The following is a 115,343-nucleotide window of genomic DNA, read 5'->3' on the forward strand; positions in this document are numbered from 1 at the left end:
CACTATGAGGACATCAACTGGCTCTATCCAATTATCAAAGAAGTAATGGCAGAAAATCCGGATCTGAGCTTTGAGATTATTGGGGATAAACATGTAAATCGTTTATTTAGTGGTGTACCAAGAGTACGGGTACTGTACCCCATGAAATGGCCTACTTATTTATCCTTGCTACGGAGGCCGGGACGTTCTATAGGCTTAGCTCCTCTTTTGGACAGCCCCTTCAATAGGGCAAGATCCCATACCAAATTTTATGATATTACGCAGGCAGGTGCGGTGGGCATTTATGCGGAGGGGGCTATCTACGGTAAGGTGGTTCGACATCAGGAGAATGGAATTCTATTGCCTATGGAGCCATCACTCTGGATAGAAGGCATTTTACAATTGGCAGCTGATGATGCTTTAAGAGGAAAACTGCTGAGTGAGGCAAAAAAATGCCTGTAGTTGGGCACTGCTCTTTAGGGCTTAGCAGAATGCGTACCCTAGAGCGTTTTCTTGGTGCTAAGTGTCAATATGTATTTTCCAGGCCTAATAGAAACGTAAGCCAAATGGTGGGCTGGGGGCTCAAGGCTACGTCGATAAAGGCAAAGCGAATAGCCACACGGAATGGACTTCCTTACTTCTGTATTGAGGATGGTTTTTTACGCTCTCTGGGGTTGGGAGTGGAGGGAGCACAAGCGCATAGTTTGGTCATGGACTATAGCGGTATTTATTACGACGCCTCTCGCCCCAGTGATCTTGAGGGCTTGATCAGTGCAAGTGATTTTAGCGTTGAAGAACTCAATAGGGCTGAAAATGGACTTTATCTTCTTCGTACCCACCGTTTGTGCAAATATAACAAATCGGTTGACATCCCTCTGGATTTAGCAGATGAGCGTCCGGCGATCCTGGTGGTAGACCAGACTTATGGTGATATATCAATAACCGCTGGGTTGGCTTCCGAGAGCCACTTCAGGGAAATGCTGCGAAGTGCGATTACTGAAAATCCAGGTGCTGAGATCTGTGTCAAAGTACATCCTGACGTTATTTCAGGCAGAAAACGTGGTTATTTGCAAGAGCTTGCAAAGCAAGAAGGCTGTAGGATTATTGGACAGGATTTATCTCCATGGTCAATATTTGACCGCGTTGAAAAAGTCTATGTAGTTACCAGTCAGCTGGGTTTTGATGCATTGATCGCAGGTAAGGAAGTGCACTGTTTTGGTGTTCCTTTCTATGCAGGCTGGGGGCTCACAAAGGATCGCCAGTTTGTTGACAGACGCAATGTAAAACGAACACTGACTGAAATTTTCTGTGCGGCCTATCTTCGCTATTGCCGTTATATCAATCCTTATACGGGTGTTACATGCGAATTTGAAGATACGTTGTCATTGATTTTGGAACAAAAAAGACAGTGGCAACGTTTTCAGGGGACATGGTTAGGAATTGGATTTTCCCCATGGAAACGCAGTTTTATTCCCAATTTTTTGGGGGATAAATCTAGGATTACTTTCTTCAGATCTCTTGATAGGGCTGCAATAACCAGACCTAATACCAATATTTTGGTGTGGGCCAGTAAGGTTACAGATTCTTTGGTTGAGCAGTGTCAACAAAATCAATTAAATTTATGGAGAATTGAAGATGGTTTTCTACGCTCAACGGGTTTGGGTGCTGACCTGGTAAAACCAAGCTCATTGGTATTGGATGCGTGTGGTATTTATTTTGATGCCCGCTATTCCAGTGATCTGGAAGTGTATCTCAATAGTGCTAGATTTTCATCGGAAAGTTTAATTCAAGCAAAAATATTGCGAGATAATTTAATAAATAAAAGAGTAACTAAATATAACATTGGTCGAGAATTGTCACCTTATGAGCTGGAGATTCCGAGGGATAAAAAAATTATTCTAATTCCCGGTCAAGTTGAGAGTGATGCTTCCATTGCCACTGGATCGCCGCTAATAAAAAGTAACTATGCTTTGTTGAAAGAGGTGAGGGCGAGAAATCCTAGTGCCCATATTATCTATAAGCCCCACCCAGATGTTGTTGAAGGTGCAAGAGAAGGGGGGATGCCTGTAGGTGCAAAATCCCTTTACGACAGTTTAATTGAAAAAGGTGATATTTCTCTGCTTTTGGATAAAGTGGATGAAGTGCATACCATGAGTTCACTGTGTGGTTTTGAGGCTTTGTTGCGAGAAATCAAAGTGGTAACTTATGGGCTTCCTTTTTATGCTGGTTGGGGGCTTACAGAAGATATACTTCTCAGTGCGCCAGTATATGACGCTTTCGATTTGCAGTCTTTTAAACTTCGGCGGCAAAGAGCGTTAAGTTTGGAGCAGTTAATCGCTGGTACTCTACTTTTCTATCCTGTATATGTGGATTCGGTGAGCGGTGAATTTATTGATGCAAAAACCAACATTGAGATCTTGCAAAAAAGTCGCAAATCCGATCAATCGGCAAGCTTTTTCTTGCAGATATTTCGTTGGTATCGGAGTCGATTTTTAAAGTATTGAATTTCAGCTCAATACTTTTTATCTATGTTTTGTCAATTAATTTGGCAACAAATATAAGTCGGTTTTGAGTGTTTGATTTTGTTGGGCCTCCCTCTTTTTTGTGGGAGGGGTAAAACCTGCTTAGAACATATTTTAATTTGGGGAGTGTTATGTGGCGTTCTATGGTTGGGCTAAGCTGGAAAGTACCAAAGTGGATTTTTGAGTCGCTCAGCTGGGGTAAAAGTTTTAAGAATAATCCCCTGCTGGGCAATAGCTTCTTAAATCGCTGTGGGTTACATGTGATCAGAGTTATTCTGGCCCACCTGCTTTTTCGATTTCGTCTTTTACTATTATCTCCTTTGGTCTCCTCAGAAGATCGGCGTGAATTCATACGTAATGGTTATTTACTTAAGAAAAATTTTCTTTCTCAGGCTGAGTTTCAACGCTTGACTAAAGAGTTGATTGAGCTGAAGGCCCCTGTCAGAGAGGTTATTGAGGGAACTACCATTACCCAACGAGTCTTTATGGACTCTACGGAGAGAGCTAAAACACCAAACTTTCAAAGGCTTTATTCCCATAAAGGTTTGGATAGATTGATGCGTTATTGTTCCTCAAAGAATCGACCTCCACTCTTTTATATTGAAAATTTATGTAACCATGCGAACGTTACTCCACGTCCAGATCCTCAGCGGGATTTGCATGCAGACACGTTTCATCCATGTGTAAAAGCCTGGTTATACATAGATGATTCTTCAGATACTAATGGCTCATTTGTTTATGTTCCCGGTTCCCACCGGTTGACATGGAGGCGGCTCAAATGGGAATACAGGCAGAGTTTAGAAGCATGTAAGAAAGGGGCCGATCGTGCTCCAGGGCGCTATTGGGATGGCTCATTTCGCGTAAGTACTCAGGAACTGGCAGAAATGGGTTTTAAAGCGGAGAAGCTATCCGTGCCGAAAAATACGCTTATCATTGGCAATGTTTATGGTTTCCATTGCCGTGGTAGAGCGCTACAAAAGTCACACCGAATGACGGTTTGGATGCAGGCGCGTGATAACCCATTTAACCCCTTGTTCACCCCTTTCCCGAGATCAACCGCGTTGCTATTTGAGTGGATATGGAAGAAGGCGTTGATGAAGATTGATAGCCGGAAAACAGAAGGAGGAGAACAGAGTAACTATTTTGGTACCTTTAATCGTGCTAAAAGTGTGATGGCTTCCAAAATACTTGAGTCTGAATAATTCTGAATGCAATCGATTGAAATACATTTTATTTTAAGTTGGGCACTGTAGTGCAGAGAAAAAGTTGGCTCTTGAAAAAGTGAGCGCGCATCAAGTTATTTGAAATATATTAGAGGATTTTAAACCTGCTAGAGACGAACATTGCTGGCGAGCTCCTCGTGTAATAGGTTGTCTTGGCATTATTTTCTTTACTCTCTAGAATAGCCGTCCGTGAAGTACGCCACACTCTTCAAATGAGCAATCTCAGAGAGTCATCTGTTCTGCTATATATAAAGTGAAGGCTACTGGTGTCTATTCCGGTTCCTATAGAGCCTGCTTCCAACCCCATTACTGAAATGAATTTTGAATCTGCATCAATTTACCAGAGAAGTATCCACAGGCCCGCATCGTTATTTATCGGGCAAACTTGTCTCTAAAGGTGGCTTTTCAGGCTATCGCCTGATGGATAAATTTGCGGTAATGTATCCTGAAGACTTGTTTATACCGCTAAATTAGTGCCTGTACAATCGATGTTCGTTTTTTATTCGGAAATTTTTGGGCTATTGAATGACCAGCTTTGTGTTTCTTGTTGCGATGTTTATTGGTCTGCTATAGCAGTCGTTTGTATGTGATGAGTTATCGATCGTCCCCTTGATGTTTCATTGTTCAGTTTCAATGCCCCTAGTAGGGTGACTCCGGAGTAGGCCTATTCATGTCTGTGGCAGTATTTTTACAGGGACCGCATGGCCCGTTTTTTGCCCAGCTGGCAAAGCGGTTTTCGCAACTCGGTGTTGTTACCCACAAGATCAACTTCAATGGAGGTGATCGCTACTTTGGCTGGGGGAACTACCAAGTAGATTTCACCGGTAGAGAAGCTGACTGGCCATCTTTTTTTCGTCGTTATCTTTCTGAGCATGGCGCTGATACGGTTTTTGCATATGGCGACTGCAGAAGGCTGCATGAAAGCGCCAAAAAAGTATGCCAATCGATGGGAGTTGCTTTTATCGTTTTCGAGGAAGGCTATCTGCGCCCCGATTTTGTCACTATGGAGTGGGGTGGGGTTAATGCTTTTTCCTCAACTGATTGGTCCAGGCAGGCAATAGACCAATATCTACCTAGAGGCTGTACCCCGGCGGCGCCAGTTGGTCATACTTTTTGGCGGCGTGCCTACTTCGCATCTGCTTATTACTTGGCTATGCGTTTTGCCCAATCAGAGTTTGCCAGTTATCGCCATCACCGGAATCGCAGTTGGTTACAGGAGGGCGTCTGTTGGCTGAGAAGCTTTTATCGTAAGGGACTCTATAAGTTCAACGAGCGCGGCCTTATCCGCCAGATGACTGGAAAGTACAGTGGCCGTTTTTACCTGTTTCCTCTGCAGACCTGCGATGATTTTCAGTTGCGCAAGCATTCTGACCTGCTCTCGATTGAGAATGCGATAGATGTCGTGTGTAAATCTTTTGCACGAAATGCGCCTGAAGATACGGTCATTGTTTTTAAGCACCATCCGATGGACCGCGGCTTTTGCCACTATCAAAGGCTGATCAGTGTACTGGAAGCGCGTTATCGGATAAGTGGGCGGGTGATTTATTGTCATGATCTGCATTTACCGACCTTGTTGGACCATACAAGGGGTGTGGTAACTATCAACAGTACTGTGGGCATTTCCGCACTGCTTCACAAGGTGCCTACCAAGGTAATGGGGCGGTCCTTATATGATTTGCCGGGTTTGACGCACCAGGGCAGCCTTTCTAGTTTCTGGAAAAAGCCAGAGCCGGTAGACATCAATTTTTTCCGGCGTTTTCATACTTATCTGTATGAGCGCACACAGGTGGATGGCAGCTTTTCCCGAGGGCTTAAGTCGACAGTGGACAGGATTTGTGCCCGTTTGAAGGAAGTTGGTAGAAAAGACTCCATTTTGCCGCTATCAAAGCCTGTCGGCACTAATATCAGGACCGATGCAAAATGAGTGTTCAGTGGTTTTTTAACTAGATTGCGGCCCCTGCCTGGTCTTTTCTCTTCTATCATTCTCCCACTGTGGGGCCGAGATTTCGCAGCTGTTGTGGCTTTCTTCTGGTATCTGCTTAAAAAACAGGCTGATCTGGGACGCCTAACCTGTTAGACTGCGCGACCTTTTGACCCACCGCTCCGGTCCCACGATAGGGACTTAGGCTTCAAGTGAATTCCGAAATGACCGATACCCCAAAACCGGCCGGCTTCGACCAGCTGGGCCTGCCGCCTGAAATCCTAACTGCCATCGAAAAACTGGGCTATGAGACCCCCTCTCCGATTCAGGCACAGACAATCCCCTCCCTGTTGGAGAATCGCGATGTGCTGGGCCAGGCCCAGACCGGCACCGGCAAAACAGCTGCTTTTGCACTGCCTTTACTGTCCAAACTGGACCTGAAAAACCGTCGGCCGCAAGCTTTGGTACTAGCGCCGACTCGTGAATTGGCTATCCAGGTAGCTGAGGCTTGCCAGGCTTATGCTTCTAACCTGAAAGGCTTCCATGTGGCTCCAATTTATGGCGGTGCCGACTATCGTGGACAGATCCAACAATTAAAACGCGGTGTGCAGCTAGTGGTGGGTACCCCTGGCCGAGTGATGGATCATATGCGTCGCGGTTCCCTGGATCTCTCCAATCTGAGTACCTTGGTGCTGGATGAGGCCGATGAAATGTTGCGCATGGGTTTTATCGACGATGTGCAGTGGGTATTGGAACAGATTCCGGAAGAGCGCCAGATCGCGCTGTTCTCCGCCACCATGCCCAAAGAGATCGCTCGGATAGCTCGCGAGCATTTACACGAGCCAGTTGAAGTCAAAATCCGTGTCAAGCAAGAGACTGCGGAGACCATCCGCCAGCGCTACTGGCCCGTGGGCGGTTTGCATAAACTGGATGCCCTGACTCGTATCCTCGAAGCCGAGCCGGTAGATGCCACGATTATTTTCGTACGCACCAAAAACAGCACTGTTGAGCTTGCAGACAAGCTGGCCGCGCGCGGTTTTGCCAGTGCCGCCCTGAATGGCGATATGGCGCAGAACCTGCGCGAGCAGGTAATCGATAAGCTTAAGAACGGCAAGCTCGATATTGTTGTGGCCACTGATGTGGCAGCGCGCGGACTGGATGTGAAACGTATCAGCCACGTGATCAACTACGACATCCCTTACGATACCGAAGCCTATATTCATCGTATCGGTCGTACCGGCCGCGCCGGTCGTGAAGGGGATGCCATCTTGTTTGTGGCGCCGCGTGAACGCCGTATGCTACGTGTTATTGAGAAGGCCACCAAGAAGCCCATTGAGAAGCTGGAGTTACCCAGTGCCGAGATGGTTAACAGTGCCCGTATGCAGCGCTTCCGCGAGCGTATTACCGCAACCCTGGAAGGCCAGACAGACCTGGCACCCTACCGCTTGCTGGTGGAGGAATTCCTCGCCCAGAATGAAGTGGACCCACTGGATGTCGCTGCTGCCTTGGCCTCCATGGCCCAGGGTGACCAGCCGCTGCTGATCAAAGAGCAGGAGTCCAAGCCGCGCAGGGAAAGGGAACGCCGCGAGCGGGACGATGATTTTGAAGGGCGTCGCCGTAAGAAAGACGGTTATGAAAAAGACCGCAAGATGCCGGCACCCGATGAGGGGCTGGAGCGCTACCGTATCGAAGTTGGTCGCGAGCACGGTGTGCGTCCGGGTGGTATCGTTGGTGCCATTGCCAACGAGGTGGATCTGGATAGTTCCTATATAGGTCGTATTGAGATCTATGGAGACTTCACCACCGTGGACCTTCCGGAAGGTATGCCCAAGGAAATCTTCCAGCATCTGAAGAAGGTACGGGTGGCTGGTAAGCCCATGAAGATTTCCCGTTTTGATGAGTCGGCCGTTAAGGCGAAGGGCAAACCTAAAGGTAAGCCCAAAGGCAAACCCAAGGGCAAGCCCAAGTTCAAACGGGATAATGGCGGGGAGTAATCTTTTCCCAGCAAATATCCAAGGCATAAAAAACGGCGCTTATAGCGCCGTTTTTTATGCCGCAAGTCTAGGGTAGCAGTGCTTAGCGCTGCGGTAACATACGGGTCAGAGTGCTATCGCGCATGACGAAGTGGTGCCAGAGCGCGGCGGCGATATGCAGTCCCACCAATATCAGCAGGGCCGGCCACAGAACATCCTTGTGCAGGAAACCGAGCTGCTTGCCCAGGTCTGAATTCTCTGCCAGTAGGCGCGGTAGGGCAAAAAGGTCAAAAAACTCTGTATCCCTGCCGAACAGCTGACGCATCGCAATACCGGAAACCGGCATTGCTAGTAAAACCAAGTAGAGAGCACCATGGGTCAGGTTGGATAAGGCCTTCTGCCAGGAGCGGCCCTGGATCTGCGGGCGCTTGTGGCGCGCACGCCAGTAGAGACGAACTGCCAGCAGCATTAACACCGCGACACCCAGAGAGAAGTGCAGGCGCATAAACCAGCCGCGCATTGGATCGTCGCGTTCAAAGAATTCGTGCAGCTCTACGGCGCCCCATACCGCCAGTAGTAGAATCACAAACAGCCAATGCAGGCCTTTACTCACTGAGTTCCAGCGATCATTCGTTGTGGACATAGAACGTCTCCTGTAAAGCAGCGCCCAGCGCGGGCGTTAGGTTGCGGCGGGCGTGTGCACCCGCTCCAGTTATCTGTTGCTGATAGTAGTGGCTAGTTCGCTTAACTCGCCGCGCGAATCCCGTTTAGATGGCTAAAACAGGTATCCCGGGCGGTCCGCAGAAAGTCAGCGGCATAGGCTTGCTCCAGCATTTCCTCGCGTACGGCGGCATAAAGAGTACTCCATAGACCCTTTTCCCCCAGACGCAACTGCGCCACAAATCCTTTTTGCAGATATTCGTGCAAGGCCCAGTTGGGCAGGGCGCAGACACCTCGGCCACTGGCCACCAGCTGCACCATCATAACCGTCAACTCTGCCGTGCGTACACCCGCGGGCTCGATGCCAGCGGGCTCGAGGAAATTCTGGAAAATATCCAGTCGCTCCCGCTCCACCGGGTAAGTGATCTGTACCTCTCCGGCCAACTCCCCGGGAGTCACCCAGCGGCGCTTGGCATCATCTTGTAATAGTGGATGTTTGCGGCTGAGTGCCAGGCACATCTCAAAGCTGAATAGTGGCTGATAGTGGATGCCTTTCAAATCCCGGTCTGGATTAGAGGTGACCACCAGATCCAAGTCACCGCGGGTAAGGGCTGGCAGCGGTGCGAAGTGAAAGCCACTGCACAGATCCAGCTCCACCTCGGGCCAGTCGTCGCGATAAGTATTCAAAGCCGGCATCAACCACTGGTAACAGCTGTGGCATTCGATAGCGATATTCAAGCGTCCCGACTGGCCGGAGGCCAGCCGTGCCAAGTCTCGCTGGGCTAGAGCCGCGCGCGGCAATATGTCATCGGCCAGCTGCAGCAGGCGCAAGCCGGCGCTGGTAAAGCGCAGCGGGCGGGATTTACGCACAAATAGTGGCAGGTTGTGGCGCTCCTCCATTTCCCGGAACAGATGAGAGAGGGCCGATTGGGTCAGGTGTAGATGCTCAGCGGCGCGCACCAGGCTGCCAGTCTCGCGCAGAACAGAGAGGGCGCGCAGATGGCGCATTTCTATCATCATTAAAATTATTCATGTTCATTGCAAAAAATATGAAATTGATTGAATAACACTACAGGCACACAATCAAGTCCTAAGCCTCACAAGTGGTGAAGCCGCAATCGGTAGACAAATAGCGCCGACATGTGTGGGCAGGAAAAAAGGGCTTGGCCCTCTCACAGGAACGGACTTGGGAAAGTAGAAAATGGTGCAAACGCATGTCCTCGGTTATCCGCGCATCGGCGCTGATCGCGAACTAAAGAAAGCTCAGGAAGCCTATTGGCGTGGTGAAATATCTCAGCAGCGGCTACTGGAAGTTGGTGAGAGTATTCGTCGGGAGAACTGGCAGGCCCAGGCAAGTGAGGGGCTCAATTTAGTGACGGTTGGCGATTTTGCCTGGTATGACCAGGTACTCAATCATTCGCTGATGTTTGGTGTGGTTGCTGAGCGCTTTGCCGAAGGCGCTGCGAGCAATAAATTGGACCAGTACTTTCGTCTAGCCCGCGGCCGCGCGCCCTCCGGTCAACCGGTTGCGGCGAGTGCCATGACCAAGTGGTTCGATACCAATTATCACTATTTAGTGCCAGAGCTTCACGAGAAGCAAACTTTTACCCTGGATAGTAATTGGTTGCTGGAAGAAATACGTGAAGCACAATCCCTGGGTTATAAGGCCAAGCCGGTGGTTCTCGGGCCGCTCACTTACCTCTGGTTGGGGCGGGGTGTTGATGATGTTCTGGATTTGCTCGCCAATCTATTGCTCTGCTATGCCGAGCTGTTTTCCCAGTTTGAAAGCCTGGGGGTGGAATGGGTGCAAATTGATGAGCCGATTCTCGGTTTGGATTTGCCAGAGCAATGGCGCAGTGCGTTTCACACTGTGTATGCCCAGCTCAACCAGATGGCAGATTTGCAATTATTGCTGTCGACCTATTTTTCCCCGTTGCGGGAAAACCTGCAGTTGGCTTTTTCCCTGCCGGTTGGGGGAGTACACATTGACTGCGTAAGGGCGCCAGAGGAGCTTGCGGAAGCCGCGCAGTTGCTTGGGGAAGATCAGGTACTTTCCGCGGGGGTACTGAATGGCCGCAATGTTTGGCGAGCGGATTTGCAGAAGTGGCAATCACAGCTGAAGCCTCTGGCGGATCGTTTGGGCGAGCGCCTATGGCTTTCGGCCAGCTGTTCACTACTGCACAGCCCGGTGGACTTGGATACAGAAACATTGTTGCCGGCTGAGCAAAAACAAAAGCTTGCCTTCAGTCGCCAGAAGTTAGCGGAGTTGGCCCAGTTGCAAAAACTATTGGCCGAGCCAGTTCCATCAACGGCAACTCCAGAAGAGAACCCTATCGCCGGCAACTCCGTCACTGAGCGCTTACAGGACAGCTGGCGTGCACAGCGCTATCAGGAGCGCGCGGTACTGCAGGAAAAATGCTGGCAGTTACCACTGTTGCCGACCACCACGATCGGCTCTTTCCCACAAACGGACCTATTGCGCAAGGTACGTCGCCAGCATCGCAGCGGTGAGATCAGTGAGTTGGATTACACCCAGCATTTGCGTGCGGAGATTGCCGAGGCGATCCGTCGCCAGGAAATTCTTGGCTTGGACGTGTTGGTACACGGTGAAGCCGAACGCAACGATATGGTGGAGTATTTTGGCGAGCAACTGCAGGGGTTTGTACATACTGGCAATGGTTGGGTACAGAGCTATGGGTCCCGCTGTGTAAAACCGCCAATTATTTTCGGTGACATTTCTCGTCCACAGGCTATGACGGTGGAGTGGAGCAGCTATGCCCAGAGCCTGACCCAAAGGCCGGTAAAAGGCATGCTCACAGGTCCAGTGACGATTCTCAACTGGTCTTTCCCTCGTGAGGATATCCACCGAAGTGAAAGTTGCTTGCAGATTGCCGAGGCATTACGCCAGGAAGTATTGGATCTTGAGAATGCGGGTATAGGAATCATTCAGATTGATGAGCCGGCTCTGCGCGAAGGGGTCCCCCTGCGTGAATCCGAGCATGCTGATTATTTTGCCTGGGCGGTGGGATGTTTTCGTTTTACCTGTAGCGAGGTAAAAGCGGAAACCCAGATTCACACCCACATGTGTTATAGCAATTTCAATGCAATCATGGAGGCGATTGTCTCTTTGGATGCGGATGTCATTACTATCGAATCAGCCCGTTCAGATCTGCGTCTGCTCAGTGCTTTTGCCGATAGGAATGGCGGTTACCCCAATGAAATAGGGCCGGGAATTTACGATATCCACTCCCCTAATGTGCCTGAGCGGGAAGAGCTGGTTGAGCGTCTGAAGAAAATTGCCGAAGTAGTGCCGATACAGCGGCTTTGGGTGAACCCAGATTGTGGCTTAAAAACCCGCAGCTGGGCCGAGGTGGGCTCCTCCCTACTGAATATGGTGGAAGCGGCGCGTACTGTGCGCAGCGAGTTGGCCTAATATTTGGCTAATAAAAAAACCGGCAGTCTTTCTGACTGCCGGTTTTTACTTTTCTTTTTTTTGCTTGCCGCTTTGTCTTTTTATTCAGACTTGGCTGCAATGGTAGTCGTACCATTTAATTCAAATGGCACCGAGGGGTGGAACGATTTGATGCCCAGGGCTTGATACAGTTCATCGGGACGATAGAGATTTTGCCCTTCAATAACCAATGCGGTGCGACGCAGTGCGCTGATATCTTCCAGCGGATTACCTTCCAGTAAAACCAGGTCTGCATTTTTACCCACGGTGATACTGCCAGTATATTGATCGGCTCCCATTACCTGGGCGGGTACCAGTGTGGCAGTACGTAGTACATCCATAGCGGATATACCGGATTTGGCATAGAGCTCCAACTCGCGCAGCAGGGTAAACCCGGGAATACCATCGGAACCCGCTACCATGGTCACCTTGTGCTCATGCAGTTTACGCATCATTTTCAGCAGGGCATCGGCGGAGAGGTCGTAGTCATCCCTATGTTCCGGTTTTACATCCAGCTCGGCACCGACAAATGCGCGCTGAATATTCACCGGTAAATGGCCGGCGATATCTTCAAACTCCGGATCTACTTTGCCAGGCTGGCGCAGCAACATAGAGCTAAATACGGTAGTCGTGGCATCTACCACTGTGCCTTTTTCAGCGAGTTTATCCAGGAAATCGCCAACCTCTGCACTTTCCAAGTCCAGCTCGTGGGCATGTTCACCAATCTCGGTAAAACGCAGTTTTTTGCGGGTGTCGATCTTGCCCATAAAATTGAGGAACAGCATATTGATATGCTGGATTTCATCAAAGCCGGCATCCACTGCTTCCTCTGCGGTCATAAAGGCGGGGATATGCCCGGATAAGCGCATGCCGTTTTCGTGGATATGTTTGGCTAAGGGGGCGATCCATTCAGGTTCCATGGAGCTGTAAGTTTTTATCTGTTGGTAGCCATGTTCCGCATACCACTCGACAATTTCCTTGGCTTCTTCCAGGCTATCTGCCGTTTTACCCATGCGCATGGCATTTTCACTTTCCCTGTCCATAAAGCCCGCACGGAACAGGTCACCGCCGATAATCTGTTCGGACTCATACAGGCCGGAGATGCGCATAATATTTTCGTGGGTATTACCGATATCGCGCACATTAATAATACCGGCGGCCATATTCAGGGCACCATCAGTGGGTGACAGGTGTGCGTGCATATCCCACAGCCCGGGAATCAGGGTGTGGCCTTTGGCATCGATACGGGTGGCGTTTTGGACTTTGATTGGGCGGCGGCTAATCTTGGTGATTTTGCCGTTTTCCACCAGTAAGTGGCGACGCTTGCGGAGCTTGCCCGCTTCTACATCCACCAGATTGACGTTGCTAATCAGGATCGGCTGGGCGGAGGTATGGGTGTGCTTTTCGGCGATATCCAGTAAATACTGGTCGGAAGCGGCAACCTGGTGTTCTTTGAGTTGTTGCAGGTGAGATTTATCCCAGCCTTTGCGCAGTATGGCGAACCAGCCTCCTTCATCGGCGGCAAACAGATCACCGGATTCATCGTACCAGGCCAGGTCCGGAGTAAAACCCAGGCCACTCACACCGTAGAGATACACGGTTTTTTTCTCATCGCCCTGCTCAAGAGTGAGCTGATCTAGCTTGTGTAGCTGGGCTTGTCCTTGGGGGAGTAAACCTATGCTATGATCCTTATCGGCAAGTAGCGCTTTTACCAGCTGGGTTTGTACGGCCAGAGTCGAGTTTTTGGGAATATAAAACTGCGCTTCGGAAGTTTTTGCGCTGCCGTGTTCATCGGTGCCTTGCCAAGTGGCCACACCATCTTTCAGTGTAAATTCTTCATTAACTGGCGCGCCAAAGGGGCTGATACCTTCAATGTGGACCTGCTCGGGCATTTTGGCAGCGCCGATCGTGAAGCTCTCCTTTAGATTGAGTCGGCGGTTATTCCAACCGAGCTTTAATTCCCCGGAAATTTTCGAGCCCTTTTGTTCGATCACCTCGCTGCCGGCGATACCCTCTTTATCGTAAAAGATATATTCGATTGATTTTGCATAGGCGCAATTGGCAGTGGCAAATACCGCTGCGGCGACCAGTGTTGCTAGCCTGGACTTTTTCATAGGGCGAACCTTTCTTGTTGTTTTTGCGCAGGGGAGGTTGGCTGTTTTTTTCTATTCAGGCAAGAGATAGCAGTACAGAGAGTGATGGCTTTAGGAGTAATTTCGGCAGAAGGATGAATCAGGGCGACAGGGCGTTGGGATAAACCTCAGTGGTTTTTTATTTTACCTATTAAGGGTGAGGGAGAGCTTGAGGAGATCCGGCAACCTGGAAGACAGCAAAACCTGCCAGATTGCCTTACTCTTGGCGAGAGCGAGTTAGAGTATCTATTTACCTATGGCATTAATACTCTACCTCGCAGGCGCGGGTGAGGTTCTCGTTCGCTTCGGCACCCACCACAATATTGTCCTCAATACGCACGCCGCCGTAGGGGTGGAACTCTTCAACCTTATTCCAATTAACTTCACTGGCAAGGGGGGAGGCTTTCAATTCTGCCAGCAGACTATCGATAAAGTAGAGCCCCGGCTCAATAGTAAATACTTGGTTTTCTTCAATAGTGCGGCTGGTGCGCAGGAAAGGGTACTCCGCAGGTGGGGGTGTGGTACCGCCATCGGGGCCACTCTGGTGACCACCCACATCGTGTACCTGCAGACCGAGGAAGTGGCCCAGACCATGAGGCATAAATGGCCGGGTTAATCCGGACTCCACCGCACTCTCGGCAGAAGATTTGATGATATCGAACTGGGCCAGCAACTCGCCAACTTTCAAGTGGCACTGGCGGTGTAGATCCGGGTAGGGCAGGCCGGGTTTGAGGCCGTCCACCAGCTGCAGCTGCTTTTCATCCATTGCCGCCACCAGCTGAGCAAACTCGCTGTCGGCATAGCTATAGGTGCGGGTGATATCCGCACAATAGCCGTTGCAATCGGCCCCTGCGTCTATCAGAAAGGTCTTTAATTCTGTGCCGGGCAGGCGCTGGGTGGAGAGGTGGGTGTAGTGCAGTATCGCTGCGTGTTCATTGAGGGCCACGATATTGCCGTACGGCATGGTGTTCTCGCCCTGGCCGGTAGCACTCAAGTAGGCTTGGTTGATCTCGAACTCGCTGGCGCCACCGCGGAAAGCCAGTTCAGCGGCTCGGTGCCCTGCCACCGCAATGCGGTTGGCCTCGCGCAGGCAGGCGACTTCATAAGGGGTCTTGTTGGCGCGCGCCCAATGTAGACGGTTGATTAGGGTTTCGGGGTTGATCTCGCCGAGTGTCCAGTCCTGGAACCTATCAGCGTCACCAATGAAGGCGGCGTTATCCGCGTTTAGGAATTCCCGGGCATCTGCTGGCTTACTCAACAGCTCGATATCGTAGAGCTCACTCCAGAAGGTCTGTGGCGCGGGTGGGACATAGTGCCAGAAGTCCACCGGGCGGTAGAACAAGAGTTTGGGCTTCTGCCCACGCCTGTAGATCACCCAACTGTTGGGGTTGTCGGTGATTGGTACCAGGGCCTTGAACTGGGGATTGACCTTAAAAGGGTAGGGATTGTCATCCAGAAACTGCATCCTGGGTGCACCGCTGAATACATTCAGGGTATCGAAGCCGCAGGACTCCAATATTTCATCGTAGCGGCGGCACAGGGTGGCCATATGATCTGCGTAAAGGTTTTTATCCATGTTCTCCCCGGAATGGATCGCTGAATCGATTAGACGGCATAGTGTATAGTCTGAACTCTGGATATTTGGCCTGAAATTCGACCATGGAAAAGAAGATACTGCTAACCGACTGCCCCGATGATAAGGGCCTGATCGCGAAGATTACCAATATTTGCTACAAGCACCAGCTCAATATCATCAAGAATGATGAATTTGTAGACCGCGCGGAGGGCCGCTTTTTTATGCGCACCGCCCTGGAAGGTATCTTCAACGACACCACTTTCCTGGAAGATTTGGATATGGCCCTGCCGCAGAGAGCCGAGCGGCGCCTGGTGTCCACCAAACGCAAGCGCCTGGTGTTGATGGTGACACGCGAGCCTCACTGCTTGGGTGACATCTTGATGAAGTGCTATTCGGGCGCGCTGGATGTTGAGATAGCCGCTGTGATTGGCAACCATCCAGACCTGGGTGGGTTGGTAGAGAAGTTTGATATTCCCTTCCACTGTGTACCGGCACAAGACCTGAAACGCAGCGAGCACGAGGAAAAAGTGGCTGCCCTGGTAGATGAGTACAATCCGGATTACCTGGTTCTGGCCAAGTATATGCGTGTACTCACCCCGGAGTTTGTCGCTCATTATGCTGGCCGAATTATTAATATTCACCACTCCTTCCTGCCGGCCTTTATCGGGGCCAAGCCCTATCAGCAGGCCTATGAGCGCGGAGTTAAAATTATCGGTGCCACCGCTCACTTTGTGACTGATGATCTGGATGAGGGCCCGATTATTGAACAGGATGTAATACATGTGGATCATGCCTATTCGGCGGAGTCCATGGCGGATGCGGGCCGCGATGTGGAAAAGTTGGTTTTGTCCCGCGCACTGCAGTTACTGTTGCAGGAGCGGGTATTTATCCATGGCAATAAAACCGTGGTATTCAAATAATTGATAAAGTCTCCTGAGGCTAATAGCCTTTTATGGAAGCTATTGATGAGCCAAGAGGGCTTGCTGTGCTGAATAAAAATAAATTTAACTCCCCATTTTCCCCAATACGGCTATTTGGGGGCTTGGCAATTGCCCTGATATTGACAGGCTGTACCAGTAACAGCCCGATACCAGGAATGAAGGAATCCTTTGAGACAGAAGTTGCTCCCAATGGCGCCAAGCGTTTTACTTTTACGTTAAAGGGAAAGCAGCGTGATATCCCTGCGCCAGTTGTGGCAGGTTCCAGTGCTCAGTCCCGTATGCCGAGAGGGCCAGTGGAGAGCGGTGGCCTTTCAAGTCGTCGGGTAGAAGCCTATTTTGATCGGGCTCTGGAGCAGAAGTTGATAGAAACCGGTTTCTGCGAGCGTGGTTATTTTGAAATTGAGCGAATTATCTCCCCACATGGGGGAGAAGTGCGGGGTGAGTGTAGAGAGGGGGCATTTTGATACTTTTAGTGTCTTGATTAGAAAAACTTATTGAGTTTGTTAATTTTTAAGAGGTTAGTCAGTAAGCTCAGCTATATTCCAGTTTTATACAAAATGTAAATAAGAATAATGAAGTATAAATCAGTCTTGGAACAGGTCTCTACGCAGCAGATCATTGCAGTGTTTGACCTTATATCAGATATTATTTTCTGGGTAAAAGATGAATCCGGCTATGTGGTGCATTGTAACCGGGAATTTATTGAGCATGTCGGCTGCAGGTCATTACATCAGGTAGTTGGCCGTTCAGATATGGATTTTTCCCCTTCTTATCTCGCTAAAAACTATATACGTGATGACAAAAGGGTGATGTCAGGAGAGACGATTACAGATCGTCTGGAATTGAATATTGGTAAAACAGGCGAGTTAGTTTGGTTTACGACATCAAAGCGCCCATTAAAGAGTGCCAATGGAGAAATCATAGGAACCTATGGTGTAGCTCGAGACCTTAAAGAAACGGTTAAGACTCTCTCTAGAATGGATAAACTTAAAAGGCCAGTTGAATACATAAAAAATAACTATAGTCAGCCAATTGCCGTTGAAGATTTGGCAGAGATCGCGAGTTTATCGGTTAGTGCACTAGAGCGGCGATTCAAAAAATATCTGGATAAAACACCCATGCAATTCGTTCGTGAAGTCAGATTAGAGAACTCTCGTCGTATGTTGGTGGAAACACAAAGCCCAATATCTGAAATTGCTTATCGGGTTGGCTTTACATCTCATAGTTACTTCAGTAGACACTTCAAAGGCATGTTTGGACAGCTTCCAGCAAATTATCGTAGTGAAGTTCAGTCCAATATATAAACACCGAACAAGCTGAGTGTCCTCAGCAACTTTAGAGAGAGCAGTACGCTAACTTCCCCCGATGAGTTGACAGCCGCCCATTTAATTCATTTCCTGAAATTCTAGACCCGAGTTTGACTTGGGATTTTCCTCCTTAAAACAGGTAGTTAGTCGATTCATTTTTGGCTTTCTGCGACTGCTTGTTTTTTCTTAAAAATCTAAAACGCCGATTTTGTTTCATTAGTATCCCAGTATTGATTACCTCTCCATCAAGGTTTTTTTTTAGGGTTTTAGTGCTCAACAAATGAACTGTCTTTTTGGGGTTTAGGGTCCCCTGACAGTTTTACGCCAGCCCTTTGAAAGGGGCTGGCATTTTTTGAACCGGTGAGAGAAAAAATAGAAAGTTGGGATGCTATGAAAATAATGAAGAATAATAGCCGAAAAAGGGTTAATACCTGGAGCAGAGGTTTCAGGCAGAAGTCTATGGTTACTGCTATCTCGCTGGTCGTAAGTAGCATGGCGATCGCGGAAGATACTTCGGACTCTGATGAGAGAATTGAAGAGGTTCAAGTCATTGGAATTCTTGAGAGTGCTACCAAAAACCTTGAAATCAAACGGGATTCCCTTGCTGTAGTAGATGCTATTACTGCAGAAGATATTGGTAAGTTCCCCGATAAAAATGTAGCTGATTCTCTTCAGCGTGTGCCAGGTGTCACTATCGATCGCAGTGGTGGTGAAGGTAGCACGGTTAGTATTCGGGGAACCAGCTCAGAGTGGACTCTCACCCAGTTAAATGGGAATTACATTGCTACTTCCGGTAGTGGAGCTCCCTCCAGAAATTTTAACTACTTATTGCTTCCCTCCAGTATGATCAGTAAGGCAGAGGTTTATAAAAGCCCCGAGGCAAGAATTGATGAAGGTGGTGTCGGTGGTACCGTTATCCTACATAGCCACAAACCTCTTGATCTTGATGCTGGACAAGGTGTAATCACCACAGAGGCGACTTATTCAGATACTACCGAAGAGTGGGACCCACAATATAATGCTTTCTACTCCTGGAAAAATGAGAGCGAAACTTTTGGTATTTTAGTGGGGTACACCAGCCAGGACCGTGGCGTAACCGGAGTTACCAATTATGCAAGTGGCTGGCGTTTGCACTCGGATACTGATGAAAATGCAGATTTGTCAGCTCTTGTTGATCAGACCACAGAAGAAGTTTTCAACAATGTGTGGGCGCCCACGCAGGTCAGTATTCACAACTCTAAGGAAGACCGAACCCGTGATGGATACCAGCTTGCCGCACAGTGGCGACCCACTGAACGCCTGGAGTTTGGTTTTGCTTATTTCGGTTCCAAGCTTGGCTATGACACTAATACTCAAAGCCTGACATTTGCGGAATGGAATGATCATGACGATGCATACTATGGCATTGAAGTGGATGGAGATACAGTCGTCACCTATGGTTTTAACGACAATGGTGACCTTAATGAAAATAACTGGGGCGATGGAGATGTAAATGGTGGTGTAGACGTATACCGTGGTTTGATGTCTCCCCAGCTGACAGGCTATACCCGCAAGGGTGAATCGGAATCTAACACTTATGATTTTGAAGTTATCTATGAAGGGGATTTTTATACCGCGGCTATAAATGTTGGGCATACAGAAGCAGAGGGGGGAACTTCTGAACTCACATACGCTAATATGGATGCTCGTTATGGTTCCGTGGATAGCTGGCTTTGGTCAATTGCAGATGGTAAGCCGAGCTATGAAGTTTCCACAGATCTCACTAAAGATACAGAAGCTTATCCCTACTATGACTGGTTTGGCTCAGATGCTACGGAAAATAGCGATGAAGAGAGTTACTATCAGCTAGATTTGGCATTTGATACTAACTGGGGAATTGTTAATAAGTTTTATGTGGGCACAAAGTATAGGGATCATGAGGCTAGATCCTATAGAGATATCTATCGCTGGGATGACGAGACTGATGATAATGGCGGTTACCGAGGTTGGTTACCTGGCGATCAATGGTTCCACAATCCTGATTACCACCCAGATACTTCAACTTTAATTAGCGATAAGGTAGTTGATAATAGTGCTGGTAATACAGGTGCCATTGATTATCTGGCATTTGATACCGATGCCTTGATGGACTATGTGCGTGGAAACTTCAACCTCACTGTTATGCCAGTACTATCTGGCACTTATACAATTGATGAAGAAATATTCTCAACCTATGCCCAAGCTGATTTTATATGGCGAGACTTCCGCGGAAACTTGGGGGTTCGCTATGTCAGCACAAAATTATCTACTGAAACGTATGATGATATTACTGGAATGGAATCGGATGAAGTTATTGCTAACTCCCGCAGTAATACCACAAAAGAATTTTTGCCAAGTTTGAATGTTGCTTGGGATCTAACTGATGATCTGGTAATAAGATTTACAGCCTCTAAAGCTATGTCAAGGGTGAGTTACGCTTATTTGGGGCAGGCTGAAACTTATGGTCCACCAGTTCATATTATTTCTCCGGATGAGTGGACGGGGCGAGGAAGTGGCTTCTTTGCGAATACGGATCTGGAGGCCATGATCTCCAAGCAGTTCGATCTGGGCCTAGAGTGGTATTACGCCGATGGTTCTGCATTGGGTGTAACTTTATTTGACAAAGATATTGACAATCTGCCAATCCAAGTAACTGAAATTGTTGAGCGTGAGCACGATTGTTGTAATGGCCCTATTGAAGTGGAAATGAAGGGGCAGATAGGGGGAGGAAACGCAACTTCTAGAGGGGTGGAGTTGTTTGCCCAGCATGCTTTCGAAAGTGGCTTCGGTCTTATGGCCAACTATACATTTACCGATACCGGCACTTCCACGATCATTCTTGCTAATGAGTCAATCGAAGCTGAGATACCTGGTACCGCGAGACACCAATATAATTTATCTGCATTTTATGAGAATGAAAATTTCGGTGTTCGTGCCTCCTATAATTGGGTGGATGACAGGGTTACAAGTTTACATCGTGGGTATGCGGTATACGATAAGGACTACGGACAGTTGGATCTGAATGCAACCTATACCTTCACTGATAACTTTAATATCTCTGCCTCTATTATCAATTTAACTGAAGAAGTGGCGGAGGGATATTGGAAACAGGAAAATCGGATGACATACAACAACTACTCTGGGCGCCGATTTTATATTGGTGCAAACTATAAATTCTAACACCTCGTTGATCGTAGTATTGGGTGTAGAGCAAATGCACTACACCATTTTTTGACTTTAGATGTTAGATTGTAAAATTCACATAACTACATAATAAAAAATGAGCATAGATATGAAACAACCAACACTTAGAGCAATGCAAGCTGCTTGTGCTACCTTTTTATTTCAGGCTGGTGCCTACGCAGATATTGAAGTGGTCAGTTCAGGCGTATGTCCTTCTGATGCTACAACAGTAAGCTATTCTGAAGCGCTTAATTATCCTGATGAATTTTGTGGTCTTCTCAATAGTGGTGATTTGGTCGGCCTGTCTGGAGGGGCTTCAATAGAGCACCTGGGTGACAATTGCCAATTGACGGATAATGAAAGTCGTCAAATGTCCAAGACACTATGTAAGTCTGAACCTTCAGCACCACATGTTGTTAGTGGAAGCAGTTGTTCATCCGATGCAGACCCGGTTACCTATCTTGAGGCACAAATTTATAAAGATGAACTGTGTTCGGCTCTGGGGGACTGGGAAATTGCAAACCTTGCCGATAATGCCTCCATGGATGGCAGTGGCTATGGGTGTGGTTCACGCAAGAATGAAATCCGTGAGCTGGGCTCAACACTGTGTAAATCTGATACTCCTCAGGAAAGTGGATCTGCTCCGAAAGTTGCCTACGTAGAGGTTAACAGTAATAACCTGGGCAATGCGGGCTGTTTTACAGAGAGCGATGGCAGTCAGTTGTTCGATATAGCTGTGATCTTTGCGGCAAATATTAATTACGATGGTCAGAAAGCTGTACTGCATTTTAATGACCAAGTGTCAGACTTGCTCAATAACAATTTGAGTACAGTACAAGATTTGCAAGACAAGGGTACGAAAGTAGTACTCAGCGTTCTCGGAAATCACCAAAATGCAGGTTGGTCTTGTTTTGCCGATGAGCAATCCGCTGATGACTTTGCTCAGCAGTTGAAAGATGCAGTGGATCAATATGGTCTGGATGGTATTGATATTGATGATGAGTACTCACAGTGCAGCCAAACCTATTCTGACTCCCTGGTAAAAGTGACTAGTGCATTGCGAGAGAAAATGCCGAATAAAATCATTTCCAAAGCACTCTGGAGTGATACCGATGCTTTTCAGGCTGAATGGAATGGCAAGAAACTGGGCGATCAACTAACTTATGGCTGGGAGATGAGCTATTGGTTGGGCTCAAGTTGTACTTCAAGAATCCAGAAGTATATCAATCTGGGTGTTGATAAATCTAAGCTGGGTGTTGGAGCTTCCACTGTTATGAATGGTGCATCTACTGCAAGTGCTTTGGCCTCCTGTAACGAAAATAATAACCTTGGTGGCGGCACTATGATATTTAATGTGACTAAAGATTCTAGCAGCTACCTTTCTACAGTTTGGCCAGGTACTTCAGCGGTTCCTAGTTGCCTTAAGTAGTTCAAAAATATTGATAGTTGTGATTTAGTTAATTCTCTTTAGTAAATCTATTTCGGAGTGGGTAGTAAACACTCCGAAATACAACCCTTATACTCAGCTCCTAAGGAGTTGTTTCTGACTCTTGGCGGATACACTTCTACTCTTTTTTAATAAAGCTCTTTTTAAAGAAGGCCTCATTGGGGTGTGGCTTTTTCTTTGCCATTGCTTCCATATGAGCTTTCTGTTCTGCCTTCGCTTGGTTTCACTTTTTCCTACAGGGCCGGCAGCTAACCGTAGAGGTCTCGAAGTCTCCCTTGGCGATTTCATACCACCATTTTTGTTGCTTTGCTGTCCATACTTCTTCTGAGCCACAATCTTTACATTGGAATTCTCGATCCAAGTAGTAGAGAGGAATGTCAATGTAGTAAGAGTGGTGCACAACTGCTGCCCTATCTACCGCAATAGCCCAGCCGGGATTGGGGCCACTGAATTGACCAAGAATCTAGCCCCTATTTAACTTCTCTATTCTCATTTTCTCCGAGCTTGCTTAATTTCGGTTCTTCTTTGGTTACCGCTTTTCATTGGGTGTTCCTTACCACTGATTGAGAGAAAAAAGGGGTGCTTTTTAGGTGGTGCGAAGTTTAATTCGCCCCAATAAAAACGAAAAAAGCGGGCAAAAGCCCGCTTTTAAATCCACCTGTGAGAGTGTCGGATTTTACTCGGCGTAGCTCTCGATCGGAGGGCAGGAGCAGATCAGATTGCGGTCGCCGTATACGTTGTCGATACGGTTGGCAGCTGGCCACACCTTATGCTCTTTTAACCACGCCGCCGGGCGCGCAGCGATATCGCGGGAGTAGCTGTGGGTCCACTCATCGCTCATCACGTCCTCAAGGGTGTGGGGTGCGTTGTGCAGCGGGTTGTCTTCAGGAGTGTACTTACCGCTGGTGACATCTTCCACTTCCTGGCGAATTGTTGCCATCGCTTCGATAAAGCGATCCAGCTCACCTTTAGATTCACTTTCGGTAGGCTCGATCATCAGGGTGCCGGCTACCGGGAAGGACATGGTGGGAGAGTGGAAGCCAAAGTCCATCAGGCGCTTGGCGATATCCTCTTCAGTGATACCGCTGGCCTCCTTGAGGGGCCGCAGGTCAACCAAGCACTCGTGGGCAACAAAGCCATTGGTGCCGGTGTAGAGCAGGGAGTAGTGCTCACCCAGCTTCTTGGCTACGTAGTTGGCGTTCAGGATTGCCATCTCGGTAGCCTGCTTCATACCCTGCTTACCCATCATGCGGATATACATCCAGCTGATCGGCAGGATACTGGCGGAGCCCCAGGGAGCAGCGGAGATGGTGCCGTTATCCAGATTGGTTTCCGGTACTTCAGTCACCGGGTGGGCCGCCAGGTAGGGCTTCAGATGTTCGCCAACAGCGATCGGACCCATACCGGGGCCGCCGCCACCGTGAGGAATACAGAAAGTTTTGTGCAGGTTCAGGTGGGATACGTCACCACCGAACTGGCCCGGAGCGGCGACGCCGATCAAGGCGTTCATGTTGGCACCGTCGATATAAACCTGGCCGCCAGCCTGGTGAACCAGATCGCAAACTTCGCGGATACCTTCCTCGAACACCCCGTGGGTGGACGGGTAGGTAACCATCAGTGCGGCAACGCGGTCGCCGTGCTCTTCGATTTTGGCTTTCAGGTCTTCGATATCCACATTGCCTTTATCATCACAGGCAACCACAACCACTTTCATGCTCACCATCATGGCGGAAGCCGGGTTGGTGCCGTGGGCAGAGGCGGGAATCAGGCAGATGTCGCGCTGGGTTTCGCCCTTCGCTTCGAAGTACTTCTTGATGGCAACCAGGCCAGCGTATTCGCCCTGGGAGCCGGCGTTGGGCTGCAGGCTCACCGCATCGTAACCGGTGCAGGCGGACAGCATTTGCTGTAGCTGGCGGAACATTTCCGCGTAGCCTTCTGCTTGATCTACTGGTGCGAAGGGGTGCAGCTTGCCGAACTCGGGCCAGGTGACTGGGATCATCTCGGCGGTGGCGTTCAGCTTCATGGTGCAGGAGCCCAGGGGAATCATAGAGTGATTCAGGGCGATGTCCTTGGCTTCCAGAGACTTGAGATAGCGCAGCATCTCGGTCTCGGAGTGGTAAGTGTTGAACACCGGGTGAGTTAGGAATTCAGTATCGCGCACCAGGGAGGCGGGTACACCCAGAGAGCCCTTGCTGGCAATTTCGCTGTCCAGAGTATGCAGATCGATGCTGTGTTCGGTGCCGATAAAGGCATTGATCAGGTCGGACACATCTTGCAGGGTGGCGGTCTCACTCAGGCTCACACCCAGGGCGTCTTCACCAATTTTACGCAGGTTGATCTCAGCGGCCAGGGAGCGCTGGTAAATCTCTTCCTGCTTGGCGCCAACAGTGATATTCAGGGTATCGAACCAGCTGTCGTGGGCCAGGTTAAAGCCTTCCTGCTGCAGGGCGGAAGCGAGAATGTCTGCCAGGCGCTGGATGCGGGCAGCGATGGTTTTCAGGCCTTCAGGGCCGTGGTAAATCGCATAGAAAGCGCTCATTACCGCCAACAGCACCTGGGAAGTACAGATATTGGAGTTGGCTTTCTCGCGGCGAATATGCTGTTCGCGGGTCTGCATAGCCATGCGCAGGGCACGCTTGCCTTTGCTGTCGACGGAAACACCGATAATACGACCCGGTGCGGAGCGTTTGTAAGCTTCGCGGAAGGCGAAGAAACCGGCGTGGGGACCACCGTAGCCCATTGGGATGCCGAAGCGTTGGTTACAGCCAACAACTACGTCTGCACCCATATCACCCGGTGCTCTCAGGGCTACCAGGCTCATCAGATCTGCGGCCACGGTTACCAGGGCGTTGGCTTCGTGCACCTTGGTGATGATGTCGGTCAGGTCGCGTACGCGACCGGTGCTGCCGGGGTACTGCAGCAGGGCACCGAACAGCTCGGCGGGAATATCTTTTTCCACATCACCTACAACGACCTCGAAGCCGAAGTGCTCGGCGCGGGTCTTAACGACGGCGATGGTCTGCGGGTGGCAGTCCTGGTCCACAAAGTAGACGTTGGATTTGTTGCGTTTGACCTGGCGCTTACACATGGCCATGGCTTCAGCTGCTGCGGTACCTTCATCCAGCATGGAGGCGTTGGCCAATTCCATTCCGGTGAGGTCCATAATCATCTGCTGGAAGTTCAGCAGGCCTTCCAGGCGGCCCTGGGCAATTTCCGGCTGGTAAGGGGTATAGGCGGTGTACCAACCCGGATTCTCCAGCACGTTGCGCAGGATCACATTGGGGGTAATGGTGTCGTGGTAACCCATACCTATAAAGGTGCGGTAGATCTTGTTGCGCGCCGCGATATCTTTCAGCTCTGCGAGGGCCTCAACTTCATTGATTGCATCGGCCAGATCCAGCTCATCGGTCTTGCGAATGGCTTCGGGCACGGTTTTCTCGATCAGCTCTTCGAGGCTGGCAACTCCGAGGGTTTCCAGCATGGCCTCTACCTGTTTGGCATCGGGGCCAATATGGCGATGGATAAAGGCGTCGTGTTGTTCCAACTGCTGCAGCGATGGTTGGGTCATAAACTTCGTTCCTGTAGTCGCAGGGAGTCGTCGCGGTGCGCTCGCGGTTAAAAATAGCACCTGGCCTCGGTACCGCTTTTCCTGTGGAAAGCCTCGGGCCTCCGCGTAGCGGATAGGCGAGGGTAACGCTTGGGAGAATCGGTTTGATGGCAGCCCCAGTGTTGCAATACGGAACCAGAGGGGAAGCCGGGCCATAGCGGCAGGCGCGCATCTTAGCAATCGGCGCGAGTAGGGGCAATCTGCGGGTTTTGGGCGGGGAAACTGCTAAATTTTGGCGCAAAAAGTGGGTTAAATCCTGTAATGTGGGATATTGAGGTATTTTGTTCTGGGTGAGCCGAAGAAGTTATGGTTTTAAGTGCGAACAAAGGGTATGAGTGAACATATAGTCCCAGACCCTACGGTAGCGAGTAGCCTTCTACTAGGGCATCGAGTATATGTATATTCAGTAACGGCTGGAAACTAGAGATCTCCTTAGATGGGTATAACCTAATTTTGTCTCCAAGCTCATTCATTTAGCTTTCATCTAAGGTGCCTGGCTAAATTTTAAATGAATGATATAAAAGTTAGTAATCTGTAAAAATGTACTATTACAGCTGTTACTTAAATCTAGCAATATTTTTAAATAGAAGAAATATTCTGAGCTGTTCCAATCAAATTTTGTGCTTCAATCAAAATAATCCTTTTCCAAGACCGACGTTACTGGATGGCTAAACTTTTAACTTCAAGAATAATTTCTAAGCACAAAAAGAAATTTTTGAATATATACGCGTTAGATATCTGACGTTCATCAACGCCAAATTCTTTGAGTTTTCATTTGATAGCATAGCTTTACTATTTAATGGCTTTATACGGTAAGAAGAGGTATTTAATTCATCTTTACCTGAAAGATATAGCGTTAAATGAAGGTTGTCTTTTTGTGTAATCTCTATCTCTTTCAAAGTAATCCTTACTGCAATCGCTGTTTCATAATTACTATATATTCTAAGGGGTGGTACATCTAGTTATATCATGGGTTTCCTTTTGTGAAGCAGGTTTATTACTTGATCGACTTTTTTACAACCCCACTTCAGGCTTTAACTCTTCATAAAGTTGGTGGAGATAATCATTTAGACTGTATTTTTAACCTGAAAATGGTGCAAGAGAATGGTTGGGAGGTTAGTAATTATCGATGCTAGTAATTTATGAAGCCGTATTTTTATCATGCTGAATCTGGAAAAATGACATGAGATGAATTTAAGGTTAATCTTAACCGGTTATTTATCTTATCGGTTCATGATTCGGGATCTGATAAGGTTGGTATCTAACTAATAGCAAGCTACCGTAGTTTGATAAGTAGGATGTTTGAGTTTTGATACTATCCGGTAGCGGAGCTTATTAAAATGTGCAAAGGATTAGCGAGTGAAAAATAATAATTTATACATGGTGGTAACAATACTCATCCTAAGTGTTTGCAATACTCAAAGAGTAGAGGCTAACGGTGGTAATACCAACAGAATAACAGAAGTTCTAAAGTCGGGTGAGGTTGGAGTGAACCTTCGATACCGTACAGAGTATGTCGAACAAGATAATATGTATGAAGATGCAGTAGCCTCTACTTTAAGAACACGTATTAACTGGAGAAGTGGTAGCTTTCAGGGGGCGAACTTCTTCCTAGAGTTGGACAATGTGAGTGAGATTGGTGTAGATAAGTATAACTCTACGGTTAATGGTAAGACTGAATATCCGGTTGTGGCTGACCCCAAAGGTACAGAGATTAATCAGGTATACTTGAGATATAATTTAGAACAATTGAAAGTTACGGTAGGTAATCAGCGTATTAACTTAAATAACCCACGCTTTGTTGGAGGCATGGAGGGTAAAGCAAGCTGGCGTCAGAACGAAAGAACATACGATGGTATACGCTATCAATATGGTAATCCGGGTCAATTACAGTTAGATCACAGCTATATCTACAACATCAATCGTGTTTATGGAGAAGATAGCAACTTTTCAGATTTCAAAGGGGATATCCACTTATTTCGAGCTAGCTACCCTGTTTTAACAAAACATCAACTATCTGTATTTTTATATAATCTAGACTTCGATAATGCCATAAATGATTCTAGTCGTACTTACGGTATGGATTATCTGGGAAATTTTGGTGCCATTGAAACCCGTTTGAGTTTCGCACACCAGAAAAATATTAATCAAAACCTTAATGATTACTCAGCAAATTATTATCTAGCTGAGATTACAGGCACCTTAGGAAAAATGAAGGGGAAAATAGGTTACGAGATACTGGGAGCAAACAACGGTATTGGTTTCAGTACACCACTTGCAACTACCCATAAATTTCAAGGATTTACAGATAAATTCAGAAAAACACCAGCAAAAGGTGTTGAAGATTTGTATGTTACTGCCAACTTAAAACTGATCGGTGGGAATTTGGGCATTAGCTATCATAACTTTGACGCTAATCAGGGAAGCGCGTTTTATGGTAGTGAATGGAGTGTCAGATATAATCGCAAATTCAGTAAGAATTTGTCCGGAATGGTGAAATATGCAAACTATAATGCAAAAGATTATTTATCTGATACAAATAAATTTTGGTTGATGATTACTATGAATTTTTAATTTTAGGGGTGATGTATAGATATTGACAATGTATCTTAGATTTTAAAATGTTTTGAGTTGTGGTATGTAGCTTGTCAGGAATATGAATTATATGAAAGGGCAAGCTAACCACCTAGCCTACATTGGCCTGTTGTTAAAAGTTTTGTATAGCATAAAGTAAATTATTTTTTCTCATCCAAAATAGGTAGAACTGCCGGTGTTTACAGTTGCCAAATGGGATTAAATGGCGAACATTATGCAACCATAAAATATCCACTGATCCTGCTGGAAAGTAGAAGTGATGTCTAAGAAATTTCGATTATCCGACAGATTTAAAGGATAAGCTGTGAGTTCTTTCTTAAGTAGGCTTCAGTATTGAGAAGAGCAGGTAGTATGATTAATTACATGAACGAAACACCTCTCAAGAAGTCTGACAAATAATTACCCTGAATAGATGAAAGGGCTTTCTAGCGGTTTGGCATAGGAAAACTGTAATCTAGATATGGGAAAATAAGAATGGAAAGATGCTGACTGCTGACGATATTCAAGTAACAAGTACCATAACAGCACCCTCAGTATAGAAATAGTGTTCCTCTCCTCCTCATGCGACATTGCATACAAAACACTTACTTTTTGTGTGGAAAATCGATAGTTCTTGAGTCTCCTAAAGATGGCTTGGTGGGCCACAGTTTAGATAGTATCTAACAAGAAAGTTCAAGTAGAAGAATAGTTTCTAGTATGGATGGAAGAATGTTTCAAAAGTATCAATGGCATAAAGTAGAGTGAAATTTTGAAACTTTAGATATTTTCTGACCCAGGCTGTTAAGCAGATGATTATTCAACCTCTCTTCAGATCTTATATAACTTTACTCAACAAATAATCAAGATAGATAAGTCACAAAATAACACTTTAGCTAAATAACATCCTATTTAGTTTCTTACCTGTAGAAAATAAAGGTAGTTAGTTTAATTTCCTTGAAATGAAGGCAATCTAATGTATTCTCATGTGAAAAATTTGATGGATAGATGGATTAGATCAAATGGAGTTGTGTGGGAAAAAGTCTGTAATTGATGGTTGCGTACCATTTATTGTCTCTGATAATTACTTACAAGAGACAGGTAGGGCCCAGGGCAAGTGGAGCCAAACTTCTCTGCCACCTGAAATTGGCGATACGGAGTTCACGACGTGTAGAATATGCGACGATATTACTTTGACTGGAAGTAGCTGTACGTTTAATGACCACTATCTTTCGTGTATTCGCTATCAAAAAAATACAACACTACTGATATTTGGATTTGAAGGAGTTAGTTCCATTGGGTTTTCCAAAAATGATATAAATTATTTGATTAGACCTGGTGATGTTTGGTTGGTGAATACCGGAGGCAGTAAGCTTTTTCGATATACACCTTCTAAGCAAAAGAATGAAATGGTTGTAATCAAATATGCAACAAAACGTGTCGGTTTTGCCTTTCCAAATAAATCTAGAATTTTTTCCGATAATGGAACACCTTGGCTTATGAGGCTGGGTTATCAAGAAGCAAATGAATCCTGGATTTCAGACTTAATGGGAAACCCTTTTAATACGGCTTTAGATTGTTTGAGTGCTGAGGCAAAAACGCTCGATGTATTGGCTCGATGGCTGAGACCTCTCGCTGAACTTGCACCTGATGATACTCCCGTCGCAAAAAAATCATCCGAAATGGACAAGATAATAAACTTGATGACGGCTGATTTAGCTAATGTCCCTTCGCTGGAGGAAATGTCAAGAATAGTAGGGATGAGCCATAGTCGATTAAATAGAACCTTCAAAAAGACTTTTGGCAAGACAGTATTTGGTTGGCTAAGAGATTATCGGTTGGCGAGAGCACGATCACTGTTAAAAGATAAGCAAAGAAGCATTACAGATATTGCTTTCTTATGTGGATTTAGCAGTGCAAGCCATTTTGCACAGACCTTTAAACAGAGATATAGCTGCACTCCTATTGAATTTAGGAATAATGAAAAACTACAGGAAGTGTACTGTGAGTATGGAATCAGTTAAGTCTTTTAAGAAAGCACAAAACATTAATTTATTACTTCTTATCCTGGTTGCCAATGGAGTAGCACACAGTCTATTTGTTATAACATTTCCTTTACTTGGTAGAAATTTGGGGCTAACAGATATTCAAACCGGTTTTATATTAACGGTTTCCTCTCTCGCTATGATGATTTCGGCTCCATTTTGGGGGGTAAAAAGTGAAATTTATGGAAGAAAAAAAATTATATTCATTGGTATATTGGTCACGGGTTTATTTTTGATATTGACCGCAAGTACTATATATATAAAGCAAACTTTTCATATAACTGTGGCGTCTGTATTTTTAATTATACTTTGCTTAAGGCTATGCCAGGCAATCGGGGTTGGAGGCATTATGCCGGCAGCTCAGGCATTTATTGCTGATCTCACCTCTCGTGACTACCGCGCAAGAGGAATGGGTAAAATGGGTGCTGCATTCGGAGTTGGTACTATTGTTGGTGGTTTCATAGCAATGCTTATTGGTAAGCATTCCATAGCAATAGGATTCTCGATCGTTGGATTTAGTCTAATAATATTGTGGTGGTTAGGCTGCAATAATCTACAAGAATCAAAGGAAATTGGAAGTTCGTCATTAAATACAAAATTTAGATTATCTTATAAGAATCTGCTACCAATGTTGTTCATAACATTTTGTGGTCTGCTAATTTATGGAACATTACAGCAAGTTATTGGTTTGAGGTTACAAGATGAATTTGGTTATTCCTCGGGAGAGGCACTTAAAAGAACTGGTGCAGTAATGATGACCAGTATGACAGTTATGGTTATAACTCAGGGTGTGTTAATGAAATTACTTTCATGGTCCCCTGAGAAGTTATTAATAGGTGGTTGTATCATTCAAGTTGTAGCCTTAGTTATATCTGCTTCTGCAGATTCTTACCTGTGGTTATTTTTAGGTATGGCAATTCTGGGAGTTGGTATGGGTTTACTTTTTCCCGGAAATCTCGCGTTATTAAGTCTCAGTGGTGATGAGAATACACAGGGGAAAATAGCTGGAATCAATGGCGTCAGTAAAGGCTTAGGATTGGCCCTGGGCCCATTGATGGGAGCATTTCTTCACCAGTTTTCCCCTCTCTCACCTTTTATGTTTACTATATTATTAGGTGGGCTAATGGTCGCTGTTAGTTTTTGGAGAGTTAAAAATCATAAGTTAATCCTTCTAAAAGGAAATCAATCAATCTAATTTCTCTGGTGTAGCCAGAAACTGACTGAAATAGTAGTTCTGGCTTTCAAGGGAATTTAGCTGGCTACGAAACAAGGCCCAACTGATCTTTTTAGACCCTTCGCTATGATATTCATATGGATTTCTGATGTTCCATCTATAATACGATACAGTCTAGCATCGCGATAGAAACTCTCAATCACCTCTTCATCGTGACAGCCCGAGGCGCCAAAGACTTGGACAGCCCTATCTGCAACACGCCCCAAAGTTTCGGTTGCGAGTATCTTTACTTGGGAAATGGCAGCTCGAGAATCTAAGCCAGTATCAATTTCCTTAGCAGTTTGTAGAAGAAGTGCTCTTGCAGCTGAAATTTCAATATTACTATCAACAATCATTTGTTTTATTTGGCCAAAATCAATGAGAGCTTTACTAAATTGTTGACGATCTTGGGCGTGTTTCTTCATCAAATACAGCAGACGGTGGCACTTTCCAATTGCCCTGGCTCCGACTTTACTTAATCTTGCTTTTCCTAATGTATCGCCGAGGATTCTAAAGCCGTCATTCTCCTCTCCTAGCAGCGCATCTTTTCCCAGAATAAGATTGTTGAAAATTAGCTCACGATGCGTTGTACCCTTAAATCCGAGCATATTAAAACTTTTTCCATAGGAAAACCCCTGTTGACTCCTATCAACCAAAAATAAAGAGATTCCACGTGGACCAAGATCTGGTTGAGTTACAGCTGCAACTATAAAGTAGTCACAGAAATCCGCATCACTAATGAAATATTTCCTTCCATTAAGTATCCAGCCGGCATCACAGCGTACGGCCCTAGTAGTAATAGATGCCGCATCAGAACCTGCCTCAGGCTCAGAGACAGCTAATGCTGAGTGCCGATCGCCTCTGATACTAGGAATTAAAAAACGCTCAATTTGTTCGGCTGTACCTTCCTTAATACACTCATAGATATTTCCGGCCGCTCGACGTGCAAGAATTTCCTTGGTGGCTCCGAACTGTTCTTGCAAGAGAACGTTATCTAATGTGGTGAGTCCCCCCCCTCCAAATCGGCGATCAATATTGGCCGCAAAAAGACCTTCTTGTCGAGATTTTCTTATGATTTCATTAGAAGATTCTGAACTTATTCCACCAGATTTTTCAACCTCCTTTTCAAGAGGAAGGAGTTCTGTTTGTACAAAATCACGTGCTCTCTGAACAAGCTTTTCTTGTTGTTTTGTTAATAATGACATGTTTATCCTTTAGCTGCTGGCTTCCATTAAAAATTAATTGCTTAACATGTATGATGGTTAGTCCATAAAAGTAGACATGTCTCGGCATACTGAATCGAAAGCAGAAATAAATCTTAATGCTTCTTGGGAATTCAAAACCAAGGGAGGTTGAATCCGCATCACGCGACTATTGTTGGCAGTAAGAAAAGTTAAAATATTATGTTCTTGAGAAAGCTTTGTAACGAATCTTAGGGAAAACATATCTTCCAAATTGGATTCAATTGCATCAATGGCAGCAAGCATATGATGCTTGGCATTATCTGACAGCATTTTGTAAGTTTCACGAGAATTCCAGGGTAAGCGATGAGCAAGTTCCTGAGCAGTAGCATTAATACTGCCTTTGAAAGACTGAGAAAATTCAATTGCAAGCATAAGTCCCATTCCCCTTACAGACTTAATGAAGGGGTATTGACTGGCAATTTCTTCTAATGAGCTTTTAAGTTTTTCTCCCATAGCTATAGCATTAGCTGCTAAATTTTCTTCTACAATAACATTTAAAGTCGCAAGAGCCGTAGCAGCAGCCAGGTTTCCGCCTCCAAAAGTTGATGTATGCAAAATACAGCGATCCATACTACCGTAAGCGCTATCCCATAAACGAGGATTTGATATCGTAGCACCAATTGGAATAGTGCCACCGGAAAGTGACTTGGATAATATTAAAATGTCAGGTACCACATTTTCCCACTCACAACAAAAGAGTTTACCGGTTCGACCTAGTCCCGTTTGCACTTCATCGAGAATCATTATGACATTATATTTAGTACATAAGCGCCTGACTTCTTTTAAATATCCTTTAGGTGGTAATAGAACACCGCCTTCACCCTGTATAGGCTCAAGGATAAATGCCCTCACGTCACCTTTCTGTAATTCCTCCTCTAATGCGGTCAAGCAACCGAAAGGTATTTCATGGCATTCAGGTAATAGAGGTTCGAATTCTGATCTATGTTTGGTGCGGCCAGTGATAGATAATGCCCCAAGGGTTTTTCCGTGATAGCCATTATCACAATATATCAAACGACCCGTTGAAGTTGCGGCAAGAGCCATTTTAATAGCAGCTTCCACAGCCTCTGTACCTGAGTTACTGAGGAAGACTCTTGATAAATCTCCAGGAGCAAGCTCAGCCAGCCTCTCTGCAAGTAGAGAAGCATGATATGGCATGGAGACATACTGAACAAAAGTAGGATTCTCCGATGATAAATAATCTGTGATAGCTTTTGTTACTTTAGGGTGATTATGGCCAGTATTAAGGCACCCATAACCGGCAACAAAATCTAAGTAAATTGTTCCATCCATATCAGTGAGTTGACATCCACTTCCGTGATGAAAAACACGTTCAATATGATTAAATTGGTAAAAATCTGCCATCACAGGATTAATGTGATGTCGAAATCTACTAATGGTTTGAGTGCGCTGTAGGTGTTTTGAAGTATCAAGAGAGACCTGAATATCACGATGATGGCGAAGAAGCCCATAAAAATGGGAATCGGTAATCCACTCTCCGTCGGTGGCCATTGGTACAGTGGTAAAACCATGTTTTTCCGCTAGTTGGCCAATGTTTAATACACGCTCTGGCGGCAGTATTCTACCTAATGAATAGTCTTCTCTGCATTGCTCTAAAGTTAAAACTATAGTTTCTGCTAAGCAACCATTCATGAACTTCTTTGGAGCAAAATTTTTAGTGGCTTCCCCGAAGCTGACTTCAGGACCTGCAGAAATCAGGCCACCATCTATAATCAGAATATCTTCTCTCGGCTGTAGTGTGGGCATTACATCCTTAGGTAAGGCTGCGTCAACCACTATTGAGCCAGAAAGAAGTCTGGCTGGATCTATTACACTGCCTGTAGAAGTTGCGGCAATATAGAATTTAATTCTACCGTAACAATCTTCAATATTATTAGTGAGCGTTACAGATGAATGCATCTGGCTAGGCAGGTAGTTCAGATATTTATCAGGATCGCTCTTACCTCGATGCACTAATGTTAGGTGACAACCTTTATCGATAAGTAGTTGAGCAATAGCGAGAGAAATAGAGCCTGGATAGCCTATAATGGCAACTTCTATACCTTGAGGTGATAGTTCGAGCCGCTCCATAGCTTGTAGAATGTTTCTTTGAGCAGCATAAGCTGTTAGAGAGTTACCTGTGGTGATTGGAATTGAGCATTTCTCTGCTGTCTGCAGGCCCCGATTTCCAACGATGCCAGTGAATCCACCTAACCCAACTAGTTCTGCTCCTCGGCTTTGTAAGTCATTGATTCCCTCAATAACACGTTTTGTTACATTTCGATGTTCCGAAAGCATTTCCTCTGCGGTTAGAGGCATATAGTGGATAATTCCACTACATTGTGACCCTGCCTTACTGATAACGGAATCAAAAGTAGTAAATGGCACAAGGTTTTGCTTTTTCCAGTAGTCCTCATGATAACCATTACTTTGCTCATCAATATTTCGGTTGACCAAATCAATAAGTTTAACATGACGCTTCAGGGTAACTGATGTTGGGTGAGCGATAAATCCAAATTTCATTCTTTTAAGTCCAAATTCAAGCTGTAATTCGATTCCAGGAGGCTTCAGAGATTAGGCTTAGACCATCTCCATCAGAATTGTGGGATAGAAGTACCTCAGCAATATTTATTCTTCCCTTTTGATTCAAAAGATCTCCTATTTGCTGCTCCTGATAGCTACTAACCCTTGTTCGATTAACAGTGATATTGCGGGAAGTAACAGGCTCTCTCTTATGCTCGGTATGGTTCTCCTGAAGTGGTAAAGGCACCACTACCTGTCGACCACAGCCGGATGGTGTTCTTTTGTCCAAATATGTTTGAATCATTGATAAAACACCATTGCATAGATACAAAAGTGTAATATTAATTTTTGTCCCATTTGGGTTTTGAGATAAAGCATGGACAAGTTGACTCTCAATGTTGGGGACCAGTGCTCGTGCACCATCGCCAATAAATGCCAATACATTTTTATCAGAAGTTCTAGCAATGTAGGGTAGGGCAGAAAGCGCATCTCCCATTAGTGCTCTTCCGTACCAGCCAGAAAAACTACGACAGGTCCTTGGTATATTACGTATTGCAGATAACCCACAGCGCCCTACATCATAAACACCAATGAATTCAAATGCATTGTTCTCAATTAATCTCCTAACCTGTTGACCTAATTTCAACATGAAATAATTGGCTGACATTGGAAGGCTGGCCATATAATCCCCGGGTACACATTCGTCAAGATTTGTAGCCTCTGTCAAGTATGCTAAGCGATTTGCTTTGATGTGATCCTGTACGTCTAAGTGCGCCTTTATATACTCCAAGAGTTTTACAAGAGGCATATTAAGGGCAATATTGCTGTAAGGAGAGAGATGACGTTTATTTTTATTAACTTGGACGATATGGATATTACGCTTCAGTTTACCCTCTGAAAATGGGGTCGCAGCCTGATCAATTTTATGTTTTAAAAAAAATTGACTAAGAGTATCCGGCCCTCGTAGTTTTCCATTGTCATGTAGGTAGTGATAAACCCGTCGACTGAAAGCATAGACGCCGAAGGTTCCAAGATAGTTTTTATTTAGTTTTCCATTTCTATAAGCTTGAACCGTACCTGGATGAGTTAATGAATCGGTTAGAGCTATACCTGCATCTTGCGCAATCTGGGTTACCAACTCAAGCTCATACTTAGAAAGCGGACCACAGTTCCAGAGTAATCTGATATCAGAATTGTTAATTAAGTTCATAACAGTATCGAGATCATTCTGATGTATATCATCAGGTTCGGATACTTTTGATATGAATTCAGATGGGCTAAATGTATTCTCCCTAGACTCGAGTATATTTGGAGTGGCAAAAATAAAAACGGGACCAGGCTTTTCATGCATGACTTGAAAAGCCTTATTCAGCTGTTCTGATAAGGTTTCCCGATCATGTAGGTATACGTGGGGTATCCTTCTGGCAGCTATGACTTCACGCCCATCAGTATCAACGTCAATTGTTCCCTGAAAAGCAAACCAAGAATCAGCTGGACTATCAGCACATATAATTAAACCTGGGGCTTTTGCTCTTTGAAGGTTGGATAAAGTACCACGAAATTCATCAATCATACCAGAAGTGACTGTAATAACGTATGAACGCTCGAATAGTTGCCATCCTGCTAATGCGCCAGCAGCTAAACAATGCTCATTATTACCAGTTAAACATCTGGGCGATGAATCATCCTGTACATCCGTACATAATGCCTGTATTGAGCGAATTAAGTTTGCTACCATTGAGCCCGTATAATAGTGGAAATCCCATTGCTTCAGCCAGAATTCTTGCATGTGACTAAAGATTGCCTGGGCGAGTCCAATTGGTGATTTAGTGGTTGCTGCAGTTCTTGATAATAACTTATTGAGATAACCGTGCTCCATGTGATCAATCAATAGTTTTAGCAATTTCGCCCTAACTAAATCCGGATCGTCTTGTAGAACTTGAATCTGAGTACTGCCATCAACATATGATAAAATACTATTTAGACTCTCTTCTGGCACGTACATAACTTTAGAAAATGGAGTAAGTGTACGTACTTTACAAGATGATATTAATAAATCAAAAGGGCTTTCGGGTAAGCTAATGTTGGCCTCTTTGGAGTATTCAGGTAAATATTCAGTGTCAACAATAAATATGTCAAAAACAGTATTTTCTCCAGGCAACACCTTAATTGCTTCATTTAAATCTCTAAATATATATGGAGTAAATGAGAATTCATGACGTTTGCCAGCATTCGTTAGATAGTGTTGAGCTTGTTTTATAGTGGCATTCAATATGTCCCTATTATTTTTCGGTGGCAGAGAAAATGGCTCTATCGTAAATGAGCAATCATCCTCAGGATTTTGAATGACATGGATAAGAGAAAAAATATAATCCAGCTCTTCAATAAGAGCAGGATTCTCAGAAATAATGCATATCCCTATGTTGTGATTCATCTCTAAAATTGAGCCTCTAATTCATTTTGTTAAATATCGTTTGGGTCAATAATTTTTTCTGATATAAGTAGAGCCTGCAGAAGAAAAAAATATCCCCATATTGTTTCACCTAAACTTTCTTCGCTAGAGTTAATACGAAAAAAGCAACCGTTAAAATATGCCTCATGGGACTGGTCGTTTATATTGAAGTAGTCAGACTCAATTATATTTTTAATAATAGAGTTGGCTTCTGCTCGCCAATCAATCATATTGTTTGGACATGTGGAAAGTTTATACATGGATAATGCCGCGATCAGTGATGCAGAGGGATCCAGGTGATTTCGATTTCCATTTTTAAGGTTCTTAGGAAATTTATCAGAATATTCATTAAGCCATTCAACGCACAATGATTCAGCCAATGTATGATAATCTCCGCCCCAAAGACGGGAAGCAGTAGCTAAGCCCAAAAGTCCCCAACTATGGCCTCGAGCCCAACCCTTGGAAGAATTGCTTATTTTTATTTTATTGCTTCCAAGTGTAGCATTTGCAGAAAAATTACCACTTGGGTCGAGCATAAACTTAATAATTGAATCGGTGTGTGATTTTGCAGTAGAACGCGTTTCAGAATCACCATACTGTAACAGTTGGATAAGAGCAGCAAGGCCATCAATATTTAGTGTGTTTTTCCCTTTTTCCCCTGCCCCCAAAGCGGTTCCCATAGGATAGCAATCCCACTTCGAATTGAAACTTTGAAAGATGGTTTTTGCTGCTTTTTCTGCAAATAAAATAGACTTAGTATCGTTAAATAAACGAATGCCAGGCGCTAATGCATACCAATAAATCATGCTGCGGAATATTGTGTCTGAATATAGTTTTGGTGTGAGACGTTCTAAAATAGAAGACGCGTAATTTCTATCAATATCCTTTCTACTGACTTTTGCCTTTAACCACCAGCTGCCACACCAAAATCCGCCCATCCAAGAACCTCCTGAAGAAAATTTCCACTGATTATCCTGGGGGGATGTAAATATTGGGAAATTATCATCACAAGAATAAGAAATTCTCTCTAAAGTATTGGTTATGGCATATATGGCAGTGTAATTTACACTTGTAGAAGTGTCTGAAAAAGATGACTCTTTAATCTCTACCAACAAAGAATTATTCATTTTAAACAGCTTCTTGTTGAGTGAGAGAATGTTGGTTTGCAAGAATCAGGCAAGAACTCCCACTTATCAACAGGATTAAAATAGTAAATATCCATCCACTTGAAAAAGATTCAAAGAATGAAATGATCATTCCAAAAATAGATGATCCGACGGCTATACCAGCAAAAAAAGCAGCAGATATCATTCCAGATGCATAGGCAATAGGGCCAAATCTTGAATCCTTTACAACCATCCCCATAGCTATTGCATTAGTTGCCACAATACTTAATCCAATTCCAATGACTCCAATATAAATTGGCCAAGAGGCCTCAATATTTGATTTCATTGTGATAAATATGGCTAGAATAGCGAATCCAATCATCCCTACGATAAACATTGCTTGATTATCAAATGATGAGGCTATAGGTGTCATTATAATTCGAGAGGACATTCCTGTAATACCAAATAATGTAATAAGAAGCCCTGCTTGCTCTGGGCTTAGGGATAAACTGATTGCAAAGCTTGGTATATAAGTGATGTATGCAGAAAGAACTGCTCCAATTCCTCCTTGGGTTAACATTAATAGCGCAAGCTTTCTATTTGGAATGTATTGTTGAGAGGATTTCCTTACTAGAGGCTTATTTGGAGATACTTTCCAACTTAGTATTGCCATTACTATTGCTATAGGTACTACAGCCAAGAAGGATACTCTCCAACCCCAATTATTTGCTATAAAAGGCAGAGTGAAACCGGCAAGTAATGCTGATAACTGCACTCCAGATTGCTTCATACCGACCATCATGGCCTTACTAGAGTCTGGGATTCTTAGTGCAATTAACTTATTAGTTAAGGGATTGGCTAAGGCTTGAGAAAGACCAACTATAGAAATTGCGCCAATGATTGTCCATAAGCTATCCGAGATACTAATTATAAAAAAAGATATTGCAATTGTTATGAAGTGAAGAACATATGATGCCCTAAGACCAAAATAGTCGACAGCATTTCCCGCAAATAGGGATAAAATTGATGCTAACCCAAAAGAAACCATCACAATATAGCTCAGGTCACTCTCTTGTACTTGTAGTGCTTTAATTAAATATGGGCTCAGCACACCAGTTGCATAAAGAATGAACATTGGTAATGCCATTGCAAGTAAAAGAACCAGTCCAATTTTTATTTTATCGAACGGATCTATATGAGTTGGAGGGGCACTCATGATCGATTTAATCCTTTTTAGGGAGATGGGGTATCCAAAATGGTAGCAAAATTATGTTACAGTATCGTATTCACTATTCCTTGATTGTTCTCTGCTCTTTCCCAATGAAGAGATATTTTCCACAAGCATTTTTTTATTAATTTTTCCGGCAGGGGTCATTGGTAGTTGCCGGTAAAATTGCAGATACTCTGGTAGTTTATTTACTTCCAGGCCTTGATCCCTAAGGTAATCATTAATTTCTTTAAGTGAGAGAAGATCTGAACCTTCGCGCAGAGTGATACAGATACAAACTCTTTGGCCAAGATCTTCGTCTGGTACAGGAATACAAGCTGCACTTATAATCTCAGGATGAGAGGTTGCAATTTTTTCAATTTGAACAGGGCTAATATTCATTCCGCCCCGAATAATGATATCTTTTTTTCTCCCGAGAAGAATAAGATATCCATTATCATCAATACAACCCAGATCACCAGTATAAACCCAGCCTTCATGATCCCTGTAACGTTGGTCTAGATCTGGGGCATTTACATATTGCATCGGCGTCATTGGCCCTCGCCCAGCTATTTCTCCGATCTCCCCTTGAGCCAAAGGTTGCTTTTGATCATCTACAATTCGAATTTCACAAATACTAGGATTTGGACGTCCAACGGATCTACAAATAGAATCTAAAGAATCTTCCAATGTATTATGACAATTAATACCATCGGCTGATCCATAAAGGCTAATAATTCTACAGTCAAAAGCACTAACACAGCGATAAATTGTCGCTTGATCAATAATGGCGCCACCACTGACAATGGCCGTAAGACACGATAAGTCAGTTTTTTGTAGTTCTGCAGCCGCCGCCATACGCTGAAACATGGTGGGAACACCAAAAATATGACTTGGTTTATGTTGCTGTATAGCCTCTATAGCAGTGGTTATATCAAACTTTGGAAGAAGTACTAATGAACCTCCCATCCAGGAAAGCACGCCAAATGTCGCACTAGAGCCAAATGCAGTACCCAAAGGCATAAGGTATAATGCACGAAAGTCTCTATTGGGCTTAGTAATTCTTTCTAAAAACCGTCCTCTTCCACCTAATATAGCATTGTGTGAATAAGCAACTAATTTGGGTTCTGATTCAGTACCTGAAGAAATAAGAAACCTTACAGGGCTATTAGGGCATACTTTGATCGGTGTTTTAAGTGGATCATTTTTAAATAATTCATCAAGATCATTCCAGTTAGTTTCACTGGATGCTGGTTTATCACCTTGGACGATAAATGTTCTCAATGATAATGCATTTGGACGAATCGATTGAATTATTTCACAGTAATCAATATCTGCATAAGATCTTTCAGTAATCAATGCTCTGGCATTAGTACGCTTGATAACAGATTTAATATCAAGGCTGCCTCGCCCAAGTGGAATCGGACAGACAACAGCACCGATTGCAGCACATGCAAGATCAATAGCACATGATCGCCAGGAGTTGACCAGCTGATAAACAACAACGTCCCCACTGACAATCCCCAATTGTAAAAAACTATTAGCAAGCCGGGCTGCGGATTCAGATAATTGGCTGTAAGTTGTTATTGTATCTTTCTCAAGTACTGCGGGTTTATTTGGTTGTTTTATAGCGTTTTCGCAAAATTTTTCATAAACAGTTTGCTCGGGATAATATCCTTTAGAAGTCCAATCCTGTCGCACCGAAATGGGCACTATATCAATCACACCTGTATTGTTCATTTGAATCTCCATGGCGTGGTTACACGAGAATAATTTGAGGTTTGAAAGTTTTCTTTAAAGCGAGGCTGCTTGGGTAGCTCTTCGAGTGACTCTATTACTTGACTACATGGGATGTTATGTTTCTCAAAAATAAATAACCACTCTTGAACATTTTTGTCTTTAAGAATTTTCTCAAATTTTTCATCTATGTTCGATTGCTCTAAATCTCTGACCGTCAAATTTAATTCATCTAGCAAAGGAATTAGTTCATTAGATGAGGAGAACTCTAGGATGATATACCCATCTAAGGTCTTGAATATCTTTCCTTTCTGAAATTCAGGCTTTTGATTTTTTTCTCTAATAGATTTAATAATTGGTTGGGTTAAAAGTGTCGCGCTTCCTAGTAATGAGGTATCTACACGACATCCCTGGTTATTAAAAAATTTACGGAATAGACCTAAGATGGTTCCTTGAGCTGAAATTATCCCACCAAGAACATCGAGGGCTGTATATAGGGTGCCTCCATTATTCTTATTATTATGTGAAAGCTCACTAGCTAGTCCAGAATAAGCCTGTACGGTGAAATCAGTACCAGGATAGTGCACATCGTTATCTAGAATTCCCCATCCACCGGCATAGTTATAAACAATATCAGGGTTTACCTTTTTCAAATGTTCGTGGTCGAGTTGTAGTTGCTTGGCTTTTCCTGGAGCCCAGTTATGAATAAAGACATCCGCAGTAGATACTAATGAAAGAACTTCAGCGCGACCCGCAGGCGTTTTAATATCGATTTCCCGAACCTCTTTAAGATGGTTTAGTGCGTCAAACCGCGCTGAACAATCTCCAGCAAGAGGAGGCATTCCTCGTAATGGGTCACCACCAGGTGGCTCAATTCGTACTACCCTAGCTCCCAATAAGGCTAGTAAATGGCCAGCTATAGGCCCTTGAATCCGTCGGCAGGACTCGATAACAGTAAGTCCACTCAAAGGCTTACTTTGGTCAGTAATAAAGTTATTTGAGGTATCTTGATTTAAAATATTTTCTGAAGAATCTTTGTATATTTCATTATTAATAACTTCAGGTCTAAGTTGCCATGGGCCTCGTTCCAATAAAATAGATATATCTCTATCAGTGGACCTTTCTAAGAGTGTTCTCTGACGACATACTGCGACCCCCGATTCACTTGCTAACAATTCAATATCTTTAAATTTACTAGAAGAAATTTTTGATATGAGGGTTCTTGGCAGATATGATGTTGCTTTAGCATACCGCTGCAGAAAGGACTGCCAACCTTTACTCATATCCTCCTGGCTGATCCCAAGAGCACTCCAGAATCGACGCCAAGGTTCTGGAGAAAGAGTTTCTAATTCAAAAAGCACACCATCTTCTGAACAGAAAGGTGGTCGTTGAGAATGATCGTGTACTCCGGGAGGAATATTCTCCGCATATTCATTTACAGTCGCACCAGCAAGGTATTGCCCAACACACAATAACCCTGCAGATACCATGGAGGTTTGAAATCCTCTCGAATTTAATCCGCGTCTATGGCCTATAGCGGTGGCTATACAGCCTAAAAGAGTTAAAACAGCTGATGCGCTAGATAGATAGGGAGCATTCAAGGCATCTATTCCACCAATGGAACGTCCATGAACCGACATCAAGCCAGTTGCGGCTTGAATCACAGACTCTGAGCCTTGCCGTAGGGGATCATCTGACCAAAAAGAGAAAAGGTTTTCCTGAGTTCGCCTATCTGAAGATATAAATTTGAATGGAAAATTTACATCACTATTTAAACTTAAATCATTTTCTACTTGAATTCCTAACGCATGGCACTGATACTGAAAAGTATTTATTGTTGACTGTAGGTGAACCGGAACTTCTTTAAAGTTACCAATAATTGTACAATCGCTAAGAAATTTATCCATTTCCATAATTTATATACCACCAAAATCTGTTGCCAGTAACACAATTAAGTAAATTAATTGAGGTCGTCATTTAAGAGCAACAAGGTAACTCTGGTTATTTCTCTACCGGTTAGATTAGGTATCACTATATAATGTAAAAAGGTGAATCGATAATGCCGACCACCTTTTTCAGATGTTAAGGTTTTTTACAGTTTTTTTATTTGGTTTTAATTAGCCACCTGCGACAGCTGGAAGTATAGTAATGACATCGCTTGACTTTATGTCTGTAGCTAATTGGTTTTTGAAGCGGATATCATCTTCATTTACATAAATGTTCATAAATTTGTGAACTTCCCCTTCTTTTAATAAGCGGTCTCTGATCCCTGGATATTGCGATTCTAGAGATTCTATTAACTCTTTGACTGTTTGTCCTTCAGAGGTTACTTCTTTTTGATTGTTAGTTAGAGTTCGTAAAATAGTGGGAATCTTTACTTTCACTGACATGCTTTTATCTGCCTATTTGTTTTATTGCGATACTACGTTAATTGTTTCTTCGATGGCCTTTTTGTCTACTATGCGATAGCTACGCACTTCACCTGGTTTACCCCCAGTTGTTGAAACCAAAACATAACTGGCATCAGGATACCAAGCATGTTGAATGTCTTCTTTACTTGGAAAGGCTCGGGAGTTTGTATGTGAGTGATAGAACACCATTGGCACTTCATTTTTTTCTTCCATTTCTTGCCAGACCTTAAATTGTTCTTTAGGGTCAAATGCAAAAAAATTTTCAGAGCGTGCTGCATTTTGCATTGGCACTATTCTATGAGGTACTTGATTATCTTTTTTACCAAGAATAATGCCGCAAGCCTCTATAGGGTGTTCAGCAAGTGCTTGATTCATAATAGATTCTATATGTACATCTAAAATCTTCAGCATAGTAAATTTCCAGTCTGTGCTTTAGTGTTAATAAGCTGGAAGTTCAGGTTCAATATCTTTAATCCAGGCAAGAATGCCTCCATGGAGATTGTAAAGATTAGTGAACCCCTGATTTTCTAAAGCGGCCAGAGCTTGTCTGGATCTTCCACCAACTTTGCAGTGTAAAACTATGAAGGTGTTTTTATCTATCGACTCTAATCCACGCCCGGCTAGAATGTCAGCTTTAGGAATATGAATAGCACCTTCAATACAGCAGATGTCTCGCTCTCCGGACTCCCTTACATCAATCAGCAGATGCGATTTTCCTGTCTGCCGAATTTTATGCAATTCAGTGGATGTTAAAGTGGGAATTTCTTCTTGTGCTTGCGAAGGCTTAGTTAGTCCGCAAAAAAATTCATAGTCACAGAGTTCTGTAATTGGTTTTCTATCGGGATTACGATAAATGGGTAATTTACGGAAGGTCATATCCAGTGCATCATAGACCATCAATTTCCCAATAAGAGGACTCCCAATACCGGTGAGTAGTTTTATGGCTTCAGTCGCCATAATTGAGCCTATTGCTGCGCATAGGACTCCTAACACCCCTCCCTCCGAACAGGAAGGTGCATGCTCAGGGGGGGGCGGCTCTGGATATAGATCACGGTAGTTGATTCCTATATCGCCAGGAGCATTTTCCCAAAAAACAGAGGCTTGGCCTTCAAATCTGAATATTGAACCCCATACATAAGGTTTTTTGGCCATTACGCAAGCATCATTGACTAGGTAACGAGTAGCAAAATTATCTGTTCCATCTAGAATAAGATCATAATCTGAAATTATTTCTAGAGCATTTGTCCTATCTAGACGTGTTTCATGCAGTTCAACATGAACGAAAGGGTTGACCTCTTGAACTGTTGCTTTTGCGCTATCGAGTTTATTTTCACCTATATTGGATTGGCCGTGGATAACTTGACGCTGAAGATTAGAGGCATCTACTGTATCAAAATCTACGATACCGAGTGTTCCTACTCCCGCTGCAGCCAGATACAGTAATGCCGGTGATCCGAGTCCGCCTGCACCAATAATCAAAACTTTACTGTTTTTTAACCGTTTCTGCCCATCGATTCCAATATCTGGCAACAGTAGGTGACGGCTATACCTCTCCATTTCTTGTTTACTAAGTTCGTGAACGGGGCTGACAAGCGGGGGCAGTGTCATTACGTAGTCCTTGTTATATCTTTTATCTATCGAATTTGATTATCAAACCGTTTTTTATTGAGGTTCGATATAAAATTAGGCTCAAGATTTTGTCATATCACGAACAGTCGAAAGGGTTAACGGCGTTCAGCAATTGATATTCCTTCGCTCCTGTAATGATAGGAAACGATTGCAGAGCAGCCTATTGTGTTCTCATAAAGCAAGTATTAAGGAACGATGTGAATCCTGAAGCTAATTTTGTTTACAGGTTAATTTGAAGCAAATAGGAACTCTGGAATGAGATTTAGATCTGTTTGGTATCTATAGCTATTTATTGCGTTTTCTACTTAACCTTGTTACCAATTTGTCAATAAATGGCTTAAAGCTTTAGTTATTAGCTTTTAAATTTTATAAGTAATTTAATCTGACTATGTTTAGAAATCTCAATTGTTAACCGCTGGGTTTTCAGGCCATTTGTCTTATTGGGTAATCTTTGATTATAAAGTTTGTGATTAGATATCTATTGTCAGAAAATATTGGAATTATCAATGTTGTTTAATAAATCTTCCTTTGGGGATGATGCTCAATTTTTTTTATTTGATACTCTAGTGGCTCCTTTACGGTGGGAGATTCTATCAGCAGGGATAAAGCTTAAAATATTTGATTATCTGCAGGGTGCACGTACAGTTAAGGACGTTGCTCTTCACTTTGATTTTCTAGAGAGTCGGGCTGAACTTTTCCTTAACTCAATGGTTTCAATAGGGTTGATTAATAAGTTTAAAGGAAAGTATCAAATAAGTAGCTCCTATCGTTCTTTATTAACTTCTGGTTCCGATTCTTCTTTGTGTGGGTTATTGCAACATCTCAGTCAGATAAAGCATGTAAGTGAATCTGAGATTATTGACCTCCTGAGCAGTAAGCATCAGAAGAAAAATGGCCCTACTATGAAAGATCCAGAATTTTGGAACGATATGATAGAAGGCCTTAGGTTATTTCATTTATCAGTTAGAAATCCAATAGTTTTAGATGTTCTAATGTCACAGCCTAACTGGTCTGATGTTAATCATATATTGGATCTCGGAGCAGGTTCAGAGCAGTTGGCTATAGATCTACTTTCGGTTAAGCCAGATCTTAAAGTAACAATTTTTGATTTGCCTGGTATTGCCTCTCTAATTAAAAAACAAGTTTTTCAAAAAGCACAGATAAATGTTTTAGAAGGTGATATGAACACAGCTTCTCTAGGGAGCGGATATGATTTAGTTTTTGCTTCGATGGTCTTATATTACGCCGATGATCTTACTCATACCTTAGAGAAAATACGTCAATCTCTTAATCCTGGTGGAATGTTCCTTAGCTTTCATGAAAAGCTGAACAGCGAAAGAACATCTCCTGAGTTTCACATTGTTGGTCGTATTCACGCAGAACTAAAGTTGGGTCCACTCTCTTTATCTGCTGGTTCAGTAGAAAAAGCTCTTGCTGAAGCTTGCTTTAAAGATATCTTTACTCAAGTCTTGAAGACTCCGTTTGGTGATATCGAGCTGGTGAGTGGAATTGCTTAGTAATGGTTACTAATTTTTGTTAGAAAAATATTCTCTTGGGAGACCTATGTAATGGAGCAACTATTTAGAGGGATTCTATCGCGTCCAAAATTGGTATTATCTGTTTTTTTGCTTTTTTTTGTTGCCTGTACAGTTGGTGCTAAAAACCTTTTTTTTCGTGGTGATTATGCAATTTTTTTTGACGATTCGAATAAAGAGCTTCAGGCGTTCAATGAGATTGAAGGTACCTTTAACAAGACTGATAGTTTGGCGATAATTATAGCGCCAGAAACTGGCGATATTTATACTGAAAGATATCTCGAATTGATAATGCTCCTCACAGAAGATGCTTGGAATATTCCTTATTCCAGTAGAGTGGATTCAATTGCCAACTATCAGCATACTGAGGCTCAAGAAGATGATCTTTTAGTTGAAAATCTCGTATTCAAGAATTATCCGTTAAATACAGAATATATTAATAAAGTTAAGTTTGTTGCTGAGAATGCCCCAAGGCTTAAGGGGGCCTTGGTTTCAAAAACAGGTGATTCCGCAGTTATTAATATCACTTTTCAATTGCCGTCAGGCGATAAGACCGCTCGAGTAGCTGAAATCACGGACCATTCAGATAGGATGCTTGCTTCCTATCAAGAGTCATACCCTGATGTTTCATTTCATCAGGCTGGCATCGTTGCTATGAACTCTTCCTTTACCAAGGCTGCTCAAAAAGACATTCTCACTTTAGTGCCAGTAATGTTTGCGGTAATTAGTTTATTATTAATTATGACGCTAAGGTCGATCACCTATGTAATTTTAACCTTGGTTATTGTTGTTACAAGTGTATTGGCAACTATGGGGATTTATGGTTGGGCAGGAATGTATTTGAGCATTGCCACAGTTAATGTTCCCACAATGATAATGACTTTGGCAGTGGCAGATTGTGTACACCTGATTACCTCTGTCAATGAAGGCAAAAGGCAGGGATTGGGGAATCGAGAAGCTGTTGTTCATAGTTTTAAACTGAACTTTATGGCTATTTTAATTACTTCTGTGACGACGGCTATCGGATTCCTAATAATGAATGCTTCTGATTCGCCTGTCTTACGGCATATGGGTAGTTTATCTGCTTTGGGAGTTATGTTGGCTTTTGTTTTTTCGATTTTCCTTTTGCCAGTGCTGTTATTATTGATGCCAGTAAAAGTATATAAGGAAAGAGGAGGTGTTTATTCTAAATTATTTCAATTGCTACCAAGTCTGATAATTCGTTACCATCGAAGTATCTTTTGTGTCTCCACTATTGTGGTTTTGATTGCTGGCTATATGGTGATGCAGAATCGAATAAATGATGAGCCGATAGAGTACTTTGATTCCAGTCATAAATTTAGAATTGCTGCCGATTTTATGGAGAACCATATTAGCGGCATGACTAATATTAGTATTGCTGTCAAGTCTGGTAAATCGCAGGGTGTAGTTGATCCTGATTTTATTTCTATGCTAGATGATTTTACAAATTGGCTTCGTATGCAGCCACAAATAGATCATGTTGCTAGTCTAGTGGATACCTATAAAAGGTTAAATAAAAACCTACATGGTGACAATGAAGAATACTACAAGTTACCCAATGATAGAGAGTTGGCTGCACAATATCTTCTATTGTATGAACTTTCCTTGCCCTATGGATTAGATATTAATAATGAAGTCGATATTGATAAATCAGCGGTTAAACTGCAATTGACAACTAAAAATTTAGGTAGCGGTGAGCTTGTTGATTTTGAAAACAAAATATATGACTGGTTCAGTAGTAATGCTCCACAATATGAAATAGTTGCATCTAGTCCCTCTCTTATGTTCGCACATATTGGAGAGACAAACATGCATAGCATGCTTAAATCATTACCAATTATTTTAGTGTTAATTTCTACACTCTTAGTTATTGCATTAAAGTCTTTGAGGATTGGAATAATCAGCTTGTTACCTACATTGGTTCCAGTTTTATTGGGGTTTGGTTTATGGGCGTTTATTTCAGGAGAGGTGAATCTAGGTTTGTCTGTTGTCGTGTCACTTACTTTGGGTATTGTGGTGGATGATGCTGTTCATTTTTTGAGTAAATATCAATATTCTCGTCGGCAGGGAAACTCTGTGGAAGAAGCAATATCCTACTCTTTTAATACCGTGGGGCGTGCTCTCTGGGTAACTTCTCTCGTACTGGTTGCTGGATTTCTTGTTCTTGCATTATCTAGTTTTCGGTTGAATTCAGATTTAGGTCTTTTAAGTGCTTTAGTGATTACAATTGCCCTAGTTGTCGATTTCTTACTTCTGCCAGCTGTGCTTTTAATTTTTGATAGAAGAACGGATATTGTGCAAGCCAAGGCCAACAATGAGCTTTTGTCTGCTGCCAATTAAAAATATCAATAGGAAAAATCATGATAAAGAATGGAATTTTAACTTGCCTGTTACTTCTTTTGGCTTCCCTCGCGATGGCGAATACCGAAATGGGGCTGGAAATTGCCAAAGAGAGAAAGGTAAGAGATGAAGGCTGGAGAGACTCAATTGCAACTGTCAGTATGTTGTTGAAAAATGCATTGGGTGAAACTAGCTCAAGAGAACTTAGGGTTAGAACTCTGGAAATTGAAGGTGATGGAGATAGAGGATTAACTGTATTTGATGAGCCTCGTGATGTAAAAGGAACTGCTTTTTTATCCTATTCTCACATTAATAGTCCAGATGATCAGTGGCTTTATCTACCTCGGTTAAAGAGAGTTAAGCGAATAGCCTCACGAAATAAATCAGGGCCTTTTATGAGTAGTGAATTTGCCTATGAAGACATGACTTCCTTTGAATTGAAGAAATATAAGTTCAGCTATCTAAGAGAGGAGCTAATAAAGGGGAGGGAAACCCTTGTTGTGGAACAAATACCTACTGATGAGTATTCTGGCTATACAAGGCAGGTAGTCTGGATTGATAAAGACCACTATCAACCAATTAGAACGGAATTTTACGATCGAAAGGGGGAGTTATTAAAAACATTACATTTGGAGGACTATCGACAATATTTGGAGCAATATTGGCGGGCACATGTTTTGACAATGATAAACCATCAGACGGGTAAAAGTACTGTGCTCACCGTTCATGATCTTAAATTTAAAGTAGGGTTGGGTGAAGATGATTTTAATGTAGCGACGCTTAAAAGAATACGTTGATTTTTTTACAATGAAGCTACACATCTTTAATTGTCTTTTTTTTATATTTCTACTTGCTGCCGCCTCTAGTGCTAGTTGTGTCGAATTACGAGGAATTGCTGCAGTTGAGTATCGCCAATTCCTTGCTAGAGGCGAGGTTGGTCAGAAGACCTTTCAGCCTTCTGTTTTTGTTGAACCAGAACTCTATCAATCTTTTTTGAAAGACAGTGCTAGCATCACTGTAGTACCTTTTTTACGGTTAGATGCTTTAGATGATGAACGGTCTCACTGGGATATCCGTGAATTTATGGTGCGATATCACTTTAAAGAGGTAGATCTTGAGGTTGATCTTGGAATAGGTAAGGTATTTTGGGGTGTAACTGAGTCTCAGCATCTAGTGGATATAATTAATCAAACTGACAGTATCGAATCATTAGATAATGAGGATAAACTCGGTCAGCCAATGCTTCATGTTTCATGGATTAAGGAATGGGGAAGTGTTGAGGGTTTTCTACTCCCTTATTTTCGAGAACGTACATTTCCAGGTGAGGATGGGAGACTTAGTTTAGGCGTTGAAAATTCGTCAGCTCAGTATAAGTCCTCGAAAGGGAATAGGCATTTGGATTTTGCAGTTAGATACTCTACTAGTATGAATTCGGTTGATTTGGGGGTAAGCTATTTCCAGGGTACTGGTAGAGATCCTGATTTTATCTATAACCAGCAGCAATTGTTACCTTTTTACCGGCAGATTAGACAAGTTGGAATTGATGCCCAGTGGCTAAAAGGAGATTTTTCTTGGGTTTCCGAAGCTCTGTGGCGTGATACTGGTGAAAAAGAGTACTTTGCAATAACCGCAGGTTTTGAATACAGCCTTGTAGGGATCACTGATACAAATATGGATTTAGGTATTCTAACGGAAGTTTTGTATGATTCCCGTGGACAGAGTGCTACGACAGCATGGCAGCAAGATATTTTTATAGGAACTAGACTTGCAGTTAATGATATCGCAGGGACTGAGATATTGCTGGGGGTAACCCAGGATCTTGATTATTTTAATTCCAGAGCTATAAAGCTTGAAGCATCGAGCAGGATTACAAATTCTTGGCTGTGGAGGGTGAATGGATGGATTTTTAATAGTTATGGTAATGAGGATCCATTGAGTAGTTTCCAAAAAGATGATTATTTAGAGGTAGGTTTAGAATATTATTACTAGTACTTTAGGGTTGACTAATTTCTCAAAATTACCTTATTAAGGATCTTCGAATGCCCCCCAATATCCCTCATAACACTCTGTCAATAGAGTACGGGGGGCTAATTTCAATTTAGCAAATTACAGTCTACATCTAGATCCCTTACGGGCAGAATTAAAACGATCGCGCAGGCGCTCAATCATTGCCGTGCGGGCGGCATCGTGGTTGATACCCATTACGACATTCAATTCTAGGCCCTCACCGTTTTCGGCAAAAGTGGTTTTACCCACGGTGGGGTCGAAGGAAATGGGATCGTAAGGAGTCATACTGTCAGCCAGACCGGCATTTAACTGGTCGACTTCAATAAATCCGGCTACCAGATCCATTTCTAGAGTTTCAGGCTCCAACAGTACCAGTGCGGCGATAATATCCCACAGGCGAATTACTGCATCCATAGCGAAGTCACCATTACCCTGGAAATCCCCACCTTCAAATTCACGGATTGAGCTGAGGAGTTTGGAGGTATAGCAGGCCTCAGGGGTTGCGCGACGTTTAGCCAGGGCTTCGATGGTGCTGCCCTGTACCTTGGCCATGTCGGTAGAGTTGGTGGGTACCAAATAGGTTTCAATATCATTTTCACTCAGGGCGTTAAAGGCCCACTGCGCACTCAGCGGGTCGAGTAGAATATTGAATTCCTGGTGGGTGCTGAAGTCGCTATCACAGCCAAAACTCGGGTGGGAGAAAATATTGCCGCCCAGATTTCTAGATTTATCGCCAAAGCAGGCTGCTTGGTGATTCTCGGTAAACGGCTCATAATTCTCAAAGCCTCCACCCATCATAATCACACGATCAATTTTTGCCAGCTGCTCTTCGTTGGCCTTGCCGAGTACCCGGGCCAGTGTGGTGAGTTTGCCGGTATTGAAAACCACTGGGCGTTGCTCCAATTTATCCAGAGTTTCCAGGATAATGTCTTCGGCCAGTTCAAAATTGAAGGAGACACCATTGTTACCTTGGTAGCGGTAGTGTTCCTGTTTTGCGCGGGGGATTAGGTGGTCAGTTCCGTATAAGGTGGAGCCGTTGTCACGCCAGGGACCGGGCACATACTGGCCATAAAGGTTAATACCCATGGCATTGCGGCGCTCCAGATTCCATGTGCCGGTGCTGAAATCGGAGGAGTTGGGCAGCTGGTAATCATCACGGCCAGTTACAGCGTTGTCGTCATTGACAGGAGCGCTGGAAGCCTTACCGTTAGCCCCGTAAGCGACCTCCTCAGTGGCAAAGTAGGCACCGCGTATCACTTTGGTATCGTTGTTACCCAACCACTCGAGGATGTTGTAAACTGTATTGGCTCCGTGCGCTACAGTATTGAAGGAGTCTTCAACCACTGCCAGCTCCAGGGTGTAGCGCGGGTCTTTGGCAATCAGCATCAATGCTACGGCATCGTCAAAGTTATTGAAGTCGCCGATCCAGATAATCGGTTGGGCATCTTCATTTTTGGTTGCTTGGTGCAGGCGCTTTCCATGACGACCATTATCCGCATGGCAGGAGGCCAGGGTTGCAAAGCTACCAAGAATCAGGGCTCCGGCAGATAGCCAACGTTTTAATTTCATCTATATTTCCCTATGGTTCGAGAGTCTTTAATTGGCGATTTCACGACCCTTCCCTGTGTCGATACATGGCCACTCCTGTAATAACTACCATTAACGCTTGTTAGCTATAAATAGTGCCCAATTACAAAAGTTAATGCCGGCTTATAGGCCGGCACAGGTATATCCCTATACCATTTAATTTCTTTTATTCGTTTTCCATTAGCTTTTAATTCTGGATAAAAGATTTCAGGTTGCGTGCCAGTTGCTGAGGCAATGGTTCGGTCCCTTTGATGCCGAGGTTTGTTAAGCGCGATTTATCCAGCTGACAATTGTAGGGGCGCGGTACTGAAAAATCGGGTTTGCTATCTGCGCTGATATGTTCAGCACTCAATTCGCACACTTTGGCAATAATATGCGCAAGTTCAAAGCGAGTGCAGGCGGTGTCGCCGCTCCACTGATAGATACCTTCAAATTGGATGCCACGCTGGGTTTTCAACAGGCATTGCTCCAATACTTCTGCCACTTCCTCCACACTGGTGGGAAAACGAATTGCCCAGTGATCCAGTGTGACCGGCTTTTGCTCTCGCAGTGTCTCTAATAGGGCGGTAATACCGGATTCCTCCAGGTAGGAGACGGGTCCAAACAGCCAGGGCAATCTTAAAACCCAATGGTTACCGTTTTTCAATACTGCTTCCTCTCCCGCCAGCTTGCTGCGGCCGTAGAAATTCACGGGATTGGGTGTGTCATCAGGGGCATAGGGTGGGGCAGTACCATCAAAGACATAGTCTGTGCTGATATACACCAACTGTGCATTGATTTCGCTACAGTGCTTGGACAACAACTCTGTGCTGCTGACATTGAGTTGCCAGGCGGTATCTGGATTGTCAGCACAGCGGTCTGGCCAGCGCTCAGCGGCACAATGGATCACCACTTCCGGCCTGATATCGTTCAGGGAAGCTTTCACTGCGCTGCTATCCGATAAGTCCAGGCGAATTAAGTTTTCGCCTGCGCGAGAAAAAGCGGTGCCGATTACGGAAAAAGTAGGGTTGTTGGAAAGTTGTTTAAATACACTACGGCCCAGCAGGCCGGAGGCGCCGGTAATCAGGATTTTCACGGGTTACTTTCCTTTAATTAGACCAGTGGGGAAACGGTGGCCTATGTGGGGTAATAAATGGTGCAGGATAGTTTGGCTGGAGGCTAGGGAAACCTGCCCGCCAGAGAGCTGCCCGGCCAGCCAGCCTGCATATTTGCTGGAGGTATGGCCGGGCAAGAACAATTTACATTTGCTCCATAACTTCAATACCGAGCAAGCCGAGGCCAGTCGCGATAGTGCTGGCCACCAGGTTACACAGCTGCAGACGGCTGTGCTTCTGTTCTTCACTTACCCCTTCTTTCAATACCGGACAGGCTTCGTAGAAGCTCATATAAGCACTGGCAAGCTCGTACAAATAAGTACAGAGCACGTGTGGGAAGGTGTCTTTGGCTACCTGATCCAGTACTTCACCAAATTGGTTCAGTTTTACTGCCAGTGCGCGCTCTTGGGGACTTTCCAGATTAATATCGCCCTTGAGTTCACTCGCCTCAATGCCGGCCTTGCGGAAAATACTGCGCACGCGGGTATAGGCATACTGTAGGTAAGGCGCCGTATTGCCTTCAAAGCTGAGCATGGATTCCCAGCTGAAGATGTAATCGTTAGTGCGGGTCTTGCTTAGGTCCGCATATTTCACCGCGCCGATGCCTACCTTGCGCGCGATTTCCGCACAGGTTTGTGCATCCAGCTCAGGGTTCTTCTCGGCTACCAGTTTCTCTGCGCGCTCCACCGCTTCCTCTAGCAGGGCGGCCAGTTTTACCGTACCGCCGGTGCGGGTTTTAAACGGCTTGCCATCGTCGCCCATCATGGTGCCAAAAGCGCAGTGCTCAAGAGAAACGGATTCTGGCAAAAAGCCTGCTTTGCGTGAAGCGACAAAGGCCTGCTGTAAGTGCAGGGATTGACGGGCATCCACTACGTAGAGAATACGGTCTGCATTGAGCTGGTTTGCGCGGTAGCGAATGGCAGCCAGATCGGTGGTAGCGTACAAATAACCACCGCCCTTTTTCTGGATAATCATCGGGCTTGGATTGCCTTCTTTATCGGCCATCTCTTCCAGGAAGACTACGATAGCACCCTGGTCCTCTACGGCGATGTCGTTATCCAGCAGTTCTTTAACCAGCACCGGCAGATCGTCGTTGTACTGGCTCTCCGCGTAAACGTCTTCCTGCTTAAGGGTGACATTGAGCTTGGAGTAGATCTCTTCACAGTGGCTGATAGAAATATCGATAAACTGTTTCCACAGTTTCAGGCACTGTTCGTCGCCGCCCTGCAGTTTTACAACGTATTCACGGGCGCGGTCTGCAAAACCCTCTTCCTCGTCGAAGCGTACTTTGGCTTCGCGGTAGAAGACTTCCAGGTCGGCCAGGGCTACTTCCGCAGCATTGTCTGCCAGCTTGTCGGACAGATGTGCCAGTAACATACCGAACTGGGTGCCCCAGTCGCCCATATGGTTTTGACGGACCACCTTGTGGCCCTGGAACTCCAATAAGCGCGCCAAGGCATCACCGATAATGGTGGTGCGCAAATGGCCTACGTGCATTTCCTTGGCCAAATTGGGGTGGGAATAGTCGATGACTACGGTTTTGGGTTCTTCAACAGAGGCAATATTGAGACGCTTGTCGCCTTGGGCAGCCAACAGCTGTTGGCTCAGCCACTGTTCACTCAGATGGATGTTTAAGAAGCCAGGACCCGCGATCTCGACCTTTTCGATCATATCGCCCTTGTCCAGCTGCTCAAGGATCTTGCTGGACAGCTCACGCGGGTTGGTGCCCAGTCGCTTGGCGGCGCCCATAGCGCCATTGGCCTGGTAGTCGCCAAATCCGGCTTTCTTCGCAGGTGCCACAATCGGGCCGCATTCTTCGGGGATACCGGCGGCAAGCATGGCGGCCTGGAATTTGTCGGAGAGGAGTTGGCGAATATTCATAGAGGGTTATAGCTGTCTTAAATTCGTGGAAACGCCGAATTTTAATGGGCGGTGGCGGCTTTGCAACCAGCGAGGGCTGGAGAGCGACTCAAATCTGGGTACAGGTGTCCAGATGGTGAGGTGCTCAGTGGTATGATGCCGCCAAATTATGGAGGTACCGTGAGTTCTACCACACTTTATTGGCACGATTATGAAACCTGGGGCACAGACCCGGGTGCCGACAAACCGGCGCAGTTTGCCGGTATCAGGACCGACGAAGCGCTGAATATCGTCGGCGAGCCATTGATGATTTACTGCCGCCCTTCAGCGGACTGCCTGCCGCAGCCCATGGCGAGTCTGGTGACCGGCATCAGCCCGCAAAAGGCTCTGGCTAACGGCGTGCCGGAAATTGAATTTATCCAGCGCATCCTCGCTGAACTGGGTGCGCCGGGCACCTGTGGGGTGGGTTACAACAGTTTGCGTTTTGATGACGAGGTAACTCGCTACACCCTGTATCGCAACCTGCTCGACCCCTACGAGCGCGAGTGGCGCTCCGGCAACAGCCGCTGGGATATTATCGATATGGTGCGCCTCACCTATGCCCTGCGCCCAGAGGGTATCCAGTGGCCGACACGGGAAGACGGTGCGCCGTCTTTCCGCCTGGAGGAACTGACCGCAGCCAATGGGATCTCCCACGAGGGCGCTCACGACGCACTCTCTGATGTCCACGCTACGATTGATATGGCGCGGCTGATCCGCAAGCAGCAACCGAAGCTTTACGATTATGTTTTCCGCCTGCGCCGAAAGCAGGAAGCCGCCAAGATGATTGATATGCGTGAGCGCCGCCCGCTGTTGCATATCTCCGGCAAGATTTCTGCCAATCATGGGCATTTGACCTACGTGATGCCGTTGGCCAGCCATCCGGTGAATCGCAACGCCGTAATTGTTGCCAATTTGGCGATGGACCCCGAGCCTTTACTCAACCTGGATGCGGATACGCTGCGTGAGCGCCTCTACACCGCTCGCGATCAGCTGGGTGAAAGCGAACTGCCGGTTGGGCTGAAACTGGTGCACTTGAACAAGTGCCCGATATTGGCCCCAGCCAATATGCTCGACGATAAACGCGCCAGTGAACTGGGCATCGACCGGGCGGCTTGCGAGGCCAACTGGCAGAAGTTGAAAGGCGTTGATCTGACCGAGAAACTGCACAACGTATTTTTGGATCGGGAGTTTCCCCAGAAAGATGTAGAGGCGGATCTCTACGGCGGTTTCCTCAGCGATGCCGATCGCGATATCTGTCGTGAGCTGCACCGCGGCTTGGCAGCCCGAGGGCCCGAAGCCCTGGCTGGCGAAGTGCCATTCAGCGATAAGCGCCTACCCGAGTTATTGTTTCGCATGCGTGCGCGCAACTTCCCTGAGACCCTATCGGACGAGGAGCATCAGCGCTGGCAGATCTGGTGTTTCCAGCGGTTAACCGATCCCACCGCAGGGGCCTCTATCACCCTCGAAGATTACTTCCGCCAGCTGTCCGAATTGCGAGTACAGCATCCAGAGCGGATATCGCTGATTACCGAGCTGGAAAACTGGGGCGATAGCCTACTCGCCTAATGTGTTGAATCGCGCCAGCGGCCATTCTTTCACTGGGCTCTATTGCGGTGCCCGAGTAGAATGCCGCTCGCGAACACCCGCGCCCACAAGGCGCAATCACTGGAGTAACCATGGACTTTATCGGAGCCAATATTCTGTCCGTCAGCCAGTTCGAACGTGCCGATATAGAGCGCGTATTCGATGTGGCTGACGCCATGACCCCTTATGCAAAGCGCGAAAAGGTAACGCGTGTATTGGAGGGGGCGATTCTCGGCAATATGTTTATGGAGCCGAGCACCCGTACCCGCCTGAGCTTTGGGGCTGCTTTTAACTTATTGGGTGGCACGGTTCGGGAAACTGTGGGGATTACTGCCAGCGCTATGGCCAAGGGCGAATCCCTCTACGATACGGCACGGGTACTGTCGGGCTACAGCGATGTGATTTGTATGCGCCACCCGCAGGAGGGCTCTGTGGCAGAATTTGCTGCAGCGAGCCGGGTGCCGGTGGTCAATGGCGGTGATGGCGCTAATGAGCATCCGACCCAGGCGCTGTTGGATCTCTACACTATTCGCAAAGAGCTGGCCGCCCATGGCCGCACCCTGGATGATTTCCGCATCGCCATGATTGGCGATCTCAAACACGGTCGCACCGTGCACTCCCTGTGCAAGCTGCTGTGCTTATTTGGCAGTGTGCATATCACTCTGGTCTCCCCACCGGAGCTGGCAATGCCCGATGCGATTGTGGAGAAGCTGCGCGAGGTGGGGCACGAGGTGACGGTGACCGACCAGCTGGAATCCTCGATCGCCCATGTGGATATCGTCTATTCCACCCGTATCCAGGAAGAGCGCTTTGCCTCTCAGGATGAGGCCAACCGCTATCGCGGGCGTTTCCGCCTTAACCGGGCGATTTTTACTCGCTATGCAGAGCCCAATACGGTGATTATGCACCCCCTGCCGAGGGATTCACGCGCAGAGGCCAACGAACTGGATACCGACCTGAACGAACATCCGAGCCTGGCGATTTTCCGCCAGACCGATAACGGTCTGCTGGTGCGTATGGCTTTGTTTGCCCTGCTATTAGGGGTGGAGCGTCAAGTAGATAAATACGCCCGCGAAGTTAACTGGCATAGCCGTCGCAACCCAGTTTAACGTCACTTTCCCTGTTTTCGGATAACGCCGTTTTTTTCTGTTAATCTGATTGAGTTACCCCGGCCAGAAATACGATGGCTGGCCCGGGTTTCTCCGCAATCGCATCAGGGAAAGATGCATGTCGAATCAGTTATCGTCAGCGGTATTCTTGCGCGGCGCGCTCATCCTGACGCTGCTTCTCGTCGTTTTGATTTCAAAAAGTGCCGCACAAGAAAGTACTTCCCCCCATGTGGCGCTGTTGACTATTGATGGCGCCATAGGTCCCTCTACGACGGATTACTTTAAGCGTGCCACTGAGAGTGCTGGTGAGCGGGGTGCTGAGCTAATCATTGTGCATATCGATACTCCAGGCGGTCTGGATGCGGCTTCCCGGGATATTATTCAGCATATCCTTTCCTCTCCTATTCCTATTGCCATGTATGTGTACCCCTCGGGCGCCCGTGCAGCCAGTGCCGGCACCTATATCCTCTATGCCAGCCAGATAGCAGCCATGGCCCCGGCTACAACTCTGGGGGCCGCCACGCCGGTACAAATAGGCGGACCACCGGGAACGCCATCTCCAGGTGGCAATCCGAAAGAGAGCGACCAAAAAGAGGAAAAAGAAAAAGCGAATAAAGACGACGAAGAAGGTAAAGACGAGGACAAAAAGGAAAAGCCATTATCCGGCACCGCCATGGAGCGCAAGATGGTTAATGACTCCGTTGCTTTTATTCGAGGCTTGGCACAACGCAATGGACGCAATGCCGAGTGGGCGGAGAAGGCCGTTCGTGAAGCGGCAACTCTGACCGCTTCGGAAGCGCTAGAGATGAATGTTGTCGATATTGTTGCCAAGAATGACGAGGATTTACTGAAGCAAGTGGCCGGACGTAAAGTATCTCTTGATTCCGGTGAAATTACCATTTCGGCAGAGATTGCCCAACTCCCCATAGAAAATTACGAGCCAGATTGGCGTAATGAGTTGCTGGCTCTGATTACCAATCCCCAGGTGGCTTATATTCTTTTATTGATCGGTATTTATGGGCTGATTTTCGAGGGGTATAGCCCCGGCGCTTTTGTGCCCGGCATTGTTGGGATTATCTGCCTGCTTTTGGCATTTTATGCTTTGCAGGTTTTGCCGATTAATTATGCCGGATTGGCGTTGATTATTGTTGGGGCGCTTTTGATTGTGGCGGAAGTCTTTATGCCCAGTTTTGGCGCCTTGGGAATTGGTGGGATTATTGCCTTGGTGATTGGTTCAGTAATGCTGATCGATACCGATGTGCCGGGTATGCAGGTATCGCGAAAACTCATCGCGGCAATTGCTGGAGTGAGTGGTGTTTTTCTTTTGGGTCTTTTAATGGCGGTGGGCAGGAGTTTGCGCAAACCGCGACTTGCTTCCGATCAGGCCCTGGTGGGACGAGTGGCGGTGGTGAGCAATGTGAGCGAAGAAGAGGTGCTGGTGCACCTCGGTGGTGAAATATGGCGGGCGCACTGTGAGACGCCACTAGAGCCTGGGCAGCGAGTGCGTGTTATCGCCCAGCGTGGTTTGCTGCTCTATGTTGAGCCGGGCTAGTCATTGCGGTTGGCATTTAAATTGGCTTTTGCTGGTGCGAATTTACCCCAGCAAAATTTACAAGCAGTTATAGGGAGAGATAAGCATGGTCAGTTATTTTGTTGGGCTGTTGGTGCTCGCGGTATTACTGCTATTGATGTATGCCATCCGAATCTTGCGGGAATATGAGCGTGCGGTGGTCTTTTTTCTGGGGCGCTTTCAGACGGTGAAAGGACCTGGCCTGATTATCATCATCCCAATTATCCAGACCATGGAGCGTGTGGACTTGCGCACCGTAGTGATGGATGTCCCTACACAGGATGTGATAAGTCGCGATAATGTTTCAGTAAAAGTGAATGCGGTAGTTTATTACCGGGTTGTTAATTCACAGTCAGCGATTATCAATGTTGAATTTTATCATGAAGCTGTCAGTCAACTGGCCCAGACGACGCTTCGATCTGTACTGGGTAAGCATGAGTTAGATGAGATGCTTTCCGAGCGGGACAAACTCAATGTGGATATTCAAAAAATCCTTGATGAGCAAACTGATGCCTGGGGTGTTAAGGTCACTAATGTCGAAATTAAACATATTGACCTGGATGAGAGTATGGTGCGTGCTATTGCCCAGCAGGCTGAAGCAGAGCGGGCACGACGAGCCAAGGTAATTCATGCAGAAGGCGAAGCCCAGGCAGCCTTAAAATTAACAGAAGCTGCCAATCAGCTATCTCAAAATGCTAACGCCATTACTTTGCGCTACATGCAGACCATGATTGATATTGCCGGAGCAAATAACAGCTCAACCATTGTGTTTCCACTTCCACTGGATTTGATTGAGCCTCTATTGAAGCGTGGTGCTGAGGCGCAGAAATAAAGAATTCTCTTTCTCTGTGAAACATAACTAAAAAGGCCACATTTTATGTGGCCTTTTTAGTGGAACTCTCTGTAAATGGTCTTACAAGAGCTTTTCCATCAGAGAGCGAGTTGAGCTATCCCAATCCTCGGGAACATTTCCATCTGCGGCATTATAAATCTGCGCACTTAACTGTTTGCCTAGCTCAACCCCCCATTGGTCAAATGGGTTAATTCCCATAAGGCAACCGCTGGTGAATACCTTGTGCTCGTAAAGCGCTAACAGAGCTCCCAGATGAAGCGGGTCTAACTTTTCCAGTATCAAAGTATTACTTGGGCGATTACCGGGAATGGCTTTATGTGGTGCCAGCGCATGGGCTTCGCGGTGGGTATAACCGGCATCTTCCAGTTCCTGGCGGGTTTCGTGCAGGGATTTGCCTCGTAGTAGAGCCTGGCTCTGGCTGATACAGCAAGCTAGTAACCAGCGGTGTTGCTCGCTTAGCTCAGAGGTCGGTTGCTTGATGGCGATAAAATCGGCTGGAATTAGATCTGTGCCCTGGTGCAATAGTTGATGGAAGGAGTGCTGTCCATTGGTGCCCTCGGTGCCCCAAATCACACTGCCGCTGGGATACTCCAGAGGCTTCCCCTCTTTATCCACGCTTTTACCCAGGCTCTCCATATCCAATTGCTGCATCCAGGCGGGAAATTTGGATAGACGCTGAGCATAGGGCAGAATCACTTGGCTGCTGGCACCCCAGCACTGGCGATACCAAAACTGAATAAGAGCCAGCAATACCGGTAGGTTTTCCTTTAGAGGGGCACTGGCAAAATGGGTGTCCATGCTATGGGCACCGGCCAATAGTTGCTCATAAACGTTGTAGCCGCAGGCCAGGATGATCGGCAGACCAATGGCCGACCACAGTGAGTAGCGGCCACCTACCCAGTCCCACATAGGGAAAATATTTTCTGGGGCAATACCAAAGTCTTGTGCGGCCACAATATTGCTGCTTACGGCAACAAAGTGTTGGGATAATTGTTTTTCAGTGGCACCCGCCGCTAGTACCCATCGACGAGCACTCAGAGCATTCTCTCGGGTTTCCAGAGTGGAAAAAGATTTAGAGGCAATGATAAAGAGAGTCTCTTCCGGGTTGAGACCTTTGAGGGTATTAATGAGGTCGGCACCATCAATATTTGCTACGAAATGTACTCGAATACTTTCCTTGTGCCATGAGCCGAGAGCCTCAACCACCATACGCGGACCGAGATCGGAGCCACCGATGCCAATATTGACGATATGGCGAATAGCTTTACCGCTGAATCCGAGCCACTTTTGCTGGTGGATGCTATCAGCAAATCGCTGCATCTGAACGCGGCAGTCGGCCACGGCGCGTTCGTGCTCAGTTTTTGCCGCTCCTTGAAAGCGAAGGGCGGTGTGTAGGGCTGGTCGATGTTCGGTATTATTGACATTGGCACCTTCAAGCAGGGCGGCAATCTGGCTGCTCAAATCCTGATCTTCGGCATAGTCGAGTAACAGTTGCAGAGTGTCCTGCCGCAGGTGATTTTTACTGAAGTCCAGATAGATACCAGAGGCTTCACAGCTAAAACTGGTTGTGCGCTGGGGATCGGTGGCGAAAAGTTCGCGTAAAGACCACTTTTGTTGTTTGAAATGAAATTGGAGTTGTCTGATTGCGGAGGCACGGCTCAGGGCCAGAGTTTCACTTGTCATGGTGGTCGTAAATAAACTCTCTTTTGAGTAATTTTTTTCGGTCTTCCCAAGCTGAACGGCGCTTGGTGTCGAAGGGTTGGCAATCCTAACTTATTACTTTCGCGGGACCAGTATCTGAGACGGTACAGTCTATTACAAGAAAAGAGTCTTCGCTAAGAATGGGGGAGAGAAAAAACAAATGCCGCTCGTTAAAGCGGCATTTGGTGGTGATCCATACTAAATAATGCTTTGTTACTTGTGTGTCTGTCAGTGTAAATTTAGTCAAAACCTCATTTAGTATGAATCACCACGCTGTTCTGCTTGAAAAGATTTTACTTCACCACTTTCATGCAGCGTACTCTGTCAGAAGCCATCCAGCAGTCAGCATCTGCAGGGCAGGCCATGGAAACTGGAATTTGTTCAGCACCTGGTGGGCAGTAAGCTGGCGGTGCCGGAGGGCTACAGCAACCTGCTAGAACCAGTGCACTGATAATACCGATTAAGTACTTGGCTGGAGTGAAATTCATCCCCTAACTCCTTTCCGTTGATGTTAGCCATTAGCATAGCCAATAAAACGTCACCTGTTGGTCAGCTTTGTAAAATGTGTTTTACAAAGAAGCCGCCTAATTGAGTGTAATAGGCGCAGGAAAAAAATAGCTGTCAGGTGCAAAGTCAGGAAGAAGCTTGCGCCAATTTGTGGGGTTTTAGGCTGTAAAAATAGCGTTTTCTTTCTGAGGCGCTGCTAAGTGTATTGTTTTTTGTGGCGGCGGAGGGCGTTGGAATTTATTTTTTAATGTTTTTTGTTGCAGTTTTCTTTAGCGGGATTTTAGGTGAATTATTGCTGGAATAGAAGTTGGCGAATTTAAAAATGGCAGTCTTTTATTCGTTACGCAGATGGGTACTCTTCTTATGAAGATGGCGAAATTCATTTACAGGTGAAGTGTGTAAAGCTAAGGAGTGAAGCATGGCAATGAGATAGGCCAAAATTTTGCTACATCATTGCCAGATTGAAGATCCTAGTGAATGGATTTGGGTCCATGAAGGAAATGACCGAAGGCCTGAGCAAGGGTTTCATTCCGTTCGGGGTCGCGTAATGTACTCAGTAGAGAAGTGCGCACCTTGGGCAGAAACATCAAGTCAGAGAGCAATAAGTTAAAGGTATCCTGGTTATCGCTATCTGCCAGTGCATTGAGCCAGAGTTTGGCTAATTGTGGATTTTCTAGGTCTTGGGGGCAGCGGCTGCCGATGGCAGCAAGAAGCTCTATAGACTTAGCCTTGATGCTCTGAGTACCACTCGATGATTTTTGTGTCAGCTGCTTTAAAACTTCTTGCAGTAAAGTGCCGCGTAAGCCCTGCGCTAGCGAATGAGAGATACCACGCACTGCAGCGGCAATCAGGGTGAAATCTGGAGTGTCATCGTGTAAAGAGTCACGTGCCCGAGTGGCGATGACTTCTGCCAGCTGGTGATCGATCGCTTCATTTTCCAGACAGTGACACAGGTTGACAAAAACTGGCGCAGCAATATGGGGCAACTGATTTAACAGAAGCTCTTTCTGGGAGTCCCAGCGGGCTGATAGATCGGCAATTCCCTGTAGGGCCAGGTTATCCCAGCGGGACTTCTGGGGGTTGTGAAAATAGTCGAGTACTGCTGCATAGTGCGCGCTAGGTGTACGCTTCAGAAGCCGTTGGGTGTGCGCGTGAAATGCGGCTTGGCGCTCGTTGGAAGGGGTATAAAGTAGACTACTTTGTTGCAGTAATTTGTCCAGCTGCGCTGCGGATTCGGAAGCGGGCGCCTGCTTCAGCTCTTGGGCCAGGGCGCGTAGCAAGCCATCGCGGGCCTGTAGTTGTAGCTTGCCCTGCTCATCGAGGGGAAAGCGCAAGAACCATACCGCCGGTTCACCACCCTCAACGGGCTGCAGTAAGAGCCCGCTCCAGGCCTGGCGCAAATAGGGGTGAGGCCAGGCTTTTTGGCCCGCCTCGAAAGCCTCGGCTGTAGACTTTGGTACAGATTGAAGACGCCGGCCCAGATCGAACCAGCGTAATTTAAAGTCCGCCTCTTCTATCAGGGCGCTCAGGGTACCGCTTTCACTCATGACAGCTTTGTAGATTTCCTTCTTTTTTATCGGAGGGTGCTGTAGCCGCAACTGAGATCGGCATCTGCTTAAAGTGCAACCAGCCGTAGGCGATCGCCAGCAACGGGCAGATGATGTTAAACAGGGCATAGGGTAGGTAAGAGAAGGTATAAATGCCAAGGGTAGCTGTCATATAGGCCCCACAGGTATTCCAGGGGATCAGTACGGAGGTGATGGTGCCGGAGTCCTCCAGTGTACGGGACAGGTTTAGCCCATGCAGGCCCTTCTCTTCAAAGGCTTCTCTGAACATACGGCCCGGAATAATAATTGCCATGTACTGGTCGCCAGCGGCGGCGTTCATGCCGAAACAGGTGAATACGGTGGAGGTCACCAAGCCGCCCACGGTTTTAATACGCGACAGAGTCCAGTTGACAATCACTTGTAGGAAGCCGGCGCGCTCCATGGCGCCACCGAAGGCCATGGCCGAGGTGATCAGCCACACGGTATTGAGCATGCTGCTCATACCGCCTTTCGAGAGGAGTGCGGCGACATTCTCATTCGTGGAGGTGGATTTATAGCCATCGAACAGGCTGTACCAGGCGCCTTTGAGCGTGGCCAATGCGCCTTCCCCTCCGCCTAGGCGGCGAGCAGCTTCTGGTTCGAAAATCAGTGCGATGGCACAGCCCACCAGGGAGCCGACGATCAACGTGGGGAAGGCGGGGACTTTGCGCCAGGCCATAGCGAGTAGCAAGATCAGAGGCAGCAGGCTGATCAGGGAGATTTTGAATTCGCTCTTCAGGGCAGTAAGTAAAGACTCGATATCTGAGGCGGAGGCAGTGCTGGCCTCAGAAGTGAGGCCGAGATACGCGAACACCACCAAGGCGATAACGAAGGCTGGAATCGCGGTCGACATCATATGACGGATGTGCTGGAACAGATCATTCGATGTTACCGCCGCAGCCACGTTAGTCGTGTCAGATAGCGGCGACATCTTATCGCCAAAGTAGGCGCCGGAAATTACCGCACCCGCAGTGATTTCCGGGGACAAGCCAAGTGCACCGGCAATCCCCATCAGAGCCACACCCAGTGTGCCGGCGGTGGTCCAGCTGGAGCCGATGCTAAGACCCACTACGGCACAGATAATACAACTGGCGGCGTAGAACCATTGGGGCGAGAGAATCTGTACCCCGTAATAAATCATCGACGGCACGGTACCGGCTAATATCCAACTGCCGATCAAAGCACCCACTGCCAGTAGTATCAGAATCGCGCCGAATACCAGGCCAATGCCGTGCAGCATGCCGCCTTCCATATCACTCCAGCTGTGACCATTTTTCATGCCCATCAGCGCAACTACGCAGGCGCACAACAGCAGTGCAATTTGGTTGGGGCCGTAAGAGGAGTCGGCGCCATAGAAGTACACTGACAGCGATAAGAGAGCGATCAGGATCCCCAGGGGGATCAACGCATCCAGCAGGCTGGGCGTGCGCGGTTCATTGGTGGGGGTGGCTTGAGACAAGGTGGACTCCTGCTTGACTGCGTGGCTTGTGCCGTATTCGTTATCGTTGTTTTTGCCGTCGGCGGCGGTTGACCTTCCTATTCTCCCGGCTTGGGACGGTGAAGTCTACTTTGAATAGCAATTGGGACAGGAGGACCTTTTTGCTGACTGACCCGTCTAACGGTTCTTTCATCGCCTTGGTCATCGATCTGGTCGGGTGAGGTGCTAGCAGTTCGGCGAGGCTTCCGGTATGTTCTGCGCCGATTTCTTATCCCGGCTACCCTGTGGCCGTACAATAAAATGAGCCCGGGCCACGGGTAGATAGTCGGTCCGGCAGGTAGTGATGTCATGAGAGCAAGTGAGTTAGACCCCGCTCAATTTGAGGATATGCGCCCTTATCGCGACGATGAGGTGCGTGCTGTATTGGACAGGCTGATCGCCGATCCGGAAATGTCCCACGCTGTAGCGCATTTCCTGATCCCCAAACTGGCGCGCCTGGAAGGCCCCCTGGCCTGGCTGGTACGCCAGTTCCTGCGTTTTGAATTTCGCAAAGTGAACGATGTACGTGGTGTACAGGCGATTGTAGAAAAATACATCGACAAGGTGGTGAGCCGCACCACCTCCGGGCTGACGATTTCCGGGCTGGATACCCTGCCGCGGGACCGCGCCTGTCTCTTTGTAAGCAATCACCGGGATATTGCCATGGACCCGGCTTTTGCCATCGTGTCCATGTACAAGGAGGGGCATGAGACCTCCCGAATCGCCATCGGCGATAACCTGCTGGGCAAGCAGTTTGCCGGCGATATTATGAAGCTCAACAAGTGCTTTACCGTTAAGCGCAGTTCTGGCACCCGCAGGGAAAAACTGCAGTCGGCGACAATGCTGTCTAACTACATCTACCATTCCATCGTGAATGACAATGAGCATGTGTGGATCGCGCAGCGCTCCGGGCGTGCGAAGGATGGTATGGATCGTACTAATCCGGCCTTGGCGGCCATGTTCGCCATGACGAAAGATCGGGATATGCCCTTTGCGGATTTCTGGCGCAAGTTGCACATAGTGCCCCTGTCCATCTCCTACGAGTGGGACCCCTGCGATGCCCAGAAAGCCAAGGAACTCTACATCACCGAACACAAGGACGAGTACAAGAAGGCCAAGAACGAGGACCTGGCCTCCATCGGCAAGGGTGTGATTGGCTTCAAAGGGCGGGTGCACACCGCGTTTGGTACACCGATCGAGGCGGATTTCAATGACGTTAACAGCGTCGCTGAAGAGATTGATCGCCAGATTGTCGGCAATTACACCCTGCATCCCACGAATCTGATCGCCTACGAAATGATCTACGGCGAGGTGTCCGGATTGCCGGTGGGTTACCCGCACAAGCCCTGGGATGCCAGTGAACACCTGGAGACCCGTGAGAAGTTTGAAGCGCGCATGGCCAAGGTCGATGAGCGTTGGCGGGAAAAGGCGATCCAGGCCTATGCCAATCCGGTAGTTTCACGCCTCGCATTTGAATAACTGTTTTGGAATCAGTGTAAGAGGGGCACTCAGCCTCTGCGGTGCTGGTGAGGAGGGGGCGCTTAGTGGATAATAACGCCCCCTGCGCCACCCACTAGCGAATAGACTCTCCCCCGTGCTCAACGATAAACACAAAACTGCCATCCAGGCTGCCTACAGCCAATTCCTGTCCAGCCGTGGCCTCAAGGCCCGTTATGGGCAAAAACTGATGGTGGCAGCCATTGCCCGTACGCTGGGCTCGATTGTGCAAAGTGCCAGTGGCGAGCGCGACAACAGTAAGACAGATGGCGAGCATATCTGTGTGGTGGAAGCCGGTACCGGTACCGGTAAAACGGTCTCCTATTTACTTGCCGCCATTCCCCTGGCCCAGGCCCAGGACAAAACCCTGGTGATTTCCACCGCCACAGTTGCTTTGCAGGAACAGATTATCCACAAGGACCTGCCCGAAGTGGCGCGTCACAGTGGCCTCAACTTTGAGTTCACCCTGGCTAAGGGGCGCGGTCGCTACCTGTGCCTGTCAAAATTAGATCAACTACTCTCCAGTTTTTCCCCCAGCGGTACCGGCCTCTCTCTGGGACTCTATGAAGACGAGCTGCCCCAGGTGGGAGAGGACAGTGTTGCCCTCTACCAGAAGATGACTGACAGTCTGACCTCTGGCCGTTGGGATGGTGACCGCGACAACTGGCCGGAAACTATCGAGGCCGATGACTGGGGTCGGATCACTACAGATCACCGTCAGTGCAGCGGCCGTCGCTGCCCCCATGTCACCAATTGCAGTTTCTTTCGCGCGCGCGAGAGCTTGGGCAAGACCCAAGTGATTGTTGCCAATCACGATTTGTTACTGGCGGACCTGGCCCTGGGCGGCGGTGCCATACTGCCTCCCCCAGAAGAGACGATTTACGTGCTCGACGAGGCCCATCACCTGCCGGACAAGGCCCTCAATCATTTCTCTCATCACAGCCGTGTCGGCGCCTCCACCGGTTGGCTCGACCAAGCCAACAAGGCCCTTGGCCAGATGTTGGGAGAGATCGGCGATGGTGCCGAACTGGATCGCTGTGGTGAGCAGCTACCGGCGGTGCTCACCTCTGCCAAACAGGGCTTGGAGCAAATGTGGCCGCTGATTGAGGAATTGTGCGAATTTGAGGATGAGCGGGGTAATACCACCCGACACCGCTTCGAGGGTGGAGTGGTGCCGGATTCCATGATGCAGCTGGCGGAAAAGTTGCGCGAGGATTTTGACGAGCTGGAGGGGCTGTTCGGCAAAATATTGCAAACGGCCCAGCGTATGCTCGAGGACGCCCACTCGCCGGTGCCCATTGTGGATCTGGAGCGTTGGTACCCGCAGCTAGGCAGCTGGTATGGGCGTGCCGAGGCCAATTTATTGCTCTGGGCCAACTATGCCCGCGCAGATGCCGATGGCGCCCTGCCTCAGGCGCGCTGGGTTACTCTGGTGGATTGGGGTGGTTCGACCGATTTCGAGGTGTGCAGCTCGCCCATCCTGGCCGGCAAGACTTTGGATTACAGCCTTTGGCGGCGCTGCTACGGTGCGGTGCTTACCTCCGCGACGCTCACCGCACTGGGCAAGTTTGATCGCCTGCGCATGCGTGCCGGTACCCCGGAAAATGCCAGCTACCAAGTGGTTCCCAGTCCCTTTGATTTTTCCAGAGCCACTCTGCAGGTTCCCGCTTGTGCCGTGGATGCAGGTAATGCGGACCAGCACACCGATGCGGTGATTGATGCTCTGCCGGAGTTGCTCAAGGACTCTGGTGGTTCCCTGGTACTCTTCTCCTCTCGCCGCCAGATGGAGACGGTCTACGAGGCACTGCCCGGTACCTGGCGCAACCGCATCCTGATGCAGGGGCAGCAGTCCCGTCAGCATTTACTCGACTCACACCGTGAAATCGTCGATGGTGGTGGCAGCAGTGTGTTGTTTGGTCTTGCCAGTTTTGCCGAGGGCCTGGATTTGCCTGGGGATTACTGCAGGCATGTGGTGATTGCCAAGTTGCCTTTCGCGGTGCCCGATGACCCAATTGAGGCGGCCTTGGCAGAATGGATTGAGGCCAAGGGTGGCAATCCATTTATGCAGATCACCGTGCCGGATGCTGCCCTGAAACTGGTACAGGCCTGCGGTCGTTTGTTGCGTGCGGAAGGGGATAGTGGAACAGTCACCCTGCTGGATCGCCGTGTAGTGAGCCGTCGCTACGGCCAGGCGATTCTCAATTCACTGCCGCCTTTTAACCGCCATATCGAATAACCTCTTACTCTTTGGTGTGCCCCATTTTCGTCTACAGGTTTGGAATTCCTGCCAGGGGCACTGGGATTACAAGCCGCCCGGCAGGGCGGTTTAGGGATTGGATCTATGCAAGCTATTTACTCTGAAGTCGCCGATCAATTGTTACAGCTCGAAGCCGAGTTGCGCCGCATGGCCCTGTGGCAGGAGGAGGCCCCAACAGCGGAAGCCTTAGCCAGCAGGGAACCTTTCTGTGTAGATACCCTGACTCTGCCGCAGTGGTTGCAATTCATCTTTTTGCCGCGTATGCGCCAGCTAATTGAGGGGCAGATGCCGCTACCGCAACAGTGTGGCATAGCGCCAATCGCGGAGGAGTTCTTCAAAGAGAGGGGAGGCGCTGAGCCTCTGATCAAGATTCTCAAGGGCATCGACGAGCGCCTGCAGCGCTGCTGAGTCCTCCTCTCTGGCGTCCACTGGGCGCCCCACCTCGCTTTCATCTACTTTGTTAGCTATAACGATTCACGGTTGGCCGTCAAATTCTCAAGATCTGGCGCGTGTCACATTGTGGCGCTTGCATCGCTCGACTCTAGGAACATCCCTGTTCACCAAGCTCTTTCATAGGCTAATATCGGCCTTTTGCTTGCGTTGGGAGGAATTTCTGCGCTTGCTACCGTGAACGCTGCGAAGACAGTGCGGTCGGATTGGAATGCTAATGGGGCTAGAGGTAATCGTTAGGATGCAGAAATTTTCCCTTCTGTGGTTATTGGTCGCGGTCCAGTTATTGCTGGGCTGTCAGTCGCTGATGTACCCCGCACAGAGCCAGCAAGGGGCAGAACCCGCTACTGCACAATCGGGCCAATCTCAGGGCGAAATACTCCAGTGCCCAGAGCCTGTGGAGGTGATCTGCGCAGAACCAGAGGTCAGGGTCGTTGAAAAAGTCATCGAACGAACCCTTGAAAAAGTAGTCGAAGTGCCCGTCGCCAAGGACAAACTGGTACTAGGGGCAGTGGAGAAAATCTCTATCGAGCCCTCCGGTCTGGTTGTTGAGTCTGTGGTGGATACCGGTGCGCCGACAACCACCTTGCGCGCCCAGACACTGACACGCTTTGAGCGCGATGGTGAGGACTGGATCAGAATTCAGCTGGCACTGCCGGAAGTGGATGGTAAGGCCGAAACTTCTACCATCGAACTGCCCATCAAACGCCATATCCGTGCGAACCGTATTGGTTTCCCGAGCCAGCGTCGCCCGGTAGTGGAGATGAATCTCACTGTGGGTGAGGTTACTCATATGGTTGAGGTCAGTCTGACGGATGAGGGCCGCAACGATATTGTGATGGTGCTGGGACGCAATTTCCTCAAAGATGCCGCGGTTGTCGATGTGAGCCGGCGCAATATCCAAGGGCAGCCTCGGGTGTTCGGGAATAAATAGGCCGCTTATTAAGATTAGGTTCCTTTTGGAACCCTAGAGTTACGGGGAAGGGCGAATGTCGCCGCGCGTTCAAGTTTATGTTATTGCGGCATTGCTCGCATTGATCGGGGCGGGTCTCACCGCTTACAAACATTTCGAATTAGGTTTTCCACTGCTGCCGGGTGAATACCGTACTGTCTGGACCATTGAGGCCAAAGTGGGTTTCGATGCGGAGGGCGGCCCGGTAAAAGCTGCGCTGACTTTGCCCCGTGAGCAACGCAATATGGAAATCCTCGGTGAGACTTTCAGTTCCTCCGGTTTTGGCTTCTTTATAGCCCGGGAAAATGATGAGTATCGGGCAGTTTGGACGCGCCGCTCCGCCGAGGGGCCCCAGTCCCTGTTCTATCGCTTGGATGTGTACCAGACTCCCGGTGCGGCGCTCGAACAGCCTTTGAATCTCAGCACCCAGGTACAGAAACCTTTCCTCGGTGCACGGGAGCAAGAAGCCGTGCGCCTGGCGATTGATTCGTTGGTTAAGCAGGCCCGCGAGCGCTCCTCCGACGTGGAATCTTTCACCACTCAATTGCTGTTTGAGCTGAACGACGATGGTAACCAGGATCGCAACCTGGTCTTCCGCCACTACACCGATAAATCCCTGGTGGATGTCGCTCTGCTGATGCTGGCCACCGCTGATATTCCCGCGCATCGCATCCGCGGCCTCTACCTTGAGGACGACCGTCGCCGCCTTGCTCCAGAGGATCTGCTCGAAGTTTACGATGGTCAGCGCTGGATTGTTTTCGAGCCAAGCAGCGGCTTGCCCGGAATTCCAGAAAACTTCTTTATCTGGCAGCGCGGTGGCAAGAGTCTGCTGGACCTGGAGGGTGGCCGCAATTCGCAGGTGACTTTCTCGGTCATTTCCAATGACGTGCCTGCACGGGATGTCTCCATGCGCAGCACAAAGGGCGAAAAAGAGGCGCTGGTGGATTTCTCCATCTACAGCCTGCCCATCGAGCAACAAAGCATCTTTAAATTGATTTTACTGGTGCCGGTAGGTGCCCTAGTGGTGGTGCTGCTGCGCATCTTTGTCGGCTTGCGCACCTCCGGTACCTTTATGCCGGTACTCCTGGCAATAGCCTTTATTGAAACCCAGCTGCTCACAGGGCTATCAATTTTTGTATTGATCCTGGTGCTCGGATTGTGGGTGCGTTTCTACTTGAGTCGGCTCAATTTGCTCCTTGTGTCGAGGATCGCCGCCGTGGTGGTCACGGTGGTGCTCATTATGGGGGTGATCAGTGTGGTCAGTTATAAGCTCGGAATTGAGCAGGCACTGACGGTGACCTTCTTCCCGATGATTATTTTGGCCTGGACCATTGAGCGCATGTCCATCGTTTGGGAGGAGGATGGCCCCTACGAGGTAATTGTACAGGCCGGCGGCAGCCTGCTGGTGGCTGTTTTGGCCTGGTGGGTGATGACTAACCGCTATGTGGAACACTGGACCTTTAATTTCCCCGAGCTGCTGCTGGTGCTGCTGGCCTTTATCTTGGTTGTGGGTAACTACACCGGTTATCGCCTCAGCGAGCTGATGCGTTTTCGGCCTCTGATCAAGTAGGGGGTTGCGATGCTTCAATTTTCATTCAAGCACATCATCAACAAGGTTCGCGGTGGTATGGTTTCGCCGATGGCCCTGAATGAGATGGGCATACTCGGGATGAATGCACGCAATATCAATTACATTGCGCGCTACAACGATCGGGAAAAATTCCCAATTGTCGACGACAAACTGAACACTAAGCGAGCGGCCAAGCGCGCAGGCATACCAGTACCGGAATTGATCGCAGCCTTTGAAACTCCGGCCAGCCGCAAGCGCGTGATGGAAGTGATCGATCCCTTGTGGAAGTTTGTAATCAAGCCCGCGCGCGGTTCGGGGGGCAAAGGTATCCTGGTCATTGCCGGGCGCGATGGGGATAAGTATAAGAAGATTTCCGGCTCTGAAGTTGAAGCCCTGGATATTCTGCGTCACGTTAACAATATTCACAGTGGCCTCTACAGCCTCGGCGGCAAGCCTGACCGGGTAATGGTGGAGGCTCTGGTGGATTTCGACCCGGTGTTTCAGGATTACTCTTTCGAGGGAGTACCGGATATTCGCGTGATTGTGTTTCGCGGTTTTCCGGTGATGGCAATGCTGCGCTGTTCTACCCATAGCTCCGATGGTAAAGCTAATCTGCACCAAGGCGCTGTAGGAGTGGGTATCGACCTGGCCACAGGCAAAAGCTGCCACGCAGTACAGCGCGGCTTACGCATCCAGCACCACCCGGATACCAAGATGTCTTTCGGTGAGCTGAAGGTTCCGGGTTGGTACGATCTGGTGCGTCTGGCGGCGAGCTGTTATGAAATGACCGGTCTCGGCTATCTCGGTTGCGATATCGTTTTGGATCGCGAGCGCGGTCCGCTATTACTCGAAGCCAATGCTCGTCCCGGTCTCGCAATTCAGGTAGCTAACGGTGTGGGTCTGCGCCAGCGCCTGCGTTTTATCGAGGGGCTGGATGAAGAGATGCTCGAGAAAGGGGTGGACGAGCGGGTGGCGTATTCCATGCGTGAATTCGCTGCGGAAAAAACCCTTTAACCCACTCGAAGGCAGTTGCCTATTGCCACTTTCCAGCATTTTCGCAGCACTGTTAGGAGGATGTGGCTGAATCCGTCTGGCACTGCTTTATCAGTCTACTCAGACGCCGGCTCTGCATTTTCAAGCCGAACTCTAACTCCTTAACCTTGTTTTGAATTGCCAGCGAACGCCACTTCTCCGCGATCTTATCCCCGCGGCACTGGGCGCGCTGTAACTGCAGGTTTTTCCAGTTTTCCAGAGCCCTGGCGAATTGTATGGCCTCGTTCTCCAATAGTTTTAACCAGTCCTCCCGGTGTGCGCTGCCTCCGAGCTTCTCCTCCGCCTGGCTGAACTGCACTGACAGTTTGGCTTTCTGTATTTGTACCGCTGAGGGGGTTTTTAGGTCGTTGGTGATACCGATCCAACTGAACAGCTTGATCATCCATTTAGTTGGGTCGTACGCAAACCAGCCTACGCCATTGCGATAATCGGCAGGAAAGGCGTGGTGGTAGTTGTGGTATCCCTCACCGAAAACCAACAAGTTCAGAAAGATATTATCTCGTGCACTGATATCGTTTTTGTAGGGGCGTTTGCCCCACATGTGCGCCAGAGAGTTGACCAAAAAAGTTGTGTGGTGATTGACTACGATACGGAGTACTCCAGCGAGCAATAGCATGCCGATCACATCGCCGGTGAGAAGCCCAAGCGCTAAAGGAATACCCAGGTTCATACTGAGGGTGATGGGGATATAGTGATTGTGTTGCCACATCACGATCTTGTCCCGCTTCAGATCCCCGACATTTTTATAATCCAAGTGGCTGCTTGGATATTCGTGCATCATCCAGTCGATATGAGAAAACCAGAAGCCGCGCATTGCTGAGTAGGGGTCGCGATCATTGTCATCAATATGGCGGTGGTGCAAGCGGTGCGCAGCGCTCCAGGTCAGGGTGGAGTTTTGTAGGGCAGCCGCGCTGAACAAGGCAAAGAACAGGCGTAGAGACCAGTGGGCTTTATAGCTTCTGTGAGACCAGAGCCGGTGATTGCCTGCTGTTACCGAGAGACTGCACAAGGCGGCTAATAGTGCGAAGGCGAGCCACTGGTACCAGTGATACCCAACCATCAGCCCGTAGATGGGCACGGCGGTCAGGGCCAGGAAACCTGTACTGGCAAACAGCACTGTGGGAACCCAAAAGCATTTGCGCTTGGTTGTGGATGTTGGTGAAGCAGTATTCATAATTCGAGCCTGTTTGTGAAACGGCCTCGGGAAGCCCCGTATAGTTAGTGGCGCAATTTTTCTATGATGTTATTTGGCGGTGTATTTCTGGGGATAATTTCCAGTTACCAATACGACGCTACACAGAGAATATAGATAATTATTGTGAGGAGGCGCAGTGGGCTTTTTACCGTCATCCATACTGCCAAGTGATACCCAGCCAGCTGAGACCCTTTCGCGGGAAAGGCGTGATGGGAGTTTTGATAGCCCTCGCCAAATGCAAAAGTATGGATAACAGGGTTGTCCCGGGCCGAAATATCGCCCTGAACTTTCTTTTGCTCCAGTGGTGGCCCCAAAGAGTTGAAAGCGAAGGCGGCATGGTGATTGATTACCATGCGCAAAACACCTGCCAGCAAAAACATGGCGACAATACCTCCGGTAATCAGACCGAGGATTAGGCCGAAAGCAAAGTTCATACTGGCGGCGATCAGCAGAGAGTGGCGGTGTTGCCCCATCACAATGTTGTCCCACTAAAGGCCTTTGGCATTGTTCTACCTAAAGGATATTTGTGGATCATCCAATCTAGTGGCGCACAGAATTTCTCAGAGGGATTTTTTTACATCAGGCCTCTAGTGGTTGCTGTCCTTGGCAGGTTGCGCCTCTTTTTGGTGCGATATTTAGGTTTTTTGGCACTTGTTGGTTCATATTGCTTGGTCGCCAGGAAAAAAAGAGATCGGCCACCGCAAAATCCTACGAGAAAGTTGGCATACCGATTGCAACATTAGAAACGTACGGGACGCATGACCCGTACTTCGGGGAGTTTGCATGGGGTTATGGCAAACCGTTTCCAATGAGGAACTTCCCGTTTTCTCTCATCATCGCTGATTATGGCCCCGCTCTGCGGGGCCTTTTTTATTCTTCTATCCCTCTTTCCAAGCGCTCCCACTCGAAAAAAATTTTATTTTTGTGACTCTGTGTGGAATTCTGATTGGCACTAATGCTTGGTAAATAGACGCCCTTTTCGCGCCTAGGTATAAATGCCCCTTTTTTTTGCCAGCAATGCCAACGAATCGAGTTAAGCGTGTCCGAATTTCAGAACCCCGTTCCGCCCCATCTCCCTTTCCTGCTGGCAACTCCAGAGGAGTTGCACTCTCTGGATGTTCTGGAGCTCACACACCAAACCGGTCGCCTGCAGGGGCTGATGATGGATGTGGATTGCGGCCTGTGGGAGTGGCACCTAAATAGTGGCGCCCAGCGCGCTCAGGGGGATATCTGGCATTTGTTTGCCGATAGTGCTGATCGCGCCCTTCAGGGTCTGTGGTCTGGCGCCGAGTTGCACCCGGTGCATTCTGATGAGCGTCACCGTATTTTGGCGTTACGCAAAAGGATCGCCAGCGAGGGTGGCTACTTCGATATCGCTTTTCGCGCCTACGATATCTCCGGACAAATGCGCTGGTTGCGCTTTTGTGGCCGGGCTACCACCAGTGCTGATGGCAGCGAGGTGATCGCGATTGGCACCTGTGCCGATTATAGCGAGGCACTTTCGCAGCGCTATCTGACCAATCTACCCAGTGAGCGACCGCTGCAGGCGTTGTCCGGGGTGGGAGATGGTTTGTGGGAATGGGATTTACGCGCCGATGAAATGGTACTCGATGACGCCTGTTGGGGGATTCTCGGCTACGAGGTGAGCCCGATTCGTAGTATTGGGCGCTCTGCTGCGGAGCAATGGAAAGCGCGTATTCTCACCGAGGATATAGCCAGGGTGGAACAATCCATGTTGGACCATGTGCGCGACCGGCTGCCCCTGGATGTGGAATTCCGCCTGTGGCGCTCCGATGGCAGCTTGGTATGGGTTCGCTGTCGCGGCAAGGCCCAACTGGACAGCCGTGGTCAACCGGTGCGGGTGTTCGGGGTTTTACAGGATGTTAGCGCTGGACGTGAGAGCCAGGCGCGGCTGGAACGGGAGTTGCACCAGCAACGTGAGGAAAATGCCCATCGAGCCGATCTTTTATTCAGCCTGAGCCACGAGCTGCGGACCCCTCTCAACGCCATTTTGGGATACAGCCAAATGGTGGAACTGGATCAGAGCTTGAACTCCGACCAACGCCAGCGGCTTGGGGAGATTCGCCGAGCGGGTCAACACCTATTGCACCTGGTGGGGGATGTGCTGGAGCTCGCCCGTATCGACAGTCGGCGGCTCGGCCCCTCAATGGAGTCGGTGCGCCCGGTGGAACTAGTGGCCGAATGTAAGCGCCTGCTGGAACCACTGGCGGAGACCCGCCGGGTCAGTCTGGTCTACGAGCCTCTCGGCTGGGAATCCGCCTATATCTGCGCAGACCCAGTTCGTTACAAACAGGTGGTTCTAAACCTCGCCGGCAATGCAGTGAAATACAACCGGGATAATGGCAGGGTCATTATTAATTTCACTCCCCAGGCAGAGGGCTGGCTGCGCTTGAGTATTCTCGATACCGGTAAGGGCATTTCTCCGGATCGGCGCAGCGAGGTGTTCGAACCCTTTAATCGTTTGGGGGAGGAAAAGGGCCATATAGAGGGGACCGGCGTGGGTCTGGCAATTGCCAAGCGGCTCACCGAGGCTATGGGTGGGCGAATCGACTTTGATAGTCAGGAGGGGCAGGGCTCAGTTTTCTGGATCGAATTCCCTATGATCGATGCGCCCGATGCCCTTATGAGCTTTTCTGCTCATCCACAGGAGCCTCCGCAGTTGCCGGAGGGGCGCGTGTTACTTGTGGATAACCGCCCTGCTGCGGCCGACCAGCTAAAGGAAATGCTGAAGGAGAGTCCCCAGGTTCAGTGCCTGATTGCCACCGATGTGGTGGAGGCAATTTTTATCGCGCGAACGCAGCGCCCCGATGTACTGTTGTTTCACAGTGAGGTGCCGGGCATGTCCGCTGCGGACCTAATCTCTATTTTGCAGGAGGATATCGCCACCAGAGCCATGCGCTTTGTACTGGTTGGTGAAAAATCCAGTGGGGAGAACTATCCGGCACTGCCGGCAGAGTTTGACTTTATGCAGTTGTCGCGTGTGCTGGCGGAAACCCTTGGGCGGGCCGGTCGGTCAGTTTAGCGGCACCGTAACAGCTGGCCCGGCAGTCGCCGGGCCAGTGAGCGAATGAAGCTTAGCGCACGGAGCCCAGGTGCTTACCGACGATCTGCACCAGCGGCTTGAAGACTTTGGGGGTGGCACAGACCAGATTGCCGGATTCCAGGTAGTCCTCTCCACCGCGGAAGTCGCTGATCAAACCGCCGGCCTCTTTGACCAGTAGCGAGCCTGCAGCGATATCCCAGGTATTCAGATACATCTCCCAGAAACCGTCGAAGCGTCCGGCCGCTACATAGGCCAGGTCCAGTGCGGCGGCGCCGGGGCGGCGGATGCCGGCGGTCTGCCCGGCGATCTCTTTCAAAGCGCCCAGGTAGGGGTCGATGTTTTCCAGAGCGGGGCCATTGAAGGGTAGGCCGGTGCCAATTAGAGCGCCGCGCAGGCCCTGGCGGGGGGAAACGCGGATGCGACGGCCGTTAAGGGCCGCGCCGCGACCGCGGCTCGCGGTGAATTCTTCGCGCTTAATCGGGTCGAGTACCACCGCGTGCTCAATGCGGCCGCGGTAGCGGCAGGCGATAGATACCGCAAACTGGGGTACGCCGTGGATAAAGTTGGTGGTGCCATCGAGAGGGTCGATAATCCACTCGTAGTCGGGCTCGGCGCCTTCGATCAGGCCGCTCTCTTCAGCGCGGATGCTGTGCTTGGGGTAGGCTTTGCGCAGGTGATAAATAATCTCCTGTTCGCTGGCCTTGTCCACTTCGGTGACGAAATCGTTGCGCGCCTTTTCCTCGAATTTCATCAGGTCGCCGCGCTCCCAGGCCCGTTCGATCAATTCTCCGGCCTTGCGCGCCGCGCGCAGGGCAATATTTAGCATGGGTTCCATAACTATTCCGCACTAAGTGGTTGAAGTGGTTAAAAAGCAGACCGCGGGTTAACCGCAGCGGACGCGATTGTATGGATTCCCGCTCCTTTTTGCTACACTCGCGCGCCCCCATGACACCGAATTATTACTTTCAGTATGGCCAAGTCCCCATTAGACACGACTCCGCTCAGTGCGCTCGACAATGTGCGTGTGGTTCTGGTTAACAGTGCCCACCCAGGAAATATTGGCGGCGCGGCGCGCGCCCTGAAGAATATGGGCCTGAGCCAGCTCTATCTGGTTGCACCGCGGGAATTCCCTGCGGCCAATGCCGTGTGGCGCGCCGCCGGTGCGGCGGAGCTGCTCGACAGTGCAGTAGTAGTGGACACCCTGGAAGAGGCGGTGGCAGATTGCGGCCTGGTGGTGGCCACCAGTGCCCGCGAGCGACGTATTCCCTGGCCTCTGCTGACACCGCGCCAGTGCGGTGAGCGCGCAGTGGCCGAGGCCTCCAGCCACCCGGTGGCGCTGGTGTTTGGTCGTGAAGACCGCGGCCTGACCAATGAAGAGCTTCAGGCGTGCAATTACCATGTGCATATTCCGGCCAACCCCGAGTACAGCTCTCTAAACCTGGCGACCGCCGTACAGGTGCTTTCTTATGAGGTGCGTATGGCGGCGCTGGAAGCAGAGAAAGGCGGGCCTGTGAGTTATGCAGACTGGGATCGCCCACCGTCCAAAGCCAGCGATATGGAGCTCTATTTTGAGCACCTCCAGCAAGCTTTAGGTGAACTGGGCTTTATCGATCCGGATAACCCTCGCCAGACTATGACCCGACTGCGCAGGCTGTACAGCCGTGTGCGCCCGGATGATATGGAGCTGGGTATCCTGCGCGGCATGCTCACCTCCATCCAGAACTATATTCACCGCTCTGGTGGCAAGGGGCGCCCAGACTAGTTGAGTACCCGAGTACTTTGCTTGGTTATATACTTGACTAAGGTGCTGGGTTATTTCATACTCGCGCCCCGATCGGAAAAGGGCTGTTCATCAGTTGGGAGCTGGTATGCGTTTAACAACCAAAGGCCGTTATGCGGTAACCGCCATGCTGGATCTGGCGTTGCATGCAGAGCGTGGGCCGATCAGCTTGGCAGATATTTCCAAACGGCAGGGCATCTCCCTGTCCTATCTGGAACAGTTATTTTCCCGCCTACGGCAATCCGGACTGGTGTCCAGTGTGCGCGGCCCCGGCGGTGGTTATCGTCTAGCCCGCGATGGCGAAGAGATTTTTGTGGCTCAGATCATTGATGCAGTCAATGAATCGGTGGATGCCACCAGCTGTGGCGGCAACGCCGATTGCGCCAATGGCGAACAGTGTCTGACCCATTACCTCTGGTCAGACCTGAGTGATCAGATTCACGGTTTCCTGAGCGGAATCAGCCTGGCCAACTTGGTGTCTCGCGCCGAGGTACAGGAAGTGGCACGCCGCCAGGATATGCGCGAAGCGCCGGAAGAGCGGGTCGCCGTACTCGGCGGCTTGTAAATATCGGCCACTAATGTGGTCAAAGCGGAATATTTGAGAATTATTGAGCGGAAACGGTATGACTATGAAGCTTCCCATCTACCTGGATTATTCAGCTACCTGTCCGGTTGACCCGCGTGTCGCTGCAAAGATGGCAGAGCAGCTGACGATGGAAGGCAACTTCGGTAACCCGGCTTCAAGGTCTCACCTGTACGGCTGGAAAGCCGAAGAGGCGGTGGAAAATGCCCGTCGTCAGGTGGCTGAGCTGATTAATGCTGACCCCCGCGAGATCGTCTGGACCAGTGGTGCCACCGAGTCCGATAACCTGGCGATCAAAGGTGCGGCGCACTTCTATCAGGGCCGCGGCAAGCACATCATCACCTCCAAAATTGAGCACAAGGCAGTACTAGACACCTGTCGCCAGCTGGAGCGTGAAGGCTTCGAAGTAACCTATCTGAATCCCCGTGAAGACGGCATTGTTACCCCGCAACAGGTTGAGGAAGCGCTGCGTGAGGACACCATTCTGGTGAGCCTGATGCACGTGAACAACGAAATCGGTGTAATTAACGATATCGCCGCGATCGGTGAGCTGTGTCGCTCGCGCAAAATTATTTTCCATGTGGACGCGGCGCAAAGCGCAGGCAAACTGCCTATCGACCTGCAGGAGATGAAGGTCGATCTGATGTCCTTCTCCGCCCACAAAATTTACGGCCCCAAAGGTATCGGCGCACTGTATGTACGCCGCAAACCCCGCGTCCGTCTGGAAGCGCAGATACACGGTGGCGGCCACGAGCGCGGTATGCGTTCCGGCACTCTGCCGACTCACCAGATTGTCGGTATGGGTGAAGCCTTCCGCATCGCCAAAGAGGAAATGGTGCAAGAGGGCGAGCGTCTGGTTTCCCTGCGCAACCGCTTCTGGGATCAGATCAAAGATATGGAAGAAGTCCATATCAATGGTTCCGCGGAACAGCGTGTACCGGGCAACTTGAACGTGAGCTTTGCCTTTGTAGAGGGCGAGAGCCTGATTATGTCCCTGCGCGACCTGGCAATTTCCTCCGGTTCCGCCTGTACCTCCGCCAGTCTCGAGCCCAGCTACGTGTTGCGCGCCCTGGGTGTAAACGATGAGCTGGCGCACAGCTCCCTGCGTTTCAGCTTCGGCCGCTTCACCAGCGAGCAGGACGTGGACACCGCCGCGGCCGCCGTGCGCAAGGCAGTGGAGAAACTGCGTGAATTGTCGCCGCTTTGGGATATGTACAAAGACGGTGTGGACCTGAACAAGATTGAATGGGCCGCTCACTAAGCGCGCACAAGAGTTAGGAGAAAAGTCATGGCCTATAGCGATAAAGTAATTGACCACTACGAACACCCCCGCAATGTCGGGCGCATGGACGACAAGGCGGACAATGTAGGCACCGGTATGGTGGGTGCGCCTGCCTGTGGTGATGTGATGCGCTTGCAGATCCAGGTGAACGACGCGGGTGTGATTGAAGACGCCAAGTTCAAAACCTACGGTTGCGGTTCCGCTATCGCCTCTAGCTCCCTGCTCACTGAGTGGGTGAAAGGTAAGACGATCGATGAGGCGGAGCAGATCAAAAATACCGCTATCGCCGAGGAGCTGGCGCTGCCACCGGTGAAAATTCACTGTTCCGTGCTGGCCGAAGATGCAATCAAGGCCGCTGTACGCAACATCCGTGAAAAGCGCGGTGAGTCTGCCGAAGCCGCTGACGCGCCGGAATCCGCCGCAGGTTAACCACCGGGCCCAGGGCCCAATAGCAGTGAAGGTATTGTTTTGGCTATTACTATGACCGAGGCCGCTGAGGCTCATATCAAGAGTCAGCTGGCCAAGCGCGGTAAGGGAATCGGCATTCGTGTGGGTGTTAAGACCGCCGGGTGTTCAGGCCTTGCCTATGTACTGGAGTTTGTCGATTCGGCAGAGGCCGAAGACGTGGTATTCGAGCAGGATGGAGTAAAGCTGATCGTAGACCCCAAGAGTTTGGTTTACCTGGATGGTACCCAGCTCGACTTCGTTAAGGAAGGGCTCAACGAAGGCTTCACCTTCACCAATCCCAACGTCAAAAACGAGTGTGGCTGCGGCGAGAGTTTCCACGTCTGAGTGTGGCCCGCTTCAGCGAGGCCGGATGCACTGCGCATGCCGGCCTTTTTATTGGCCCGGCAGTTGCCGGGTGCGGCGCCGCCGCCCAGTTTTTAAGGCCCAGTGCCGGCAGGTGAACTGAGATGGCAACCAACCTGACCCATTTTGAAATATTCGGGCTTGACCCCGCCTTTGAACTCGATCGCAGTGCTCTGTCCGCACGCTACCGGGAATTGCAGCGGGAATTCCACCCGGATAAATACGCTTCCAAATCCGAGCGCGAACAGTTGCTCGCTATTCAAATGGCTGCGCAGATCAATGAAGCCCACACGGTACTTCGTGATCCGGTGCAACGCGCTGCTTACCTGCTCAAATTGGCTGGGGTGGAAGTGCCACCTGAGCAGACTACCGCCGATACAGAGTTCCTGATGCAGCAGATGTTGCTGCGCGAGCGCCTGGAGGAAGTGCGCGAGCAAGCAAATCCCACTGTTGCCCTGGAGGAACTCGCCGAAGAGGTGGATGAACTCTACCGCGGTACGCAGCGGCAATTTGCTGAGACCTATGCCTCGGGCAAGTTCAGCGAAGCAGAAGACGCCCTGCGCAAGCAGCAATTCCTGGTCAAGCTGCAGTCGCAAGTGGAAGAGCTGGAAGCTGATCTGTTCGGCGATTAAACAAGTGCTACCAGAAAATAAACCGGGATCAGGCACAGGCGGTGCCAACGCGATAAATCCCGCTGATAGAAGAGATAAGTAATGGCTTTACTGCAGATTTCCGAGCCGGGACAGAGTCCCGACCCCCATCAGCGCAAATACGCGGTGGGCATCGACTTGGGCACCACCAACTCACTGGTGGCCACGGTGCGCAGCGGCTCGGCAGAGGCCATTGCGGCAGAGGATGGCAGTGTCATCCTGCCCTCGGCGGTGCACTACAGCTGCGACGGTATTACCGTTGGTAGCGAGGCGCGTCTGCGTGCTGCTGCTGATCCCTACAACACCATGCTGTCGATCAAGCGCTTGATGGGCCGTGGGGTCGTCGATGTAAAAAGCCTGGGCGAGCAGCTGCCCTATCATTTTTCCGATACCGATGGCGGCATGCCCACTATTGAAACTGCCGCCGGCCCGGTCAACCCGGTGCAGGTGTCTGCGGAAATCCTCAAGAAGCTGGCCCAGCGTGGCCGCGATGCACTCTACGGCAAAGTGGATGGCGAGCTCGACGGCGCAGTGATTACCGTGCCGGCCTATTTTGATGATGCCCAGCGCCAGGCGACCAAGGACGCGGCCAAGTTGGCCGGCTTGAAGGTGCTGCGCCTGCTCAATGAGCCGACTGCCGCGGCGGTAGCCTATGGCCTCGATCGGGGGGAAGAGGGCGTGATCGCTGTCTATGACCTGGGCGGTGGCACCTTTGATATTTCAATCCTGCGACTGTCCCGCGGTGTTTTTGAGGTAATGGCCACCGGCGGTGATACCGCCTTGGGTGGCGATGACTTCGACCGCATTATCGCGGCCTGGATTGCCGAGCAGGCGGGTTTGGGCACCGATCTGGATGCGTCGACTCAGCGGTTGTTACTGGATAGTGCCTGCGCTGCTAAGGAGTCCCTGAGTGGTGCCGAGCAGGTAGAAATACACCATGGGGACTGGCGGGGCGTGCTCGACCGGGCGACCATGGCTTCATTGCTGGACCCCATGATCGACAAGACTCTGCGTGCCTGTAAACGCGCCCTGCGCGATGCCGGTATCGGTGTGGATGAAGTGCAGGAAGTGGTCCTGGTGGGCGGTTCCACTCGGACTTTGCGGGTACGTGAGCGGGTCGAAGACTATTTTGGCCGTGCGCCCCATGCTGAAATCGATCCGGATCAAGTGGTAGCCATTGGTGCCGCCCTGCAGGCCGATGTGTTGGTGGGCAATAAATCCGACGACGACCTGCTGCTGCTGGATGTAATCCCGTTGTCTCTGGGTATTGAGACCATGGGTGGGCTCACCGAGAAGTTGATTGCGCGCAATACCACCATTCCGGTGTCTAAAGCTCAGGAATTCACCACTTTCAAAGATGGCCAGACTGCCATGGCGATTCATGTGGTGCAGGGTGAGCGAGAGCTGGTTAGCGACTGCCGCTCGCTGGCACGTTTCGAATTGCGCGGAATTCCTCCAATGGTGGCGGGTGCCGCTCATATTCGCGTGACCTTCCAGGTGGATGCGGATGGCTTGCTGTCGGTGACTGCCATGGAGAAGAGCAGTGGTGTTAGTGCAGATATCGTAGTGAAGCCTTCCTACGGCCTGGAGGATAAGGACATAGCGCGCATGCTGCAGGAATCCTATACCCACGCCGCCGAGGATATTGCCCTGCGTGCTTTGCGCGAGGCGCAGGTTGAGGCGGAGCGGACTTTAGAGAGTTTGCTGATGGCCCTGCGTGAAAACGGCGCCGAGCTGCTGGAAGAGCATGAGCTGAGTGAGCTGGAGCATGCAATGGAAGCTTTGCGCCTGGCCCATAACGGGGGAGATGCCGATGAGATTCGTCAGCGTATGGAGACCCTTAACCAGCTGTCAGAGCCCTTTGCGGCCAAACGTATGGATGCTTCTATCAAGCGCGCCATGCGCGGCCACAGCCTGGATGAATTTGATAAATAAGCGGTGGGCGCCTAGCCCGCACAACTTGCGGCCGGGGCTTGCCCCCGTCGGATTGAGACCATAGAGAGTCAGTACCCATGCCGAAGATAGTATTTTTACCCCACCCGGAAATGTGCCCTGAAGGTAAAGTGGTGGAAGCGGAGAGCGGTGTCAGTGTAATCGATGCGGCACTGGCCAACGATATCGAGATCGAGCACGCCTGCGAGAAGGCCTGTGCCTGTACTACCTGCCATGTGATTGTGCGCGAAGGCTTCTACTCCCTGGAGGAGCCCGATGAGCTGGAAGAAGACCTGCTGGACAAGGCTTGGGGCCTGGAGCCGGAGTCGCGCCTGTCTTGTCAGGCGATCGTTGAAGACGAAGATCTGGTGGTGGAAATTCCCAAATACACCATCAACCAGGTGTCGGAAAAGCACTGAGTGCCGCGGGTAGTGAGGAAGCCAAAACAATGAAGTGGACCGATACTCACGATATCGCTATTGAGCTCTGCGAAGCCCATGAAGATGTGGACCCGCTTACCGTCAATTTTGTTGACTTGCGCAACTGGGTGATGGCGTTACCTGAGTTTGATGACGAGCCGAGCCGTTGTGGCGAAAAGATTCTGGAGGCTATTCAGGCCGCCTGGATTGAGGAACGCGAGTAGTCAGAATGGGTTTAAGGGGGTATTGGTATTGGAGTATAAAAGTCGATCAATACCCCGTATAATCCGCCGGCCGCGAAATGCGGTGATCAAAAATTGAGTACCCCCGGTGGGTATGAAAGGAATACTAGGGAAGAGCAACTGTGTAGGTTGCTCTTTCTATATGTAAGTTAAGTTACAAAAATCAATTTGGAGATAACCATGGCCCTGGAGCGTACCCTTTCCATCATCAAGCCGGACGCAGTAGCCAAGAATGTAATCGGTGAAATCGAGAGCCGTTTTGAGAAAGCTGGCCTGAGCATCGTTGCCATGAAGATGGTTCAACTGTCCCGCGAAAAAGCTGAAGGTTTCTACGCTGAGCATAAAGAGCGTCCTTTCTTCAAAGACCTGGTTGACTTCATGACTTCCGGTCCGGTTGTTGTACAGGTTCTGGAAGGTGAGAACGCTATCCTGGCAAACCGCGACCTGATGGGCGCTACCAACCCGAAAGAAGCGGCTGCTGGCACCATCCGCGCTGACTTTGCTGACAGCATCGACGCCAACGCTGTACACGGTTCCGACTCCGCAGAGTCCGCCGCCCGCGAAGTAAGCTACTTCTTCGCCGACGACGAAATCTGCGCGCGCGCTTAATTAGCGCCACAAATCGCACCGGTCTGTCCGGACCGGTGCAATTCTTCCCCCGAGGTGAAATGAATGACCACAGAGAAAACCAACCTGCTCGGCCTTTCAGTAGAAAAGCTGGCCGCCTTTTTTGAATCATTGGGCGAGAAGCGCTTCCGCGCAGTTCAGGTTTTAAAGTGGATTCACCAGAATGGGGTTGATGATTTTGCTGAGATGACCAATGTCAGCAAGGCCCTGCGTCAAAAGCTGGCGGAAGTGGCCGAAGTCCGTGCCCCGGAAGTATTGAATCAGTGGGATTCTGCCGACGGCACACGCAAGTGGCTAATTAAAGTCTCCGGTGGCAATGCTATCGAGACGGTTTATATCCCCGATGGCGATCGCGGCACCCTGTGTGTCTCCTCCCAGGTGGGCTGTTCCCTGGATTGCAGTTTCTGTGCAACTGGCAAGCAGGGCTTTAACCGCGATTTAACCGCGGCAGAAATTATCGGGCAGGTGTGGATCGCCTGTAAGTCTTTCGGCCAGCTGGACCCAAAAGGACCGCGCAAAGTCACCAACGTGGTGATGATGGGCATGGGTGAGCCATTGCTCAATTTCGACAATGTGGTCGATTCCATGAATCTGATGATGGAAGACAATGCCTACGGTATTTCCAAGCGCCGCGTCACCCTGTCAACTTCCGGTGTGGTGCCCGCATTGGACCGCCTAGCCGATGTGACCGATGTGAGCCTGGCGATTTCCCTGCACGCGCCCAACGACGAATTACGTAACGAGTTGGTGCCGATCAATAAGAAATACCCCATTGCGGTGTTGTTGGATTCCGCTAAGCGCTATATCGAGCGTATGCCGGATACGCACCGTAAAATGACCATTGAATACACGCTGATGCGCGAAGTTAATGATCGCCCGGAGCACGCTGAGCAATTGGCAGAGCTGCTGAAAGAGATTCCGGTGAAAATTAACCTGATTCCCTTTAACCCGTTTGAGCTGTCCGACTACCAGCGTGTGAGCAACAATGCTCTGCGTCGCTTCCAGCAGATATTGCTTGATAAGGGTTATACGGTTACCGTTCGCACTACCCGTGGCGACGATATCGATGCAGCCTGTGGCCAGCTGGCCGGCAGTGTTAACGACCGCACCCGCCGCTCCGAGCGCTACCGCAATGCAGAGCGCCCCGTTCGTATAGTCGGCTGATTACCGAACCCTGCCTGGATGATTTGCATAGTCACTTGCTAGCAGAGATCCGGGCTTGCCCTATCATTTCTGTAGGCCTTAGGGTCGTAATTTCTTTAAAGCCTCTCCATTTTTTTCTGATCTCCCTTTTATTGGTGTCAACCAAATCCCAGGATACTGCGTTAACAGTCCAAAACTTTACGAAAGTGGATGGAAAGGACTGTTAAATTTTATGCGTACTGAAAAAGTGGATTTTAAGGTGTCTGCCAATGTCCTATTGCGATATTTATATTTAATACTCTGTATATCCTTGGCAGCTTGCAGTTCAGGATCATCTGGAGGTGATGATGATACTTCGACACCGAATACTGTAGAGGGTGATTCAGACTCAGACTCAGACTCAGACCCCGACCCGCAATCTGAGCAGGGTAGTGGGCCCGGTAAATTGATTGGACATGCCTTTTCCGGGACCAGCATCGGCCTTGCTTGGGAGCGGGATGGTGAGACCTATTTTGTTTATCGCAATGGTGAAAGAGTCGCGCAAACCAGTAATAACTTTTTTGTCGATAAAAACCTCACGGTAGCGACTGAGTACAGCTACTTGCTAAATATGGTCGATACTGCCAGCGCCTCTGAGGCCGATCAGATTGTTGTTAAGACATTGGTAAATGACACGAATACTGGGCTAAATAACGGCACAGAAGACGATGTCGTAAACGAGCGTATTTCCACTTTTGCCGAGTGTAAAAATGTCTCCAGCGCCCTGGATTTACTCGAGGAAGATCTTGATAACTGCCTGGCAGCAATGCTTGAGCTCAATCGCATGGCCTCTCTTGTTGAGGATATACGTGCTTTTGCCGCGCGTGTTCGCAGCGAGCAGGAACCAGCCATGGTTGAGCTGGGTATGCGCCTGTTCCACAATAAATCCTTGAGTGCCAATCAAGATGCTTCCTGCTCCTCTTGTCACCACCCGGCGATTGGCTGTGGTGGGGATGGTCTATCAATGCCGGTTGGCATTAATGCGGTAGATAGTACGTTGCTAGGGCCGGGGCGCTCTGACGGTATTAATGAAGTGCCGATAGTGCCGAGGAATTCACCAGCGACCTGCAACACTTCGCTCTGGTCTCGTGGCCTGTTTTGGGACAACCGGGTTTCATTGAGTCCTAATGGTGTGTTGCGCACAGATTCAACGGACGTTACCCGAAATACTTCCTCCGTGGTAGGTTCTGGTTCCCTGGCTCTACTGATGGCTCAGGCACACTTCCCTGTTACAGCACCACCTGAGATGGGGGATATCGTCGACTTTGGCTACGATGATTCTGTCGACGAAAACTTTACTGCATACCGCGAAGATATATTGGCGGCGAATCTGGATATCGAAGCTTGGGGGCCGCTATTTACATCCGCTTTTGGTGATCCTGAGATTAACTTTAGCCGTATTGCCCAGGCTATTGCAGCTTATGAGGCGGTGCAGATATTTATAGATAATTCATTTTTTGCCTATGTCGAGGGCAATTTACAAGCGCTTAACGCCGAAGAGAAGCGTGGTGCTATCACGTTCATGTCGAGAGATTCTGGCTGTACCTTCTGCCATAAGGGGGCCTTCTTTACTTCCGAGGCGCTGATGGCTGCTAACTATCCGCAGATTGGAATTGGTACTGACGAGAGTGGCAGTGGAGCCGATTTGGGTGGAGAAGGGTCTTTGGGTTTTGGGGCATTCCGAGCCCCAACTCTGTTAAATGTGGCGATTACCGGCCCCTGGGGACATAGCGGGCAGTTTGGCAGCTTGCGTAGAAATGTCGAGCATTACAGGGATCAGGGTGTCTCAATTGCCAGTTACTTTGCCAATAATGAAATGTGTGATCTTGAACAGTTTAAAGATTTACAGGATTGCCCCAGTAAAGTAGCGCCTAATGGTTTGGTTCTGTCTCAGGATATTCTTGCAGGGAATGATGGTGGTGGTGTCAACCGCCTGACTGATGATGAGATCGACCTTGTTGTCATTTTTCTGGGCACTCTCACTGACCCAGCCGCCGCCAATAGTAGCTCTAATGAGATTCAATTTTTGATTCCTCCCAGAGACGGTGGTCCGGATGGCAAACAGCTGGATGCTAGAAACCGGAATGGGGAGAGTTTGTAATTCCCTGTTTACCTTGTTTTATAGCCAAGTGAATAGCTAGAAAAAAGTCAAAAGTATAGAGGGTATAGTTTTTATACCCTCATACTTATCTTTGCGATTTGTGCAATTAATTTTTTAGGCTGGGTCGCAGTATGGGTAAACTTAGCTTGTAGCCTTCTCAATACCTTTTTCTCTATTTCTTTAAACCCAGAGACAATTCACAGTATCCAATATCACTGTGCCAGCATCAGTGCTTTGCGACTCTCTCAACAGAATTATCTAAGTAAAAGCTTTAGGGTCACTACCTCGGTATCCCATGAAATTGGCAAAAAAGTTCGGTTTCATGAAAAGTATTGTGAGGGCAGGCAACTCTTTCTGCTCCCCAAAAAACTACTTTTAAAAATGTTGGATAGTTCCAAAATATTAGCTTTTGGTGCCGTGCGGGGCACTAGTAGCTCCATTGTCTGTCCAGTGCTGTTCAAAACGATTTTTCAGTGGCGGAGTCGAGCTGTATTTATGAAAACCCAGAGCAATAATTTGCCGATATCATGCGCAGCACTGTTGCGATTAGTGCTACTGCCGCTTGTTTTGTTGGCAGTGGGCTGCAGCTCTGGTTCATCCGGTGGCGATGACAGCTCTGGCTCGGAAACGGTGGAAGCTGACACCGACGCTGGGGGAAATACCGATACAAACTCCGGTGGTGATGATACGGGCAATGGCGGCGACACAGATAATGACGATGATGCAGGCAATGGCACAGAGACCGGGCAAGGCAATGCGCCGAAGGCCTTGATCGCTAATGCTTTTTCAGGAACGAGTATCGGCCTTTCCTGGCAGCGCGATGGGGCAACCTATGCTATCTATCGTGGCGGAGAAAAAATTGCCGAGACAGATAATCATTTTTATGTTGACCATGGCCTTTCGATAAATACCGAGTACAGCTACTCAGTGGCCAGTGGCGATGTGAACAGCGAGAGTGAAACGGCCTGGGTCAATGCGAAAACACTAATCAATAATACGAATAGCGGCCTTAACAATGGTGCGGTTGCGGTACCGGTCCTCGAGCGCCTTGTGAACATTAGTGAATGTAAAAATGTTCGCAGTGCATTGAATTTATTAGATGAAGATCTGGATATCTGCCTGGCGGCCATGCTGGAATCGAACAACATGGCTGGGCATCTGGAAGATATGCGCGCTTTTGCTGCCAGGGTGCGAAGTGAACAAGACCCTGCCATGGTCGAGCTGGGTATGCGCCTATTTTACAGTCAATCCCTCAGTGCCAATGGCGATGTAGCCTGTGCCTCCTGTCACCACGCTGCTATCGGTTGTGGCGGTGACAATCTCTCTATGCCCGTGGGTGTGAATCCATTAGATCCTGCATTGGTTGGCCCAGGCCGCTCTGACGGTATCAATGAGGTACCAATAGTACCCAGAAACGCCCAGCCGATATGTAATGTGGCATTGTGGGGTAGTGGGCTCTTTTGGGATAACCGGGTGGCACTTACCGATCGCGGTATCCGCACCGACTCACGGGACGTCAGCCTCAATACCGAAGCGGCGGTGGGTACTGGCACCCTGGCCCTGATGATGGCGCAGGCGCATTTTCCCGTAACCAATCCTGCGGAAATGGGTGACGTTACTCAATTTGGTTACGACGCGAGTAGTGATAGCGGCACCACCGATTACCGCGAAGATTTAGTGGCGGCCAATCTGGGACGGGAATCCTGGAGTGGGTTATTTAACGCAGCTTTTGGTGACGACCAGATTACTTTCAGCCGTATTGCGCAGGCTATAGCCGCTTTTGAAGCGGTGCAGCTCTTTATCGACAACCCTTTCTTCGACTATGTAGATGGCGACTTGGATGCGCTCGATAATGATGAGAAGCGCGGTGCCATTACTTTTATGTCAGGGAATTCCGGCTGTACTAATTGCCATGCGGGTGCATTTTTTACTACTGAAGGGCCACGGCCTGCGAATTATCCACAAATTGGTATAGGTACCGATGAGAATGGCAGTGGCGCGGATCTGGGGGCGAACGGTGCTGGTGCCTTCCGTCCCCCAACACTACTGAATGTCGCGCTCACTGGCCCTTGGGGGCACAGTGGTCAATTTGCGACGCTACGCAGAAATGTCGAACACTATCGCGACCGTGCGGCATCGGTTAACCAGTATTACACCAATAGCGAAATGTGCGACTTGTCACAATTTTCTGGGTTAACAGATTGTGCCAGTAAGGTGGCGCCCAATGGCCTTGCGCTCTCCCAGGCAATCCTTGCGACCACCGGTGGTGATGCCGGTAATAATCTCAGCGATGCCGAGATCGACCTGGTCGTGCGTTTTCTTGAGACCCTGACCGACCCGGATGCGGCCAACACCTCTTCAAATTCCGTTCGCGCCCTGATCCCTACCCGCGACGGGGGGCCTGATGGCAAACAGCTTGATGCGAGGGATAGCTCCGGTAAGGAGCTCTAGTGGTGGTTTTATTACCAGTATTAACGAAATTTTCTGACTTTTGTGTGGGTTCCGCACTGCCCCGATTTTATTTTGTTATCAGCGAGAGATATCGCCGGGTCAATTGGAATTAATTAGGGGTACACAGCTGAAACTCACGGTGCTTTGCGGCACTATATGAGTCGGGAGGCAGGATCAGCGTCCGGGTCCAGTATCGGAAGAGGCATTGCAGACAGGTTATCTTGGGGACTGCTCTGCCATCACAGTGGGCACACCACTATTTTTTTACTTTGCCCCCGCCCTGGTGCTTGATCGATAGTGATTAATCACTGCGATCCCGCTTGATGGATAGATGAAAAATAAATGTACAGGTGATGTCGTGTCTGCAAATTCTTTTGGCCTGCGGTTCTTAGGCCTGATTCTCACTGTGTTACTGGGAGGGTGTGTAACCACTGGTTTGCCAGAGCGCCAGGAGGTCAATCTGGAGAAGGCTTTGGAAACCCATGTTCAACTGGGTATTCGCTATCTGCAGAGTGGAGAGAACCGCGAGCTGGCTCGCCGCCACTTCAACAAGGCGCTGGAGCTGGGCAAGAAGAATCCTATGGCCCACCATGGCCTGGCTCTGCTGTATCAGGCCGATGGCGAATTGAAGGTGGCCGAGTCCCATTTCAAAAAGGCCCTGCGCTACAGCGACAATTTCTCCATGGCGCGCACAAACTATGGCGTGTTCCTTTACCAGCAGGAGCGCTATGAGGATGCTTTAGAGCAATTTCGTCACGCTTCTAGTGACCTGACTTATAACCGCCGTTTCTTTGCCCTGGTTAACTATGGCCGCACTGCCAATCGCCTGGGCTTAGCAGATGAGGCAGAACGGGCCTACACACGTGCGCTCGCTCTCAACAGCAATCTGCCGGTAGCGCTACTGGAGTTGGCGGAGCTTAAATATGAGGCCGGCGACTATTCTGCGGCCAAACAGTACCTTGATCGTTACAGTGAGAATAAACGCCAGACACCACAATCCCTATGGTTGGGGATACGTATCGAAAAGGTGTTTGGCAACCGCGACAAGGAGCTGAGTTATGCTCTTGCGCTAAAAAATCTGTACCCGTACTCTGCGGAAACACTGAAATATCAGGAGTTGAGTGGTAATGACGGATAGTAACTCCGTGCACCGCGACAGCGGCCAAATCAAATCCAGTACACAGGCTTCTCCCGGTGCGCTACTGCACTCTGCGCGCGAGGCGGCCGGGCTGTCTCGCGAGGAGCTGTCCCGGCGCTTGTGTATTATCGACAATACGGTGGAGTGGTTAGAAGAAGACCTTTACGAGCGCCAGCCGGAAGCGGTTTATGCGCGGGGTTATATTCGCAATATTTGCCGGGAGCTGAGCATTGACTCCGCTCCTGTGCTTACCGCCTACGATGCCGCACGCCCAAAACAGCAGGTGCGTAAAGAATCGCGCCGTATCGAGATGAAAGCCGACGCCTTGCGCCCGGCGCGTAAACACGGCTATGGTCTGTTGGCTCTCCTGCCATTTGTGGTGGCGGGCGCTGTATTTTGGTGGCTCTATGTTGGCCCGGTAAATATTCCCGGTCTGCAGAACTCAGTAGAGCAAAATGCAGCCCCTGCCGAAACTGCTGAGCTATCCGTTGCTGAGCCATCCGTAAATATCAATAAAATAGCATTGGCGGAGCCTGGTTCAACCCAGTTGCAGGTTGCTGAGGCACCGGCGCAACAACTAGAGCCCGCTGGGGAAGATGTCGCGGAGGAGGCTCAAACTCCCAAGCATAATGCGCTTACTGAACCCCAGGTCAGCCTGCAAGCTGAAGACGCTACCGCCCAGCTACCCGCAACCGTTGCGCAGCTGGATGAACAGTTGCAAGGAGCGCTGCGTCTCAGTTTCGACGAGGATTCCTGGGTTGAAGTAAAGGATGCCGAGGGTGTTGTACTGCTCGCCGGTGTTCAGCAAGCCGGCAGTTCCAAGAACCTGGATGGGCGCCCTCCCTTCGAAGTGATGCTCGGTAATGCCCGTGCAACCAAGGTGGTTTACCGCGAGCAAACGATTGAAAGCGACCCCATTGGCAATCGCCGCACCCGCCGCCTTATTGTGGGCAATTAAAGGATCTCCGCCGTTTGGGCGCGAACTCTGTAGGTTTGCGCCCAATCTCTCTATAATCTCCCCCTCGAATTTTTAGCAGCAATACTGCCAGGTCAGCCCTATGCAATTTGAATCTCCCATTGTCCGCCGCAAGTCGCGCCAGATCATGGTGGGTAATGTACCGGTCGGTGGCGATGCACCGATCTCGGTGCAGAGCATGACCAATACCGAAACCTGTGATGTGGCCGCCACTGTGGGCCAGATCCAGCGTCTGGAAAATGCCGGTGCGGATATCGTACGGGTCTCAGTGCCCAGCATGGAGGCCGCTGAGGCTTTCGGGGAAATTAAAAAGCAAGTGAATGTTCCGCTGGTGGCGGATATTCACTTCGACTATCGCATTGCTCTGCGAGTGGCCGACCTGGGGGTGGATTGCCTGCGCATCAACCCTGGTAATATCGGCCGTGAGAAGCGTATTCGTGCGGTGGTAGATAAGGCCCGCGATCTGAACATCCCGATTCGTATCGGTGTAAACGCGGGCTCTCTGGAAAAAGACCTGCAAAAAAAATACGGTGAGCCCACGCCAGATGCACTGGTGGAGTCCGCACTGCGCCATGTTGAGATTCTTGATAGCCTGAATTTTCAGGACTTCAAAGTGAGCGTGAAAGCCTCGGACATCTTTATGGCTACCGCTGCCTATCGCAAACTGGCCCAGCAAATTGAGCAGCCCTTGCACCTAGGTATTACAGAAGCCGGCGGCCTGCGAGCCGGTACGGTGAAATCCGCAATTGGCCTCGGCGCCCTGCTGCTCGACGGTATTGGCGATACCTTGCGGGTATCCCTGGCGGCAGACCCGGTGGAAGAGGTGAAAGTAGGTTGGGATCTTCTGAAGAGCTTGCGCCTGCGCAGCAAGGGGATCAATTTTATCGCTTGCCCCAGCTGCTCACGCCAGAACTTCGATGTGGTAAAAACCATGAACGAGCTGGAGACGCGCCTTGAAGATGTCACCACGCCGTTGGATGTGGCGGTGATCGGCTGTATCGTCAATGGCCCGGGCGAAGCGAAGGAAGCGGATATTGGCCTCACCGGCGGTACACCGAGCCACGCGATTTATGTGGACGGCCAGCCAGACCGCAAATTCAAAAATGAGAATCTAGTGGATGATTTGGAACGCCTAATTCGCGAAAAGGCCGCTGCCAAGGCCGAGCGCGAGGCAGATATCATCGCCAAAGCGTAGCGGGCACGTCTATTGCACTGCCCTATTCGTTGATTTAAGTAATTAGAAATTTAAGGAACAGCGTTGAAACAACTTCGCGCAATTCGCGGCATGAACGACCTGCTGCCGGAACAGTCCCCGGTTTGGCAATATGTGGAAGCCACCCTCAGTGAACTCTTTGCCCGCTACGGCTACAGTGAAATCCGTACGCCGACTCTGGAGGCAACCCAGCTGTTCAGCCGCGCCGTGGGCGAGGCTACCGATATTGTCGAAAAGGAAATGTACACCTTCGAGGACAAGAGCGGAGACAGCGTTACCCTGCGCCCAGAGGGCACCGCAGGCACCGTGCGCGCAGCGATCCAAAACAACCTGCTGATTCAGCCCCAGCGCCTGTGGTATTTCGGCCCTATGTTCCGCTATGAGCGCCCACAGAAAGGCCGTCTGCGCCAGTTCCACCAGTTTGGAGTGGAAGTGTTCGGCATCGAAGGGCCGGATATCGACGCAGAAATCCTGATTATGACCGCGCGGCTGTGGCGTCAGCTGGGTATCGGTGAACACGTCACCCTGCAGTTGAACTCCCTGGGCAACTCCGACAGCCGCGCAGCCTATCGTGAGGCCCTGGTGGCCTACCTAAGCGAGCGCCGCGAGCAGCTGGACGAGGACAGCCAACGCCGCCTGGAGCGCAATCCCTTGCGTATTCTCGACAGTAAAAATACGCAAACCCAGGAACTGCTCGCCGAGGCGCCCTGTCTATTGGATTTCCTCGATGAGGAATCTGCCGCCCACTTTGCCCAGTTGCGCGAGCTACTGGATGCAGCAGGGGTGAAATACGAGATCAACCCCAAACTGGTGCGCGGTCTCGATTACTACGGTAAAACCGTTTTTGAATGGGTGACCGACAGTCTCGGTGCCCAGGGCACTGTCTGTGCCGGCGGCCGCTACGATGGTTTGGTAGAACAGATGGGTGGGAAGCCCACTCCAGCAGTTGGCTTTGGCCTGGGTGCCGAGCGCCTGGTATTGATGTTGGAAACCCTTGAAGTACTACCGGAGAGTCTGGCGCAGCAAGTAGATGCCTACCTGGTGGCGGTGGGTGATGTACAATCAGCCGCCTTGGCTGCCGCCGAACAATTGCGCGACGAGCTACCATGGTTGCGTCTACAGGCGCACTGCGGAGGTGGAAGCTTTAAGAGCCAAATGAAGAAAGCGGATAAAAGCGGTGCCGATTACGCACTGATTATCGGCGAGGATGAGGCTGCAAATGGTCAGATTACAGTGAAATATCTGCGCTCCGAGCAACAGCAACAGACTCTCGCGCTCACGGAACTTGCGGCATTGCTGCAGGGCTGATTCAAATACTCAGGGTGGCGGTGGCCCCCGCCAGGATAGTTAGAAACCACAGGAAAGGCGATTTACCCAATGTCTGAGCATCTTACCGAACAAGAACAAATAGAAACGCTGAAGCGCTGGTGGGCGGAAAACGGCAGGGGCATTCTTACCGGCATAGTCCTGGCTCTAGCCGGCTACTTTGGTTATCAATGGTGGCAGGGTGACCAGCGCTCCAAGTCTGAGGCGGCCTCGGACCTTTACCAAGGTTTTATCCAGGCGGTATCCGCTAATGACAACCAGCCAGACAACAAGCAGCTGACTACTGCGAAGTCACTCGCCGAGCAGCTGAAAAACGAGTACGGCAGCCGTATCTACGCTAGTCAGGCCTCTCTGCGCCTGGCCGCAATTGCTGTGGAAAAGAATGACCTAGAAGTCGCGCAGACTCACTTGCAGTGGGTGCTCGACAACTCCAAAGAAGATGCCATGAAGCTGCTGGCCAAGCGCCGCCTGGCCACGGTGATTGCCGCGCGCGGCAAACCAGATGAAGCTTTGAAGCTGATTGAGGGCAGTGTGCCCCCGGCCTTTGCCGCCCTCTATTCTGAGACGCGCGGTGATATTCTCCGACAGAAAGGCGATGACGCCGGCGCGCGCAGCGCCTACGAACAGGCTTTGACCGAGCTGTTACCAGAGCAAGCGGGCAGTACCCAGCTGCTACAACTCAAAGTTGAGAGCCTAGCAGTGGCCTCTGGCGAAGAGCAGAAACCAAGTGAACCAGCACCTGAGGGAGGCGAATAATGGGATTTCTCAATCGCGCTGTGGGGCGCACCGCAGCGGTTGCCCTAGCGGTAGCTCTGGGTGCCTGCGCCTCCAACGAGAGTAAGGAGGATGTCGAGCCGGTAGACCTGGTCGATTTCGCGCCTAGTGTTCAGCTGCGCGAAGTCTGGTCGGCGGATGTGGGCAGCATCGACGAGAAGCGTTATGCGATGCTGCAGCCGGGTCTGGCTGACGGTAAACTGATTGCCGCCAGCAGCGACGGTGAAGTGACCGCTTTTGATCGCAGCAGCGGTAGGCCCCAGTGGGAAACCGATCTGGATATTGAATTGAGCGGTGGTGTCGGTGTTGGATTGGGTATCGCTGTAGTTGTCGACTATCGCGGCCGTGCGGTGGCCCTGGACTTGCGAAATGGCGCTCAACTGTGGACCTATCAAGTCTCTGGTGAAGTGGTCTCCGCTCCGGCAATAGGATCCAGTGTTGTGGTCCTGCAAACCGTTGACGGTAAGTTGGTGGGCCTGGATGCCAGTAGCGGTGAAGAGTTGTGGAGCCAAACCACCACCTTGCCGGTACTGACTCTCCGCGGCACCGCGGCCCCCGTGATAAGCGGCGGTCTGGTAATTGCTGGTCTCGATAATGGCAAATTGGTTGCCCTGGACGCCCGCGACGGTATCACCCGCTGGGAACAACGCGTTGCCATTCCGCAGGGTTCTGCTGAATTGGAGCGGGTTGTGGATATCGATGGGTCGCCGGTAGTGCGCGGTGATCTGGTGTTTGCCGCCAGCTACCAGGGTCGTGTTGTCGCTTTATCCAAGGAAAACGGTCGTGGCCTTTGGGCGCGTGATGCCTCTACCAACCACTCAGTGGCTGTTGGTGGAGGGCATGTGTACCTGAGCGGCGCCTCGGGCAGTGTATACGCTTACAATGTGGGCGCTGGCCAGATCGCCTGGAGTAATAATGAATTACTGCGCCGCGAACTGAGTGGCCCGGCTTATTTCCAGGATGTTGTGATTGTCGGCGACTTGGAAGGTTACCTGCATGTGCTTGACCCCAGTTCCGGTCAGTTTATCGGCCGCGAAGAGGTGGATAACGATTCGATTCGTATCCCCATGCTGGTGGATGGCGACCTGTTGTTTGTCCTGTCTGATGACGGCAAGTTGGTAGCCCTGACCCTCGCTCGGAGCTAAGCGCGCAATATTGCTGTGGCGGACAGGCAGTCCGCTTTTGGGCGCCAGCCCGCAAAAGGAGCCTGCTTCGCAGGTGAATTGAAATCGCCCGCCTTGTGCGGGCGTTTGTATTTATTTATTAGGCTAAAGCCAGAATTCTATGCTGCCAGTTATCGCCCTGGTCGGGCGCCCCAACGTGGGCAAATCCACACTGTTTAATCGTCTTACCAAGAGCCGTGACGCCTTGGTGGCTAATTACGCCGGTCTTACTCGCGACCGCAAATATGGCGAGGCCGAAATCGATGGACGCAAGGTACTTCTCGTAGATACCGGCGGTATCACCGGCGGAGAAGAGGGCATTGATGCGGCCATGGCGCAGCAGTCTATGCAGGCTATCGAAGAAGCGGATATCGTGCTGTTCCTGGTGGATAGTCGCGATGGCCTGACCCCGGCGGATGAAATGATCGCAGACCGGTTGCGCACTCGCTCAAAGCCAACCTTCCTGGTGGCCAACAAGGTCGATGGCGTCAACCCGGATATCGCCCTGGCGCCCTTCTATGAGCTGGGGATCGGTGAACTCTTTCCCACCACTGCCACCCACGGTCGTGGTGTGCGCAGCCTGATGCAGCGCGTGGTTGAGGATCTCCCTGAGGTGGCGGCTGAAGAGGAGCCGGAGGAGGCCACCGGAATCAAGATTGCCATTGTTGGGCGACCCAACGTGGGTAAATCTACCCTGGTCAACCGCCTGCTCGGCGAGGACCGCGTAGTGGTATACGACCAGCCTGGCACCACGCGCGACAGCGTCTATATCAATTATGAGCGCGATGAGAAGCCCTATACCTTGATCGATACTGCCGGTATTCGCCGACGCAAGAACATTAAGGAATCGGTGGAGAAGTTCTCTATCGTCAAAACCCTGCAGGCGGTGGAAGACGCCAATGTGGTGGTGCTGGTGATTGATGCTCGCGAGGGCCTGGTGGACCAGGATATGCACCTGATGGGCAGCGTGATTCAGGCCGGGCGAGCCTTGGTGGTGGCTCTGAACAAGTGGGATGGCCTGGAGGCAGATCACCGCGACTACGTGAAAACGGAGCTGGAGCGCCGCCTGCGTTTTGTCGAGTTTGCCGACGTGCACTTTATTTCCGCCCTGCACGGCACTGGCGTTGGCCATTTGTACGAGTCTATCGAGGCCGCCTACCAGAGTGCGACAGATAAACTCTCCACCAACCACCTCACGCGTATTCTGCAATGGGCAGTAAGTGAGCACCAACCACCGCTTGTGCACGGCCACCGTATCAAACTGCGTTACGCCCATGCGGGCGGCCAGAACCCGCCGGTGATCGTTATTCACGGCAATCAGACCGAACAGGTGCCTGCGCACTATGTACGTTATCTGGAAAAGACGTTCCGCAAGGCCTTGGAGCTACACGGGACACCGGTGAAAATCGAATTCCGTACCGGTGACAACCCCTACGCCGGTAAGAAAAACAAACTGAGTGATCGCCAGAAGGCCAAGAAACGCCGCCTGATGAAGTTTGTGAAAAAGAAAAAATAAAGTTCCACACGCCTACAAGCCAGAGTGTCGCCAATCCCCCCCTTGTCTTGCACTGCGGGGGGCATTTTACGGGTTAATATCCTTAGCGGTAGATCGCGGATCCGACCGGGATCATGGACGACACCTCAGGAGATGGCGATGCTGGAGCTGAAAAAACCCGCGCTATTGCGCACCCAGTCCTATATCAACGGCCAGTGGGTCGATGCCGATTCTGGCGCTACATTCGACGTTAAAGATCCGGCCACCGGCAAGGTAGTGGCCAACATAGCTGACCTTGGTGCCGATGAGACCCGTCGCGCTATTGAGGCGGCCAGTGTTGCCTGGCCAGACTGGGCCGCTACTCCGGTTAAGGAGCGGGCCAAGTTACTGCGGCATTGGTACAACTTGGTGATCGATAACACCGAGGACTTAGCCAGAATTCTTACTGCCGAACAGGGGAAGCCCCTCTCTGAGTCACGCACAGAGATAGTCTACGGTGCCAACTATATCGAGTGGTTTGCCGAGGAGGCTAAGCGCATTTATGGCGATGTCATAGCGCCCCCCACCAACGACCGCCGCATCGTGGTGATCAAGCAACCTGTTGGGGTCACTTGTTCAGTCACGCCATGGAATTTCCCCAATGCCATGATCGCCCGCAAGATGGCGCCGGCCCTGGCGGCCGGTTGTCCATTTATCGCCAAGCCGGCCCATGAGACGCCATTATCCGCCCTGGCGCTGGCGGTACTGGCGGAGGAAGCGGGTATTCCCCCGGGTATCTTCAATATTGTGGTTGGTCAAAATGCGCCGGCCATCGGCACCGAGATGACGAAGAATCCTCTAGTGCGCAAGTTTACCTTTACCGGTTCCACTGCTGTGGGTAAGAAACTGCAGGCGCAGTGTGCTGAAACCATGAAGAAAACCTCCATGGAGCTGGGCGGCAACGCGCCATTTATTGTTTTTGATGATGCGGATCTGGATGAGGCAGTGAAAGGTGCCATTGTCTGTAAGTACCGCAACGCCGGGCAAACTTGTGTCTGCGCCAATCGTATTTTTGTACAGGAAGGGGTTTACGAGGCTTTCGCGGAGAAATTTGCCCAGGCAGTTAACGCGCTAACAATGGGGAATGGCTTTGCAGAGGGAACCGATATTGGCCCTATGATTACCGTCAAAGCGGTCGAAAAGGTGGAGGGGTTGGTAGAAGATGCCCTACAAAAAGGTGCGAAAACTCTGGTTGCTGGCGGACCCGATGCTATGGGCGATCAGTTCTATGCACCCATAATACTGGGAAATGCCACTGAGCAAATGAATCTGTTTAAAGAGGAAATCTTTGGTCCCGTGGCACCACTGTTTAAATTCTCCACGGAAGAAGAGGTGATTCGCATGGCTAATGATACCGAGTTTGGCCTCGCCTCTTATTTCTATTCCCGTGATATTGGACGGGTTTGCCGAGTGTCTGAAGCGCTGGAGTACGGCATGGTGGGTGTGAATGAAGGGATTATCTCCAATGAAATGGCGCCCTTTGGAGGTGTAAAGGAATCTGGTCAGGGACGGGAAGGTTCTAAATACGGTATTGAGGACTACATGGAAATAAAATATTTGTGTATTGCTGGTGTCGATAAATAATTCCCGCAATTGGTTTAAAATATCGGGCTCATTATTGGTTGTCTGGATTTTCCATGGTTGTTGAGCCCATTGCCCGTGTGCACTCCTGTTTTGGTGAAAAATTTGGTGTTCCCCGTCAGCCACTGCTCGCCGATGCCAGCCGGGCCAGTATCGAACTTCTACCGCCACTGAATGTGGCAGATGCGGTAGCGGGGCTGGAGGAAAACAGTCATATCTGGGTTGTTTTCCAGTTTCACCAGGCTGCCGGGCAATGGTCCGCCAAGGTCCGTCCTCCGCGTCTGGGTGGTAATAAAAAGCTCGGTGTACTCGCCACTCGTTCCCCCTTTAGGCCCAATAATATTGGTCTTTCCGTGGTGCGTTTACTGGAAGTGCGCACCTCCCCCAAAGTGGAACTGATTGTCGGTGGAGCTGACCTGGTAGACGGCACACCTGTGTTGGATATCAAACCCTATGTGCCCTATGCCGATGCCCTAGACCATGCTGAAAGCGCTTTTGCCGATGCCGCTCCCGCATTGATCACTGTAAATATCCCGGAAGCGATTCTTCACCAAGCCAAGGCCTATAAAGATGACTGGGGCACTGATTTGCCGAAGTTAATTGAGCAGGTTCTGGCACAAGATCCCCGGCCCGCTTACCAAAAAAACGATCCACAGCGAATTTATGGCATGGCGCTGTGTGGGTTCAATTTATGTTGGCGCTACACGGAAAGAGGGATTGAGGTGGTGTCGCTGGAAGTATTTTGAGAACAGTTTACTACTGGGTTAGGGGATTTATGCCTCACTTGGGCCTTCTTGCTTGTCCCCTTATAGAGATTAGTAGTGATATGTCACCTACATTCGAGGAAATTGCAATTTCTCCGCTTGTGTCACTTGCCTGAAAATACTCCAAAATCTGTAAGAGAGTTCCCCATGTCGGTAAGAGAAACATTTAATTATCAGGGCCTGGAGGCAATCCGAGTTGGCCGCCTGAATATGGGGGTCAACACCACATTTGTCGTTTATAGGCTTAATGGCACAGTAATAGATACTGGCCCTAGTAACCAGTGGAAATATGTTAAGCCGTTTATTGAAAATACACCGCTAAAACAACTATTGCTGACTCACCACCACGAGGATCACAGCGGCAACGCCGGTGCTATCCAAAAGCTCACCGGCGTGCAGGCTTTTGCTCCGGACTTAACTATAGGGATATTAAAAAGGGGGTTTCGTATTCCCCCCATGCAAAAACTATTCTGGGGAACTGCTGGAAAAGCCGAAGTAGCGCCACTGCCAGAAGATATCCGCATTGGCACTGAAGAAGTGCAGCCCCTATTTAGCCCTGGTCATGCCAAAGATATGACCTGCTACCTGTTGCCTGAGCGTGGCTGGTTGTTCAGTGCAGATTTATATATTGCCAATTACTTAAAGTTTCTTCGCATCGATGAGGATATTCCCATCCTGTTAAACAGTATCAAAAGTGTATTGGAGTACTCCTTCGAAGTCATTCTCTGTCCCCATAGAGGAGTTGTAGAAAATGGCTGGCAGCAGTTAAAGCAGAAGTACGAGTTTCTGTTGAATTTATCTGCAGAGGCACAGCAGCTTGATCAGCAAGGGCTGCCATTAGAACAAATCAGCGAGAGTTTGCTGGGAAAAGAGGGCTTGGTAAGTATTTTAACTGGCCACAACTTTTGTAAGAGAAACTTAATTGCCTCTTGCTTGAAGGTGGACCTAGATACAATGGCCCGTTCGTGATTTTATTTTGTTGATACTTTTTCAAAAGTTTACAGAGAATGATTAAGCCCTAAAAAGTTAGCAGCTAAGGGTGATTTGAGTTCACTAGCTTTAAAATTAATACATGGATGCCGATTTATTTGACGGCTTCAATAATAAATCGCTTGATGCGTACTCCAGCATGTTTATGCATTACTGGATGTATTTTTTTGTAGTAGGCATCCATCACTTGTTGGGCGAATTCTTGTCTTTGCGAGTTCTGCAGATGTCGAAATTGAGGCACCCAAGATAAGAAAAACGCTGTGAGCGTGTCTTGGGTGCCAAAATTTTCCACATGATGGATTTCATCGATCCTGGGCAGGTAAAATCCAGCTTCCTCGATATAAGTGCGCATCTCATTTAGGGAATAATGGTTGTAAGGATCGAGAAAGTTCTCAAAATGTGACTGCCATTGATTATTGTTTTGGAATTCGTATACCGTATCCCAGAAATTCTCATGGTCAACCTGAAAGCCGACCACAATCTTGCCATCCTCTCGTAAGTGTTTGTAAAAGCCATTCCAGACTTTCTTCTGGTCTGCCACCCAGTGCAAGCAGCTGAATGAAAAAATAATGTCGAACTGCTTATCAAACTGAATCTCATCGGCGCTCATCTGCTCGAAGGAGAGATTGGGTACGCCGGAGTGGGCTTTGCGGGCGTGGCGAATCATATCCTCAGTGAGGTCCACACCGACGATTTTGCCACTCTTGAGGTGTTCGGCTAGATAGCGGGTGATTCTGCCATCGCCACAGCCCACATCGAGGATAGTACTGGCGCCTTGATAGTTGCAGCGCTGGATAGCTTCCATGGCGTGCCGCCACTGCATGGAGGAGGCCTTTATATATTCCTGGGCCTGCCACTTATCGTGTCTGACGGGCTTATCTATTGCCATGGCGGCATAACCCTTGGTTGTGGGACCGCTAACCAGTCTAGCCTAGATACAGTCATTGGAGGTGTAGTTAAGACAAGCGGGGAGAGTTTACATTGAAACTAAAAGGTTCCTGTCACTGTCAGTCGGTGCGATTCAACCTTACATGTGCACAACCTTACCCATTTAACCGCTGTTACTGTTCGATTTGCCGCAAGACGGCTGGGGGAGGGGGCTATGCCGTTAACCTGGGAGGGGATTACCAGTCGCTGACGGTAAAGGGGAAGGAGTTTATCTCAATGTATCAGGCAATATTGCGAGATAAGTCTGGCAGCAATAGTGCCAGCCCGGCGCAGCGCCATTTTTGTTCCCGCTGTGGCAGTGCGCTTTGGTTGTGGGACCCCCGCTGGCCAGATCTGGTCCATCCATTTGCCTCTGCGATAGATAGTGAACTTCCCGTACCACCGGAACGTACCCATATGATGCTGGCCTTTGCCAAAACCTGGGTAGAGCCGGATATTCGAGCCGCGGACAAGCATTTCGATGAGTATCCAGATGAGTCACTGGCAGAGTGGCATCAACGCCATAATTTTTACTGAGATGTGAAAGGGGCGACTGGGTTGCATGAAGTTGGGGCGAACCGATAGGCCGCCCCGGTTAGATTGTGGGTTTTTAGAGGCTTACTCTGGAGCCAGGTAAAGTACCAGGTTATCCAGGAAATTCAGCAGGTCGGCTTTGTCAGCATCGCTAAGGGCTACAAACTGCTCTTTACTGGATTGTGCATCCCCTCCGTGAAACAGAATAGCTTCCGTCATGGTGGTGGCGCGGCCATCGTGTAGATAGGGTGGTGTGGAGCCTACTCCCCACAAGTTTTCGGTAAGGAATACCGAGGCACCCACGTTGCCCTCATCGAACTCCTCAGCCATGGCTCGGCCCATATCGTGGCGCTTCAGGTCGCCATAGAGGCGTACAATTGCTCCGCCATTCTCGGACTCCTCGAACTGTCCCAATGTCTGGCCGGAAGGTAGCTCCTGAGGGTTGTCGAGAATATCTGTCAGCAGGTTAAATTGCAGGGAGGTAGTGGGTAACCCGGCAATGTTGCCCGCTGGGTAGGTCTCATCGCGATAGCTGGCGTGTTTCGACGGTTCATAAAATACTGGTGAGCTGACTTCCATCTCGGGAGAGTGGCAGGAGGCGCAGCTGATAGAGGAGAAAATTTCCTCGCCATTTTGAATGCTGGCAATATCTGCCTCACTGAGAGGTAGCCCGTAGGTTTCCCTTTCCTCTTCATTCAGGGTATCAATCACGCTGTTCAATTCGAGCTTGGTGACTGGCCGTGGTTGTGCAGCATTGTAGATTGCCAGTGCGGTGATATCCCCCACGCTCAGTTCGTTGCTGACAGAGTCGAAGTCGCTATCGGCATCACCGACCAGTTCGGTGGCCTGCATACCGAGCTCCTGGTGCGCAGCACCTCGCACAAAAGCACGTACGAAGCCGGTGAGTCCCTTCCACTCAAAGGGGCGCACAACAAGATCTGTATCAATGCCAGCGAGATTGTCGTAGTTGACGTTTTCACAGGAAACGGATATTTCACCAAAATTCACCCCTTTGGCTACCATTTCCACAGTGGCACTGTCACCGGAGGCACAACTGTCGTCGACAGCCTGATCCCTGAGGTTGTGTAATTCGGTGGTCATTTCCTCGGCCACCAACTGTACCGCGCCCATGCCGAACAGGTGCGGGGAGTTACGCTCAATAAAGCCTTTTTGTTTACGCTCTGGGTCCATACGGATCACGTTATCGTTCACACCACCGCCGCCATCGGCAACGGGAACATTGTGACAACTGATACAGGAATCACCGTTGGGGCCTGTAGCTCGATGGGGCAAAATATTGGCCCAGGCCCTTGGGCCTCTGAGATCAGGGCGCGGAAAACTGGTGAAGCGCTTACCGTTGCCGACATTGACACCTACCCCATCGAGCGCGTTGTAGTTCATTTCAAATAGCTCATCACCTTCTTCGAAAGCATGAACATAGGCCTCAATTGGGTCCATTGCTTCCAGTGTGGCCTGATCAATATGGCCACCGAGGTGTATTTCCACAGCGCCAGCTTCCAGAATCTGGACGGTGTTAAAGATTGAACTGAAATCGAAGGGTTGTTGCTTGGGTGGCCGCGGACCTTTTCTTGCGTTCTTAGGTACCCGATGCTTGTCATGTTTAGAACCAAAGTCCGCGAGGACTGGAGGTGCAATAAATGTTAGGGCCGATATTGCCAGGGAAATAGGCAATAAGTGTCTTCTGGAAATCATCAGCTATATCTCCCGGTACGAAATAGAATGCGGATGGAGCAGTATATTTATGAAAATGCACGGGTAGAAAGTGCGGCAATTTATCCAGGGGCTGATCAGTCAGTCTCAGGAAAAATTGCTAAATAGATTCTTGGTGAGGATATTTTTATTCCCACAAAGTGCATTTCAATAAAGCTTAAATGCATCCTTGCAAGCCGCTTACGGAAAACCGTTTGCGGAAGTAGGCTCAAAAAATAGGGAGATTTGCTGATAGTTGGCTTTTTTAGAGAGCTAACTTTCTGCTAGAGCTAATGCCCTAAGTACGACCCCAGATATTAATTTTTGCCCATAACCCTCTGCGCTGCTGCACAGACCTTTTGTATTTGTCTTACGTGTCTTAGTTGTCATCTCGGCGTGTGAAGTTCCCATTAATTTAGATAAATTAAAAAGTTGTTTTTCGATGACAGTGGGCCTCTTGGTAATGGTGGCCAGTACTTTAATCTGGCAGGCATAAGTTTTTCGTACAGCAAATAATAAAGTCCCGTGTTTTTATGAGTGCAGGTTTTTTTCAATGTGAGGAATAGGTTTGGTAGCTCTGATGGCCCTGCCTTGCGTGGATGGGCTCAGGTTTTCCTGATCATGATTGGAATGTGGAAGGAATGTGCAAATGTCTGTTGCTCATGAAATGGTGGTGATCTATGCCGGTGAAGATAATCAAAAATGATTGTAAATCTTGTCTGATCGGTTGGGACATGCTTAGTAATTTGAAGGTTGTTCAAAGTAACGTTGAATTCCTGAATGATCTACTCTGTTCCCACAAAAGCCAAAGAAAGTGAAGATTGGCGCTATTTCCCTTTGATTGGCGCTTATTTTAACTTTGACGCCATATATTTCACACTGCAAACAGTGAGATAGTTCTAGCAGAGATACTTGGCTTTATCCGTGAGCTAAGTTTGAGTGGAAATTACTGATAAAGATAACCAATAAGCGAAAGGATTTTGCTCTTGGATTGGATATGCCGCTAGTGAAGATAATCTAGTTCGTTATCAATAGTTGATTCAGTGTATTCAAATAGAAGTCATTTTTCTGTCACTAATAAATGAGGTTAGGGTGAGAAAAGTACTGGTTCTTGGTGGGGATGGATTCTGCGGGTGGCCAACCGCCCTTCATCTTTCTGATGCAGGCTATGAAGTTATAATTGTCGATGATTTTTCAAGGAGAAAAACCGATATAGAGCTGGAAGTCGAGTCGCTCACGCCTATTCAACCATTAGGAGAGAGGCTGAGGGTTTGGCGAGAGGTGTCGGGCAAGAATATTCGGCATGTTGTAATCACTATCGGTAAAGAATATCACAGGCTGCTAGAGCTATTAGTTACCGAGAAACCGCACACAATTGTACACTTTGCCGAACAGCGATCAGCGCCTTATTCGATGAAGTCATCAAGCCATAGACGTTTGACGGTTAATAATAATTTGAGTGCGACCAACGATATTCTTGCCGCGATTGTAGAGAGTAAGCTGGATATTCATCTTGTACACCTGGGAACTATGGGTGTTTATGGTTACGGCACTGCAGGCATGAAAATCCCAGAAGGATACCTCAAGGTGCAAGTGGAAGAGGAAGGTAGATTTGTAAGTTCGGAAATTTTATATCCTCCAAATCCTGGTTCTATCTATCATATGACTAAGGCTCAGGATCAGTTATTGTTTGCTTTTTATAATAAAAATGATGGGCTGCGTATTACTGATTTACATCAGGGTATTGTTTGGGGCACACAAACACATCAAACCCGTAGGGATGAGTATCTTATCAATCGATTTGATTATGATGGAGATTATGGCACTGTATTGAATCGATTTTTAATGCAGGCTGCGATTAATTATCCCCTTACAGTTCATGGTACCGGTGGGCAAAAACGTGCTTTTATCCATATTCAGGATAGTTGCCGTTGTATACAGTTAGCGATAGAAAATCCTCCGGAAAAAGATGATCGGGTCAAAATATTGAACCAGATGACTGAAATACATCGTGTCAGGGATCTGGCGAAGTTGATTGCTGATAAAACAGACGTGGCTATTGCCTATGTGGATAACCCTAGAAAAGAGTCTCCAGAAAATGATTTACTGGCTGTTAATGACCAGTTGCTGGAGATGGGGCTACAGCCGATCACGCTGAGTGATAAGCTTTTATCAGAAGTGGAGCAGGTGGCAAAGAAATATTCCAGTCGTTGTGATCAGAGAAAAATACCCTGCTTGTCAAAATGGTAAGTGTCGGAATCGTTTCAAGCTTTATTTAGTGGTTTCGTATTTTGTTGGCGCTGCTTTGAAACGATTCTTCTCTTTAGATAAAGGTTTTATGGTATGAAAATATTGATTGCTACGGATACCTATCCGAGGCAGCTTAATGGCGTATCGCGGGTTCTAGAGAAAACCATAAAAGAATTGTCTGTTCGAGGGCATGAAGTCAAGCTTTTATCTGTTGATGACTTTAGGTATTTCCCCTGGCCTGGATATCATGAAATTAGAATTGCAGTATTCCCTGGTTCCCGTCTTGCTCGTATTGTTGATGACTTTTCCCCAGATACTATTCATATTATGACAGAGGGGCCAATTGGTATTTCCATGCGGAGATATTGTAAAAAGCGAGGTTTAAGATATACAACTTCATGGCTTTCAAGATTGTCTGAATATGTTTCCCTAAGATACAAAATACCTGTAAGTTGGTTGCATAGACTACTTGTGGATTTTCACCAGTCTGCAGCTCAAACGATGGTGACAACTACAAGTATGGAGGCAGAAGCAAGAGATTTAGGTATTAGTAGGATTGTTCGCTGGCGTCGAGGAGTGGAGTTGGATAAATTCCACCCCGTTGAAACTGAAATTTTTTCAGGGCTGCCCAGGCCAATTATGTTAAATGTTGGTCGTATTGCTGTGGAGAAGTCACTAGATAGATTTTTGTCTATTAATATTCCTGGAACCAAAGTGGTGGTAGGAGATGGTCCTCAATTAAATGCATTAAAGAAAGAGTTTCCAGAAGTGATTTATCTGGGGGTAAAAGAGGGAGAGGCATTAACCGAGTGTTATGCTGGAGCGGATGTTTTTGTATTTCCATCTTTAACAGATACCTTCGGTTTGGTGAATCTTGAGGCGTTAGCTTGTGGCCTGCCAATTGCGGCCTATCCGGTCACCGGGCCAAGAGATATCATTGGCGATGCACCCGTTGGTGCTATGGATGAAGATCTTGGGGTGGCTATTAAAAAAGCTCTTACATTCAAATCAGAGGATTGTATCGCACGAGCGAGAACTTTCTGCTGGGATTTGGCTACTGAGGACTTTTTGGAGAATTTGGTTCCTGTTAATGTTGAGCATCCTGTATTGGCTGAATATTGAAAAGATAAATTACGTAAATCTTGTTAGTGTGGATAAAAAGAGTTAAGTCCCGCTTGTATTTAATAAGTATGTGTAATGACCTATTTCAGATTAAAGATGAAAGTATGTGTTGGGGGCTTTCGATCTCGTGCAAGGGTATTATATATCAATGATATCATTAAAGCTTTCATAGAAAATTTAGGTTGAATTTTACAAGTTTTCACGCCCAAAGACTCAATTCCAGAGTGCCATTGTTATTTTATAAATAATTTTTCCACTCTTTATGAGCCCAGAAATAAAAGAAATCTTAAACATTGCGTTGAAAGATAAGTGCTCACTAGAATTATTGCTTCTTATTGTTTTTCTCTACAGTCTGTCAGATTAAATTACCTATCTCTTTGAGGCACTATTCGCCGTAAAAGCGCAGATACATTAAATCAGAAAACATATTCTGGCGGATTTTGCTGATAAATTTCAGATAATTGCCTTTTTCTTAGGCGTCACTCCCTTTTCCATAAGATTGATACTGAATAAGCGAGAGACCAATATGGAAAGCAATGGGCGCTGGAAAGGGCATAAGGAACGCCGTCATAATATTCAACGACTGACAAGCGGTTGATCTGTAAGCGGTCTGCCAGAGCCTCGATATCTATTTCCAATCAATAATTTTCCTACTATGTGCTGATGAGTATCTAAATACCAGACTAATCGGCGGCTATTTTTTTGTGCCAAGATGAGCTGTGAGTAAGTTTTAGGTCTCTGACCAGCCTGGAGCCTAAGGAGCGATGGTTATAGATTATTGAAAAACTTAAAGGGCTGACGAAGATCTCAACCGAGAACCTGCGTCTAATTACAAAAGTTAGTAAGGGGATATTGACGGGGTAATCTGCGTCCAATTTATTGATCTTAAGTGGTTATCTCTCAGTATAGTGTTCATAGATAACCAGTATTGCATTTTTAAATTTCCCAGGCATAAGGCCCAAGGAAAAGAGTGTGTTTAAAATCAAGTTTGTCTTGATAATCATCATTAGTGGATTGGCTTTTTTTTATGGTTCTTTCCTTTATGCAGAGGAAGAGGCTTTCGGCGATCATGTGCGTATACGTTGGTTGGCCCCTTCTAGCTTTGAAGAAGTACGCACCGAAAAAATTGGTATCTACTTCGAGGTGGACCCTGAGTGGCACGTGTATTGGCGAAATCCGGGAGATTCCGGAGCCGCGCCCCGTTTTAATATACAGGCTTCGGGGGCAAGCATAGGAAATATTGAATGGCCTTTTCCAACTCGTTTGAAGGTGGAACACCTTACAAACCTGGGTTATGAGAGCAGTGTTGCCTATCTTTTTGACCTGAAACCCAAGTCAGGAGCTGAGCAAGTCGCTTTGAAAGCGGATCTTGAATGGCTTGTGTGTAAGATCGAGTGCATTCCAGGACGTGGCACCATAACCTTAATCCGCCCTGTTGGGAAGCAGCCCAAATGGACAGGAGATGACTTGATAATAAGGGATTACTTTGCAGAGAGAGTGCCTATCTCGAGTGAAAGCAGCCCTTGGATGATAAAATCGCTGGTTCCTCAAGGAAAAGACCGCATACGCCTGTTGATTGAAGCACGTGAGAAAGGTCAGGTACCACAGGTTTTTCCACTGGATGGAAAAGTCATCTCTCCCGCCAAGCCAAGGGTCCGAAGAGATGGTTGGTCACTCATCTATCTCTTCCAGCGCCAGCCTGAGGCGACTACTCCCGCGGTAACTAGTTTTGTCATCAGTGATGGAAAACAGGCCTGGAAGTTTGATGATGTCTCCTTCGGTAGCCCTCTACCTACTGAGAAGTGGCGTCCAATTTGGCTGATCATCCTCACGGCATTTATTGGCGGGGTCATATTGAATCTGATGCCCTGTGTTTTCCCTGTTCTTTCAATCAAGCTGCTTGGCTTAATAGGGGAGGGCTATAGCGGTGGTTCTCGCCCGTTGGAAGGGCTCATTTATGCTGCCGGCGTGGTTAGCACCTTTACGATCCTAGGCTTGTTACTTTTACTACTTCGAGCAGGTGGGGCATCTATAGGGTGGGGCTTTCAACTTCAGTCCCCTGAAGTGGTGTTGAGCCTGATTGTATTATTTTGGGTGATGGCAATGTCTTTTCATGGAGTCTTTGAATTTGGCCAACACTTGGTGAAGGTTGCAGGCCTGAGTAAAGGGGGAACCTTTGGTACAGGTGCCCTTGCAGTGTTTGTTGCTGCACCCTGTACTGGACCATTTATGGGCGTAGCGTTGGGCTCTGCAACAATATTACCTCCACTGGAGGCCATGCTTATCTTTATCTCTATGGGGATTGGTTTAGCAGCTCCATTCTTAATTCTCTGTGTTAGTCCATCACTCCTAAGAAGGCTTCCATCTCCGGGGCCATGGATGGAAAAACTTCGCCAATTTCTGGCTTTTCCACTCTACGCTACAGTAATTTGGCTCCTTTGGATTCTGGGTCGAATGGAAGGAGAGATGGGTTGGCTAATGGGTACCTCTATGGTACTGATAGCAACGATTATCCTCTGGATGATACATAACTCCACAGGTTTAGTTAGGGGAATTTCCTGGGGTCTCTTATTTATCAGTTTGCCGTTAGCTTTTAAGGTTATGGAGCGAGCAGATCAGAAAATGATACAAACTTTAGTTTCATGGCAAAAGTATGATCCTGAACTGCTTAAACAGGCGCAACAGGAAAAGCGTTCAGTGTTTGTCGACTACACAGCTGCTTGGTGTGTTACCTGTCAGGTAAATAAAAAGCGAGTGCTTGATAAAGAGGAAACATTAAAACTCTTTCAGGATAATAATGTTTTGTTACTGCGTGCCGATTGGACTCGAGAAGACCCAGAAATTACTGAATCTCTGGCCGCATTAGGGCGCAACTCAATCCCTGTTTATGCTTGGTATCCTGCTGGAGCAAAGAGACCCAAGCTTCTACCTCAGGTATTGCAGGAATTTATGATTGTCGATTTGTTCGAAGATAGTAATAACAACGAAGAGGATGAGGAGCGATAGAGTTGAGCCACTCTTAGTTGTACAGGGTGAGATGGATATCAAAAATTGGCTAGAAAAATTTAAAATATAGGAAAATTTTACGGTGCAAATTCAATGGTACCGGGCGGCGGTAAAAATAGTAGCCTTTTCTATACTAGCTATATTGGTAATGGCTGCGGTTGGCTATTACCAGCAACGAGACCTTCCCAAAGACACAGCTCCACCACTAGAAGGTAAAACCATAAATGGAAACTTGTTAAACCTTAAAGAGATGACAACTCATGGACCAGTCCTTATTTACTTTTGGGGCTCCTGGTGCCCTTATTGCCGTATAGTATCTCCCAAAATATCTGAGCTGGCGCGGGAATATCAGGTTTTGGGAATTGCCATGCAATCTGGTGATGAGGATGAGGTAGAGAAATATATGCTCCGGCACAATCTGAAGTTTCCTACAATCAATGACCCCGTGGGCAGAATAAGTTCCCGTTGGGGAATCAAAGTAACGCCAACGATGATTATTGTGGGGAGTGACGGAAAGATTGCCTGGACTACCAGTGGTGCTACCACCAAGCTTGGCTTGAAATTGCGTATGGAACTCACGGAGTAGTCTTTTTAGCAGATTAATGACTCAATAAGTCGATGCTGTCACCAATTTTATCCCTACTTTATCAGATATCTAGACCTTCTCGCTGAGGTATAACTATCTTAAATCTCTAGTCTTCTCAATTTTTCGGTCTCAGGCATGGGAGGCTTGTGTGTCGGTCATTGATTCATTTGACTACAAAGATCTTGATGCGCAGAGAGTTGGCAGATTTGATTTTGGGATCAATACCACATTTATTGTTTATCGCTTAAAAGATACCATTATTGATACAGGGCCTAGCAATCAATGGAAGTATGTCAAGTGGTTTGTGAAAAACAAGCCGTTTCGTCAGCTTCTTCTTACTCACCATCATGAGGATCATAGCGGCAATGCCGGCGCTATCTATAAGTTGACAGGAGTTCAACCTCGTGCTCCCAAAGCCACTATAGAAATTCTTAAACGGGGTTTTCGTATACCGCCAATTCAAAGGCTAATTTGGGGAGCTGCCGGGCTGGCTGAAGCAGCCGAATTGCCAAAAGATCTGCGTATAGCCGGTGAAAAAACAATACCTATCGCCGCACCAGGCCATGCTAAGGATATGACCTGTTACCTGATGGAAGACCGGGGCTGGATTTTTACTGCTGACCTCTATGTGGCCAGTCATCTAAAAATGTTGCGTAAGGATGAGAGTATTCCGGTTTTGATGAAAAGCATGCGCAAAGTAC

The 115,343-nt window shown here is 48.6% G+C and carries 86 protein-coding genes (2 of these 86 running past the window's edge); 58 read left to right on the forward strand and 28 right to left on the reverse strand.

Features of this window, described 5'->3' with window-relative positions:
* From MJO52_RS04495 to MJO52_RS04515, 5 genes are all read left to right on the forward strand, one after another.
* Nucleotides 1-441, forward strand: the end of a protein-coding gene (locus tag MJO52_RS04495; RefSeq protein WP_252084754.1) for a glycosyltransferase family 1 protein. The gene continues 480 nt to the left of window position 1, outside the view; the window shows 441 of its 921 coding nt (coding positions 481-921); the start codon falls outside the window, past its left edge; the stop codon is at nucleotides 439-441.
* 29 nt (nucleotides 442-470) lie between these two features.
* Nucleotides 471-2,483 carry a capsular polysaccharide biosynthesis protein gene (locus MJO52_RS04500; RefSeq protein WP_252084755.1) on the forward strand — a complete coding sequence of 671 codons (2,013 nt, stop codon included), beginning with the start codon at nucleotides 471-473 and terminating at the stop codon, nucleotides 2,481-2,483.
* 149 nt (nucleotides 2,484-2,632) lie between these two features.
* Nucleotides 2,633-3,703 (forward strand): phytanoyl-CoA dioxygenase family protein, encoded by a 1,071-nt coding sequence (locus MJO52_RS04505; RefSeq protein WP_252084756.1) that lies wholly within the window; start codon nucleotides 2,633-2,635, stop codon nucleotides 3,701-3,703.
* Between the two features lie 691 nt (nucleotides 3,704-4,394).
* Complete coding sequence (locus MJO52_RS04510; protein WP_252084757.1) at nucleotides 4,395-5,648, forward strand: capsule biosynthesis protein; 1,254 nt, start codon at nucleotides 4,395-4,397, stop codon at nucleotides 5,646-5,648.
* Between the two features lie 221 nt (nucleotides 5,649-5,869).
* The gene (locus MJO52_RS04515; RefSeq protein ID WP_252084758.1) at nucleotides 5,870-7,639 is read left to right on the forward strand and encodes a DEAD/DEAH box helicase; all 1,770 of its coding nucleotides are present in this window, start codon (nucleotides 5,870-5,872) and stop codon (nucleotides 7,637-7,639) included.
* A gap of 82 nt (nucleotides 7,640-7,721) precedes the next feature.
* Here the strand turns inward: MJO52_RS04515 and MJO52_RS04520 are convergent, their stop codons facing one another.
* Both MJO52_RS04520 and MJO52_RS04525 read right to left on the reverse strand, forming a co-directional pair.
* On the reverse strand, nucleotides 7,722-8,261 hold the full coding sequence (locus tag MJO52_RS04520; RefSeq protein ID WP_252084759.1) for a cytochrome b: 540 nt from the start codon (nucleotides 8,259-8,261) through the stop codon (nucleotides 7,722-7,724).
* Between the two features lie 101 nt (nucleotides 8,262-8,362).
* Complete coding sequence (locus MJO52_RS04525) at nucleotides 8,363-9,298, reverse strand: LysR family transcriptional regulator (protein WP_286037006.1); 936 nt, start codon at nucleotides 9,296-9,298, stop codon at nucleotides 8,363-8,365.
* Nucleotides 9,299-9,479: 181 nt separating this feature from the next.
* On the opposite strand from MJO52_RS04525, the gene metE reads away from it, so the two are divergent.
* Nucleotides 9,480-11,711, forward strand: a complete 2,232-nt coding sequence (metE, locus tag MJO52_RS04530; protein WP_252084760.1) for a 5-methyltetrahydropteroyltriglutamate--homocysteine S-methyltransferase — start codon at nucleotides 9,480-9,482, stop codon at nucleotides 11,709-11,711.
* An 80-nt stretch (nucleotides 11,712-11,791) separates the two neighbouring features.
* On the opposite strand, the gene MJO52_RS04535 is transcribed toward metE, so the two are convergent.
* Both MJO52_RS04535 and pepQ read right to left on the reverse strand, forming a co-directional pair.
* The gene (locus MJO52_RS04535) at nucleotides 11,792-13,843 is read right to left on the reverse strand and encodes an amidohydrolase family protein (protein WP_252084761.1); all 2,052 of its coding nucleotides are present in this window, start codon (nucleotides 13,841-13,843) and stop codon (nucleotides 11,792-11,794) included.
* Nucleotides 13,844-14,123: 280 nt separating this feature from the next.
* A complete protein-coding gene (gene pepQ / locus MJO52_RS04540) occupies nucleotides 14,124-15,437 on the reverse strand; it encodes a Xaa-Pro dipeptidase (RefSeq protein ID WP_252084762.1) in 1,314 nt (437 codons plus the stop codon).
* A gap of 83 nt (nucleotides 15,438-15,520) precedes the next feature.
* Here pepQ and purU point away from each other — a divergent pair, with 83 nt between their 5' ends.
* The 5 genes from purU to MJO52_RS04565 all read left to right on the forward strand — a co-directional run bounded on the left by purU (nucleotide 15,521) and on the right by MJO52_RS04565 (nucleotide 22,315).
* Nucleotides 15,521-16,357: a formyltetrahydrofolate deformylase gene (purU, locus tag MJO52_RS04545; RefSeq protein WP_252084763.1), complete on the forward strand. Its 837-nt coding sequence runs from the start codon at nucleotides 15,521-15,523 to the stop codon at nucleotides 16,355-16,357.
* Between the two features lie 32 nt (nucleotides 16,358-16,389).
* Nucleotides 16,390-16,842 (forward strand): hypothetical protein, encoded by a 453-nt coding sequence (locus MJO52_RS04550; protein ID WP_252084764.1) that lies wholly within the window; start codon nucleotides 16,390-16,392, stop codon nucleotides 16,840-16,842.
* 108 nt (nucleotides 16,843-16,950) lie between these two features.
* Nucleotides 16,951-17,682, forward strand: a complete 732-nt coding sequence (locus tag MJO52_RS04555) for an AraC family transcriptional regulator (protein ID WP_252084765.1) — start codon at nucleotides 16,951-16,953, stop codon at nucleotides 17,680-17,682.
* 363 nt (nucleotides 17,683-18,045) lie between these two features.
* Nucleotides 18,046-20,883: a TonB-dependent receptor gene (locus MJO52_RS04560; RefSeq protein ID WP_252084766.1), complete on the forward strand. Its 2,838-nt coding sequence runs from the start codon at nucleotides 18,046-18,048 to the stop codon at nucleotides 20,881-20,883.
* A gap of 112 nt (nucleotides 20,884-20,995) precedes the next feature.
* Nucleotides 20,996-22,315 (forward strand): glycosyl hydrolase family 18 protein, encoded by a 1,320-nt coding sequence (locus MJO52_RS04565; protein WP_252084767.1) that lies wholly within the window; start codon nucleotides 20,996-20,998, stop codon nucleotides 22,313-22,315.
* 241 nt (nucleotides 22,316-22,556) lie between these two features.
* Here MJO52_RS04565 and MJO52_RS21370 read toward each other — a convergent pair whose 3' ends face one another.
* Both MJO52_RS21370 and gcvP read right to left on the reverse strand, forming a co-directional pair.
* Nucleotides 22,557-22,733 carry a zinc-ribbon domain containing protein gene (locus MJO52_RS21370; RefSeq protein WP_353505465.1) on the reverse strand — a complete coding sequence of 59 codons (177 nt, stop codon included), beginning with the start codon at nucleotides 22,731-22,733 and terminating at the stop codon, nucleotides 22,557-22,559.
* Between the two features lie 276 nt (nucleotides 22,734-23,009).
* A complete protein-coding gene (gene gcvP, locus MJO52_RS04570; protein WP_252084768.1) occupies nucleotides 23,010-25,901 on the reverse strand; it encodes an aminomethyl-transferring glycine dehydrogenase in 2,892 nt (963 codons plus the stop codon).
* Nucleotides 25,902-27,299: 1,398 nt separating this feature from the next.
* On the opposite strand from gcvP, the gene MJO52_RS04575 reads away from it, so the two are divergent.
* The 3 genes from MJO52_RS04575 to MJO52_RS04585 all read left to right on the forward strand — a co-directional run bounded on the left by MJO52_RS04575 (nucleotide 27,300) and on the right by MJO52_RS04585 (nucleotide 31,751).
* Nucleotides 27,300-28,514 carry a hypothetical protein gene (locus tag MJO52_RS04575; RefSeq protein WP_252084769.1) on the forward strand — a complete coding sequence of 405 codons (1,215 nt, stop codon included), beginning with the start codon at nucleotides 27,300-27,302 and terminating at the stop codon, nucleotides 28,512-28,514.
* Between the two features lie 1,019 nt (nucleotides 28,515-29,533).
* Nucleotides 29,534-30,535, forward strand: a complete 1,002-nt coding sequence (locus MJO52_RS04580; protein WP_252084770.1) for a helix-turn-helix domain-containing protein — start codon at nucleotides 29,534-29,536, stop codon at nucleotides 30,533-30,535.
* The gene (locus MJO52_RS04585) at nucleotides 30,522-31,751 is read left to right on the forward strand and encodes an MFS transporter (protein WP_252085969.1); all 1,230 of its coding nucleotides are present in this window, start codon (nucleotides 30,522-30,524) and stop codon (nucleotides 31,749-31,751) included. Before MJO52_RS04580 ends, MJO52_RS04585 begins: the two co-directional genes overlap by 14 nt.
* Nucleotides 31,752-31,807: 56 nt before the next feature.
* Here the strand turns inward: MJO52_RS04585 and MJO52_RS04590 are convergent, their stop codons facing one another.
* The 10 genes from MJO52_RS04590 to moeB all read right to left on the reverse strand — a co-directional run bounded on the left by MJO52_RS04590 (nucleotide 31,808) and on the right by moeB (nucleotide 46,057).
* The gene (locus MJO52_RS04590; RefSeq protein WP_252084771.1) at nucleotides 31,808-32,974 is read right to left on the reverse strand and encodes an acyl-CoA dehydrogenase family protein; all 1,167 of its coding nucleotides are present in this window, start codon (nucleotides 32,972-32,974) and stop codon (nucleotides 31,808-31,810) included.
* A 57-nt stretch (nucleotides 32,975-33,031) separates the two neighbouring features.
* Nucleotides 33,032-35,536, reverse strand: coding sequence for an aminotransferase class III-fold pyridoxal phosphate-dependent enzyme (locus MJO52_RS04595; RefSeq protein ID WP_252084772.1), 2,505 nt, complete (start codon nucleotides 35,534-35,536; stop codon nucleotides 33,032-33,034).
* A gap of 16 nt (nucleotides 35,537-35,552) precedes the next feature.
* Nucleotides 35,553-37,970, reverse strand: a complete 2,418-nt coding sequence (locus MJO52_RS04600; RefSeq protein WP_252084773.1) for a hypothetical protein — start codon at nucleotides 37,968-37,970, stop codon at nucleotides 35,553-35,555.
* 29 nt (nucleotides 37,971-37,999) lie between these two features.
* Complete coding sequence (locus MJO52_RS04605; protein ID WP_252084774.1) at nucleotides 38,000-39,115, reverse strand: hypothetical protein; 1,116 nt, start codon at nucleotides 39,113-39,115, stop codon at nucleotides 38,000-38,002.
* Between the two features lies 1 nt (nucleotide 39,116).
* The gene (locus MJO52_RS04610) at nucleotides 39,117-40,310 is read right to left on the reverse strand and encodes an MFS transporter (protein ID WP_252084775.1); all 1,194 of its coding nucleotides are present in this window, start codon (nucleotides 40,308-40,310) and stop codon (nucleotides 39,117-39,119) included.
* 51 nt (nucleotides 40,311-40,361) lie between these two features.
* Nucleotides 40,362-42,041: a class I adenylate-forming enzyme family protein gene (locus MJO52_RS04615; protein ID WP_252084776.1), complete on the reverse strand. Its 1,680-nt coding sequence runs from the start codon at nucleotides 42,039-42,041 to the stop codon at nucleotides 40,362-40,364.
* Nucleotides 42,038-43,951: a CoA transferase gene (locus MJO52_RS04620; protein ID WP_252084777.1), complete on the reverse strand. Its 1,914-nt coding sequence runs from the start codon at nucleotides 43,949-43,951 to the stop codon at nucleotides 42,038-42,040. Before MJO52_RS04620 ends, MJO52_RS04615 begins: the two co-directional genes overlap by 4 nt.
* A gap of 204 nt (nucleotides 43,952-44,155) precedes the next feature.
* Complete coding sequence (locus MJO52_RS04625; RefSeq protein ID WP_252084778.1) at nucleotides 44,156-44,428, reverse strand: MoaD/ThiS family protein; 273 nt, start codon at nucleotides 44,426-44,428, stop codon at nucleotides 44,156-44,158.
* Between the two features lie 21 nt (nucleotides 44,429-44,449).
* Nucleotides 44,450-44,860 (reverse strand): Mov34/MPN/PAD-1 family protein, encoded by a 411-nt coding sequence (locus MJO52_RS04630; protein ID WP_252084779.1) that lies wholly within the window; start codon nucleotides 44,858-44,860, stop codon nucleotides 44,450-44,452.
* A 27-nt stretch (nucleotides 44,861-44,887) separates the two neighbouring features.
* The gene (moeB, locus tag MJO52_RS04635) at nucleotides 44,888-46,057 is read right to left on the reverse strand and encodes a molybdopterin-synthase adenylyltransferase MoeB (RefSeq protein WP_252084780.1); all 1,170 of its coding nucleotides are present in this window, start codon (nucleotides 46,055-46,057) and stop codon (nucleotides 44,888-44,890) included.
* 527 nt (nucleotides 46,058-46,584) lie between these two features.
* Between moeB and MJO52_RS04640 the strand changes: the two genes are divergently transcribed.
* From MJO52_RS04640 to MJO52_RS04655, 4 genes are read left to right on the forward strand one after another with little or no spacing between them, the layout of a single operon-like run.
* Nucleotides 46,585-47,595: a class I SAM-dependent methyltransferase gene (locus MJO52_RS04640; RefSeq protein WP_252084781.1), complete on the forward strand. Its 1,011-nt coding sequence runs from the start codon at nucleotides 46,585-46,587 to the stop codon at nucleotides 47,593-47,595.
* Nucleotides 47,596-47,646: 51 nt separating this feature from the next.
* Nucleotides 47,647-49,974, forward strand: coding sequence for an efflux RND transporter permease subunit (locus tag MJO52_RS04645; RefSeq protein ID WP_252084782.1), 2,328 nt, complete (start codon nucleotides 47,647-47,649; stop codon nucleotides 49,972-49,974).
* 20 nt (nucleotides 49,975-49,994) lie between these two features.
* A complete protein-coding gene (locus tag MJO52_RS04650; protein WP_252084783.1) occupies nucleotides 49,995-50,771 on the forward strand; it encodes an outer membrane lipoprotein-sorting protein in 777 nt (258 codons plus the stop codon).
* A 10-nt stretch (nucleotides 50,772-50,781) separates the two neighbouring features.
* Entirely contained in the window at nucleotides 50,782-51,963 is a 1,182-nt protein-coding gene (locus MJO52_RS04655) for a hypothetical protein (RefSeq protein ID WP_252084784.1), read from the forward strand.
* Between the two features lie 117 nt (nucleotides 51,964-52,080).
* Here the strand turns inward: MJO52_RS04655 and MJO52_RS04660 are convergent, their stop codons facing one another.
* The 3 genes from MJO52_RS04660 to argS form a co-directional block, all read right to left on the reverse strand.
* On the reverse strand, nucleotides 52,081-53,550 hold the full coding sequence (locus MJO52_RS04660; RefSeq protein ID WP_252084785.1) for a nucleoside hydrolase: 1,470 nt from the start codon (nucleotides 53,548-53,550) through the stop codon (nucleotides 52,081-52,083).
* A gap of 205 nt (nucleotides 53,551-53,755) precedes the next feature.
* The gene (locus MJO52_RS04665) at nucleotides 53,756-54,643 is read right to left on the reverse strand and encodes a dTDP-4-dehydrorhamnose reductase family protein (protein WP_252084786.1); all 888 of its coding nucleotides are present in this window, start codon (nucleotides 54,641-54,643) and stop codon (nucleotides 53,756-53,758) included.
* 163 nt (nucleotides 54,644-54,806) lie between these two features.
* Entirely contained in the window at nucleotides 54,807-56,543 is a 1,737-nt protein-coding gene (gene argS / locus MJO52_RS04670; protein ID WP_252084787.1) for an arginine--tRNA ligase, read from the reverse strand.
* Between the two features lie 135 nt (nucleotides 56,544-56,678).
* Between argS and sbcB the strand changes: the two genes are divergently transcribed.
* The 4 genes from sbcB (at nucleotide 56,679) to MJO52_RS04690 (ending at nucleotide 61,659) form a co-directional block, all read left to right on the forward strand.
* The gene (gene sbcB, locus MJO52_RS04675; protein ID WP_252085970.1) at nucleotides 56,679-58,130 is read left to right on the forward strand and encodes an exodeoxyribonuclease I; all 1,452 of its coding nucleotides are present in this window, start codon (nucleotides 56,679-56,681) and stop codon (nucleotides 58,128-58,130) included.
* Between the two features lie 110 nt (nucleotides 58,131-58,240).
* A complete protein-coding gene (locus tag MJO52_RS04680) occupies nucleotides 58,241-59,257 on the forward strand; it encodes an aspartate carbamoyltransferase (protein WP_252084788.1) in 1,017 nt (338 codons plus the stop codon).
* A gap of 118 nt (nucleotides 59,258-59,375) precedes the next feature.
* Complete coding sequence (locus MJO52_RS04685) at nucleotides 59,376-60,809, forward strand: NfeD family protein (RefSeq protein ID WP_252084789.1); 1,434 nt, start codon at nucleotides 59,376-59,378, stop codon at nucleotides 60,807-60,809.
* 85 nt (nucleotides 60,810-60,894) lie between these two features.
* On the forward strand, nucleotides 60,895-61,659 hold the full coding sequence (locus tag MJO52_RS04690) for a slipin family protein (protein WP_252084790.1): 765 nt from the start codon (nucleotides 60,895-60,897) through the stop codon (nucleotides 61,657-61,659).
* Between the two features lie 81 nt (nucleotides 61,660-61,740).
* Here MJO52_RS04690 and pgi read toward each other — a convergent pair whose 3' ends face one another.
* The 4 genes from pgi to nhaC all read right to left on the reverse strand — a co-directional run bounded on the left by pgi (nucleotide 61,741) and on the right by nhaC (nucleotide 66,933).
* Nucleotides 61,741-63,363 (reverse strand): glucose-6-phosphate isomerase, encoded by a 1,623-nt coding sequence (pgi, locus tag MJO52_RS04695; protein ID WP_252084791.1) that lies wholly within the window; start codon nucleotides 63,361-63,363, stop codon nucleotides 61,741-61,743.
* 311 nt (nucleotides 63,364-63,674) lie between these two features.
* A complete protein-coding gene (locus tag MJO52_RS04700) occupies nucleotides 63,675-63,869 on the reverse strand; it encodes a hypothetical protein (RefSeq protein WP_252084792.1) in 195 nt (64 codons plus the stop codon).
* Between the two features lie 489 nt (nucleotides 63,870-64,358).
* Nucleotides 64,359-65,435 (reverse strand): DUF3549 family protein, encoded by a 1,077-nt coding sequence (locus MJO52_RS04705; RefSeq protein ID WP_252084793.1) that lies wholly within the window; start codon nucleotides 65,433-65,435, stop codon nucleotides 64,359-64,361.
* On the reverse strand, nucleotides 65,428-66,933 hold the full coding sequence (gene nhaC, locus MJO52_RS04710; protein ID WP_252084794.1) for a Na+/H+ antiporter NhaC: 1,506 nt from the start codon (nucleotides 66,931-66,933) through the stop codon (nucleotides 65,428-65,430). The genes MJO52_RS04705 and nhaC overlap by 8 nt, the downstream gene beginning before the upstream one ends.
* Nucleotides 66,934-67,260: 327 nt before the next feature.
* On the opposite strand from nhaC, the gene MJO52_RS04715 reads away from it, so the two are divergent.
* From MJO52_RS04715 to MJO52_RS04740, 6 genes are all read left to right on the forward strand, one after another.
* A complete protein-coding gene (locus tag MJO52_RS04715) occupies nucleotides 67,261-68,430 on the forward strand; it encodes a 1-acyl-sn-glycerol-3-phosphate acyltransferase (RefSeq protein WP_252084795.1) in 1,170 nt (389 codons plus the stop codon).
* A gap of 115 nt (nucleotides 68,431-68,545) precedes the next feature.
* Complete coding sequence (gene dinG / locus MJO52_RS04720; RefSeq protein WP_252084796.1) at nucleotides 68,546-70,684, forward strand: ATP-dependent DNA helicase DinG; 2,139 nt, start codon at nucleotides 68,546-68,548, stop codon at nucleotides 70,682-70,684.
* A gap of 105 nt (nucleotides 70,685-70,789) precedes the next feature.
* Entirely contained in the window at nucleotides 70,790-71,113 is a 324-nt protein-coding gene (locus MJO52_RS04725) for a YqcC family protein (RefSeq protein WP_252084797.1), read from the forward strand.
* Between the two features lie 283 nt (nucleotides 71,114-71,396).
* Nucleotides 71,397-72,089, forward strand: coding sequence for an ATP-dependent zinc protease family protein (locus tag MJO52_RS04730; RefSeq protein ID WP_252084798.1), 693 nt, complete (start codon nucleotides 71,397-71,399; stop codon nucleotides 72,087-72,089).
* 55 nt (nucleotides 72,090-72,144) lie between these two features.
* The gene (locus MJO52_RS04735) at nucleotides 72,145-73,677 is read left to right on the forward strand and encodes an inactive transglutaminase family protein (RefSeq protein WP_252084799.1); all 1,533 of its coding nucleotides are present in this window, start codon (nucleotides 72,145-72,147) and stop codon (nucleotides 73,675-73,677) included.
* Between the two features lie 9 nt (nucleotides 73,678-73,686).
* Nucleotides 73,687-74,691 (forward strand): alpha-L-glutamate ligase-like protein, encoded by a 1,005-nt coding sequence (locus MJO52_RS04740; protein ID WP_252084800.1) that lies wholly within the window; start codon nucleotides 73,687-73,689, stop codon nucleotides 74,689-74,691.
* A gap of 52 nt (nucleotides 74,692-74,743) precedes the next feature.
* On the opposite strand, the gene MJO52_RS04745 is transcribed toward MJO52_RS04740, so the two are convergent.
* Entirely contained in the window at nucleotides 74,744-75,904 is a 1,161-nt protein-coding gene (locus MJO52_RS04745; RefSeq protein WP_252084801.1) for an acyl-CoA desaturase, read from the reverse strand.
* Nucleotides 75,905-76,008: 104 nt separating this feature from the next.
* Nucleotides 76,009-76,401: a hypothetical protein gene (locus tag MJO52_RS04750; protein WP_252084802.1), complete on the reverse strand. Its 393-nt coding sequence runs from the start codon at nucleotides 76,399-76,401 to the stop codon at nucleotides 76,009-76,011.
* Between the two features lie 563 nt (nucleotides 76,402-76,964).
* Between MJO52_RS04750 and MJO52_RS04755 the strand changes: the two genes are divergently transcribed.
* Nucleotides 76,965-78,968 (forward strand): hybrid sensor histidine kinase/response regulator, encoded by a 2,004-nt coding sequence (locus MJO52_RS04755; RefSeq protein WP_252084803.1) that lies wholly within the window; start codon nucleotides 76,965-76,967, stop codon nucleotides 78,966-78,968.
* 52 nt (nucleotides 78,969-79,020) lie between these two features.
* Here MJO52_RS04755 and MJO52_RS04760 read toward each other — a convergent pair whose 3' ends face one another.
* A complete protein-coding gene (locus MJO52_RS04760; RefSeq protein WP_252084804.1) occupies nucleotides 79,021-79,824 on the reverse strand; it encodes an inositol monophosphatase family protein in 804 nt (267 codons plus the stop codon).
* 135 nt (nucleotides 79,825-79,959) lie between these two features.
* Between MJO52_RS04760 and trmJ the strand changes: the two genes are divergently transcribed.
* From trmJ to MJO52_RS04875, 23 genes are all read left to right on the forward strand, one after another.
* Complete coding sequence (gene trmJ, locus MJO52_RS04765; protein ID WP_252084805.1) at nucleotides 79,960-80,751, forward strand: tRNA (cytosine(32)/uridine(32)-2'-O)-methyltransferase TrmJ; 792 nt, start codon at nucleotides 79,960-79,962, stop codon at nucleotides 80,749-80,751.
* 106 nt (nucleotides 80,752-80,857) lie between these two features.
* Complete coding sequence (gene iscR / locus MJO52_RS04770) at nucleotides 80,858-81,334, forward strand: Fe-S cluster assembly transcriptional regulator IscR (RefSeq protein WP_252084806.1); 477 nt, start codon at nucleotides 80,858-80,860, stop codon at nucleotides 81,332-81,334.
* A gap of 64 nt (nucleotides 81,335-81,398) precedes the next feature.
* On the forward strand, nucleotides 81,399-82,613 hold the full coding sequence (locus tag MJO52_RS04775; RefSeq protein WP_252085971.1) for an IscS subfamily cysteine desulfurase: 1,215 nt from the start codon (nucleotides 81,399-81,401) through the stop codon (nucleotides 82,611-82,613).
* A gap of 27 nt (nucleotides 82,614-82,640) precedes the next feature.
* Nucleotides 82,641-83,063, forward strand: coding sequence for a Fe-S cluster assembly scaffold IscU (gene iscU, locus MJO52_RS04780; RefSeq protein ID WP_252084807.1), 423 nt, complete (start codon nucleotides 82,641-82,643; stop codon nucleotides 83,061-83,063).
* A 51-nt stretch (nucleotides 83,064-83,114) separates the two neighbouring features.
* Nucleotides 83,115-83,426 (forward strand): iron-sulfur cluster assembly protein IscA, encoded by a 312-nt coding sequence (gene iscA, locus MJO52_RS04785; RefSeq protein WP_435583629.1) that lies wholly within the window; start codon nucleotides 83,115-83,117, stop codon nucleotides 83,424-83,426.
* A gap of 122 nt (nucleotides 83,427-83,548) precedes the next feature.
* The gene (gene hscB / locus MJO52_RS04790) at nucleotides 83,549-84,076 is read left to right on the forward strand and encodes a Fe-S protein assembly co-chaperone HscB (protein WP_252084809.1); all 528 of its coding nucleotides are present in this window, start codon (nucleotides 83,549-83,551) and stop codon (nucleotides 84,074-84,076) included.
* Between the two features lie 81 nt (nucleotides 84,077-84,157).
* Complete coding sequence (gene hscA / locus MJO52_RS04795; protein ID WP_252084810.1) at nucleotides 84,158-86,029, forward strand: Fe-S protein assembly chaperone HscA; 1,872 nt, start codon at nucleotides 84,158-84,160, stop codon at nucleotides 86,027-86,029.
* A 77-nt stretch (nucleotides 86,030-86,106) separates the two neighbouring features.
* Nucleotides 86,107-86,445 (forward strand): ISC system 2Fe-2S type ferredoxin, encoded by a 339-nt coding sequence (gene fdx / locus MJO52_RS04800; RefSeq protein WP_152451921.1) that lies wholly within the window; start codon nucleotides 86,107-86,109, stop codon nucleotides 86,443-86,445.
* Nucleotides 86,446-86,474: 29 nt separating this feature from the next.
* The gene (gene iscX / locus MJO52_RS04805) at nucleotides 86,475-86,669 is read left to right on the forward strand and encodes a Fe-S cluster assembly protein IscX (RefSeq protein ID WP_252084811.1); all 195 of its coding nucleotides are present in this window, start codon (nucleotides 86,475-86,477) and stop codon (nucleotides 86,667-86,669) included.
* A gap of 198 nt (nucleotides 86,670-86,867) precedes the next feature.
* Nucleotides 86,868-87,296, forward strand: coding sequence for a nucleoside-diphosphate kinase (gene ndk / locus MJO52_RS04810; RefSeq protein WP_108731991.1), 429 nt, complete (start codon nucleotides 86,868-86,870; stop codon nucleotides 87,294-87,296).
* Nucleotides 87,297-87,359: 63 nt separating this feature from the next.
* A complete protein-coding gene (gene rlmN, locus MJO52_RS04815) occupies nucleotides 87,360-88,478 on the forward strand; it encodes a 23S rRNA (adenine(2503)-C(2))-methyltransferase RlmN (RefSeq protein WP_252084812.1) in 1,119 nt (372 codons plus the stop codon).
* Between the two features lie 211 nt (nucleotides 88,479-88,689).
* Nucleotides 88,690-90,597 (forward strand): cytochrome-c peroxidase, encoded by a 1,908-nt coding sequence (locus MJO52_RS04820; RefSeq protein ID WP_252084813.1) that lies wholly within the window; start codon nucleotides 88,690-88,692, stop codon nucleotides 90,595-90,597.
* 516 nt (nucleotides 90,598-91,113) lie between these two features.
* Nucleotides 91,114-93,048, forward strand: a complete 1,935-nt coding sequence (locus tag MJO52_RS04825; protein ID WP_252084814.1) for a cytochrome-c peroxidase — start codon at nucleotides 91,114-91,116, stop codon at nucleotides 93,046-93,048.
* Nucleotides 93,049-93,406: 358 nt separating this feature from the next.
* Complete coding sequence (gene pilW, locus MJO52_RS04830; RefSeq protein ID WP_252084815.1) at nucleotides 93,407-94,186, forward strand: type IV pilus biogenesis/stability protein PilW; 780 nt, start codon at nucleotides 93,407-93,409, stop codon at nucleotides 94,184-94,186.
* Nucleotides 94,176-95,144 (forward strand): RodZ domain-containing protein, encoded by a 969-nt coding sequence (locus tag MJO52_RS04835; protein WP_252084816.1) that lies wholly within the window; start codon nucleotides 94,176-94,178, stop codon nucleotides 95,142-95,144. The genes pilW and MJO52_RS04835 overlap by 11 nt, the downstream gene beginning before the upstream one ends.
* A 100-nt stretch (nucleotides 95,145-95,244) precedes the next feature.
* The gene (gene ispG / locus MJO52_RS04840; RefSeq protein WP_252084817.1) at nucleotides 95,245-96,357 is read left to right on the forward strand and encodes a flavodoxin-dependent (E)-4-hydroxy-3-methylbut-2-enyl-diphosphate synthase; all 1,113 of its coding nucleotides are present in this window, start codon (nucleotides 95,245-95,247) and stop codon (nucleotides 96,355-96,357) included.
* A gap of 63 nt (nucleotides 96,358-96,420) precedes the next feature.
* Nucleotides 96,421-97,683 (forward strand): histidine--tRNA ligase, encoded by a 1,263-nt coding sequence (hisS, locus tag MJO52_RS04845; RefSeq protein ID WP_252084818.1) that lies wholly within the window; start codon nucleotides 96,421-96,423, stop codon nucleotides 97,681-97,683.
* 69 nt (nucleotides 97,684-97,752) lie between these two features.
* Complete coding sequence (locus MJO52_RS04850) at nucleotides 97,753-98,457, forward strand: YfgM family protein (RefSeq protein ID WP_252084819.1); 705 nt, start codon at nucleotides 97,753-97,755, stop codon at nucleotides 98,455-98,457.
* Nucleotides 98,457-99,620: an outer membrane protein assembly factor BamB gene (bamB, locus tag MJO52_RS04855; protein WP_252084820.1), complete on the forward strand. Its 1,164-nt coding sequence runs from the start codon at nucleotides 98,457-98,459 to the stop codon at nucleotides 99,618-99,620. Before MJO52_RS04850 ends, bamB begins: the two co-directional genes overlap by 1 nt.
* A 139-nt stretch (nucleotides 99,621-99,759) precedes the next feature.
* On the forward strand, nucleotides 99,760-101,154 hold the full coding sequence (gene der, locus MJO52_RS04860) for a ribosome biogenesis GTPase Der (RefSeq protein ID WP_252084821.1): 1,395 nt from the start codon (nucleotides 99,760-99,762) through the stop codon (nucleotides 101,152-101,154).
* A gap of 138 nt (nucleotides 101,155-101,292) precedes the next feature.
* Entirely contained in the window at nucleotides 101,293-102,756 is a 1,464-nt protein-coding gene (locus MJO52_RS04865) for an NAD-dependent succinate-semialdehyde dehydrogenase (protein WP_252084822.1), read from the forward strand.
* Between the two features lie 53 nt (nucleotides 102,757-102,809).
* Nucleotides 102,810-103,499, forward strand: coding sequence for a tRNA (N6-threonylcarbamoyladenosine(37)-N6)-methyltransferase TrmO (gene tsaA / locus MJO52_RS04870; RefSeq protein WP_252084823.1), 690 nt, complete (start codon nucleotides 102,810-102,812; stop codon nucleotides 103,497-103,499).
* Between the two features lie 165 nt (nucleotides 103,500-103,664).
* On the forward strand, nucleotides 103,665-104,486 hold the full coding sequence (locus tag MJO52_RS04875) for an MBL fold metallo-hydrolase (RefSeq protein WP_252084824.1): 822 nt from the start codon (nucleotides 103,665-103,667) through the stop codon (nucleotides 104,484-104,486).
* A 115-nt stretch (nucleotides 104,487-104,601) separates the two neighbouring features.
* On the opposite strand, the gene MJO52_RS04880 is transcribed toward MJO52_RS04875, so the two are convergent.
* Complete coding sequence (locus MJO52_RS04880; RefSeq protein ID WP_252084825.1) at nucleotides 104,602-105,396, reverse strand: class I SAM-dependent methyltransferase; 795 nt, start codon at nucleotides 105,394-105,396, stop codon at nucleotides 104,602-104,604.
* Between the two features lie 92 nt (nucleotides 105,397-105,488).
* On the opposite strand from MJO52_RS04880, the gene MJO52_RS04885 reads away from it, so the two are divergent.
* Nucleotides 105,489-105,971, forward strand: coding sequence for a GFA family protein (locus MJO52_RS04885; RefSeq protein WP_252084826.1), 483 nt, complete (start codon nucleotides 105,489-105,491; stop codon nucleotides 105,969-105,971).
* An 81-nt stretch (nucleotides 105,972-106,052) separates the two neighbouring features.
* Here MJO52_RS04885 and MJO52_RS04890 read toward each other — a convergent pair whose 3' ends face one another.
* Entirely contained in the window at nucleotides 106,053-107,681 is a 1,629-nt protein-coding gene (locus MJO52_RS04890; protein ID WP_252084827.1) for a di-heme oxidoredictase family protein, read from the reverse strand.
* Nucleotides 107,682-108,770: 1,089 nt separating this feature from the next.
* On the opposite strand from MJO52_RS04890, the gene MJO52_RS04895 reads away from it, so the two are divergent.
* The 5 genes from MJO52_RS04895 to MJO52_RS04915 all read left to right on the forward strand — a co-directional run.
* Nucleotides 108,771-109,928, forward strand: a complete 1,158-nt coding sequence (locus MJO52_RS04895) for an NAD-dependent epimerase/dehydratase family protein (protein ID WP_252084828.1) — start codon at nucleotides 108,771-108,773, stop codon at nucleotides 109,926-109,928.
* A gap of 93 nt (nucleotides 109,929-110,021) precedes the next feature.
* The gene (locus MJO52_RS04900; RefSeq protein ID WP_252084829.1) at nucleotides 110,022-111,050 is read left to right on the forward strand and encodes a glycosyltransferase family 4 protein; all 1,029 of its coding nucleotides are present in this window, start codon (nucleotides 110,022-110,024) and stop codon (nucleotides 111,048-111,050) included.
* 972 nt (nucleotides 111,051-112,022) lie between these two features.
* Nucleotides 112,023-114,056 carry a protein-disulfide reductase DsbD family protein gene (locus tag MJO52_RS04905; protein WP_252084830.1) on the forward strand — a complete coding sequence of 678 codons (2,034 nt, stop codon included), beginning with the start codon at nucleotides 112,023-112,025 and terminating at the stop codon, nucleotides 114,054-114,056.
* 82 nt (nucleotides 114,057-114,138) lie between these two features.
* Nucleotides 114,139-114,642 carry a protein disulfide oxidoreductase gene (locus MJO52_RS04910; protein ID WP_252084831.1) on the forward strand — a complete coding sequence of 168 codons (504 nt, stop codon included), beginning with the start codon at nucleotides 114,139-114,141 and terminating at the stop codon, nucleotides 114,640-114,642.
* A 148-nt stretch (nucleotides 114,643-114,790) separates the two neighbouring features.
* A protein-coding gene (locus MJO52_RS04915; RefSeq protein WP_252084832.1) for an MBL fold metallo-hydrolase crosses the window boundary here: on the forward strand, nucleotides 114,791-115,343 show its 5' portion. 266 nt of this gene lie beyond the right edge of the window; only the first 553 of its 819 coding nucleotides appear in the window; it begins with the start codon at nucleotides 114,791-114,793; its stop codon lies beyond the right edge, outside the window.

Origin of the sequence: Microbulbifer variabilis (assembly GCF_023716485.1) — a bacterium.
GTDB classification, from domain to species: domain Bacteria; phylum Pseudomonadota; class Gammaproteobacteria; order Pseudomonadales; family Cellvibrionaceae; genus Microbulbifer; species Microbulbifer variabilis_B.

What these genes read in the sequence shown, in the direction of transcription:
- MJO52_RS04605 (WP_252084774.1), bottom strand. Translation starts at nt 39,115, where the DNA reads ATGAATAATTCTTTGTTGGTAGAGATTAAAGAGTCATCTTTTTCAGAC.
- MJO52_RS04650 (WP_252084783.1), top strand. Translation starts at nt 49,995, where the DNA reads ATGATAAAGAATGGAATTTTAACTTGCCTGTTACTTCTTTTGGCTTCC.
- iscA (WP_435583629.1), top strand. Translation starts at nt 83,115, where the DNA reads ATGACCGAGGCCGCTGAGGCTCATATCAAGAGTCAGCTGGCCAAGCGC.
- moeB (WP_252084780.1), bottom strand. Translation starts at nt 46,057, where the DNA reads ATGACACTGCCCCCGCTTGTCAGCCCCGTTCACGAACTTAGTAAACAA.
- MJO52_RS04640 (WP_252084781.1), top strand. Translation starts at nt 46,585, where the DNA reads ATGTTGTTTAATAAATCTTCCTTTGGGGATGATGCTCAATTTTTTTTA.
- pepQ (WP_252084762.1), bottom strand. Translation starts at nt 15,437, where the DNA reads ATGGATAAAAACCTTTACGCAGATCATATGGCCACCCTGTGCCGCCGC.
- MJO52_RS04705 (WP_252084793.1), bottom strand. Translation starts at nt 65,435, where the DNA reads ATGAGTGAAAGCGGTACCCTGAGCGCCCTGATAGAAGAGGCGGACTTT.
- MJO52_RS04625 (WP_252084778.1), bottom strand. Translation starts at nt 44,428, where the DNA reads ATGTCAGTGAAAGTAAAGATTCCCACTATTTTACGAACTCTAACTAAC.
- hscA (WP_252084810.1), top strand. Translation starts at nt 84,158, where the DNA reads ATGGCTTTACTGCAGATTTCCGAGCCGGGACAGAGTCCCGACCCCCAT.
- MJO52_RS04880 (WP_252084825.1), bottom strand. Translation starts at nt 105,396, where the DNA reads ATGGCAATAGATAAGCCCGTCAGACACGATAAGTGGCAGGCCCAGGAA.
- MJO52_RS04690 (WP_252084790.1), top strand. Translation starts at nt 60,895, where the DNA reads ATGGTCAGTTATTTTGTTGGGCTGTTGGTGCTCGCGGTATTACTGCTA.
- sbcB (WP_252085970.1), top strand. Translation starts at nt 56,679, where the DNA reads ATGCCGCCAAATTATGGAGGTACCGTGAGTTCTACCACACTTTATTGG.
- hscB (WP_252084809.1), top strand. Translation starts at nt 83,549, where the DNA reads ATGGCAACCAACCTGACCCATTTTGAAATATTCGGGCTTGACCCCGCC.
- MJO52_RS04535 (WP_252084761.1), bottom strand. Translation starts at nt 13,843, where the DNA reads ATGAAAAAGTCCAGGCTAGCAACACTGGTCGCCGCAGCGGTATTTGCC.
- MJO52_RS04660 (WP_252084785.1), bottom strand. Translation starts at nt 53,550, where the DNA reads ATGAAATTAAAACGTTGGCTATCTGCCGGAGCCCTGATTCTTGGTAGC.
- MJO52_RS04645 (WP_252084782.1), top strand. Translation starts at nt 47,647, where the DNA reads ATGGAGCAACTATTTAGAGGGATTCTATCGCGTCCAAAATTGGTATTA.
- MJO52_RS04525 (WP_286037006.1), bottom strand. Translation starts at nt 9,298, where the DNA reads ATGATGATAGAAATGCGCCATCTGCGCGCCCTCTCTGTTCTGCGCGAG.
- rlmN (WP_252084812.1), top strand. Translation starts at nt 87,360, where the DNA reads ATGACCACAGAGAAAACCAACCTGCTCGGCCTTTCAGTAGAAAAGCTG.
- MJO52_RS04630 (WP_252084779.1), bottom strand. Translation starts at nt 44,860, where the DNA reads ATGCTGAAGATTTTAGATGTACATATAGAATCTATTATGAATCAAGCA.
- trmJ (WP_252084805.1), top strand. Translation starts at nt 79,960, where the DNA reads ATGGCCAAGTCCCCATTAGACACGACTCCGCTCAGTGCGCTCGACAAT.
- MJO52_RS04835 (WP_252084816.1), top strand. Translation starts at nt 94,176, where the DNA reads ATGACGGATAGTAACTCCGTGCACCGCGACAGCGGCCAAATCAAATCC.
- gcvP (WP_252084768.1), bottom strand. Translation starts at nt 25,901, where the DNA reads ATGACCCAACCATCGCTGCAGCAGTTGGAACAACACGACGCCTTTATC.
- MJO52_RS04820 (WP_252084813.1), top strand. Translation starts at nt 88,690, where the DNA reads ATGCGTACTGAAAAAGTGGATTTTAAGGTGTCTGCCAATGTCCTATTG.
- MJO52_RS04700 (WP_252084792.1), bottom strand. Translation starts at nt 63,869, where the DNA reads ATGAATTTCACTCCAGCCAAGTACTTAATCGGTATTATCAGTGCACTG.
- MJO52_RS04760 (WP_252084804.1), bottom strand. Translation starts at nt 79,824, where the DNA reads ATGGAACCCATGCTAAATATTGCCCTGCGCGCGGCGCGCAAGGCCGGA.
- iscX (WP_252084811.1), top strand. Translation starts at nt 86,475, where the DNA reads ATGAAGTGGACCGATACTCACGATATCGCTATTGAGCTCTGCGAAGCC.
- MJO52_RS04600 (WP_252084773.1), bottom strand. Translation starts at nt 37,970, where the DNA reads ATGAATCACAACATAGGGATATGCATTATTTCTGAGAATCCTGCTCTT.
- MJO52_RS04740 (WP_252084800.1), top strand. Translation starts at nt 73,687, where the DNA reads ATGCTTCAATTTTCATTCAAGCACATCATCAACAAGGTTCGCGGTGGT.
- MJO52_RS04565 (WP_252084767.1), top strand. Translation starts at nt 20,996, where the DNA reads ATGAAACAACCAACACTTAGAGCAATGCAAGCTGCTTGTGCTACCTTT.
- argS (WP_252084787.1), bottom strand. Translation starts at nt 56,543, where the DNA reads ATGAATATTCGCCAACTCCTCTCCGACAAATTCCAGGCCGCCATGCTT.
- MJO52_RS04595 (WP_252084772.1), bottom strand. Translation starts at nt 35,536, where the DNA reads ATGAAATTTGGATTTATCGCTCACCCAACATCAGTTACCCTGAAGCGT.
- MJO52_RS04890 (WP_252084827.1), bottom strand. Translation starts at nt 107,681, where the DNA reads ATGATTTCCAGAAGACACTTATTGCCTATTTCCCTGGCAATATCGGCC.
- MJO52_RS04550 (WP_252084764.1), top strand. Translation starts at nt 16,390, where the DNA reads ATGGAAGCTATTGATGAGCCAAGAGGGCTTGCTGTGCTGAATAAAAAT.
- MJO52_RS04730 (WP_252084798.1), top strand. Translation starts at nt 71,397, where the DNA reads ATGCAGAAATTTTCCCTTCTGTGGTTATTGGTCGCGGTCCAGTTATTG.
- iscR (WP_252084806.1), top strand. Translation starts at nt 80,858, where the DNA reads ATGCGTTTAACAACCAAAGGCCGTTATGCGGTAACCGCCATGCTGGAT.
- ndk (WP_108731991.1), top strand. Translation starts at nt 86,868, where the DNA reads ATGGCCCTGGAGCGTACCCTTTCCATCATCAAGCCGGACGCAGTAGCC.
- purU (WP_252084763.1), top strand. Translation starts at nt 15,521, where the DNA reads ATGGAAAAGAAGATACTGCTAACCGACTGCCCCGATGATAAGGGCCTG.
- MJO52_RS04875 (WP_252084824.1), top strand. Translation starts at nt 103,665, where the DNA reads ATGTCGGTAAGAGAAACATTTAATTATCAGGGCCTGGAGGCAATCCGA.
- MJO52_RS04735 (WP_252084799.1), top strand. Translation starts at nt 72,145, where the DNA reads ATGTCGCCGCGCGTTCAAGTTTATGTTATTGCGGCATTGCTCGCATTG.
- MJO52_RS04715 (WP_252084795.1), top strand. Translation starts at nt 67,261, where the DNA reads ATGAGAGCAAGTGAGTTAGACCCCGCTCAATTTGAGGATATGCGCCCT.
- MJO52_RS04610 (WP_252084775.1), bottom strand. Translation starts at nt 40,310, where the DNA reads ATGAGTGCCCCTCCAACTCATATAGATCCGTTCGATAAAATAAAAATT.
- bamB (WP_252084820.1), top strand. Translation starts at nt 98,457, where the DNA reads ATGGGATTTCTCAATCGCGCTGTGGGGCGCACCGCAGCGGTTGCCCTA.
- MJO52_RS04615 (WP_252084776.1), bottom strand. Translation starts at nt 42,041, where the DNA reads ATGAACAATACAGGTGTGATTGATATAGTGCCCATTTCGGTGCGACAG.
- MJO52_RS04900 (WP_252084829.1), top strand. Translation starts at nt 110,022, where the DNA reads ATGAAAATATTGATTGCTACGGATACCTATCCGAGGCAGCTTAATGGC.
- ispG (WP_252084817.1), top strand. Translation starts at nt 95,245, where the DNA reads ATGCAATTTGAATCTCCCATTGTCCGCCGCAAGTCGCGCCAGATCATG.
- MJO52_RS04590 (WP_252084771.1), bottom strand. Translation starts at nt 32,974, where the DNA reads ATGTCATTATTAACAAAACAACAAGAAAAGCTTGTTCAGAGAGCACGT.
- der (WP_252084821.1), top strand. Translation starts at nt 99,760, where the DNA reads ATGCTGCCAGTTATCGCCCTGGTCGGGCGCCCCAACGTGGGCAAATCC.
- MJO52_RS04585 (WP_252085969.1), top strand. Translation starts at nt 30,522, where the DNA reads ATGGAATCAGTTAAGTCTTTTAAGAAAGCACAAAACATTAATTTATTA.
- pgi (WP_252084791.1), bottom strand. Translation starts at nt 63,363, where the DNA reads ATGACAAGTGAAACTCTGGCCCTGAGCCGTGCCTCCGCAATCAGACAA.
- MJO52_RS04515 (WP_252084758.1), top strand. Translation starts at nt 5,870, where the DNA reads ATGACCGATACCCCAAAACCGGCCGGCTTCGACCAGCTGGGCCTGCCG.
- MJO52_RS04685 (WP_252084789.1), top strand. Translation starts at nt 59,376, where the DNA reads ATGTCGAATCAGTTATCGTCAGCGGTATTCTTGCGCGGCGCGCTCATC.
- MJO52_RS04745 (WP_252084801.1), bottom strand. Translation starts at nt 75,904, where the DNA reads ATGAATACTGCTTCACCAACATCCACAACCAAGCGCAAATGCTTTTGG.
- MJO52_RS04725 (WP_252084797.1), top strand. Translation starts at nt 70,790, where the DNA reads ATGCAAGCTATTTACTCTGAAGTCGCCGATCAATTGTTACAGCTCGAA.
- MJO52_RS04520 (WP_252084759.1), bottom strand. Translation starts at nt 8,261, where the DNA reads ATGTCCACAACGAATGATCGCTGGAACTCAGTGAGTAAAGGCCTGCAT.
- MJO52_RS04555 (WP_252084765.1), top strand. Translation starts at nt 16,951, where the DNA reads ATGAAGTATAAATCAGTCTTGGAACAGGTCTCTACGCAGCAGATCATT.
- MJO52_RS04620 (WP_252084777.1), bottom strand. Translation starts at nt 43,951, where the DNA reads ATGGAAATGGATAAATTTCTTAGCGATTGTACAATTATTGGTAACTTT.
- MJO52_RS04680 (WP_252084788.1), top strand. Translation starts at nt 58,241, where the DNA reads ATGGACTTTATCGGAGCCAATATTCTGTCCGTCAGCCAGTTCGAACGT.
- MJO52_RS04580 (WP_252084770.1), top strand. Translation starts at nt 29,534, where the DNA reads ATGGAGTTGTGTGGGAAAAAGTCTGTAATTGATGGTTGCGTACCATTT.
- MJO52_RS04865 (WP_252084822.1), top strand. Translation starts at nt 101,293, where the DNA reads ATGCTGGAGCTGAAAAAACCCGCGCTATTGCGCACCCAGTCCTATATC.
- iscU (WP_252084807.1), top strand. Translation starts at nt 82,641, where the DNA reads ATGGCCTATAGCGATAAAGTAATTGACCACTACGAACACCCCCGCAAT.
- MJO52_RS04655 (WP_252084784.1), top strand. Translation starts at nt 50,782, where the DNA reads ATGAAGCTACACATCTTTAATTGTCTTTTTTTTATATTTCTACTTGCT.
- MJO52_RS04775 (WP_252085971.1), top strand. Translation starts at nt 81,399, where the DNA reads ATGAAGCTTCCCATCTACCTGGATTATTCAGCTACCTGTCCGGTTGAC.
- MJO52_RS04850 (WP_252084819.1), top strand. Translation starts at nt 97,753, where the DNA reads ATGTCTGAGCATCTTACCGAACAAGAACAAATAGAAACGCTGAAGCGC.
- MJO52_RS04500 (WP_252084755.1), top strand. Translation starts at nt 471, where the DNA reads ATGCGTACCCTAGAGCGTTTTCTTGGTGCTAAGTGTCAATATGTATTT.
- MJO52_RS04505 (WP_252084756.1), top strand. Translation starts at nt 2,633, where the DNA reads ATGTGGCGTTCTATGGTTGGGCTAAGCTGGAAAGTACCAAAGTGGATT.
- MJO52_RS04510 (WP_252084757.1), top strand. Translation starts at nt 4,395, where the DNA reads ATGTCTGTGGCAGTATTTTTACAGGGACCGCATGGCCCGTTTTTTGCC.
- fdx (WP_152451921.1), top strand. Translation starts at nt 86,107, where the DNA reads ATGCCGAAGATAGTATTTTTACCCCACCCGGAAATGTGCCCTGAAGGT.
- tsaA (WP_252084823.1), top strand. Translation starts at nt 102,810, where the DNA reads ATGGTTGTTGAGCCCATTGCCCGTGTGCACTCCTGTTTTGGTGAAAAA.
- metE (WP_252084760.1), top strand. Translation starts at nt 9,480, where the DNA reads ATGGTGCAAACGCATGTCCTCGGTTATCCGCGCATCGGCGCTGATCGC.